This is a genomic window from Xanthomonas euroxanthea, from assembly GCF_903989455.1.
Classification (GTDB): domain Bacteria; phylum Pseudomonadota; class Gammaproteobacteria; order Xanthomonadales; family Xanthomonadaceae; genus Xanthomonas; species Xanthomonas euroxanthea.
Genome location: NZ_LR861803.1, coordinates 343,702 through 457,106 on the forward strand (window position 1 = coordinate 343,702; position 113,405 = coordinate 457,106).

Consider the following 113,405-nt stretch of genomic DNA (forward strand, 5'->3'; position numbering starts at 1 on the left):
GGCGATCTCTGTATCGAGATTGACGGTGCGGCGGGTCAAGACAGATGCGCTATGCATGGGTAGGACTCCGTTGCCGAGGCTACCCCCCTGTGCCTGGCACCGTAGCAGCGCCTGCCGTGTGCAACCAGCACGCGACGACGAGCGGTCGCCGCGGTGGCGGGGCCACGGACCGGACAGCGCCGATCCGTGGCGACACCGGGACCTCAATCCCAGTCGGGTGCGATCGCCTTCGGATTGGCCAGGCGCTGGGCGCGGTCCAGGGCGGCGATCTCGGTCATGTCCTGCTCGCTCAACCGCAGCGTTTGCGCCTTGAGATTGCTTTCGAGATTGTCGCGCTTGGTCGAGGACGGAATCACCGAATACCCCTGCTGCAAGGCCCAGGCCAGCGTGACCTGCGCCGCAGTAGCGTCGTGGCGCGCAGCGATTGCCTGGATCACCGGATCCTTCAGTACCTCGCCCACGGCCAGTGTCATGTACGAGGTGACATGGATACCCTGCTCGCGCAAGAACGCGATCAGGGTGCGGTTCTGCAGGTAGGGATGCACTTCGATCTGATTGGTGGCGATGGCATCGGCGCCCAGGATCTCGATGGCCTGCCTGATCAGCGCGATGGTGAAGTTGGACACACCGATCGCACGGGTCAGGCCCTGCTGCCGAGCCTCGTTCAAGGCTTCCAGATACTCGCGCATCGGCACCTGATCCTTCGGCGAAGGCCAGTGGATCAGGGTCAGATCGACATGGTCGGTGCCCAGTTTGCGCAGGCTGTCCTGCAGGCTGGGCAGCAAGGCGCTGCGTTCGAACTTGTCGACCCAGATCTTGGTGGTCAGGTACAGCTGGTCGCGCGGCAGCCCGGAGGCGGCGATGGCCTGGCCAACCTGCTCTTCGTTGTCGTAGATCTGCGCGGTATCGATGGCGCGGTAGCCCAACTCCAGTGCGTTGCGCACCGAGTCGATGACGACCTGGTCCTTGAGGCGAAAGGTACCGAGGCCGAATGCGGGGACTGTCATTGTGTTCCTTTGGTAATCGGGAATGGGGAATCGTAAAAGCGGGGAACGTATCCGGCGCTGCGAGTCGAGCTAGTCGAGGGCAACGACGGCCTTGCCGAAGTTCTCGCCGCGCAGCAGGCTGATCAGGCCCTGCGGGGCGCTGTCCAGGCCGTGCAGGACGTGTTCGCGGTACTGGATCTGGCCCTCGCCCAGCCACTGGCCCATCTCGCGCAGGAAGGCGGGCATCAGGCGGATGAAATCGTGCTGGATGAAGCCGCGCACGGTCAGCCGCTTGCGCAGCACCTGGCCCATGAACTCCGGCAGGCGATCCGGCCCCGGCGAGGCCTGGCCGCGGCTGTTGTAGGTGGCGATCACGCCGCAGACCGGGATGCGCGCGAAGTCGTTCAATTGCGGCAGTACCGCATCGAAGACCTTGCCGCCGACATTCTCGAAGTAGACGTCGATCCCGTCCGGGGTGGCCGCGCGCAGCTGCTCGGCGAAGTCGTCGGCGCGGTGGTCCAGTGCCACGTCCACGCGCAGCACCTCGCGCAGGTACCGCACCTTTTCCTCGCCACCGGCAATGGCCACCACGCGCAGGCCCTGCAGGCGCGCCAGCTGGGCCACGGTAGCGCCGACCGGCCCGCTGGCCGCCGCCACCACCAGGGTTTCGCCGGCCTGCGGCTTGCCGATTTCGTGCAGGCCGGCGTAGGCGGTGAAGCCGGGCATGCCGTACACGCCCAGCGCCGTGCTGGGCGGCAGGGCATCGTCCTTGGGTAGCTTGCGCAGTGGTGTGGTGGGCGTGAGCAGGCTATGGCTCTGCCAACCGCCGGGCAGCACCAGCAGGTCGCCGGGCTGATAGCCGGCATGGTGCGATTCGAGCACCTCGCCGACGGTGCCGCCTTCCATCACCGCGTCGATCTCCACCGGTGCGGCGTAGGACGGGCCGTCGTCCATGCGTCCGCGCATGTACGGGTCCAGCGACAGGAAGCGATTGCGCACCAGGATCTGTTCGTGCCCGGTGGGCGGCAGGGCAACCTCTTCAATGCGGAAATTGTCGGCGCTCGGCTCGCCGTGCGGGCGTGAGGCCAGCACGATGCGGCGGTTGGTGATCGATGTCATGGGGATTCCTTGCGGAAAGGGCCGCGCGTACGCGGCCGGAAGGCACAGCCGCGCTGGCGGCTGCACGCGGGAAGACGTGTGTCCGTCGCTGCGATGCGCGCGTGCTGCAAACCGATGCGTCAGGCCGCGTCGGCCGGCTCGGGGGCGCTTGCGGCATCGAGCTGTGCAATCTGATCGGCGCTCAGCGACAGCTGTGCAGCGGCCAGCACATCGTGCAACTGGGTCACGCTGGTGGCACTGACGATCGGTGCGGTCAGGCCCGGACGCGCGATCAGCCAGGCCAGTGCGATCTGGGCCGGCGTCGCAGTGTGGGTGGCCGCCAGATCGTCCAGCGCCTGCAGGATGCGCAGGCCGCGCGGATTGACGTATTGCTTGACCACCGAGGCGCCACGCGCGCTGCTCTTGCCGGCGTCGTCGGCGCTGCGGTACTTGCCGGTCAGAAAGCCGCTGGCCAGCGAGTAGTAGCTGATCACGCCGAGCTCGCGCTCGCGCACCAGCGGCTCCAGCTCGGCTTCATAGCCGGCGCGATCGTAGAGGTTGTATTCCGGTTGCAGGCTTTCGTAACGCGGCAGCTTGTACTGCTCGGAAACATCCAGTGCGTCGCGCAGGCGGGCGGCGCTGTAGTTGGACGCACCGATCGCGCGCACCTTGCCCTGTTCGATCAAGCGGCCGAACGCGGCCAGCGTGGCTTCCAGCGGAATCGATGCGTCGTCTTCGTGCGCCTGGTACAGATCGATCACATCGGTCTGTAGACGGCGCAGCGAATCGTCCACGGCAGCGGCGATATTCTCCGGCGACAGGCCCGGATGCTCGCTCCACTTGGCCACCTTGGTGGCGATCAACACCTTGTCGCGTTTGCCGCTGCGTGCGAGCCAGCGCCCGATGATGGTTTCCGACTCGCCACCGCGGTTGCCCGGCACCCAGCCGGAGTACGCATCGGCGGTGTCGACCAGATTGAAACCGGCATCGACGAAGGCATCGAGCAACGCAAACGAGGTCGCCTCGTCGGCGCTCCAGCCAAACACATTGCCACCGAACACGATCGGTTGAACCTGCAGGCCGGAGCGGCCTAACGCGCGGGAATGGGTCATCACGGATGCTCCTGATTCGAACTGCCGACAGCATAGTCATGCGTGTCGATGTTGCGTGTGACACCTGCGTGGATTCTGCGTTCCGCCGATCGCCCTCATCGACTCACATCATTTGAACATGTCGCTTCCCGCCTGGTGCGGCGCGTCATGCGGCGCTTGGATCCATGCACATGGCAGGCTTCCGGCCGCATGCTAGGCTCGCGCTACTTTTTCCCGCAAAGGGCGCTGCGATGATCCGCAACAAGCTGGTGTGTGCATGTGTGGTGGGGATGGCAGTGGCGATGAGCGCGCCACTGGCAATGGCAATGAAACCGGCCGATAGCGCCAGCCTGCCGGCGCCCGACGCGGCGCTGCAGAAAGCCATCGACGGCAACTGGCGCGATCGTGTCTACGTACAGCGCGATGTCTATCGTCATCCGGGCCAGACGCTGGCGTTCTTCGGCATCAAGCCGACCCAGACCGTCATCGAAATCACGCCGGGCGGCGGTTGGTACTCGGAGATCCTGGCGCCGTACCTGCGCGACAAGGGCAAGTACGTGGCGGCAGTGGTCGACCCGGCCGCGGTGCCGGAAGGCCGTGGCCGCGATTCGGCACAGCGCGGGCGCGACGAGCTGGAGAAGAAGTTTGCCGCCAAGCCGCAGGTGTACGGCAAGCCGTCGTTCGTCTCCTATGTGCCCAAGACGCCCTCGTTCGGCGTGGACAATTCGGCCGACCTGGTGCTGACCTTCCGCAACGTGCACAACTGGCGCATGGCCGGCAATGCCGAGGCGATGTTTGCCGGCTTCTACAAGGTGCTCAAGCCCGGCGGTGTACTCGGCGTGGTCGAGCACCGTGCCAAGGCCGACGTGCCGGCCGACGACAAGAGCGGCTATGTCGGCCAGGCGCAGTTGATTGCCATGGCCGAAGCGGCCGGGTTCAAGCTGGCCGGCAAGAGCGAGGTCAACGCCAATCCGCGCGACACCAAGGACTATCCCGGTGGCGTGTGGACGTTGCCGCCGAGCAACAGCCACGACAAGGCCGACGATGCCAAGTACAAGGCGATCGGCGAGAGCGACCGCATGACCCTGAAGTTCGTCAAGCAGTGAGGCTTTGCCTGCATGCCGACGCATCGCGCGTCGGCGTGCAGGTCTTTGGCGGTGCGTCGCTGCTGGAATGACGTGCGCCATGCGATGACGGCGCTACCAGGCGCACAGCCGTACAGATAGCGCGGCCAGCGCAGTGACGGCCAGCCAGGCCGACGCTGCGGTGGTCGCCCGCAGCAGGCCAATGCTGCAGCAGCGCCCGCGTCGCGATGCTCGCTGCATCAGCGTTCACCGCCGTTGCGGGCAGGTGCAGCGCCTCGGCGTCGCGCGCGGCGCGATTTCTTCAACCCGGTGCACGACCCACGCGCCACGCGCGTGGCATGCAACGCTCTTGCGCAACAGGACTGGCATGTTGGTGTTGTTGAACAAACCCTATGGCGTGCTGTCGCAATTCAGCGACCGCTCGCAGCCGCCCAAACGCACGCTGGCCGAATTCGGCCTGCCGGCCGATGTGTACGCGGCGGGCCGTCTGGATCACGACAGCGAAGGCTTGTTGTTGCTGACCGACGATGGCGCATTGGCGCATCGCCTGACCGACCCGCGCCACAAGCAACCCAAGACCTATTGGGTGCAGGTGGAAGGCGACCCGGCGCCTGCGCACCTGCAGGCCTTGCGCGATGGCGTGCTGCTCAACGACGGCCCGACCCGTCCGGCCAAGGTGCGCAGGCTCGACCCGGCACCGGACCTGTGGCCCCGCGATCCGCCGGTGCGGGCCCGCAAGACCGTGCCCGATGCCTGGCTGGAACTGCAGATCACCGAAGGCCGCAATCGCCAGGTGCGGCGCATGACCGCCTCGGTCGGCCTTCCGACCCTGCGTCTGATCCGCGTGGCGATCGGCGACTGGAGACTGGATGCGCTTGCGCCCGGCCAATGGCGCGTCGAACAGCCGCATGCGGCGCGGCCGGGCAGGACGCGACGCTGAGCCTGGTGCGTCCGGTCCAGCGACCGTCATGCCGCAGGGCGCGTGCAACATCCTCGGCAGGAGCGATCACGCACAGGCAGGCAACGGTTGCCTGCCTGGATGGCGAACCCACGCAGCATTGCCTCGACCCGCCATGCGTCAGGACCTGCATGACGACCGCAGCGGCATGAGCGTGGGCAGGCAAGGCGATCACATGTGATCGGTGATGGCCGCTCATGCGTACAGGCAATGCCGCGCCACTCGACCACATACGTACTGCGTGCCGGTGGCACGTTCGTCGCGTGGTGGTGCCGATGTCATCCACAAACAACAACGCCACGGCACAGGGCCGTGGCGTTGTCGCTTCGCTTGGCAGTACGGCTTATTCGATGCCGTCGCTCGGCGTCACTGCGCCGCGGCGCTGGTAGGCCGCACGACGTGCGCTGGCATTGCTGGCGTTTTCGCGATCCAGGCGGTGCACGTTGCCGCCGGGGAGCTGCTGGTCACGCTGGCGCTTGCGATACACGGCATAACCGATCAGGCCCATGCCGGCGACGGCAGCGGCCACGGTGACGGCCGGGTTGCGCTTGACCACTTTGCCAACGACCTTGCCGCCGGTCCGCACGGCACCCAGTGCTGCGCCGGTCTTCAACCATTCGCTGGCGCCCGGGCCGAAATGACGCAGGCTGCTGCCTGCATGACGGGCCTGATCACCAGCATTGGATGCGGCGTGACGCAGGTGGTCGCCAGCATTGCCAGCCAGTTCCAGGGCACGCTCCAGGGCGCGTTCGGTGATCACAGTCAGCTTGCTCATTGGAGGCGTTTCCTTTCTGAGTACGTGGGCCGCAGTGTGTGGGCTGATGCGTATAGACCGTGTTAGCGGTGGTGGAGCTTGTTTGGCTTGCGGTTAAGTAATGCGGTGGGGCGCATTGGGCGCGGGCGTCTGAGTAGCGGTAAATAACAGAGCGATGCGCATCGCGCGTCGCTTCCCTTCTCCCACCGGGAGAAGGTGCCCGAAGGGCGGATGCGGGTACGGGCGATGCCCGCGCGTTGTTCAACCACACGTGGCTTCGCTCGTACCCTCACCCCAGTCCCTCTTCCGCAGGGAGAGGGGCCTCAAGTGCCACGTGGTTTTGCTCTATGGGTTGCAGTCGCAGTCCAAGGATCGTCGGGCCACGGATGTCTGGGATACCGCCCCTTCATCTCCTTCCTGACATCCGGATAGGTCGTGACCCAGAAGCTCTTCAGATCCTGGGTGACCTGCAACGGGCGCCCGCCGGGCGAGAGCAGATGCAGGGTCAGCGGGATGCGGCCGTCGGCAATGCGCGGGGTTTCGGCAAGGCCGAACAGTTCCTGCAACTTGACCGCCAGCACCGGCGGCAACGGCTGCCCGGCGTGGTCGAGGGCGTAGACGATCTGCCGCTCCATGCCCGAGGGCACGCTGATGCGGTTGGGCGCGTGGCGGTCGATCAACTGGCGGCGGTCCCACGGCAGGGCGGCCTTGAGCGCTTCGCCCAGCGTGGCGTCGTCCAGCGCATCCAGGCGGGTCTTGCCGGCGAAGGCCGGGCGCAGCCAGGTGTCCAGGTTGTCCAGCAGCGCCGTATCGGACAGATCGGGCAGCGCCAGCTCGGGCATCCAGGCGCGCAACGATTGCAGGCGTGCACGCCATTGGCGCAGGCCGTCGGTCCAGGGCAAGGCATCCAGGCCCAGCTGACGCACAGCTTCGGTCAGGGCGCCGGCGGCTTGCGCCGGATCGACGCGGCCGGCCGGGCGGCTGTCGAGCACGATGCGGTCGAAGCTGGATTGCCGGCGCGCGACCAGGGCGCGCTTGTCTGCATCCCATTGCACCAGGTCCTGCTGCACGAAGCGCGCTGGCACGCTGCGGCGCAGGTAGCCTTCGTCCACCGGCGCGGCGCGCAGCAGCAGCGCGTCCTTGGCTTCGTAACGCAGTTCGCTGGCGACCAGCCACGGCTCGCCGCGCAGGTCGCTGTGGTCGAACAGGCGCGCGCTGCGGCCGTTGGCGAGCAGGTAGCGCAGCGGGTCGTTGGGGTGGCGCGCGGCAATGCGGTCGGGGAAGGCGTGCGAGAGCAGGTCGCCCAGTGCATGCGCTTCCACGCTGGCAGGCGGGGCGCTGTCGCAGCGCAGCCGGCGTCGCCATTGCTTGGCGGCGCTGTCGATCGCGGCCAGGCCGCCGCGGTTGGCATCGTGCGCGCTGCGGCCTTGCCGGAAGGCAGCCAGTGCGCGCCAGCGCGCGGCCAGCCCATCGCCGCCCTGACGCAGCGGGTCGCGTGCTTCCAGCAAGGCGGCCAGGTCGCAGGCCAGCGCCACGCGGGTCGCGTCGCCGGCCTGCACCAGCATCGCGGCCAGGCGCGGATGGGTGCCCAGCGCGAGCATGCGCCGGCCCAGCGCGGTGATGCCGCCGCTGCCGGTGAGTGCGCCCAGCCGCTGCAGCAACTCGTGCGCGGCAGCCAGCGCGCCGGCCGGCGGTGCATCGACGAAACGCAGCGCGGCGCTGCCCCAGGCGGCCAGTTCCAGCGCCAGGCCGGCCAGTTCCACCTGGGTGATCTCCGCGCGCCGCTGCGGTTCCAGCCGTTGCGACTGCGGCCACAGCCGGTACGCCCAGCCGCTGGCCACGCGCCCCGCGCGGCCGGCGCGCTGGTCGGCCGAGGCCTGCGCAATGGTGGTGATGTCCAGCCGCGAGAAACCGCTGTTGGGGTCGTAGTGCGGCTCGCGCGCCAGCCCGCTGTCGATGACCACGCGCACGCCGGGCAGGGTCACCGAGGACTCGGCCACATTGGTCGCCAGCACCACGCGGCGGCGCCCCGACGGGTCCGGCTGCAGCACCTGGCTTTGCGCTTCCACCGACAGCTCGCCATGCAGCGGCAGCACCTGCACCGCCGGGTCCAGCATGTCCTGCAGGGCGCCGTGCACGCGTGCGATCTCGCGTTGGCCGGGCAGGAACACCAGCACATCGCCCGGATGGGCGGCCAAGGCGTGTTCCACCGCGCGTCGGGCCTGCGGCTCCAGCGCTTCATCGCGGCGCGCGGGGAAGTGCGCGACCTCCACCGGGAAGCTGCGCCCGGCGCTGCTCAGGCGCGGCGCGTCGAGAAAGCCGGCCAGGCGCTCGCCATCGAGCGTGGCCGACATCGCCACGATGCGCAGGTCTTCGCGCACCTGCGCCTGCACGTCCAGCGCCAGCGCCAGGCCGAGGTCGCCGGCCAGATGGCGTTCGTGGAATTCGTCGAACAGCAGCGCGCCGACGTGCTCCAGCGTCGGGTCGTCCTGGATCATGCGAGTCAGGATGCCCTCGGTGACGACCTCGATGCGGGTGCGCGCGGAGGTCTTGTTCTCGAAGCGGATGCGGTAGCCCACGCTCTCGCCGACCGGCTCGCCCAGCTGGCGCGCCATGAACACCGCGGCGCTGCGGGCGGCCACGCGGCGCGGTTCGAGCATCACGATCTTGCGACCGGCCAGCCACGGCGCGTCCAGCAAGGCCAGCGGCACCTGGGTGGTCTTGCCGGCGCCGGGCGGGGCTTCCAGCACCAGCCGCGGATGGGTGGCCAGGCTGTCGCACAGCTGCGGTAGCAGGGGGGAGATCGGAAAAGCAGGCTCGGTCATGCGCGGGAAGGATACGGGGCCGCCACAGATGGCGCGATGGTCGGGCGGACGGGTGAAGCCTGTCGGGGAATCCGGAAGTGCTCACCTCTTTGGGCATTCAAGGCAGATTCTGGCGCCGGGCACTGCTTCAGATCGGTAATACACCTGTCGATAACCGGTGCAATTCCCACTCTGGATGCCCCATGTCTGTTGCCACACCGAAATTCGTCAGCCTGCAAAGCAAGCTGCTCGGCGCGCTCGCGCTGGGTCTGTCGGTCATCCTGCTGTGTGCCCTCGGTGGTTTGGGCACGGCGTGGCTGAGCCTGTCGGGCAAGGTACCGCCGGAGGTGGCGCAGGCCTCCAGCAGCGAGGAGATCACCCGCGACTTCCGCCTGCAGGTGCAGGAGTGGAAGAATGTCCTGATCCGCGGACGCGACCCGGCGCAGCTGGACAAGCACCTGGGCGCCTTCCGCGAGCAGGGCAGGAAGGTGCAGGCAGGCACCGAGGCGCTGGCCAAGGCCACCCGGGATCCGCAGGTGCGAACGCTGGCGCAGGACTTTGCCAAGGCGCATCTGGGCCTGCAGCGCCACTACGAAGCAGCGCTGGGCAAGTTTGCCGAAGCCGGTTACGACACCCAGGTCGGCGACCAGCTGGTCAAGGGCCAGGACCGCGCGCCCAGCCAGACGCTGGAAGCGCTGGTGACGCGCAGCAAGACCCTGGCCGATGCCGCGGTGCTGGCCGGTTCGCAATCGGCGCAGCACAAGCTGGTGCTGTCGGCGGTGGCCACCATCGTGGCGGCGTTGTGCCTGGTGGCGGTGCTGGGCTGGTGGATCCGTCGCTCGATCGTGCGCCCGATCGAACACGTCGCACGCGCGGCGCGCCAGGTGGCAGCCGGCGATCTGTCGGCGCATGCAGCGGTCAGCAATCGCGATGAAATCGGTCTGCTCGGCCAGGCCATGGGCCAGGTGGTCAACACGCTCAGCGATGTCTCCACCGCGCAGGCCGACATGGCGCAGCGCCACGAAGCCGGGCAGATGAGTTACCGCATGGACGCGCAGGCCTTCCCGGGTGCGTACGGCCGCATGGTCGACGACACCAATGGCCTGATCGGCGCACAGGTCGGTCTGATCGGCAACATGCTGCAGGTGATGCAGCATTACGCCGTGGGCGACATGTCGGTGGACATGCCGCGCCTGCCGGGCGAGAAGGCGCAGATCACCGAGGCGATGGACACCACCAAGCGCAACCTGGCGGCGATCAACGGCGAAATCCGTGGCTTGGTCGACGCGGCTGCGGCCGGCGACTTCGCCACGCGCGGAAATGCAGAGGCCTACCAGTTCGAATTCCGCGCCATGGTCAGCGGCGTCAACGGCCTGATGCAGAACGTGGACCAGAACCTGGCCGAGCTGTCGCAACTGCTCAAGGCGATTGCCGATGGCGACCTGACCGCGCGCATGCACGGCAACCAGCAAGGCGTGTTCGCGCGCATGCGCGACGATGCCAACGCCACCGTGCAGCGCCTGACCGATATCGTCGGCGACATCACCCTGGCCGCGCAGACCATCCGCACCGCCTCGGCGGAGATTGCTGCCGGCAACAACGACCTGGCGCAGCGCACCGAACAGCAGGCCGCCAACCTGGAAGAAACCGCCGCCTCGATGGAAGAACTCACCTCCACCGTGCGCCAGAACGCCGACACCGCGCAGCAGGCCAGCCGCGGCGCGCAGGCGGCCGCGGAGATCGCCGGCCGCGGCGGCGAGATGGTGGCCAGCGTGGTCGACACCATGGGCGAGATCGAGGTCTCGTCGAAGAAGATCGCCGAGATCATCAGCGTCATCGACGGCATCGCGTTCCAGACCAACATCCTGGCCTTGAACGCGGCGGTGGAAGCCGCACGGGCGGGCGAACAGGGCCGTGGTTTCGCCGTGGTCGCCTCGGAAGTGCGCGCGCTGGCGCAGCGTTCGGCCGGCGCGGCCAAGGAGATCAAGCACCTGATCGATGCCTCGGTGGACAGCGTGGAGCGTGGCAGCGCGCGCGTGGATCAGGCCGGGCAGACGATGCAGCAGATCGTGCAGTCGGTGCAGCAGGTCACCACCTTGATCGCGGAAATTTCCGCGGCATCGCGCGAGCAGTCGTCCGGCATCGAGCAGGTCGCCCGCACGGTCAACGACATGGACGAAACCACCCAGCGCAATGCCGCACTGGTGGAAGAGGCCTCCGCCGCGGCACGTGCAATGCAAGAGCAGGCGGTGGAACTGAGCGAAGCGGTAGCGGTGTTCCGTCTGGATGCACGCCGGCCGCGCCTGGCGGCTGCGGCGTGACCGACGAATGTCGTGGTTGCCGTCGGTGCGAGGGAGCTCCTGATCGGGCCCCTTCGCGCCGAAGTGCGTAGAGCAGCAGTCGTCAGTGCGTAGGCTTGTACGGAATGATAAAAAAAGCGCGTATCTGTTTTTGATGAGGGCTTGTTGAGGTGCGACATAATCATGCCTGGACCTTGCCAGTCAGCGGTCTCGCCTAATCCAACAAGGTCCACGTGGCCTTTTAGTGGCCCGGAGACGGTAGTGATGCCGTTTCCGGTCTCACTGATCAAAGGCGTGGAAGGACCTGGGTTAGGGAAGACTCTGCAGTCCTGTCACTTCGCTCGCGTGATTGGCGGATCCATATCGCCCTGGTACTGCTTTCCGAAGCATCTGCGCAAACGCTGATCGCGCTCGCGTTGGTTGCAGGGTCGTTCCAGCGCGCCGGTCAGCGATAGCGCGGCACCGGCAAGCTTGGAACGAAAGGCCCAGGTCTGCTGAATCTCGCCACCATCCGGCGTCCAGTCACCAGCAAAGCGGGTGGCCTGATAGTCCACCGGCGCGGTGCGTTGCATGAAATTGCGTGTGGGCGTTGCCGTATCGACGACGGTGGCCGGTAGTGAAAGATTCAACGACTGCGAAGTATTACCAGATGTAGCGACGGGGCTGTCTGATGAGCGTGCTGATCGCCGCATGTCCACCTGTGCCAGTGTTTGCGTGCTGCGAGGCATCGCCGCGCTCGCTGTATTTACCACGCGTTGCGACGATGGCGACCGAGTGATCATGCCGGGCGGTGATGCCTGTGGACCGGCTGCTTGCAGCGGGCGCGGTAAAAACACCAGCGTCATGCGCGGCGAGCTGCTGCGCTGGCGATCGGTTACAGCGACCGGCGGTATGCGGCTTAGCCAAAGCGCGAATACACCATGCAGTGCGAGCACCAACAAAATAGCAAGGGCGGGTTCGCCTTGCCGATCGCGTGGACGGTGCTGTGTTGCAGGTTCCATCCGATCACGTCCGTGTGCGCTGAACGCGAGCGTATCGACAGCGCCATTGGATTTGCGTTACGCGCCGCGGCGAGCAGGCGCACTTTGCCTGCAATCTCGCTTGGTCCTTGCCTGCCCACCGTCGCGGGACCTTGAGCGGCATGGATGCCGCGCCAGAGCCTACACGGACGTACTTGCGGCGTGTCCCGCGATGGTGGGCAGGCAAGGGCCCTGCAGCCAAGCCGCAGATCAGCCGCTTTGCAACGGATCTATCCGCGCTGTCCAAGCACGTGCGATGACAGCGGGGGTAACAGACGGGAGCAGGGCCGGCTGTTGCGCACTCGACGGTTGTTGAAGGACGTCAAGTTTTGCTTGCCACGCGTTGCTGGGGACACACACGGCAAAAGGCCAGGCAAATCTCACCACCCAGACATCAACCCGCTTCGCGCATCCGGGCGGTCAGGCCCTTGAGGAAAGCGCGCAGCAGCTGGTCGCCGCAGGGGCGGAAATTCTTGTGGCCGGGCTGGCGGAACAGCGCAGACAGTTCCGGCTTGGACAGCGGGAAGCCGGCGCTGGCGAAGATGGCGTGCATGTCCACGTCTTTCAGCTCGAAGGCCACGCGCAGCTTCTTCAGCACCAGGTTGTTGCCGACACGGGTTTCCAGCGGACGTACCGGCTGGCTTTCGTCGCGGCCGCGGAAACGCAGCACCAGGCCGTCGAGGAAGCGCGCCAGCATCGCGTCGGTGCAGGGCTCGAAGCCGGGCTCGTCCTCCTTCTTCAGCCAGGCCTGTACCTGCGGCTTGTCGAGCGCGAACTCCGGGTCGGCCAGGTGGGTGATCTCCACTACCTTGTCGTCGCTGAGGTCGAGCATGTAGCGGATGCTGCGCAGTACATCGTTGTGGATCATGACAATTCCGGGGCCCCGGCCTGTCGCCGGAAAGGCGCCATTCTACGGGGCCGATGCGCAACGCGGCGTATGCTCCGCCGGTCGGTTGCCGAAGCGGCTGCCGCTCAGCTGCCGCGGTAGGTGGAATACCCGTACGGCGAAAGCAGCAGCGGCACGTGGTAATGGCCGTCGTTGGCGATGCCGAACGCGATCGGGATCTGCTCCAGGAATGGCGGGTCCGGCAGTGCGGTGCCGGTGGCACGCCAATAGCCGGCCACCTCGAACTCCAGCCGATAGCGGCCGGGTTGCAGCGTGAGCGCGGCCAGTTCGGGGCAACGCCCGTCCTGGTTGGTGACCCCGGCAAAGTGCAGGCCGGCATCGGCGAACAGGCGCAATGCGATGCCGGCGGCGGGGCGGCCGGTGGCGGTATCCAGCACATGGGTGGACAGCGTGCTCATGCCACCGCCTGGGTCGGTTGCGGCCATTGGCCGACGAATTCGGGCTGGTCGTAGGCCAGGTAGCTGTCGACGATGGCCTGGCGGTCGTCCAGGAACAGCTGATCGGCCACCGCGCGGGCCAGCCGTGGCAATGCGACCTTGAGCCCGGACAGCGCTGCCGCCGACGGGCCGTGGTTGATCAGCGCCGAATAGTTGAAGGCGAACACCCCATGCAGCAGCGCGGCATCCTCGGGCGTGCGCGGCAGCAGTTCGAAGCCCGGCCCCAGGTAGGGATGTGCATCCAATACCGGATTGGCCTGGCCCGGCGGCGGCTGGTAGCGGTCGGCCCAGCAGGCGATGCGCCCGGACAGCGCGGCCAGTTCCGGGCGCAGCTGCGGATCGGTGACCAGGCCGGTGGCAACGGCGAGGAAATCGAAGCGATGCTCGCCCTGCGGTGTGCGGACCACCACTTCGCCATCGCGCTCGGCCACCTCCAGCCACGGCGCGCCCAGGTGCAGCGCAAAGCCGGCATGCGCGCAGGCGCGTTGGAAGGTGTCGTTGGTCGGCGGCTGGTTGTGTGCGAAGAAGCTGGCCATCATCCGGTACTTGTCCGCATCCGGCAGCGTGAGAAAGCGCGGAATGATGCCGGCCTGTTCCATGTGGCGGAACGGATTGATGCGCGGCAATGCGCTGCGGCGCACGAAGACTTCGGCACTGGCGACGCCTTGCTCCAGCGCGAAACAGGCATTGTCGAATGCCGAGGCGCCGCCGCCCAAGATGCCCACGCGCTTGCCGGCCAGCGCGGCGAAGTCGATGTGGCCGGAGGTGTGCGCGTAGCGCTGCGCGGGCAGGGCGCGGCTGATCCAGTCCGGCACCATCCATTGGCCGCCGCCCTGGATGCCGGTGGCCAGGATCAGCTTGCGCGTGAGCAGCGGCGCGCCCATGGCCAGATGCAGGCGGTGGATGCCCGGCGCCACGTCCGGCTCCACGCGCGCCAGCTGGGTGGCATTGCGCACCGGCAAGCGCAGCACCGCGCGGTACCAGCGCAGATAGTCCATCCAGCTGCCGCGCGGAATCTTGTCCAGCGCGTCCCAGCCGGCGCTGCCGTGCTGGGCTTCCCACCAGGCGCGGAAGGTCAGCGAGGGCACGCCCAGGTCGATCGAGGTGATCTGCTTGGGCGTGCGCAGGGTCTGCATGCGCGCATAGGTCACCCACGGACCTTCCTGTCCCGCGGCGTTTTCATCGATGACCAGCACGTTGTGCACGCGCTCGCGTTGCAGTGCGAACGCCGCGCCCAGGCCGCTCTGGCCGGCGCCGACGATGACCACGTCATACACGTGCCCGGCCGGATGCACGCGCGGCTGCGTCCATGCATCGCCGCCGTGGGCCAGGCGTTGCAGATCGTGGTGGAGCTCGCGTTCGAGTTGGGCCAGGCTCATGGCAGTGCCTCCAGGCGCAGGTGAACGATCTTGCCGATCTCGGCGAGGGCGGTGGACAGTTCTTCGCTGCGCGATGCATCCAGCCGGCGTTCCAGTGCGGCCAGGATGCCGGCCTTGTCGTGCAGCCGCACGCAGATCACGAACGGAAATCCGAACCGGTGGCGATAGGCCTGATTGAGCGCGTGGAAGCGCTTGAACTCGGCGTCGCTGAGCCTGTCCAATCCGGCCGCGGCCTGCTCGGCCGCCGATGCGGCGGTGAGCGTGCGGTCGATCGCCGCCTTGCCGGCCAGCTCCGGATGGGCGCGGATCAACGCAACCTGGTCCTCCTGCGACGCGTCGAACACCACCTGCATCAGCCCGCGGTACACATCGGCGAACGGGCGCCGCCGTGCGGCGCGTTCGACCACCCACGGCGAATGCTCGAACAGCTCGCGGTAGCGCGCCACGAAGGCGGCATCGTCCAGCATGTTGTCGTCGAGCGCGCTCATGCATGCGTCCCCTGCAGCGAGACATGCGCGGCCACCACTTTCCAGCCGTCGGAAAAACGCACCCAGCTCTGGCTCTGGCGGCCGCGCGCGCTGCTGCCGGCACGAACGAATTCCGCATGTGTGGTGGCGAAGTCGCGACCGAAGCCATGCACTTCCACGTGCACGAGCTGTCGTTGCGGCGAGCCGCCGCGGCCGATGCGGAAGGCACGGATCGCCTCGATGCCGTACAGCACCTCGCCCACGCCGTAGCGCACCGTGCTGGGTGCGGGGTGGAACAGCGCGTCCATCGCGGCGATGTCGTCGCCCATCAGGGCCTGTTCGTAGGCGTGGAAGGCCGCGGTCACTTGCGCGATCACCTCGGGCAGGTCGATGTCGGTGGTGTCGATGCTCATGCCGGATGGACCTGCAGCCAATGCCGCGCGATATCGATGCGGCGCGCAATCCAGGCATCGCCGCTGGCCAGCACGTGATCGACAAACCGTGCCAGGGCCGCGGCACGCGCCGGCTTGCCGACGATGCGCCCGTGCAGGCCGACCGACAGCATGCGGCCGCCCTCGCTGCGCAGTTGCTCGAAGCCATCGCGCAGGTAGCGGAAGAACGGCTCGCCATCGGCAAAGCCGTTGTAGGCGACGAACTTCATGTCGTTGGCGTCCAGTGTGTACGGCACGATCAACTGCGCGCGGCCGTGGCGCGTGTCGTAATACGGCACATCGTCGGCATAGCTGTCGGCGTCGTAGACAAAGCCGCCTTCCTCGGCGACCAGGCGCGCGGTGTTGGGGCTGGTGCGGCCCTGGTACCAGCCCAGTGGGCGGCTGCCGGTGGCGCGGGTGTGCACGGCGATGGCCTGCGCGATATGCGCGCGCTCGGTGGCCTCGTCCACCCGCTGGTAGTCGATCCAGCGCAGGCCGTGGCTGGCGATTTCCCAGTCGGCCGCCTGCATCGCGGCCACCGCCTCGGGGTTGGAGGCCAGTGCCTGCGCCACGCCGAACACGGTGACCGGCACATTGCGCGTGGTGAACAGCCGATGCAGCCGCCAGAAGCCGGCACGGCTGCCGTATTCGTACAGGCTCTCCATCGCCATGGCGCGCGCGCCGGGCTGCGCTTGCGTGCCGACCATCTCCGACAAAAAGGCTTCCGAGCCGGCATCACCGTTGAGCACGCAGCTTTCCGCGCCCTCTTCGTAGTTGATGACGAACTGCACCGCGATGCGTGCGCCCCCGGGCCACTGCACCGCAGGTGGGGTGGCGCCATAGCCGACCAGGTCGCGCGCCGTGTTCATGCATGCGGCTCCGCGTGCCAGGCCGCCAGGGCGGCGTCCACCGCCAGCCCCGGTGTGCAGGCGTAGCCTTCGGCGCGCAGCACTGCTTCCAGCGCGGCCAGGGTGATCAGCACCTTGTGCTTCATCGCGTTGTAGCCCATTGCGCCGATGCGCCAGATCCTGCCCTGCAGCGGACCGAACGCGGTGCCGATCTCGATCTCGAAATCCTCGCGCATGCGTCGGCGTACCGCATCGCTGTCGATGCCGGGTGGAATCACCACGCCAGTGACATTGCTCATGCGATGCGCATCGTCGCCGAACACCTCCAGCCCCAACGCGCGGATGCCCGCGCTCACCGCACGCCCGGCGGCGGCGTGGCGGGCGAAGCGGGCATCCAGGCCTTCCTGCAGCGCCACGCGCGCGCATTCGCGGGCGCCGTACAACATGGTGGTGGCTTCGGTATGGTGATTGAGGCGCTTGTCGGACCAGTAATCCATGATCATCGCCAGATCGAAATAATTGGAGGCGATGCGCGGCCCGCTGCCGTCGACGATGTCGGCGCGCACGATGCCGCGTTCGACATGGCGGCGCGCGAAGATCGCCTCGGCCGCCGCGTTGGAGACGGTGATCGGTGCCGAGCCGGACGGCCCGCCCAGGCATTTCTGCAGGCCGCCGGTGACCACGTCCACGTCCCAGCGATCGCTAGCGATCTCCATGCCGCCGATGGTGGCAGTGGCATCCACGTAACTCAGCGCGCCGGCCGCGCGGCACAGCGCGCCCACGCCATCCAGCGGCTGGGCCATGGTGGTGGAGGTGTCGCCGTGCACGGTGGCGACCAGCTTGGGTGCCACGCGCTCGATCGCCTCGGCGATTGCAGCAAGCGTCACCACTTCGCCCCAGGGCGCATCCACGGTGTGCACGTCGGCACCGAGCCGGCCGAGGATTTCGGTGAGCAGCAGGCCGAAGCGGCCGAAGTTGATCACCAGCACGCGGTCGCCCGGGCTGACCAGCGACACCAGCGCCGCTTCGATACCGGCGCGCGCGGTGCCATCGACCAGAAACGTCCAGCGATTTTCGGTGCCGAACAGCGGCCGGTACAGCGCCATCACCTCGTTCATGTAGGTGGTCATTTCCGGGTCGAACTGGCCGAGCAGGTCGGCCGCCATCGCGCGCAGCACACGCGGATGCGCATTGACCGGGCCCGGGCCCATCAACAGCCGTTGCGGGGGATCGAGCTCGCCGAAGGTAGGCAGGTGACGCAGATCAGGTGACAAGGGGATCTCCCAGGTGTTCGATGAAGTGGCGCATGACCGCCAGTGCGAGCTCGGCATCGGCCGGGGCCACGTGTTCGTCCGGATGATGGCTGATGCCGCCGGCGCAGCGCACGAACAGCATCGCGGTGGGGCAGAGCGCGGCCATCACCATCGCATCGTGGCCGGCGCCGGACACCAGCTGGCGTGGCGCGATGCCTTGTGCGGCGACTGCGTGTTGCAGACGGGTCATCAGCGCCGGTGCGCAGGGGCTGGCGGCCAAGGTCTGCAACGGGTCGATGGCGATGGCGATGCCGCGGCTGGCGCTGATCCGCGCGAGCGCCTGTTCGATCTCCAGCACTGCTGCATCGCGCGTTGCGTCGTCGCCGGCGCGCACGTCCAGCGTGCAGTCCACCCGGCCCGGTACCACATTGGTGGCGCCGGGTGCGACGTTGAGCTTGCCGACCGTGGCGACCAGATCGTCGCTGCCGGCGCGTGCAATCCCTTCGATCGCCAGCAGGGCCTCGGCAGCGGCGCTCAATGCATCGCGACGCAGGGCCATGGTGGTGGTGCCGGCGTGGCCGGCGCGGCCGTCGAAGCGCAGCGCAAAGCGCCGCTGCGCCGCGATCGCGGTGACGATGCCGACGGGCAGGCCTGCCGCTTCCAGCACCGGGCCTTGTTCGATATGGGTTTCCAGATAGGCCAGCACGCTGCCGGGCGCGCGTGCGGCCTGCTGGATCTGGGCGATATCCAGGTCCCACTCCGCCAGCGCTTTGGCCACGTCGATGCCGGCCGCATCGGTGACCGCCAGCGTGGCGGGGTCGAGCGTGCCGGCGACTGCACGGCTGCAGAACATCGAGGCAGGAAAGCGCGACCCTTCTTCGTCGCCGAAGGCGATCACCTCGATCGCGAACGGCAGACGCCGCCCCTGCGCATGCAGCGCGGCGACGCATTCGATGCCGAGCAGGATGCCGAGCGGGCCGTCGTAACGCCCGGCATCGCGCACGCTGTCCAGATGGCTGCCGATCAGCAGCGCCGGTGCGTCGGCGCGTGCGCCTTCGTAGCGCCCGACCAGATTGGCCGCTGCATCCAGCCGCACCTGCATGCCGGCCTGGTGCATCCACTCGCCCACCTGTGCAACGGCGGCGCGATGCGCCGGGCTGAGCCAGGCGCGGAACAGCCCGCCGGGTGTGTCGCTGTAGGGCGCAAGTCCCAGGGCATCGCAGCGGTCGACCGCGCGTGCGCCCGAGCAGGGGGCGGATGAGGTGCGTTGCGCGCTCAGCATGGGGTGCCGTGCGAATGTGGTGTTCTGCCGGCGCTGCCAGGACCGCGATGCGACACGAACTGGTGCATGAGGCCTCCGCAGGCGGCGTGGAAAGGGGGGAGCACGCTGGGCGGTCCATTGCCCGGCGATTGCCCGGTGACATCGTGGCGACAGGCGCGCGCGGCAGGCGGCGCCTGTCGATTCGACTATACGAACCGGCCCTGTCACCCCAAAGCGGTTTTTTTAGGGGTGCGCGTTGCAAAAAATGCGACAGGCAGCTTGCACAGCGTTGTGCACCTTCTCCCGCCGGGAGAAGGTGCCCGCAGGGCGGATGAGGGGGCGCCGCACAGGGCTCTCAGCCCTTGCAATGACAAACGCGCCGCCACGCGGCATCAGAAGTGACACATCGCCTGCTTGGCCACTTGCCCCTCACCCGAACCTTTGCGCAGCGCCCCGGTCCGCGCTGGGCAGCCGACCGCATCGGGCTGGAGTTCCTGACCGGCTACCTGGTCGAGAAATCGCTGGCGCGGTCGCACCACTGCAAGCACGCTCGTCGCGTGCAGGCGCTGCATCAGCGTCCCCAGCGGGAGAAGCGCAGTCCACGCGGTCCCCATGGCACCAACTGCTACAGTTTCCCGTATTCCATGAAAGAGATTCACCAATGGCGCGCGACAACTTCAAGGACCTGTTGGCGCTGATCGCCATCGTTCGCGAGGGCAGCTTCACCCGTGCTGCCGCCAAGCTGGGGGTTTCGCAGTCGGCGCTGAGTCACACCATCCGCGGGCTGGAAGCGACGCTGGGTGTGCGCCTGCTGACCCGCACCACCCGCAGCGTGGCGCCGACCGAAGCCGGCGAGCGGCTGATCCAGACGGTGGCGCCGCGCTTTGCGGAAATCGAGGAGGCGCTGGCTGCGCTCGGCGACATGCGTGACACCCCCGCAGGCACCGTGCGCATCACCGCCACCGACTACGCCGCGCGCGCGATCCTGTGGCCCAAGCTGTCCGGGCTGCTGCGCGACTACCCCGAAATCAAGGTCGAAATCGTGGTCGACAACGGCTTGACCGACATCGTCGCCGACCGTTACGACCTGGGTGTGCGGCTGGGCGATCAGGTCGAGAAGGACATGATCGCCGCGCGCATCGCGCCGGACATGCGCATGGCCATCGTCGCCGCGCCGTCCTATCTTGCGCGCCGCCCCGTTCCCAGGACGCCGCAGGACCTCACCGCACACAGCTGCATCAACCTGCGCATGAAAACCGCCGGCGGCATCTATGCCTGGGAGCTGGAAAAGGACGGCCGCGAAGTCATCGTGCGCGTGGACGGCCAGCTGACCTTCAATGGCACTTACGAAGCACTGGACGCGGCGGTGGACGGCTTCGGTATCGCGTTCGTGCAGGAGGATCTGGCACGCCCGCACATCAAGGCCGGGCGGCTGCGCTGGGTGATGAAGGACTGGTCGCCGACCTGGCCGGGCTTGCACGCGTTCTACCCCAGCCGCCGACATTCCTCCTCCGCCTTCAACCTGGTAGTCGACGCCTTGCGCTACAAAGGCTGATGGATCTGCCGCGTTGCCGGCAGCACCGATGCGCGCAGCCGGCACAGCTGGCACCGACCGATCGTTCCGGTGCGATCGCAGCATGGGCGCACGCCTGGGCTGCACTCGCGCAAACCGAAGTCGGTGTCGAACGATGGTGGCGCATCACGCTGCACGATCACCTACGGATGCGCGGTTGATGAGCCGGCTTCATAGGCCTGTGCCAATCCACCAGCTTTATCGCCGCCCGCTGCCTGCGTAAGCTGCGGCACCTCCAGACACATGCACGCACTAGCCGCAGCATCCGTTGCTGCATTGCGCCCGTCGTGCGTCGCTGCGGTGGCAGGTCGATGCAGTGCATCGCTGCCTGCAGCGCATTCCTTCCGGACACCACGTTCGCCATCGAGCGCCGCGTCAGCGCGCTTGCGGCGTGGCGTTCATCTCGCATCCCACTTCGCACAAAGGCCAAATATGCAAGCCAGTTCGCTCGCTACCGATCCATCTTCGCGCGCTGCACCTGTCGCAACACGCCAGACCTGGAGCGCGGTCGGCTCGATGTCGCTCTGCGTTGCGCTGCTGATCGCCTCCGAGTTCATGCCGGTCAGCCTGCTCACGCCAATTGCTGCCGATCTGCATGCCAGCGCCGGCATGGCCGGCCAGGCGATTTCGATCTCCGGCCTGTTCGCGGTGGCCGCCAGCCTGCTGGTCGCACCGTTGTCGTCGCGCTTCAACCGGCGCCATGTGTTGCTCGCCCTGACCGGGGTGATGTTGGTGTCGCTGCTGTTGATCGCCAACGCGCACAGCTTTGGCATGTTGATGGTGGCGCGTGCGCTGCTCGGCATCACCATCGGCGGGTTCTGGGCGTTGTCCACTGCCACGGTGATGCGCATCATGCCCGAGCATGCGGTGCCCAAGGCCTTGGGCATCACATTTATCGGTAACGCGGTCGCTGGTGCATTCGCCGCGCCCCTGGGCAGCTACCTGGGCGCCACCATCGGCTGGCGCGGGGTGTTCTGGGGCATGTTGCCACTGGTGGCGCTGACCATTCTCTGGCAATGGCGCAGCCTGCCGTCGATGCCCGCGCGAGGCGCCACCTCGCTGGGTGGCATCGTCACCTTGTTGAAGCGTGGGTATGTGGCGCGCGCCATGCTGGCGATAATGCTCGGGTTTGCCGGCGCGTTTTCTGCGTTCACCTACTTCCGCCCGTTTCTGGAAACCGTCGCGCAGGTCGATGTGTCGCAGCTGTCGTTGCTGCTGCTCGGCCTGGGTCTGGCCGGATTCGTCGGGACCTATGCCGCCACCGCGCTGGTGCCCAAGCGCTTGTTCACCCTGCTCAGCGTGCTGCCGGTTGCGTTGGGTGTGGCGACCATCAGCATGCTGCTGGCCGGCCATCTGGTGTGGGCCGTGGCCGTGGCGATGATTGCCTGGGGCATGTTCAATTCGGCGATGCCGGTGGCCTGGTCCACCTGGCTGAGCCGCTGCGTCAAGGACGCACCGGAAAGCGGTGGCGGCCTGATGGTGGCCGCAATCCAGCTCTCGATCCTGCTGGGTGGTGCCGCAGGCGGCGTGCTGCTGGATCATGTGTCGATCGGCGCCACCTTCGTCGGTGCCAGCGTGTTGCTGCTGGCAGCGTCACTGGTTGCAGGGCGGGGCGATCGTTTGCAGCCGTGAGTGCCGGCGATTGCGCGATGCTGCGCGCAGTGCGTGGAGGCCAGTTCGTGCCACGCTACGACGAGAGGGCGGCAGCGGATTTTCTGAAGCGCATCACGAAGCCCACGAGCGCGCGTGCCTTGCGCGGCAGTGACGTTTGCCATCGGCCACAGCCCGCGGCCCACGCTCAAGCTGTCTGCGTCGGCATTCCCGCGCGGCGCTGCTGCCATTCGAACAGCGCCGGTCTGATGCCGAGAGCCAACGGAAGGCGTTGGCGAGCGCACCGTTGTCAGCAAGCGCAAGCACGCTTGGCTGCTGTGCAGCCGTGAGCGTGCTCCTGGCGTTATTTCCAACAGCCCACTGTGAGGTGACAGGCACCTCACACCAACGTGGAGCTTGCCAGGCTCAATCCGCCGACAGCGATCCCAGCGTGAAGCCGGACACGGCATTGAGCTTGCCGCGCCAGAGCACGCCACGGTTGCTGGGCAGGGGCTGGCCGCCGGGCGAGAAGCAACGCGAGTCGATCAGGTGGAGGAACTGCGGCGGCGTGCTGCTCTGCTCGGCATCTTCTTCGGTGTCGTAGATGCTGGCGTGGCTGGCAAACGCACGGCGGATATCCTCTTTTTCCTCGGCATCGCCGGGATAGGCGGCAGAGAATTCCTGCGCAAATGCCTCGAAGTACTGCTTCCCGCTGACCAGCTGGCCCGACACGATGATGCCTTCGACAAACAGCGTGATGCCGAACTGCACGTTCGAGGTGTTGACGGTGGCGACCAACTTCTGCAGATACCAATCCACGCTCTGGCCGTCGAACGCCAGCTTGACGTCCTCCAGGTTCGGTTGATTGTCGTCTTGCTCTGTCATGTGGCTCTCCTTAGTGGAAGGGTTGATGCGTGTCGAATAAGCGCGGCGACATCCCTCTTCATCGCCCCGCATGCCCAAAAAAGCAAGCGCGTCCTGTGCAGCGATCGGCGCGGCTGGGTCCGCCATCATCGCCTTGGAGAGCATGCCCGGAGTCTATGCCATGTTCCGCCCTGGCTGGAGTCCTGATCGCTAGCGCTCGCCTCTGCCAGCGTGCAAGCCGCCGCTCCGGCGCGATGGCGCAGCTGGCTACCGGCAACGTCCACCCCTCACCGAGGCAGATGCAGGAAGCGCCGACAAGCCCCGACCATCACCACCCGGCCGCCGCACCATCGGAGCGCGGATCGCTTGCCCCGCTGAGCACGCCGTTCACTTCGCGCACCAGCGCGCCTGCGTGTCCCATCACCGAGGTGTAGGCGGGCAATAGCTCCACTGCATGCCCGGCATCGCGCAATGCCTGCACCAGTGCCGGATCAAAGCGGTCTTCCAGCTTCAGTGACGTGCTGTCTTCGCCCCAGGTGCGGCCGAGCAGCCAGCGTGGTGCGGTGATGGCCTGTTGCAGCGGCATGCCGAAGCGCGCGTAGCGGGAGAAGATCGCGGCCTGGGTTTGTGGCTGGCCTTCGCCGCCCATGGTGCCGTAGGCCATGACGCGGCCGTCGTCGAAGGTGGCCAGGGCGGGGTTGAGGGTGTGGAAGGGTTTGCGGCCCGGGGCGAGCGCGTTCCAGCCGTCGGCGGCGAGGCGGAAGCTGCAGCCACGGTTCTGCCAAGTGATGCCGGTGCGCGGCAGCACCAGGCCGGAGCCGAATTCGAAATAGGTGGACTGGATGCAGCTGACCGCGCGGCCGTGCGCGTCGATGGCGCCGAACCAGACGGTGTCGCCGGCCTGCGAGGGCTGCGGCCAGGGCAGTGCGCTGCGCATGTCGATGCGGGCGGCGAGCGCGTTGAGTGCGGCGCTGTCGTCGAGTAGCGCCTGTGCGTCCAGCGTCATCCAGGCGGGGTCGCCGAGGTGCGCGTCGCGAATCAGGAAGGCCTGTTTGGTGGCTTCGATCAGGCCGTGCAGGTGCGCATAGCTGTCGGCGTGTTCGGCCTGCAGGCGATCGAACAAGGCAAGGATCAGCAGCGAAGCGAGGCCTTGCGTGGGCGGCGCGTGGTTGTAGAGGCGTGCGCCGTGGATGGCGACCGAGAGCGGTACGCTGGGCTCGGCGCGATGACTTGCGAAATCGTGCGCGCGCAGCGGGCTGCCGAGCGCCTGCAGGTCGGCGGCGATGTCCTCGGCCAATGCGCCGCGATAGAAACTGTCCAGGCCCTGGTCGGCCAGCCGCTGCAGGGTGTGTGCGAGTTGCGGTTGTTGCAGCATTGCGCCTTCGTGCAGCGGCGCGCCGTGCGGTTCGAAGATGCTGGCGTAGGCACCGGGTTGCACGCGCAGTTCGGCACTCTTGCTGGCGGCGATGTGCGCGCCGCCCAGCGTGACCGGCACGCCGGCACTGGCGTGGTGGATGGCGTCCTGCAACAGGCGCTGCAGCGACAGGCCGCCGCCCGCCTGCTGCAGGGCGAGCGCCCAGCCGGCGACGGTGCCGGCGACGGTATTGGCCGCGCCCGGGCCGCGCCACGGAATGCTGGCGTGGCCGCGATAGAAGTCCAGGGTCGCAGCCTGTGCAGCACGGCCGCAGGCGTCGATGGCGTGCACGCGGCCGTCGGGGTCGTGGATCAGCCAGAAGCCGTCGCCACCGATGCCGGTCATGTGCGGGTAGACCACGGCCAGGCAGGCGGCGGTGGCGACGGCCGCTTCGATGGCGTTGCCGCCGTCGCGCAGCACATCGCGCCCGGCCTGCGCGGCAAGGTGATGCGGGGCCACGACCATGCCGCGGCGTGCGCGCAAGGTATGCAGCATCAGCGTGTCTCCGCTGGCGGGCTGAAGGCGAGCAGGCCGTCGCGTTCGAGGTGCGCGGCGAGCGCGAACAGGCGGTCTTCGCGGCCGGGTGCGGCAATCAGCTGCACGCCCAGCGGCAGGCGACCGGGGCGCGGCAACGGCGCGGCCAGCACCGGGCACGCGGCCAGGCCGAGCGGCTGGGTGAAGATGCCCAGGTTGGCGCGTGCGGACACCGGCAGGCCGTCGATCTGGATGTTGTCCTGGTCGATGCGCGGTGCCACGCAGGGTGTGGCCGGCGCGATCAATACATCCACCGTGTCCCAGAGGCGCTGCATGGCCGCGCCAAACCACTGCGCGAAGCGGTGTGCATCGGCCACCGCGCTGGCGGGCAGTTGCAGGCCGGCGAGCAGGCGGTCGCGGGTGGCCGGGTCGAATTGCTCGGCGTGCGTGCCCAGGCCGGCGCGATGGCGGTGGCCGCCCTCGGCGGCGGTGAGCACGAAGGCGGCGGCGCGGGCGCGCTCTGCGTCGGGGAGTTCGATCAGGGCGGTGCTATTGCAGGCGGCGAGCAGTGCGCCCAGGCCGGCGTCCAGCGCGGGATCCAGGTTGCGCTGGAACCAGCCGGCCAGGCGGGCGATGCGCAAGTTGCCGGCAGTGCAGTGGGCCAGTGGCTGCCCCAGCATCACTTCGTAGACGCGGCGCAGGTCGGCGATGGAGGTGGCGAACGGGCCCACCACATCCAGCGCATCGACGAAGCCGAACACGCCCTCCAGCGGCAGCGTGCCGTGCGTGGGGCGCAGGCCGTACACGCCGCACAGCGCGGCCGGCACGCGGATGGAGCCATTGGTGTCCGAGCCCAGCGCGAACGGCACCAGCCCGGCGGCGACCGCGGCGGCCGAGCCGCCCGACGAGCCACCGGCCAGATGGCGATGATCGTGCGGGTTGGCGGTGGTGCCGTAGTGCGCGTTGACGGTGGCAAAGCCGTAGGCGAACTCGTCCATGTTGGCGGTGCCGACCAGTAACGCGCCGGCATCGCTCAGCCGTTGCACCACGGCCGCATCGCGGCTGGCGGGCGCGCACTGCGCGCGCATGACGGCGCCAGCGGTGGTGACCTGGCCGGCGACGTCGAACAGATCCTTGACCACGAACGGCACGCCGGCCAGCGCACCGCCGTCGCTGCCGCCGGCCAGCGCGGCCTGCACGCGCGCGGCATCGGCGGCGGCGCGTGCGGGCAGCAGGCGGGTGATCGCGCGCAGGCTGTCGTTGGCCTGGTTGATGCGCGCCAGCGTCTGGGTGGCAAGGCGTGCAGCCAGGGTGGGCTGGCTGCGGGTGGTGCTGACGATGGAGCCGATCAGCCCGCGCGGCGTGGTGGTGTCCGGCGCTGCGGGGCGAGGCGCGTTGAAGCTGGCGAGCAGCTGCGCGTGGCCACGCAGCACCTCGGTATTGCGATCGATGCCGGCCTGCCACTGCGCTGGAAGTTGCATGGGGTCACCTGGTCGAGGGCTGGGAGTCGGGATTTGGGAGTCGGGAGTCGATGTCGCGGCCTGCAGGTGGTGCGAATGCGCCGCTGCTGAACCGGCTGGTGGGCTGCGGCGGATGGTGCAGGATGCACAGATGCGTCAAGTGAGCTGCGGTTGCTGCCACGACCAAGGTGGATGACAGGCGCGGCGTTTCAGCATTGCCAGTCAATCGCCACGGCTCGGGGGCGCAGCTTCATCCGTCCCTGGGGCTTTTTCTCCCGGTGAGAGAAGGGGTAGCGGCAAGCCGACTGCCGGTGGTTGCGGCGCAGTGAGGCGCTCTACCAGGAGTTGTTCGAACGCCTGGACATCCACCGCGTGCACCACCGTCTGCGCCTGCTCGCCCAGCCCCGGTTGATACCCAGGTGCCCACGACAGGATGTCGCCGTAGCCCGCATCGAAGGCGGTGTTGGTATCGACATAGAGCGTTTCGGTTCGTGTCGCCAGCTCCGGGCGCAGCCATACCGCGGTGGCCAGCTCGTCCCACATCGGAAAGCCCGGTTCGCGGCGCCGCAATGCGTGGCCGATGCTGGTCTCGGCAGCGCTCATGCGCGCAAGCAGGTCGGGGGTGAGTTCGGTCGCGGTCGATGGGTCCACCGGCACCATGGTGATCCTGCGCCAGGGCGCGCGCATGACGATGCTGGCCGCCTCCGGATCCCAGCGGATATTGAATTCGCGGCGTGGCGAGTTGACGAACTCGCGTGCGAACTGCTGCGCGCTGATGCTGTTGCGTTGCTGCCGCGGGTTGAGGCTGCCGCCCATGTAGACCAGTTCGCGCGCCAGCGTGGCGAAGGCCGGATCCAGCGATTGCGCGAGTGCCAGGTTGGTCAACGGGCCTGTGGCAATGATGCTCACCTCGCCCGGATACTGGCGCACCATGCGCAGCATGAACAACGCGGCTGGCTCCTCACGCGCGCGCACCACGCTGGGATTGCCCAGTGCGAGCTCGGGCACCACGTCGTGGGCGTGATAGCGCGGCGCGCTCTGCACGGTGTCGCCGTCCACCCAGTGCCTGGTCCATGCCCCTTTCCAGACCAGCTTGCCGTAGAGCGCTTCCCAGCGCTCGGTGGCCAGTTCGCTGTTGAGCAGCGGATGCACCGGGCCGGGCAGCACGGGGATGTCTGGATGGCCAGCCAGTTCCAGCAGGCGGCAGGTATGCGCCAGCACCTCGTCGCGCCAGATGTTGCCGCTGACCGCGCTGATGCCCAGCACCTCGACCTCGGGCGACTGCAACAGCAACAGCTGCGCAGGCGTGAAGCCATCGATGTCGTCTTCGAGAATGACGCGGCGTTTGGAGGAGGGGGTGTGCGGGTGAGTCATTGCGTTTTTGTCGTGGAAGGTGGGATGCATTGCAGCGGCGATGGATCGGAAGGCGCGTTGGCAGGAGCGTGCCTGCGCGCGACGCGGCGTTACTGGGAAAGCCCGTTCGCGCTCGGGCGCGCTCCTACATGCAACAGCGTGCGCTCGTACTGGGCCAGGTCGGTTTCCAGCTGCCATTGCAGCCGTGCCTTCTCGCTGCCCTGGCGGAATGCTCGACAGGCAGCATCATCGGTGTCGCGCTGCAACGCGGTGGCGCAGGCCTGCGCAGCGTTACCGTCGGCATCCCACAGGCTGGCGCCCGGCAGGAAGCTGTAGGTCAGGCCGTTGCGGGCCAGCTGCTTGAGCGTGGGGTAATCGATGCCTTGTTCCTGCATCGCACGTTGATATTCATGGGTCATGTCCGCGCGGGAGACGCCGGCATCATCGGTGGACAGCACCACCGGCACACCGGCGCGCAGATACATCGCCAGCGGATGCGCGGCGCCTTTGACGCCAAGGATCACATCGTTGCTGGTGAGGTTGATCTCTACCGCAACCTGTTGGTCGCGCATGCGCTGCAGCAGTCCATCGACGTCGTCTTCGTAGGGCAGGTCCACGCCGTGCCCGATGCGGCGTGCACCGACATCCACCGCCTGGCGGATGTGCGAGCGCAGTTGCGCCGGCGGCACCAGGCCCAGTGCCAGCTCGCCGGCATGCAGGGACAGCGGCACGTCGGGATAGCGCGTGGCGAAGAAGCGGAACATCGCCATGTGGCGGGTGTAATCGGCCAGCGCCACCGGGTTGTCTTCGGGCGCGACGATGTTCAACGCCACCGCGCGGCTGCCACCGGCGGCGATCAGCGCGTGCGCCAGCGCCATCTGTCCGAACACCATCGGCTGCGGCAACACGCGCAGCACATAAGGCACGTAGCGGTACGTCACCTGGCAGCCGGGACGCGCAGTGGGCTGGTCGCAGTGCAGCACACGGCGCACCTGCGCGTCGGTGTCGGCAAGCGCGCCTTGTGCGGCCTGCACCAGCGGCGGCAAGGCATCCTGCAGGGCGCGCAGGTTGGCCGCGTCGTCGTCGCCCTTCCATGGCAACGCCTGCATCCGTTTTGCCGCCTGGTCCATCTGTGGCGGGTTGGCGATGATTTCCACATACGGCACGCGGTCGCGCGCGGCCTGTTCCAGCACCGCGGCCACGGTGTCGGCAACGCGCATGCGCACCACCGCGTCGAACTTGCCGAAGGTGCTGAAGAACTGGTCGTGTCCGGTGGGCTGCGACGGGCTGGGCAGGAACTTGCGCATCGACAGGGCATCCACCAGCTGGCCATACAGCGCGGCATTGCGCGTGGCCAGGTCGCGTGCGGGCTCCTGACCCTTGGCGCACGGCGGCGCACGCAGGCTCAGCTCGTCCAGTTGCACGCAGGCGCCATCGTCGCTGGCCCACTGCAGGTAGTCCTCGGCATACACCGAGCCGGACAGATGATTGTGCAGGTCGCCGCCCTTGGGCATCGCCTGCAGCCAGGCACGCAGTTGTGCAGGGTGATCGGCGGCGGTGCGCAACAGCTGCGCCACCTGCTGCTCGCGTTGCTGTGCAGGCGAGGCTTGGTTGCGTGCCTGCGCGGCGGTGGGCAACAGGACGCATAACGCCAAAAGCAGGCTGCGATGAACGATGGACATGCGTTGGAGAACTCGGAAAGAAAAAACAATGGCGCAATCACGCCGCCGGTAGACGCAAAGCATGCCTTGCAGCGCGGTGGACGGCCAGCGGTTGAGGTGGTTTAGGTCGGCACGGGAGATCACGCCGGCCGCACGTTGCACGGGTGAGGCTGCAAGACACCTCCGCGTTGCATGACGTAACGCGTGAGCAGCTGCGCATGTCGCCCGCCAGATGCGGAGCCTGGCTTCCAGCGCTGCGGCTTGCGGACGCACTGCATTGCATGCTGCGCGTCCGCACAGTTGGCGTGACACGCACAGGGGCATTGCAAACAATCGCGTTGCGTGGATGGAGCGCTCTCCGACGTCGGGCACACGATACGCGCGGGAGCCTGCGCGGTGCGCACTGCATCGCTGTCCCGGACGGACACAGTGCCCTTGCGATGCTGGGCAGCGTGTCGGGCCCATCGGCATCGCGGGTTGTCATGCGCCGTGGTCGCCGGCTGCATCGGTCAGTGCAGTCGTCACGCGTGCACAGCCGTGGTGGCAATGTCACTGCTTAGGCAGTCACGACAGACAGGCACCTTCAAAGATCCAGCACCAGCCGCGGCGAGCGGCTACGCGAACAGCACAGCGTGATCTGCCGGTTCTGTGCGTGCTCGCTGTCGCTGAGCACACTGTCGCGGTGATCGGGCGTTCCGGCAATCACGCCGGTCAGGCAGGCGCCACACATGCCTTGCTCGCAGGACAGCGGTACCTCGATGCCGGCATCCAGCAGGGCGCTGGCGATGCTGCAGTCGGCCGGCACCTGCACCACGCGGCCGCTGGCGGCCAGTTCCACTTCGAAGGCGCTGTCGGCATCGTGGGCCAGGCCGGGTGCGGCGGCGAAGTGTTCGCGGTGCAGTTGCTCGGACGTCCAGCCGTGTGCCTTGGCGAGCGCCGTGAAATGGTCCATGAAGGCGGCCGGCCCGCACAGGTACAGCTGGTCGCGCGCACGTGCCTGTGCCAGTTCGTCGGGCACATGCACGCGCGGGCTTTCGCCGCCGTCGCTCAGATGCACCTGCACCTGGCCATGCGTGAAGCCCTGCTGCAGCCGCTGCCCGAACGCCACATTGGCGTGCCGGCGCGCGTAGTAATGCAGCACGAAGGGCTCGCCACGCGCTTCCAGCGCTTCGGCCATCGACAGCAGCGGGGTGATGCCGATGCCGGCGGCCAGCAGGACGTGGCGCTCTCCCGGATGCAGGGGAAACAGGTTGCGCGGTGTGGAGATGCGCAGACGATCGCCGGTGCTCAGCTGCTCGCACAGATGCCGCGAGCCACCGCGCGAAGCGTCGGCCAGCTTCACGCACAGCACATAGTGGTCGCGCACATGCGGCGCGCTGGCGATCGAATACTGGCGGATCATGCCATCGGGCAGATGCAGGTCCACATGCGCGCCGGCCTCGAAGGCCGGCAATTGCGCGCCGACCGGCTCCAGCCGGATCGCGCGTTGGCGATGGCCCTGGTCGACGACCTCGGCAACGCGCACCTCGTGCAACTGCATGGCGTGCTCCTCGGCTTTCAGCGCAGGAAAAAGTCGCTATAGCCCTGGCTGCGCAGGCCACGGCGATAGGCGATGGAACTGCGGTCGGCCGGGATATGCACTTCCAGCAGCGGGTCCAGCGGCAGGTATTCGGGGCGCTGCGCCTCGACCATGGCGCGGTCTTCCTCGAACACGCGCAGGTTGAAGGCGTGCACGTCCTCCACCGGCAGATGGGTGTCGAAGTTGCGCGCAATCGGCACCAGCAGGCGCGTCTTGTGCTTGGACACCGGGCTGGCCGCGTTCATGATCACCAGCCGCTTGCCCGGCACCGGGAAGTGGATGGTGAGGGTGGCGGTGAACGGCAGGTGCACCTCGAAATGGCGTAGCCACTGGAAGTCGGGGTCCACGTCCGGCAGCGGCATGTCCACCGAATAATTGGCCACCGAGCTCAGATAGTCGGCATTGAAGCCGGTCGGCGTTTCGGTGGTGGTGTAGGCCGGCACCTCGCGCTTGTCCGGCTGGGCAAAGGTGGCGGTGTGCACGAAGGCGAAATGCGCCACGTCGATGAAGCCTTCCAGCTGGCGCGCGGCACTGCCGCCGATATCGAACGCCGGGCAGACGATCTGCTGGAAACCCTCCTCGTCCCAGCCCGGCATCGGCGGGATCTGCACCTCGGCCTCGCTGACGCCGGCCGGCTTGGCCAGGCAGACCCAGATCAGGCCATAGCGCTCGGCCACCGCATAGGTGTGCAGGCGCATCTTGGCCGGGATGTTCTGATTGGGACTGGCCGGGATGTGGTTGCAGCGCCCGCCCGCGCCGAAGCGCAGCCCGTGATAGGCGCAGACCACGCCGCCGCCATCGGCGGTGCCCATGCTCAGCGGCACGCCGCGGTGCGGGCAGACATCGCGCGCGGCCACCAGCTCCTGGCCCAGCCGGTACAGCACCAGCGGCTCGTCCAGCAGGGTGGCCTTGAATGGCGCCTCGCCCACCTCGCTGCTCAGCGCCACCGCGTGCCAGTGCTGGGCCAGGCGTTGCCAATCGGCGGCGGCGAAGGTGCAGTGCAGCGGCAGGGCGGGGACGGCGACATCCATGGGTCCAGTCTCTGGCGGAGGGCGGGAGCGGTGCCGGATTGACTCTAGGAAGCCGGGGGTGTGTTATCAAACATCGATTTTCAGCCAAGCCATTGCAAAAAATGCAACACCAACCGGGCCCCGCCGCATGCTGACCTTTTCCCGCTTCACCCGTTACTTCATCGAGGTGGCCCGCTGCGGCAGCATCCGCAAGGCCTCGGAGGTGCTGCACGTGTCGGCCTCGGCGATCGACCGGCAGATCCTCAAGGCCGAGGAAGAGCTGGGCGCGCAGCTGTTCGAGCGCCTGCCCGGGCGGCTGCGCCTGACCGCCGCCGGCGAGCTGCTGCTGGTGGACGTGCGCGGCTGGGAGAAGGCCTACGCCCGCACCCTGGAGCGCTTCGACGAGCTCAAGGGGCTGCGCCGCGGGCATGTGGAGATCGCCATGATCGACGCGCTCAGCGAGGGCGTGGTGCCAGCGGCGGTGGCGGCGCTGGTGCAGGAATATCCCGGCATCACCTTCAACCTGTCCACCGCGCGCAACCAGCGGGTGATGGAAATGGTGACCTCGGCCGATGTGGACATCGGCCTGCTGCTGGACCCGGTGAGCAGTGTGGACCTGGAAGTGCGCGCCTTTGCCGACATCCCGCTGGGCATCGCGATGCCGGTCGGCCACCCGCTCAGCACCCGCACCGAGCTGCAACTGAGCGAAACGCTGGAGCATCGCCTGCTGCTGCCGGCCGCGCCGTTGATCGTCGGCGAGCATGCCAAGGTGCTGTACCAGCGCCAGCACATCGACGTGAAGCGGCTGACCCACTGCAACGACGTGCGCACCTTGCGCGGGCTGGTGCGCGCCGGTGCCGGCGTGGGCCTGATGTCGTGGCTGGATGCCGCACCGGATGTGGCCGACGGCCGGCTGGCGTTCGTGCCGTTCCGCCGCCACCTGACCAAGCCGATGACACTGGCGCTGTGCGTGGCCCCGCAGCGGCAACTCTCGCGCTCGGCGCAACTGGCGATCCAGGCGCTGGCGGCGAAGATCGATGCGATGGTGGTGCCGGTGGTGGGGTGAGTGTGCTGCGCAAGCGGCCCTCACCCCTGCCCCTCTCCCGCAGGCGGGAGAGGGGAAAGGCCGTGCGTTCATGCAGGCCGATGGCATGCCGGTACTGCCACTCGCATGCAGGCACCGCCGATAACACGCAGCTGACGCCGTGTGTCTCCCTTCTCCCGCCCGCGGGAGAAGGTGCCCGCAGGGCGGATGAGGGCATACCGGTACTGCCACTCGCATGCAGGCACCGCCGATACACGCAGCTGACGCCGTGTGTCTCCCTTCTCCCGCCTGCGGGAGAAGGTGCCCGCAGGGCGGATGAGGGCATACAGGTACGGCCATTCGCATGCAGGCACCGCCGATAACACGCAGCTGACGCCGTGTGTCTCCCTTCTCCCGCCCGCGGGAGAAGGTGCCCGCAGGGCGGATGAGGGCATACAGGTACGGCCATTCGCATGCAGGTACGCCGATAACACGCAGCTGACGCCGTGTGTCTCCCTTCTCCCGCCTGCGGGGAAGGTGCCCGCAGGGCGGATGAGGGCAACGTCCACCCAGTACAATCACATCTGCTCTTTCAGGCGACACCGCAGCATGCAGTTGATCGATATCGGCGCCAACCTCACCCACGACTCCTTCGACCGCGACCGCGACGCAGTGCTGCAACGCGCACGCGAGGCAGGCGTTGCGCAACTGGTGATCACTGGCGCCAGCCGGGAACATTCGCCGCTGGCCTTGCAGCTGGCCCAGCAGCACCCCGGATTCCTCTATGCCACCGCCGGTGTGCACCCGCACCACGCAGTGGAATTCACCGCCGAATGCGAGGCCGAAATGCGCACGCTGCAGGCGCATCCGCAGGTGGTGGCGGTGGGCGAATGCGGGCTGGATTATTTTCGCGATTTCGCCCCGCGCCCGGCGCAGCACAAGGCCTTCGAGCGCCAGCTGCAATTGGCCGCCGACAACGGCAAGCCGCTGTTCCTGCACCAGCGCGAGGCGCACGACGATTTCCTGTCGATCATGCGCAGCTTCGATGGCCGCTTGGGCCCGGCCGTGGTGCATTGCTTCACCGGCACCCGCGAAGAACTGTTCGACTACCTGGACCGCGATTACTACATCGGCATCACCGGCTGGCTGTGCGACGAGCGGCGCGGTGCGCATCTGCGCGAGCTGGTGCGCAATATCCCGGCCAACCGGTTGATGATCGAAACCGATGCGCCCTACCTGCTGCCGCGCACGCTCAAGCCGATGCCCAAGGACCGCCGCAACGAGCCAAGGTTCCTGTCGCATATCGTCGAAGAACTCGCGCGCGATCGTGGCGAGGACGTGGCGCTGACCGCGGCCAACAGCACGGCGGCCGCGCGGGCATTTTTCCGTCTGCCTGCGCCTGCAGCCGCGGCATGAGGTGCGCGGCGTGGGCAATCACGCCGCCAGCAACTCCCAGCCCTGCGCATCGCGCAGGCGCAGCCCCGGTTGCGGTGCATCCACGCTGACCCGCACACCGCTGGCCCATGGCAGCTGCCGCTGCTGTGGAAACCAGCGGCGTGCCTGATCGACGACGATCAACAAGCCATCATCGTCGCCCAGCGCGGCAAAACCCTCGACCGCCGGCGCAAATGGCCGCACGCCGAAGTGATGGGCGACGCTGCTGGTCACCACCGCGACATCGTTGCTGGGCAGCCCGATCTCGCTCAGGCACAGCAGTTCTTCGCCGTGGAACGCGCCGTCGCCGGTGACCACGTCCTGCACGGCCTGGCGCGCGATCAACTCCAGCACCGCGCCATCGGGGCCGGCGAAATACACCGAGTGCGATTGCCATACGCCATCCAGTCGAAACTCCCGGCGGCCGTGCGGATCGGCAAGCAGGTTGCTACGCGCGCCGATCCACTGCGCAGCGGCGTCGAAGCGCGAGGGCGCCACGTTGAACGCCAGATGCACACTGCCCACCGGCTGCTGCGCCTGCACACATTCCAGCGTGCTCCAGCCGATGCGAACGCTGTTGCCGTGTTGCGGCAGCTGCAGCACGTCGCGATAGAAGCGCAGGCTGAGGTCGGGGTCGAGGCAGGGCAGCAACAGGTGACGAAGATGCATGGCAGGCGCAGGTGGTGGAAGAAGCGGGCATTGAACGACCTCAATCGCGGTTGAGGTCAAGCCATGTGTTCGAATTCTGTAGAGCATCTGCCAGCGATAGCGAGGCGCGTGATGTCTGTGGCAGAGGCTTCAGTCGCGATGATGTCTGCAGGCCAGCCGCATCGTGCGCATGCGCACTTCTACAAGATCAGCGGTCGCTTGTGTGGCTGACAGGGTGTGTTAGTCAGATGTCGGCTCAAAAAAGCCAGCGCTAGAGCCGGTGGTGAGGAACGCGACCCAGCAACCTAAGCCTGCCTGCGGGTAGGAGCGCACTCGTGCGCGAGGGCGTTACCGGGACAGCCACATCGCGCCCAGGTGCGCTCCTACAGCAGCCGCGGTGCGTTCGCTGTTATTGGCGCAACGCAACCTCGCTTAAAGCACTTCCGCCAGTGCCCACAGATGCCGCACCAGCGGCGCGGTGTCCAGGGCGCCCGGCGAGACCGCCAGCGCGAGCCGCGCCAGCGGCATCTGGCCTTCGATCTCCAGATAGCGCACGCCGGGCAGCTGCAGCTGCGCGGTGGAGGCGGGCACCACCGACACGCCCAGTTCGGCGGCGACCAGATTGACGATGGACGACATCTGCGGCGCTTCCTGGGTGATGCGCAGGGTCACGCCGGATTGCCGGCAGGCGGCGAGGATCTCGTCGTACAGGCTGGAACCGAAGCTGCGCGGGAACAGGATGAACGGCTCGCCCGCCAGCGCCGCCAACGGCGCGCTGTTGCGGGCGGCCAGGCGATGCGCGGTGGGCACGGCGATCTTCATCGGCTCGTCGGCAAAGCGCAGCAGTTGCAGGTCGGGCGGCGTGCTCAGGCCGTAGCGCACGAAGGCCGCGTCCAGGCGGCCTTCGGCCAGGGCCACCAGCAGTCCGGCGGTATTGGTTTCTTCCAGCAACAGCTCCACCCGCGGCCATTGCCGGCGAAAGTCGCGGATCAAATGCGGCACCACCGGATTGAAGGCGGCCGAGGCGGTGAAGCCCAGGCGCAGCCGGCCGGATTCGCCACGCGCCACCCGCCGCGCGGTTTCTGCGGCGCGCTCCACGTCGGCGAGCACGCGGCGCACCTCGACCAGGAAGGCCTCGCCGGCCGGAGTCAGCTCGGCGCCGCTGTGGGTGCGCCGGAACAGCGGCGTGCCCAGATCGCGCTCCAGCGCCTGGATCTGCTGGCTCAACGGCGGCTGGCCGATCCCCACCCGCGTTGCGGCCCGGGTGAAGTTGCCCTCTTCGGCGACGGCCAGGAAATAGCGCAAGTGGCGAAGTTCCATGCTATCTGTCCTGCATATGGCAACTGCCAGCATCATATATTGGACAGGGGGTCGTAGCGGGCGAATACTCGCCGTCCCTGTCTCGATGCTGCGCCCGTGTCCTCTCCTGATCGCCACGCCGGCAGCTCGCCGGGCACGCACGTCGGCCTTGCCGACGCGCCCGCCAGCGGCCGCATCCGGCTGGCCTTGTTCCTGGCCGGCTTTGCCACCTTCTCGCTGCTGTACAGCGTGCAGCCGGTGCTGCCCGAGTTTGCGCGCGCCTTCGGCGTGGACGCGGCCACCGCCTCGCTGCCGCTGTCGCTGGCCACCGGCGCGCTGGCCCTGGCGATCTTCTGCGCCGGCGCGGTGTCAGAGAACCTGGGCCGGCGCGGGCTGATGTTCGTGTCGATCGCGCTGGCCGCACTGCTCAACCTGCTCGCCGCGTTCCTGCCGCACTGGGGCACGTTGGTGCTGGTGCGTACCTTGTCCGGTATCGCGCTGGGCGGGGTGCCGGCGGTGGCGATGGTGTATCTGGGCGAAGAGCTGCCGGCCAACAAGATGGGCGCCGCCACCGGCCTGTATGTGGCCGGCAATGCCTTTGGCGGCATGAGCGGACGCATCGTGATGAGCGTGCTGACCGATCACTACGACTGGCGCACTGCACTGGCGATGTTGAGCGTGTTCGACCTGCTGTGCGCGCTGGCATTCTTTTGGTTGCTGCCGCCGTCGCGCAACTTCGTGCGCCGGCACGGCATCAATCTGCGCTTCCATCTGCGCGCCTGGGCCGGGCATCTGCGCGACCGCAACCTGCCGTTCCTGTTCGCGCTGCCGTTCCTGCTGATGGGCGTGTTCGTGTGCCTCTACAACTACGCCGGCTTCCGGCTGGGCGGGCCGGAATTCGGCCTGAGCCAGAGCCAGATCGGCATGATCTTCAGCGCCTATGTGTTCGGCATCGTCAGTTCGTCGGTGGCCGGCGCGGCGTCGGATCGTTTCGGGCGCGGCCCGGTGGTCAGCACCGGTATCGTGCTGTGCGTGCTCGGCGTGGCACTGACCCTGGCGCATGTGCTGGCGCTGGTGGTGGCCGGCATCGTGCTGCTGACGATCGGCTTCTTCATTGCGCATTCGGCCGCCAGCGCGTGGGTGAGCCGGCTCGGCGGTGCGCACCGCAGCCATGCCGCATCGCTGTATCTGCTGGCGTACTACGCCGGCTCCAGCGTGATCGGCGCGCTCGGCGGCTGGTTCTGGCAGCACGGTGGCTGGGGCGCCCTGGTCGGCATGTGCCTGACCTTGCTGGCGCTCGCCTTCGCGGCGGCCTACGTGCTGCGCCAGCGCGCCGACGACGCGCGGCCGTACGGGCGCTTTGCGCCGCATCCCGCACGCGGCGAGTGATGCGGAGCGACCGGCACGTGCATCCGGAAGTGACCGTGGCCGATCTGGACGCCAGCTGCGCGTTGCATGGGCGTGCCCGGCATGCGGGTGGTTGGCCTGGCGGAATCGGGAATCGGGAATCGGGAATCGTAAAAGCTGGCGCGCGCGGTTGCCGGTGGCAGCGCTTGTCAATCGGGATCTGCTGCGCTTTGTCCAACAGCTCAACAAGGTCCATTGACGCCGCGTGACGGCAGGACCGAGCCGCAGGGCCCGCTGCGCCGTCCTGCCGACAGGCGCGCAACGAGCGGTGCCGGCGCGCAGGTCGGCACGCCGTTGGCGGCAGCCGATGTCGCCAACGGCGGTCATGCGGTGGGCGATCTACCGGCAGGTGCAGATCCGGTGGCCGGGTCGTACTGCGGATGGCTGGGATCCATGCTGCGCGGCCGCGTGGATGTTTCTGGTTGCAGCGCGCTTTCGCGCCAGGCGCGCACCAGCAGGTCGCGCAGCATCGCCGCGCCATCGCCGGCAGTGCGATAGACCATCGCGCGGCCGTCGCTGCTGGAGGCATCGTCGAACGCGCCGGCCTTTTCCAGGCGATAGACCTGCTCGACACGGCCGGTGCCCACGTCGAGAAAGTCCAGGATCTGCTCGAACACATCGCCCTGCTGATGCGCCAGGGCCGGCATGCGGCTCAACAGGTCCTGCGGGGTCAGCGCAATCTTGTCCACGTAATCGCTCTCGAACTTGCCGTGCACCTTCGGGTCGGTGCTGTAGCCGTTCGGGTTCGGCCCCTGCCAGCCGTCGTGGTGGATGCTGTCGTGCTGCGGCTGTGCGCCATCGCCGATGTAGTGCGCGAACCAGCTGACATAGAACGCGCAGGTGCGTTCGAGCTCGCGGGTGTCCTGGCCCTTGGCACGCAGCGTGCGCAGTTGCCGCATGGTTGCCACGATGCGTTGGTAGCCTTCGGTGGCCGCGTACGGCAAGGTGCCGGCCCAGCGTACGTTCATGCGCTGCGCCCGTTGCGGGTCGCTGCTGGCGATGCGCCGCTGTTCGTCATACAGCGCCAGCACGAAGGCATAACGCGAGCGCGGCGGGTGTTGCATGAAGGCGAACTGCTCGCGGAACCAGCCGTGGTTGGGGTCTTCTTCGATCTTGAGGAATGGCTCGCTCTCGCTGCGCCAGCCATCCGGAAGCGTGGCGCCGTCGGCAATCACCTGCGCGTATTGTTTGAGGAAGACCGGGCCGTCGTCGGGCAGTGCCTGCACGGCGGCGCTGTCGATGGCCGCGTGCGCACGGTGGCCCCAGGCGGCGGCATTACCGGAACAGGTCGCTGCCGCAAACAGCAGCGCACAGGCAAGAGGGGAAGGTGTCATGGCAGTCCTTGTGGCCTGCAGCGCGTACGCCACGCTGCAGGCGATGGATCGGGAAGTGGAGCGCTGGTAGCGAGGCTGCGACACCCCGGACGTCGGTGCACTCAGAAGTGGTAAGTCACCACCAGCCGCGAGTTGTGCTCGTAGATCGGCCGGCCGTAGATCGGTTCGCGCGTGCCCTGGCCGGAGATGGTGTCGGTGCGCGGGTTGCCTTCGGTCAGCGCAAAGGTGTTGGTCAGGTTGTCGACCGACAGCTGCACATCCCACGGCCCGTTGCGCACCAGGATGTTGGCCGCCAGGGTGTCGTAGGCGGCCAGCTCGGTGGTGTTTTCCAGGTCGGCGTAGCGCTTGCCGACGTAGGCGTAGCGCAACGAGGTTTCCCAGTCGAACGCACCGGTGGTGAAGTACAGCGTCGGGCCCGCATTGCCGTACAGCTTTGGCTGGCGGTTGGGCATGTTGCCGTCCACATCGACCACCGCCACCGCGCCATTGGCCACCACCTCGGTGAGGTCGGAGACCTTGGTGTCGTTGTAGGTCAGGTTGGCATCCAAACGCAGCCACTGCGCCGGCGTCCACACCGCTGCCAGTTCGATGCCGGGGTTGGTGACGCTGCCGCGGTAGTCCTTGGATTCGGCCGCGCCGGTCTGCGGGTTCACCGCGCTGGTGCCGATGTTGTATGGGTCGTACTTGGTGTAGAAGGCGGTGGCGAACACGTCCAGGGTGTCGAAGTTGAGCTTGGTGCCGAGCTCGAACTGGTCGGCGGTGGGGATGTTGACGTTGCCTTCGTTGGCGCCCTCGCTGGGCGCGCGGTGCGCACGCGAGGCGCGGCCATAGATGCCGACCGTCGGGTTGATGTCGTAGTTGAAACCCGCGGTCCAGTTGGTCACGCCCACGTCCAGCGCGGTGTGCGCGCGGGCCCCGGTGAACAGGCGCGCGGCATCGTCGGCCAGGGTGTCGGCCATGCCCAGGTTGCCGGTGCTGCGCAGCATGCTCCAGGCGCGGTAGCGGTAGCGCTCGTGACGCACGCCGCCTTCCAGGCGCAGCTTGTCGGTCACCTGCCAGGTGTCGGCGATGTAGGGCGCCAGCATGCTGGTGTAGGCCTTGCCCTGGGTGCGGTCGGCGCCATAGATCACCACGCCGTCCTTGGTCACGCCGCCGACCACGTTGCCGGCCGCGTCGTAGCCGAGCAGGTCGATCGTGCGCGGGTTCTGCCGCATCTCCAACAGATAGCTCTGGTAACGCGAATTGTAGGAGCGCGCGTAGTAGGCGCCGTACACGCCCAACGTGATGTCGTGGGTGTCACCGCCCCAGTCGAAGCGGCGATGCAGGCGCAGGTCGTCGGCAAACGAATCGGCACGCACGTTCATGGCGCGGTACTGGCCCTGGATCACCAGGCCGTCGGTGCTGGCCGGATCGAAGCGGCTGCCATCGTCGGTGTAGACGTAGCCCAGCGATCTCAGGCCGGGAAACGCGGCGCTGGCGGCAGCGCGGCGGCTGTTGGCATACACGCTGGCGTCCTGCGGCGCATTGCTGGAATACAGCGCGTCGAAGGTCATGTCCAGGCGATTGACGATGGCCTTGTTGGACAGGCTCCAGCCATTGTCGAAGGCCAGGTCCAGGTTCGCGCCCAGATGGTTGAATTTCATGTGGCGGCCATCGGACAGGTCGCGCAATTCGCGCTGCGGCGCGCCGTTGGCATCGCTGGACACGATGCTGGCGCGCTTCAGTTGCGCGGTGCTCAAGGTGCCGGTGAAGCGGTCGATCAACGGGGCCAGCGAGCGCGAGGTGTCGCGCGGGTCGTACAGCGGGATCGGCATGTAGAACGCATTCTTGTCGTCCAGATGCTTGGCAGTGAAGGTGATCTTGCCGTGGTCCAGCGTGTGCGTGAGGTTCATGCGGAACTGCCCGCCCTCGTCGGCCGGAAAGTCCACGTCGCGGTAGCCGTCGTTGCGCCGCACGAAGCCGCCGGCAGCCAGGTACCAGCCGTCGGCAAGCTTGCCCGACCAGTAGCCATCGAGCCGATACAGCCCGGTGTCGCCGACGGTGGTGCGCACTGCGCCTTCGGGGGTGTCGCCGCCCTGGCGGGTGACGAAGTTGACGATGGCCGCGGCATTGGAGGCGAAGATCGGCGAGGGCCCGCCGCGCACGGTCTCCACCGATTCGACCATCAGGTCCGGGCGCACCAGGCCTTCGGTCTTGTAGAAGTAGCCGTTGTTGTCCGGGTAGGGGCTGATGCCGTCTTCCTGGATCACCGCAAACGAGCCCTCGTCGGGAATGCCGCGGATGCGGTAGACGTTCTGCACTTCGCCGCCGGTGGATTCGGCATAGATGCCCGGCATCGAGCCGATCAGGCTGGCGAGGTTGAGCGGGGCCAGCTTGTCGATCTGCTCGGCGGTCAGCGCGGTGATCGCATACGAGGCGTCGAACTGGTTCTGGGCCTGGCCGGCGCCGGTGACGATCATCCGGTCCAGCGAGAAGATGCCGTCCTCGCCCTTGCGGGTGGCAGGCGTGGCGGGCGCGGCTTCCTGCGCGAGCGCGGGGGTGGCCAGGGTCAGTGCCAGCGCGACGACGAGCGGACGACGCGACACGGCACGACGCACTCCGGAGCGCGTCCGGGTGTGGGTGTAGGGCATGGCAGGGATGGGGGGTAGCGGGGGAGCTGCCCACTGTCGCTGTGCCATGTTTCCGCAGCGTTGCGTGTGCACCGGATCACGCTAACTGCGTGATCCGGCACCACGATTTGTGACGTGGCGCCTGTTTTCAAGCGGTTTCAACCGTACGTGGCAGACGGTGACGGCATCGAGCGCGGCCGGCATCGGCGATCAGCGCCCACCGGGGCGGAGCTGGACGAGGCGCTTCCTTGGAATCAGGCAGAAGGCCCCCAGACTATGTGCCATCCATCCGTGTGGACATTCGCATTCGTGAGCACCTCCCTGCCCCTGCCCGCACCGCGTAAAGCCCCGCAGCAAGCGCGCTCGCGCGCCACCGTGGAGGTCATTCGCCAGGCCAGCATCCAGGTGTTGGTGGCCGACGGCCTGCAGGGCTGCACCACCACGCGGGTGGCCGAGCGCGCCGGCGTGTCGGTCGGCAGCGTGTACCAGTACTACCCCAATCGTCAGGCGATGTTGATCGCGCTGCTGCAGTGGCATCTGCAGACGGTGATCGATGCGGTGGAGCTGGCCTGCGCGCAACAGCACGGGCGCACGCTTGCGCAGCAGTGCCAGGCGCTGGTGCGCGCCTTCGTGCAGGCCAAGCTGCAGCATGTGGAGGTGTCGCGCGCGCTGTACGCCATTGCCGAGCTGCATGGTGGCGCCATCCTGGGCGCGCAGGCGCGCCGGCGCTCGCAGCAGGCGTTCGCCGCCGCGCTCGCCACCGCCTCGGATGTGCGCTTCGACGATTGCCAGGCGGTGGCCGAGATCGGCATGGCGGCCATCACCGGGCCGTTGAAGAGCCTGCTCGAGGATGGCGCGCCGGCTGCGCGGATTGCGCCGCTTCAGGCGCAACTGGTGGTGCTGCTGCACAGTTACCTCATGGCCACCGGAGTTGCACGATGACGGCGTCACCGGTGCAAGACGGCAACGCGCTGCAGGACTTCATCGAGCGCCATCGGCGCCTGTTCGTGCTCACCGGCGCCGGTTGCAGCACCGATTCGGGCATTCCCGATTACCGCGATCTGCAAGGCGGCTGGAAGCGTCCGCAACCGGTGACGTTCCAGGCCTTCATGGGCGAGCTGTCCACGCGGCAGCGCTATTGGGCACGCAGTCTGGTCGGCTGGCCGCGCTTCGGGCTGGCGCAACCCAATGCCACCCATCACGCACTGGCCGCACTGGAAGCGCGCGGCCAGCTGGAACTGCTGCTGACGCAAAACGTGGATCGTTTGCATCAGGCCGCCGGCAGTCAGGCGGTGATCGATCTGCATGGCCGGCTCGATGTGGTGCGCTGCATGGGCTGCGAGCGGCGCATGCCCCGTACCGAATTCCAGCTGCTGCTCGAGCACGCTAATCCCGGCTGGGCCGACCTGGACGCGGCGCAGGCACCCGATGGCGATGCGGACCTGGACGATGTGGCCTTCGACAGTTTTGTGGTGCCGCCGTGCCCGGTGTGTGGCGGCGTGCTGAAGCCGGATGTGGTGTTCTTTGGCGAGAACGTGCCGCGCGAGCGTGTGGAGCGTGCGTTTGCGCATCTGCAGGCGGCCGATGCGGTGCTGGTGGTGGGCTCGTCGCTGATGGTGTATTCGGGCTTTCGTTTCGTGCAGACCGCTGCACGCAACGGCCTGCCGATCGCCGCGCTCAACTTCGGGCGCACCCGCGCGGACGAGCTGCTCAGCCTGAAGGTCGAACAGTCGTGCGCGCAGGCGCTGGCGTTCCTGCACACCCCGTTCGATCCGCTGCGTGCACGCAGCGTCAACGACGCCAGTGCGCGCTCGGCATGACGCAGTGATCCATCGCAGCGGTTGTGCCCACGCGCGTGGCGCAGTGCAATGGGCACCCCCGTGTCATCTGTGGATGTCCTCTTGAGCCAGTTGTTCTCTCCCATCCGCTTCGGTCCGCTTGCGCTCGCCAACCGGATCGTCATCGCCCCGATGTGCCAGTACTCCGCGCAGGACGGCCGCGCCAGCGACTGGCACCGCATCCATCTGGGCACCTTGTCGCAATCCGGTGCCGGCCTGCTGATCCTGGAAGCGGCCGCGGTGCAGCCGCAGGGGCGCATCTCCTATGCGGACCTTGGCCTGTACGACGATGCCACCGAGCAGGCGCTGGATGAGGTACTGCAATCGGTGCGGCGCTGGTCGCCGATGCCGATCGGCATCCAACTGGCACACGCCGGACGCAAGGCCTCCACCGATCTGCCGTGGAACGGCGGCGCGGCGATCGCGCCGGATCACGCGCATGGCTGGCAGACCGTGTCCGCATCGGCGCTGGCGTTCGGTGACGGCCAGCCGTTGCCGCAGGCATTGGACGATGCGGGCATCGATGCGGTGGTGCAGGCATTCGTCGATGCGGCGCAGCGCGCCGAACGCCTGGGTCTCGAGTTGATCGAGCTGCATGCCGCGCACGGGTATCTGATGCATCAGTTCCTGTCGCCGCTGAGCAACCAGCGCAGCGATGCCTATGGCGGTTCGCTGGAAAACCGCATGCGGCTGACGCTGCGCATCTTCGACGCGGTGCGCGCGGCGGTGTCGGACAAGATCGCCATCGGCGTGCGCATCTCGGCCACCGACTGGGTGGAGGGCGGCTGGGATGTCGAGCAGAGCATCGCCTTGTCCAAGGCGCTGGATGCGCGCGGTGCGCACTACATCCATGTCTCCAGCGGCGGACTGGATCCACGCCAGCAGATTCCGGTGCAGGCGGGCTACCAGATTCCGTTTGCGCAGCAGATCAAGGCGCAGGTCAAAACGCCGGTGATCGGTGTGGGCCTGATCACCGAGCCGGCGCAGGCCGAGGCGATCCTGCAGGACGGCCAGGCCGATGCGATCGCGCTGGCGCGCGGCATCCTGTACGACCCGCGCTGGCCGTGGCATGCGGCCGCTGCACTTGGTGCGTCGGTCACACCCGCGCCGCAATACCTGCGCTGCGAGCCGCGTGAGGCGCGTGGCGTGTTCGCCAGCTGATTAACGCGGGGAGTGGTAAAGAAGCAGAGCGGGCGGTGTCTGGATTGCCGCTCTTGACGCAAGATCGAATAAGGAAAACAGATGCCGATAGGATTTCTGGGCTTGGGCACGATGGGCCTGCCGATGGCGCACAACCTGCTGCGCGGAGGGTTCGAACTGAGTGTGTGGAACCGTTCGCCCGGGCGCGCGCAATCGCTGCGCGAAGCCGGCGCCACGGTGGTGGATGCACCGCGCGACGCCGCGCATGGCCCGCTGCTGTTTTCGATGCTGGCCGACGACAACGCGGTGCGCGCGACCCTGCTGGAGCATGGTGTGCTGGACGCGCTGCCGGCGGGCAGTGTGCACGTCAACATGGCCACCATCTCGGTGGCATTGGCGCACGAGTTGACCGCCCTGCATGCCGAGCGCGGCGTGGCCTACGTGGCCGCACCGGTGCTTGGCCGCGTCGATGTGGCCGAAGCCGGCAAGCTCAACATCCTGGCCGCCGGCGACGAGGCAGCGTTGGCGCGCGTGCAGCCGATGTTCGACGTGCTTGGTCAACGCACCTGGGAGATCGGCCGCACCCCCGAGCAGGCCAATGCGGTCAAGCTGGCGGCCAACTTCTGCCTTGCCAGCGCGATCGGCGCCATGGCCGAAGCCAGCGCGCTGGCACGCGGCCACGGCGTGGACGCCACCCAGTTCCTGGGCATGCTCACCAGCACCCTGTTCGCCGCACCCGCGTACCAGGGCTATGGCCGCCTGATCATGCAACGCGCCTATCTGCCGGCCGGCTTCACCGCCACCCTGGGGCGCAAGGACGTGGACCTGGCGATCCAGGCCGGCGCCGACAAGCAGGTGCCGATGCCGCTGGGCGAGTTGCTGCGCGCCGGCCTGGACGAGGCGATCGCCCATGGCGACGGCAACGCCGACTGGGCCGTGCTGGCAGAGGTATCGGCGCGGCGGGCAGGGCAGGCCTGATCGCCGCATCCGCAAGGCGGAGCTAGCCACGCTCTCGGCGAGGCGAGAAGGCACCGCTTGCGCGTCACTGGCGTGCGTGCCTTGAAGCGCCCGCGCTCCGGCACGGGCAGGGGGCGCGGAGCGGGGGTCAAGGTGAGGATACGAGGCCAACCCCATGTGCAGCAGATTTCGCCTACCGTCAGCGACATCTGCCGCCCACGCTCAGGCCGCGTCGCTTCGAAGCAGCACAGCCCATCTCTCACTCACCTAAACATGCAGCAGACCTTCTAAAATGCCGGCTCGTGACAGCCGCCGCTCCAGGGAGGATGCGATGCGACACCTGCATATCACGCTCGGTTCGACCGGGCGCACACCGCGCGCACTGCGCTGCGCCGGTGGTAGACGATGACCGCCGCACCGGTCGTCGACCAGGGCCCGGTGGGCCCGGACCATCCCGAGCATCCAGACCACTATCTGTTTGCGCAGATCCGCGAAGCGGTGGCCGTGCTCGATGCCGAGTTGGACAAACCCACCGACGAGGCCAGTGTGCGCATGGCCGCGCGCCTGCTGCCGCTGGCCAAGCAGCATGGCTTCGACCAGGTGGATTACGTGGTGCTCAGCCGACACGTCGGCGAGGTGGGCGAGAACGTGTTCCTGGTGCGTGGCGAACTGGCCGACCCTGCGCATCTGCGTGCGCACATCACCACTCAGGAAGCGATGGAGACCTCGGTGGAGGCATCGATGGCGCAACTGGACGACATCAACCGGCGACTGATGCTGCGCCTGCCGCCGCGCTGAGCCGCACGGGAAAGTTACGGGCGCAAGCACTGCGCCCGCAGCCGGGTGCATTGGCTATCATTGCGCCGATGCGCTCCGACTACATCCTTACCCTGTCCTGCCCCGACCGCACCGGCATCGTCTATCGCGTGACCGGGCTGCTGTTCGACCTGGCCTGCAACATCCTCGACGCACAGCAGTTCGGCGACGACGAGAGTGGCCGCTTCTTCCTGCGCGTGCACTTCGACAAACCGCCGGGCACCGAGATTGCCGGGCTGGAACGCCGCTTTGCGCAGCTTGCCGAGGAATTCCAGATGGACTGGCAGCTGCACGATGCGCGCCGTCGCGCGCGGCTGCTGGTGCTGGTGAGCAAGCAGGGGCATTGCCTCAACGATCTGCTGTTCCGCATGCACAGCCGGCAATTGCCGGTGGATATCGCAGCCGTGGTGTCCAACCACGCCGACTTCGCGCCGCTGGCCGCCTCCTACGGCATCGCCTTCCACCATCTGCCGGTGAGCGCCGACACGCGCGCTGCGCAGGAAGCGCAGCTGCTTGCCCTCATCGAAGCGCTGCAGATCGATCTGGTGGTGCTGGCGCGCTACATGCAGATCCTGTCGCCGGCGTTGTGCCGCGCATTGGCGGGGCGCGCGATCAATATCCATCACAGCTTCCTGCCCAGCTTCAAGGGCGCGCAGCCGTATCACCAGGCGCACGCACGCGGGGTCAAGATCATCGGTGCCACCGCGCACTACGTCAGCGAAGACCTGGACGAAGGCCCGATCATCGAACAGGACGTGGCGCGTGTGGATCACGCGATGACGCCGCGCGACCTGGTGCGGCTGGGGAGCGACACCGAATCGCTGGTGCTCGCGCGTGCGGTGCGTCGCCATGTCGAACACCGCATCGTGCTCAATGGCCATCGCACGGTGGTGTTTCGCTAGCACCCTCGCATATCCCCACGGACGGTTGCAGCACGCGCAGTGGAGCAGTGCGCAGGCCACACCCGGCCCGCGAACGCGCCGGCCTGGCGCCACCGTCGCATTCCGTCCGCCACTCCCTCCTGGAATTGCCTGCATGTCGCTTGTCCCCGGCTCCAGCGCTCGCGTGCAACAGCACGCCACCCGCGCGGCGTTCTTCATTCCCGGCTTTGCTGCCGCGGTCTGGGCGGTGCTGGTGCCATTCGCCAAGGCCAGGACCGGCGTGGACGATGGCGCGCTTGGCCTGATCCTGCTGTGCCTGGGAGCAGGCTCGTTTCTGGCGATGCCGCTGGCCGGTGCCGTCTCGGCGCGCTTCGGTTTCCGTGCGGTCATGGCGGTGACGTCGGCGCTGATCTGCCTCAGTCTGCCGTTGCTGGCGGTTGTCGCCGATCCATGGTTGCTGGGTGCGGTGCTGTTCGCGTTCGGCGCCGGCGTGGGCGCGATGGATTGCGCGATGAACATGCAGGCGGTGGTGGTCGAGCGCGATGCCGGGCGCGCGATGATGTCGGGATTCCATGCGTTTTTCAGCATCGGCGGGTTTGTCGGTGCCGGCGCGATGACATTGCTGCTGTCGGCGCAGCTCTCCCCGCCGAGCGCGGCGGTTGCCGGAGTGATCGCCATGCTGCTTGTCGCCGCGCTGGCGGTGCGCCACTGGCGGACCGAGCGCGTGGCGCAACAGGGGCCGTTGCTGGCGCTGCCCAGGGGCATCGTGTTGTTCATCGGCATCCTGGCGTTTGTGGTGTTCCTGGCCGAAGGCACCATTCTGGACTGGAGCTCGGTGTTCCTGGCCGATGTGCACCAGGTTGCCCCGAGCACCGCCGGCGTGGGCTATGTGGCGTTTGCATTGACCATGACGGTGGCGCGCCTGCTCGGCGATGCGGTGGTGGAGCGCCTGGGGCGCATCCGCTCGATCGTGGTGGGCGCGCTGCTGGCCAGCGCCGGCTTCCTGGTGCTCACGCTGGTGAGCCCGTGGCAGGCCTCGCTGGCCGGTTACGTGCTGGTCGGCCTGGGCTGCGCCAATATCGTGCCGGCCCTGTTCTCGCTGGCCGGCAACCAGACGCGCATGCCGGAGAGCATCGCCATCACCGCGGTCACCACCCTGGGCTACGCCGGCATCCTGGCCGGGCCGGCGCTGATCGGTTTTGCCGCGCATGGCATCGGCCTGGTCGGCGCCCTGCTCGGTGTCGCGGTGTTGATGGTGGGCGTGGCGGTGTCGACGCGTTGGTTGAGGGTGTGAGTGTGCTGGGTCACCGACCTGCAGTCGGTGACTCTCTGGCAATGTGCGTCGCGCGCAGGCACGCTCCTACGAAGGGTGGGGTGCAGGCTCGTCAATGTCGTCGTCGGGACCGTGCAGCCCGTGCAGGCGGTGGATGGCGGGCAGCGCGGTGTGCGCTGCCCGCATCAAGCGGACCTCGTCGCAGCAGGGGCTTGTCCGCCCACCTTCGCGGGAGCCGAGGCGGCAGGCCACATCGGACCCACCACGCATCTACGGCGTGCGTGGTGGGCGGCCACGGACCCTGCAGCGGATGCCGCATCACTTCGCGGCGTTGGCGTTCATCACTGCATTGCGGCTTGCGTCCAGATACTGCGCCGGGTCGCGCATGCCGGTGGTGTGGCATTGCCCGGTGGTGTGGCCACGGTTCACGCCGCCCGGCAGCTGCGCGTTGACCTGCTCCACGGTGCCGTCTTCCGGGTCGTTCAACACCAGGTCCGAGGCGGCGTTGCAGTAGTCGTTGGTGTACCAGTTGGTCTTGGCGAACGAGGTGGTGTAGTAGTTCACCTTGGCGCGCGCATCGGCCGGAATGCCGGCCAGCCAGGCCTTGGCGCCGTCGTAGGTCAGGTCGGTATTGGTGCCGCAGCCCACCCCGAACCACGAGCCCACGGCCGCCAGGATGCCGGACAGATTGGTGCCCTGGTACGGCGTGCCGACCGACTGCATCACCCGCCCACCGGTGGCGTTATCCAGCCCGCTCCAGTAGTAGGTGTACAGATGCAGCGCGGCCATGCCGCCCTGGCTGTGCGCCACCGTCGCGAACGAGGACCACTGACTGGCGAACTGCGCCAGCCGCTGTGCGAACTGGTCGTTGCTGCGGTTCTGTTTGGCATCGATGAACGAGGACGCGTTGGTGAACTGCGCCTGCGGCCACACGCCGTTGGAGCAATAGCCATGCACCAGCACCAGTTGCGACCCCGCGGCCTGCGGCTCCGCCATGGCACTGGCACTGGCCAGCGTTGCCGGGCGCGGCCCCATGCGCATGCTCTCGTCGATGGCACCGGCAGACCGCGCGATGCTGGCACGGCGCAACGCGGGCAGCTGCAAGGGCAGCGTGTCAGCCTGCACCAGCGGGATGTAATGGTCCGGATCTTCGATACGCAGCCCGCGCAGCGTGAACGGCGCACGCGCACCGGCACGCGCGACCCAGCGTTCGTCCAGGCTCAGCGGCAGCTGGCCTTGCTGCGGCGTCAGCATGCCGCCGATCCACGCCACCGGCACCTGCCTGCCCTTGGCATCGGTGCCCCAGACCTGGCCGAACACGCGGTAATGCGACGGGGCCTTGCCGCGTGCGGCGATGGGCAAGGCAATGCTGAGCCGTGTGCCGTCGGCCGCACGTGCGCTCAGGGCATTGCCGAGCAGGCGCAGCGAGGTGTCCAGCACCGGCAACACATGCTCGCTGGTGCGCACGAACGGCTGCCCGGCCTGGTCGCGACCGCGCACGATCACCTGTGCGATCCAGGTGCCTTCGGCTGTCGGTTGGAACGTGCCGCCATACACGCCGTCGCCGGCAGCACCATCGTCGTGTTGCCCGTCGTCTGCCATCGGCATCGTGCGGATGCCCCCTTGCGGATCGATCACGCGCAGGCTCGCTGTGTCGATCTGCCCGGCCTGTGCGGCAAGCAGGGTCGCACCGGCTGCATCGTTGCCGCTGAGCAGTGCGTTGAGCGTCAGCGTCTGGCCGACCTGCTGCCGGCGATGGCGCGGGTACGAGGCCAGCTGTGTGCGCGCATCGCCTTCCATCAGCACATAGCCGCGTTGCGCCACCGGCGTTGCCGATTGCAGGGTCAGCGACCACGCTCCGTTCTGCGCCGATTCCACCGCATAGCGCATGCCGCTGGTGCCGCTTTCTGCTGTGCCCAGCAGCGTGCGCTGCGCCTGCAGTTGCGGAGCAACGGCGGCCGCGCGCGCGCCGGCAATGCGTGGTGCAGTCACCGCCGTCTCCCACGGCTGGTCACCGGCCAGCACCATGAAACGCAGATGGCCGTTTTCCACCGGCAGCGTGCCTTGCCAGCGTGCGGAGTTGCCGGCTGGCGTCAATTCCACCGGCAGCAAGGCGCTCTTGGACAGAATCGCCGACTCGGCCGGGTCGGGTGCGCGCATCTGCGCGAACTCCTCCGGCGGGCCAGCCAGTTGTTTGGGCTGCAGCTCGGCCGCGGCAAGCGGCAGGGAAACCAGCGACAGGGTGCACAGCAAGGACAACAGCGACGGCTTCGGCATGGCGACATCTCTCCTTGAACGTTGCAGAAGCGATGCCGTCGCGCAGTGCAACGACACCGGATGCAGCGCCCCCTCGCCGCGATTCGCCGATGGTTATACCGCGCCCGTGTGACAGGTCCGCTGTGCGCTGCAGCACCCGGCGCGCCGCAAGCACAGCCACAGAAATGAAGCAGTCCAGACTGTGATCCAGGTCGTGGACAGCTCGCCACCCGCACGTTCGTGCTCGCCCATTCGAGGTCTGCGGCCGATGACGTGCGGCGTGCCCGGCAGGTCTCAGTCGGCGCGGTGCGGCGCGGTGCGGGCGCGGTACTGCTCCACCCACGCGACCGTCTGCGCGATGCCGCCGAACGGGAAGAAGTGCAGGCTGACCTCTCCATGCGCTCCAGTGAGGCCGGTGGCGAGGCGATCGACAAACCGATCCGGCCCGGCGGTGCCCAACAGCTTGCCCAGCGAGATGCCGTACTTGGACAGCATCGCGGTGCAGGCGCCGACACCGCAGCGTGCGGCATAGCGTGCGAGCACCGCCACGCCGGCGGGACCAGGCACGCCCACCCGCACGGGGTGTGCGATGCCACGCGCGCGCAGCGCGTGCAACCACGTCAGCACGAGGTCGGCATCGAAGGCGAACTGGGTGACGATCAGCGGTGCCATGCCGCGCTCGGCGATGCTGCGACACTTGCGTTTCAGCACATCCCAGCGCTCGCTTGCAGGCATGCCCGGATGTCCTTCCGGATGCCCTGCCACGGCGATGGTCCGGATGCCGCAGCGCTCGAAGACCCCGGTGTCGATCAGCGACACGCTGTCCGGAAACGGCCCGATCGGCGACGGTGGATCGCCCGCGATCACCAGGCAACGCTCGACGCCAGCCTCATCGACGGCGCGCCTGACGAAGGCGTGCAGTGCGTCGAGCGAGCCGATCCGGCGCGCGGACAGGTGCGGCATGGGCGCAAAGCCGAGCTTGCGCACCATGCATGCGGCGGCCAGCCGCGCGGCGTCGTCCTGGTTGGGCAGGTAGGGGATGGCAATGGTCGCGCCACGCATGATCGCGGGCGCCGCTGCGCTCAGCCCGGCAATGGCGGTTGCGCTGACCTCCAGGGAATAGGCATCGGTGATGGTGCTGGCCAGGCGTGGCGTGTGCGGATGAGTCAAACGATCTTGCCGTGCGTTGGTGGTCATTGGGTGGCGCCGCTACGTGGGCCCTGGGCGAGCGGGAAGGGCGCCATGACACAGACTGAAATCCCGGCCAGCGTCGCTGCCCTGGCGAGGCGCTTAGTCTTGCTGTTCCCCATCGCCATAGAATTTCACGCCCAGTTGTATGCGATTGCGCCCGCTTTCGGCGCGGTGCCGGTTGGTGTCGCGCAGCGAGTAGACGCAGCCGCAGTATTCCTGCTGGTAGAAGTTCTCGCGCTTGCTGATCTCGACCATGCGCGAGGAACCGCCGCCCTTGCGCCAGTTGTACTCCCAGTACATCAGGCCGGGATACCTGGCCGCAGCGCGAACGCCGCAGTCGTTGATCTGCTGCATGTTCTTCCAGCGCGAGATGCCCAGGGAGCTGGTGATCACCGGAAAGCCGTGTTCGTGCGCATACAGCGCGGTGCGTTCGAACCGCATGTCGAAGCACATCGTGCACCGGATGCCGCGTTCGGGTTCGTTCTCCATCCCGCGGGCCCGCTCGAACCAGTTGTCCCGATCGTAGTCGGCATCGACGAAGGGCACGCCGCACTGCTGCGCAAAGCGGATGTTCTCGTCCTTGCGCAGCTCGTATTCCTTGCGCGGATGAATGTTGGGGTTGTAGAAGAAGATGGTGTAGTCGACGCCGGACGCCAGCATGGCCTCCATCACCTCACCCGAGCATGGCGCGCAGCAGGAATGCAGCAAGACCTTGTCGTGGCCGGCAGGCAGTGGAAGTGGCGTGCGCGTGGCGATGCTGTCCATCAGTGGGCTCCCGGCGGAGTGGTCGTTGTGTCGGCGGTGGTGTTGGCGGTGCCATTGGCGGGCTGGCGCGCCAGTTCAATGAAGGCACGCAGGTAGTCGACGGCAATATCCGCCTCGCGTGCGCCCAGGAAGATCTGCTTGGGGATGCCGCGCGCGCCCAGCCGCACCGGCACCACGTCCATCCTGGACGCATATTCCTCCACCAGCCAGCGTGGCATCGCGGCCACGCCGCGGCCACTGGCGACCATCTGCATCATGATGTCGGTGGTCTCGATGGCCTTGTGGCGCCGGGGCGTGACCCCGGCCGGCAACAGGAACTGGCTGTAGATGTCCAGGCGCTCCAGGTCCACCGGATAGCTGATCAGCACCTCCCGGGTCAGCTGCTGGGGCTTGACGTAGGCCGCCGACGCCAGCGCATGGCCCTTGGCCACGACCAGCACCTGCTCGTAGTCGAACACCGGCTCGAACCGCAGCCCGGGCTTGTACAGCGGGTCGGGCGTGACCAGCAGATCGATTTCGTAGCCGAACAGCGCGCCGATGCCGCCGAACTGGAACTTCTGCTTCACGTCCACATCCACGTCCGGCCAGGTGGCCAGGTAGGGCGCCACCAGCTTGAGCAGCCACTGGTAGCAGGGATGGCACTCCATGCCGATGCGCAGCGCGCCGCGTTCGCCCTGCGCGAACTGCCCCAGGCGCTCTTCGGCCAGGTCCAGTTGCGGCAGCACCCGGTTGGCCACCGCCAGCAGGTACTGGCCCGCCTGCGTCAGGCGCAGGTTGCGGCCTTCGCGCAGCCACACGTCGGTGCCCAGCTGCTGCTCCAGCTTCTTCATGCTGTGGCTCAGCGCCGACTGGGTCAGGTTCAGCACACCTGCGGCGGCGGTCAGCGAGCCTTGCTGCTCGACCTGCTGGACGATGGTGAGATGGATGCGCTCAAGCATTCAGATGATCCGAATTCATGGATTGTTGAAATAACACCATTTTACTTCATTGAATGCGAGCCCTAGCATCGGGGTTCGTCGTTTCAGGTCAACCCCGCATGACTGTCAACGTGCCACATCCCCTCCGCGTCGTCGCCGTCTCCGGCGGGCTGCAGCGCCCCTCCAAGGCCGTCGCCCTGGCCGAGCACCTGCTGGGCCTGATCGCCGAGGCCGTGCCGTGCGAGCAACAGCTGGTCGAACTCGGGGCGTTGGCACCGCAGTTTGCCGGTGCGGTGTGGCGCTCGCAGCTGCCGGCAACGGTGGAGCAGGCACTGTCGGCCGTGGAGCAGGCCGACGTCGTGGTGGTGACCACGCCGGTCTATCGCGGCTCCTTCACCGGGTTGTTCAAGCACTTCTTCGACTTCATCCACCAGGATGCCTTGATCGACACGCCGGTGCTGCTGGCAGCAACCGGTGGCAGCGAGCGCCATGCATTGGTGATCGACCACCAGTTGCGGCCGCTTTTCAGCTTCTTCCAGGCACGCACTTTGCCACTGGGCGTCTATGCCACCGACCGCGACTTCCTGGACTACCGCGTGCACAACGAGGCCCTGGCCGAGCGGGCCAGGCTGGCGGTGCAGCGGGCATTGCCGCTGATCGCATTGACGCGGCAGGCACGTGCCATCGCTGCAGAAGACGTGGCTGCGGCCTGAGGCCATCCAGCCCACGGCTGCTCGGCGGGCCGCCATACCCGTGCCGGCCACAGGATCGGTGGGTGATTGCCCGCCGGTCCGGAGTGGCGGCATCCACCCGGCGGGTATCCATACCTGCGCCGAGACCTGCGCTCGTATTCAACTCGGAAACAAGGCGTCAGCTTGCAATGACTCAAGAATTCACCTTCAGCATCAACAGCGTCCGGTTTGACGAGGACTACCGTCCCGCGGCCAATACGCGCAACACGACCAACTTTGCCAACCTGGCCAGAGGGCAGCGTCGGCAGGAAAACCTGCGCAACACGCTTGCGATGATCGACAACCGCTGCAACGACCTGGCGCATTGGGATAACCCCGGGCGCGACCGCTACGCTGTCGAGCTGGACATCATCTCGGTCCAGATGCACATCGATGCGCGCGAACACAGCGATGCCTTTCCGCTGATCGAGATCCTGAAGCCCAGCATCCTCGACAAGACCACCGGCGCGCGCATCGAGGGCATTGCAGGGAACAATTTTTCCTCCTACGTGCGCGACTACGATTTCAGCGTGCTGCTGCCAGCGCACAATCAGGATGCGTCCGGCTTCAGCATCCCGGACGATTTCGGCAGCCTGCACGGAACGCTGTTCAAGCACTTCGTGGACTCGGACGCCTACACGGCGCGCTTCACCAAACCGCCGGTCATCTGCATCAGCGTCTCCACCAGCAGGGTCTACCATCGAACCGGAAACCGGCACCCCATCCTGGGCATCGAATACCGGCAGGACGACTTCTCCTTGACCGATCGGTATTTCGCCAAGATGGGCCTGCAGGTGCGCTATTTCATGCCGCCGAACAGCGTTGCCCCGCTGGCTTTTTACTTTATCGGCGACCTGCTCAACGACTACACCAATCTGGAGCTGATCGGCACCATCAGCACCATGGAGACGTTCCAGAAGATCTACCGCCCGGAGATCTACAACGCCAATTCCGCGGCAGGGGCCATCTACCAGCCGAGCCTGAAGCACCAGGATTATTCCGCTACCCAGATCGTCTACGACCGCGAAGAGCGCAGCCAGCTCGCGGTGACGCAGGGGAAATTCACCGAGGAGCACTTCATCAGGCCCTACGGGACGATGCTCGCGCAGTGGGCCTCCAGCCACGCTGTCTAATCAACAGGAACGCAAGACACCACTCATCATGACAAAGCTGCTCCCCACGTCTACCGCCGGTAGCCTGCCCAAGCCTTCCTGGCTCGCGCAGCCGGAAAAACTCTGGTCTCCCTGGAAGCTGCAGGACGAGGCACTGATCGAAGGCAAGCAGGACGCATTGCGCCTGTCGCTGCAGGAACAGCAGCATGCCGGCATCGATATCGTCAGTGATGGCGAGCAGACCCGCCAGCATTTCGTCACCACCTTCATCGAACACCTCAGCGGCGTCGATTTCGAAAAGCGCGAAACCGTCAGGATTCGCGATCGCTACGACGCCAGCGTGCCGACCGTGGTTGGCGCGGTCAGCCGCCCCAAGCCCGTCTTCGCGGACGATGCCAGGTTCCTGCGCCAGCAGACCCGGCAGCCGATCAAATGGGCGCTGCCCGGTCCAATGACGATGATCGACACCCTGTTTGATGCGCACTACAAAAGCCGCGAAAAGCTGGCATGGGAATTTGCCAAGATCCTCAATGAGGAAGCCAGGGAGCTCGAAGCGGCCGGCGTGGATATCATCCAGTTCGATGAGCCGGCCTTCAATGTCTTCTTCGACGAGGTCAACGACTGGGGGGTGGCCACCCTCGAACGCGCGGTCGAAGGGCTCAAGTGCGAGACCGCCGTCCATATCTGCTATGGCTACGGCATCAAGGCCAATACCGACTGGAAACAGACCCTGGGCTCGGAGTGGCGTCAGTACGAAGAGTCGTTTCCCAAGCTGCAGACATCGTCGATCGACATCATCTCGCTGGAGTGCCACAACTCGCACGTGCCGATCGATCTGATCGAACTGGTGCGCGGCAAGAAGGTGATGGTCGGGGCCATCGACGTGGCGAGCAATACCGTCGAAACACCGCAGGAGGTGGCCGAGACGCTGCGCAAGGCGCTTCGCTTTGTCGATGCCGACAAGCTCTACCCGTCCACCAACTGCGGGATGGCGCCGCTTGCCCGGGACGTCGCAAGGGGCAAGCTCAAGGCGCTCAGTGCAGGCGCAGAGATCATTCGTGGAGAGCTGGCAGCCCGCTAGCACGCCGGTGCCGGCACTGGATCGGCGATCAAGGCACCAGGGTCGATGCGAGTACCATCCTGCCAGCGTAACGGCCAGCCACGACCGGTGAAGCAACAACGAACAAGCCCCCGCATGCGGGGGCTTGTTCGTTTTCCATCGGCGGGCAGGGGTCAGTAATTGACCTGCAGCTGCAGCCGCAGCAGGTCGCCTTCCACCACCGGGTACGGCGCGGTGGTGACGTCGGTGCGCTTCATCTTCGAATAGGCGAACACCAGTTCCAGCGCATCCATCGGCTGCCACTCGACACCGGCTTCCACTTCGTCCAGGCGCATGCGCGGCGCATTGGTATCGAACTTGGAGCCGCCGCGGTAGGTCTGCCACTTCAGGTACGGCAGCAAGGTGCCGTAGCTGCCATCGTGCTTGTACATCGCCTGCACGTAACCGCCGCTCAGCGAACGGGTGCGGATGCGCCGCTGTTCCACATCCAGCTCCGGGCCGCGGCCCACCGTCCACTCGGCCTGCAGGCCGAACGGTTGCGGGTAGTAGATGATGTGCGCGGCCACGCGCTGGTCGGTGTAGCCGTTCGGGTCGGTGATGGCCGGGGTGAAACTGCGGCCACCGATGTTGACTGCTGCCGCGGTTGGCACGAAGCGGCCGCTGTAGGCGTCGGCACCCACTTCCAGATACTGGCCATTGGCGAACTTGAACGGGTAGGTGGCGTGCACCACTGCATGCATGCTGTCGTTGCGCTCGGCGCGGTTGGCGCCCTGGCCGTTGTACACGCCGGCACCGATCACGCCGTAGTCGCCCGAGCCCTTCAAGCCTGACTTGACCAGGTCCTGGAAGCGGCCCTTGGCCACGGTGGGGCTGTAATAGAACACCGCACCGATATCGCGTTCGTCGCGCAGGCCGGAGTTGAGCGCGTCGGCGCGGTCCAGCGTGAGACGGTTCTGGCTGGACTGCAGGTTCTCCCAGCCATACGGCATCTTCGACTGGCCCACACGCACGCGGTACTCGCGCTTCTTGTCGAAGTAGATGTCGGCATACGCATCGCGCAGCTGCGCGAAGTTGGAGGTGGTCGACCCGGTCGGCGTGCTCGCAAAGTCCGGCTGGAAGTACAGCGACACGTGCTCGTTGAGATCGCCGCTGAGCACCAGGCGCGCGCGGCGGATGCCCAGGCTCTGGTCGTTGCCAAGAAAGCGGTCACCGGGTGCGCGCAGATCCTGCGCGTCGCCGCCAATGCCCTGGTTGTAGCGGATCTGCGTGTAGCCGCGCAGGCTCAGCTTGTCGTACCACTTCTTGCCGGCTTCGCTGGCCTTGGCCGGCGCTGGTGCGGGCACGGGCGCAGGTGCGGCCTGGGCGATGGCGGTATCGGCTGGCACCGGTGCTGCGGGGGCGGCCGGCATCGCCGACGCCGGCAGCTTGCCATTCTCGTCCACCTGCACGAACTTACCCAGCTTGTCGCGGCCCGGGGCCGGCTCGGCGAAGATCTGCTTGGTCTTGCGGTCCACGTACAGCTCCAGCTCGGCAGCCAGCGTGCTGCCACTGGCGGTTGCGCTGAGGGCGCACAGGACGGTGGCGAGATTGCGTTTTTTCATGGGTCCGGCTCGTGCAAGGGAAACGGGTCGGCGACAGCATCAGGCCGGCGCTGCCCGGCGGGGCGGCGAACACGGCACCGGCACGCCACCAGGGCGACCGGTCGTCCTGACGGTGCGGCAATGCGTGCAGTTATATTTAGATTTGATGTCAGTTTGGTGACATCGGCAGCCTGCACGGCGCAAGGCTGTGTCAGCTGCGTGTCCGGCGCGTGTCAGTTGTGCGACGCACGGAAGGCGGGCCCATCGGCGCGCAGGTCGGGCGCCGGGGGCCTGTGGTGCCATGCTGGCACCAGGCCACGCAGGGCCACGCGGAGACGGTGAAGCAGGATGCGGGTGCCCGTGCAAGGCCGTAGCCGCACGCCGTACAGGACCGCGGCGCGGCGGTTGCCTTCTCTCGCGAGCGGGCGAGGGGGCGGTGAATCAGAGCGGGGCGAAGGCGGGTCGTCGCCCGCCTTCGCCGGATCACTCAATGCCTGGCAGGTTGCCGGGCTGGTGCTGCTGCAGGGTGTCGAGCAGCGCGATGCCAGGGCTCGCCTCAGCCGGCCGGCGCCGCCTGCAGTGCCGCCGCCACCGCATCGGGCAGCGACGTGGTCGGGCGGCCGATCAGCTGGCTCAGCGTGTGGCTGTCGTCGAACAGGCTGCCGCCACGCGAGGACGCCGAGCACTGCGCCAGCACCTGTGCGAAGGCGGCCGGCAGGCCGATCTGCGCCAACGCCGCCGCGTAGTCGGCTTCGGGCAGGTCGTGGTAGGCCACCGGCTTGCCGGACTGCCGCGCCACCTCGGCGGCGTACTCGGCCATCGTGAAGGCGGTATCGCCGGCCAGCTCGTAGACCTTGCCGGCCTGCGGCGTGTCGGCGGCCAGCACCGCTGCGGCGGCCTCGGCATAGTCGGCGCGCGTGGCCGCGCTGATCCGGCCCTCGCCGGCGCTGCCGATCACCGCGCCATGCGCCACTTCGGCCGCGATCGAACCGGTGTAGTTCTCGGTGTACCAGCCATTGCGCAGCAGCACATGCGGCACGCCGCTGTCGCGCAGCAGCGCTTCGGTGGTGACATGCTCGGGTGCCAGCGACAGCGTGCTGGTATCGGCGTGCAGCACGCTGGTGTAGGCCAGCAGGTCCACGCCGGCGCGCTTGGCCGCCTCGATCACGTTGCGGTGCTGCGGCACGCGCTCGCCCACCGCGTTGGACGACACCAATAGCACTCGGCCCACGCCCGCGAAGGCCTGGTTCAGGCTCTGCGGGTCCGCATAGTCGGCGCGACGCACGTTGATGTCGCGTTTTGCGAACTGCGCGAGTGACGCTGTATCGCGGGCCGTTGCTACGATCCGATCGGCCGGGACACGCGCCAGCAGTGCTTCGACCACCAATGCGCCCAGCTGCCCGCTGGCGCCGGTGACGAGGATCAGGGGGGAGGTGTGTGCCATGGTGAGCTCCAGTAGGTATTGATAAGAGGTGTGGTCTACTATCTAGACTCTTGGTCCGCGCACCTATTGTCAGTGCCGTTCAAACCTCCGCAAGGAGGCAGTTTTCCACCCCCTGGTTACCGTGAGATATCCCAGTGAACGCGATTGCTCTGTTTCCACCGCCGCCGTCCCTGCAAGGCATGCCGTTCGACGCCACCAAGTGCCCGGTGCGCGACGTGCTCGATCAGATCGGCGACAAATGGACCATGTTGATCCTGCTGACGCTGATCCCCGGTCCCTCCCGCTTCAGCGCCATCCAGCGCGCCGTGCCGGACATCTCCAAGCGGATGCTGACCCAGACCCTGCGCAACCTCGAGCGCAACGGCATGATCACCCGCAAGGTCTACGCAACCAAGCCGCCCAGCGTGGAATATGCCTTGTCCAAGCTCGGCGTGGCGCTGCTCGACCCGATCTCGCAGCTGCTCAACTGGGCAGGCGAAAACCATGCCGCCATCCGCTCCGCACGCGAACGCTTCGATCGTGCCCAGCAGGCTGCGGTTGCGCTGGATGCCGACGAAGCGATGGCATAGGCATCCGCCTGCCGTAATGAAGAGAAAGCTGGTGGCGCTGACTGCCAGGTGGGCCAGTCGGCGCGCTGGTTGATCGTCGGTGTGCGGGACAGGGATGCAGCAGTGGGCCGATGCCACGTTTGCCAAGGGCTGCCGTGCATTGGTGGCGCATCGGTCTCCCGTCCCCTCAAGCGCGGGTCAGCCCCGGCGAGGGCGTGTCGTGCGCCGCTGCTGTCGACAGGCGCAGTCCGGCGCGTGATCCACACCACGGGTGAGGGCATCACGGTCGCCTTACGCCAACAGCGAGCTGCCGCGTTGGCCGCTGCACACGTCGCCGCCGCCGTCTCTGCGGCACCGCCGGCACGCCGGTGCACCAATGGCAACTGTGAAATGGTGCTCACAAAATCCCGCGCCGGATAAACGCCCGATGGCGCCACCATCAGGGCCGCAGCCCGCAAACCCTTGCGGCATCAAGGGCCGGCCGCGCGCTATCAGCGCCATCGCTAATTTCAATCGCACGCCTGCTCAAGCGCATGCACCGGTATCCGATAAGGGCTCACCTGATCTCGTGAATCCGCCGCGCCATGCCTGTCTTCGGCACCTTGTCCGCCTCAACGCGACGCACCCTGGGCGCTGCCCTGCTCGCGCTATGGTGCGGCTGGATCGCCGTGGCCTGGACCACGCCACCTGCGCACGCCAACGACGTGGCAAGTGCGTGGACGCAGGTCCAGGCCAGCCTGCCGGCCGCGCAGCAGACGCCGATGCTGATCGGCGTCGCAGGCGCCTGTGCGTGTAGCGATCTGGCCGCTGATCGCGCCTGGGCCGTGCTCAGCAGCGCGGTGCGCGCGCGTGGCGGGCAGGTGCGCATGCTCGACACCCCTGCGTTGCGTGGCAGCGGCTATGCCGTGTGGCTGCTCGGCGCCGACGGCCAACCGCGCTATGCCGGCCCTGCAGATGGTGGCGCCGTGTGCGGCACGGCCGGCGCGGCGGAGTGGTCGCGCTGGTTACCCGATGTCCTGGCGCGCACCCCCGGTGCCGCGCTGGTGTCCCCTTGTCCTTGTGCCGTGGAGTCGCTGTCATGATGGAACTGTCCGCATCGGCACCGCCGACCTCCACCTACGCCACCCGCCTGGCGATCAAGGCCGACCGCTTGTTTCTGTGGCTGGCCGTGCTGCAGGGCATCGGCTCGCTGGGCCTGGCCTGGTACCAGGGCCAATGGACCACGTTTGTCGCCGTCACGCTGCCCAGCCTGTTGCTGATGGCCTGGCAAGTGCAGGCCAACCCCGGTACGCGCCTGACCCGCATCACCAATGCGCTGGTGCTGATGGCCCTGGTCGCGGCCACCATCCAGCAGGCGCATGGCCTGGTGGAAATGCACTTCGGTGTATTCGTGATCCTGGCGCTGCTGCTGTACTACCGCGACTGGCTGCCGGTGGTGGTCGCCGCAGGCGCCATCGCCGTGCATCACCTGGCGTTCTACTGGCTGCAGTCGCGTGGCATGCCGGTGCAGGCGTTCACTGTCGGCAGCGGCTTCGGCATCGTGGTGCTGCACGCCGGCTATGTGATCGTCGAAACCGCCTTCGTCTGCGTGATGGCGATTCAACTGCGCCGCCAGGTCGATGCCCTCGACCACGAGGCCGAGGCACTGGTCGAACTGGCCGACACCCTGGCCACCGGTGCGACCTTGCCGCCGGCCATCCTGCAGCAGCCCTTCCGCAGCGGCTCGCTGGCGCAGGCGCTGGTGCGCATGAGCGTGCAGGTGGAAGAGCGCATCGCCCAACAGCAGCAGCTGCTGCTGGAAAATCGCCGTATCCGCCTGGCGCTGGATGCATCGGCAATGGCCGTGGCCATCGTCGACGGGCAGGGCGCTGCCATCTATCGCAACCAGTCGTTCCAGCAACTGAGCACGCAGGTCGACACGCAGGTGCTGCACAGCGCACTGGCCGATGCGGTGCAGGCCGGGCATGACGCCGGCACCAGCAGGACGCGCGCGCTGGCGGCGCTGCAGCTGCAGGAAAACATCACCCCCGTCCGCGATCACGACGGCGCCTCGCTGGGCGTGGTGGTGGAGTGGCAGGACCGCACGCAGGACCTGGCATTGGAAGAACAGCTGGCCACCGTCATTGCACAGGCGACGCGTGGCGAGCTCGGCGCCCGTCTGCAGGGGCACGCCAGCGGCGGCACGCTCGGGCAGCTGGCCGAGGGCGTCAACCAGTTCCTCGCCATCACCGACGACAGCCTGCGGGACATGCGCCGCATGCTGGCGGCGATGTCGCGTGGTGATTTGTCGCAGCGCATCGATCGTCACTGCGAAGGCGTGTTCGAGCAGATGAAGCGCGACGCCAATGCCACCGCCGACGAGCTGGCGCGCATCATTGCGCAGATCCGCAGCTCCAGTACAGCCATCACTGACGCTGCCGGCCAGATCCTCACCCGCAACGATGCGCTGGAGCAGCAGGTGCAGCGGCAGTCAGCCACCCTGGGCCGTACCGCCACCCAGATGCAGGCCGTGCTCGGCACCATGCAGCAGCACACCGCGCAGGCGGCCGACGCCGACAAGCTCACCGCCGCCGCCTCCGAGGCCGCACGCAGTGGCGGCGACACCATGCACCAGGCGATGGGCACCATGCAGCAGATGGAACAGGCCTCGCGGCGCATCCAGGACATCGTCTCGGTCATCGACGGCATCGCCTTCCAGACCAATATCCTCGCCCTCAATGCCGCGGTCGAAGCCGCACGCGCCGGCGAAGAAGGCCGCGGCTTTGCCGTGGTCGCCGGCGAGGTGCGCGCGCTGGCCTTGCGCTCGTCCACCGCCGCCAGCCAGATCAAGACCCTGATCGGCGAATCGGCCACGCATATGCAGGCCGGCGTGCAGCAGGTGCGCCACGCAGGCGAGGGCATGCAGCACATCGTCGCCACCATCGGCCAGGTCAGCAGCACGCTCAGCAGGATCGCCACCGCCTCACAACAAGAGGCGGGCAGCATCGCGCAGGTGCATCACACCCTCGCCGGTGTGGATACGGACATGCGCGACGGCGTCACCCGCATGCAGGACGCCAGCGCCGCCGCACGCGCCATGGGCGACCATGCCGCGCAGCTGCAGGATGCAGTGAGTGCGTTTGTGGCCGACGAGCGCGATGGCAGCGCTGGTGCAGTGCAGCGGCTGCGCGTTGCCTGATCTACATCAGCGTATCTTCGGCGCGCGATAGCACCACGCGTCATCTTGCCTGATCGCTTGAGCTGACGCCGGGTTTTTCCAAGGCCGATGTTGCAACCATCGCCTTCGGCCTGCCGGTCCACAGAAACTGTCCAGCGGCGTTGCCAGCGCCTACAACAGGCGGCGCTGCAAGGCAGATGCCGCAGCGCAGGGCCTGATGCTGACGCCTGCCGACTACTTGCGTAGCTCGCGCAGCTTGCCGGTGAACCAGGATTGGCTCGCTACCGGCGCAGCATTGCCGCAACGCACCTGATACGGCTTGCCCGACACGCTGCTCTTGGTGGCGGCAAGTTCGATAAAGGACTCGGTGGACGTCACCAGTCCTTTTTTCTGCAGATACTCGTACTTGCGCTGCAGATGTTCGCTGGCTTTCGGCGCCGCGTACCACGACCCATTGCGCGAGAATTCGCAGTTGGATTGTTCAAGGACCCTGAAAAGCTGACCGACCTCGCGCGTGGTGGCGGGCGAAATCCCTTGGGCTGAAACCGATGCACAGACACCGAGCAGGAACACTGCAAGACACGATCTAATATTCATCGGCGAATGGTAGCGCATGAAGGTGCCTTGCCGACCGGCATCGAGGGGCGGTACCGAAACAGCTGCGGATCCGCTGCCAAGGCCGCATTTCACAGCGGTTAGCAGACGGTATCAACCTCGGCCCCAGCGGCACAGCGCAGTCGGCCTAGCGACATGCGCCTATCACCTGATGCCGGCGTCAGATGGCACCACGCCGACGCGCCAAGGCAATGCCGAAAACGGAGCCAAGCGAGAGACCCAGGCCGATGCCTTGAGCTAGGTTGCCCATTGCTCCCCCGAGGGCCGCCCCAAGGCCTGCGCCGATGGCAATGCTGGCGCCGACCAATTTGGAATAGAGCTTAGTATCTGCTGGTTTCAACATGAGCATTCCTTCGTTGATGGTTGAACCGATCCGCCTGGCGATGGCCCTGCACTGCGCAGGCGGTCACTGACACACACCACGGCCTTGATTTTAATGCCTTGGACTCGCATTGCAACACAGGAGCCTGCGCGCTGGGTCAGCGGCAGCGTGACGTCACGACATCCAAAAGGCCGATGTTTTACAGCAAGCGACGCGTCATTAGACGCCCGCTCAAGCGGGTGCAGAACCGTTAGGGAAGCGTTATCTAGCGAGCAAGGCCAGACCAGCGGCAACGCAACAATGGAGTTATCAGGAAGGATGCTAGACATCCGCCGGCGCGTATCGCAACAGCGTCGAACCCTCGAAGTAATTCCCGTAATACTCGCCCGCCCGCAAACCCGGGTTCGCCTCAAAATCGATGTAAGGCTCGGAGCAATGCGGGCAGCGGAAGGGATTGAGGTAGGCATAGCGCGACCCATCCGGCGCCGACGGCAGTGCATCTTCCAGCGCAGCAAGCGCTTCGGCATCCGGGTCGGACAGCGCTGCAGGGCTGCCAGGCAGATGGCTATCGACCGTGATGGTGTAGTTGCCAGACTCCGAGTAGAAGTATCCCGCGTTGCTAAAGCCGGCGTGGTAGGAGCGGATCAGGAAAGAACGCTTGCAATGGTCGCATTCGCAGGAAAGCACCACGTTGCTATTTGTGACCAAGCCGTTGAAGTGCAGCCCCCTGGCAAACAGTCCCTTGCCTGCAAGGGCGGAACTGTTGACGCTGGCACCCGGCAGGAAGAACGGCTGAAACCTGATCCCGGATGCCTTGCCGGTCGCAAATGCGTCCGGATCGAGCTGCTCGGTCTGCGAAATGACGCAGTCCGCCTGGCACCCGAGGTTGGGATGTACGCGAACCGAGAAGTGGAACCACCCGGTCGCAGCACCAAGTTCATGCCGGTGCACCTCTCCCGCCGAGTCGGCAAACTCCAGGATGCTATCGGCCTTCAACCACGCAGAAGGCTTGATCTCGCACGGAACATCGTTCTGGTCAACGCGACACAACTCCTGTCCATTGGCTCGAACGATCAGTAATGGAGCAGCTTTCTTCTTGAAGATGGAGAACATGCTTTCCTTGGCGGTAAGGCGTGACTAGGAGGTTGGATCGCTGGGCGACTGGACAGATTTTAAGGCTTTAGCTTCGCCTGCGGCGAGTCAAGGACCATGCCCATGAGAAGAGCAAGCAGACGCCGAAGAGCGTAAGCAGAAAAGCGGCAAGCCCCGCCCAGGACATGCCGAACAGCCAAAGGCCAGAATGACACGCGACCGGGTCTCTTGCGGTGGACGCAAAAGTGGCGCAGGGCGAAGGAGTTTTGGTGTGATGCCACCAGGTGAGCGTAACGGAAGCACCGAAGACCACCAGTAGCGCAGCCAATAGCCGAAGCGCCGATATCCAACCGGCGTCTTTGTTGATTTCGGATGTGTGCACATGTGCAGAGCGGCCTAACGCCTAAATGAGGTGTTGGGCCCTACCACCCCTGAGCCTGCGCAAATGATTCAAGTTGTTGCTGAATCTTGGCAGCTAGCTCCGGTGAGGTGTAGAACGCAAGGTCAGGGGCGTCCACATCATCCTTGAACGCAACCACCACCAAGCGCTCGCGTTTACCATTTAAGGTGGCCGAGAACTCCCAATTGCCCATTGTCTCAACCGGCAACGCATCGATTGATTCTTTGAGTGCGTCGGCGTCTAGATTGGTGCTGACAGAGCCAGACAACTCATGTAGGAATGGTCCAACCCCATCCTGATCGAAGCTCATGGAAGCTTCGGAGAGACCAGAGACGTCAATTTTTGGAGCGGATGCCGAGCAGGCTACGCCTGATGCGAAGAGGAGAAAAGCAAGGGCTGCAATGATCTTTCTCATAGGGCCTAATCGCTAGGTCAAGCCGACCCGCGACGTGGTTCCGGCCTGAGTGAATTGTCAGGCCGCATGCCGATACGTCACGGCTGCAAACCAAATGATTGCTGCAAGCGCAAGCATGACGACCCATCCTGATCTTTGATGGAACGGCACTGGGTTGCACCCGATCTGCGCTTCTGCCGCCGAAGCGTTAACAACCCAGCCGTGGGAGCAAACAGGACAACTGAGCTGGTACTGCTTGGAGATGACCCACCCGAAGAGATGGTAGAAGTGTCCGTACTTGTACTTGAGACGCAGTGTGAAGTCCTGCTTCTGCTCGCACCTCTGGCAGTACTCATGTTCTGCCAGGTCGAAGGTCAGCACCCGCTCGCCCCATCCCCAAAGAATCATCTGTCTCTCTCGAAATATGTCTAGCGGTCTAACAACTGGATTAAGCCAGCCCGCGAGGTGGATCCGGCTTGAATGAATTGCCAGGCGTCGCCACTAGTCACTGCTCCCGGCACAGCCAGAGTCCCCCGCATCGCAACCGGAAAAACCAATGTCCTGACCACCCGATGCGCCACCATCGGATGACAGATAGAGCGGGTCACTTGTACTGGACGATGTGGAGCCAGGTGCCTGAGAAGAAGCAAATGCCGCACAAACGACCGCGCCAATGACTGGAACAAGCCAGACGACAGCAACTTGCAATGCGCGTTGTGATGGCGACAGCGTCGAAACGCGAAGCACTGCAACCGATGCGACGATATTGCCAAGCGCAAGTACCGCACCCACTAGAAGCATCAACTCCATCCAAACCTCCAAGTCCCCTGACTATTACTGGGGCTGCCCGTGTGGCGTATAAACGATCCTCGCCGAGTCGTCCATGGCCGTCAATTGCTGCAAGCGTTTGCGGCAAACGTTCGTTATGCCAGTGCGGCTTGCCGTGACCGTGTGCTATGCCTTAGTCGAGTTGTTCCAACGTGAGATGCAGGACGACGGTTTGGTGCTCCATCTTTGTCCTGCACGAGGAGCGGCGAGCACGCCGGGCGTGATAATAAAATGCATTGCGCTCGATGCGGGCTTGGGCATGTGTGCTGCATGGCTCACCCGCCTAGTCCTTGGGCGCCACAGTCACGACCAGCTCACCGTTGCGCATGCGGATGTCGAGCTTGCTGCCGATGGTGAAGCCCAGTTGTTCCAACCAGCGGCCGCGTAGGCGCAGCGTGGGGATGCGCTGGTGGCTGTCGGGGTAGTAGCCGTAGCCGACGGTGCAGCGTTGCGGGGCACGCGGGTGGCCCGGGCGGCGCGGCTTGGTGGGATCGGGGCGGGGCTCGGGGATGTAGGGGCGGTCGAGGTAGGGCCGCGGCGTGATCGTTGGGTCGAGCGAGCGCCAGACGACCTCGGTGGGTGGTGTCACCGTGGCGCGCTTGCGCGCTGGCTTGGGACGGGACGTGGATCGACGCATGGCAAAGCCCTCCTTGACGAGCAGGCCCCGTCGCCGGGTGGCGACGGGATGTCGGGAGGTTAGAAACCGCGAACAGTCGGCGGGCGTATTTCCCCAAGGGGTGTTGTATTAGCCGCCCTCCCGACGCAGGCATCGCGTCGGTTGCGCCCGCAAGAAGCTGCAGGCACAAAAAACCCACCGGTTTGACGGAGGTGGGTACCGCTGTTCGAGGAGTTTCTACGCTCCTTGTGGTAGAGATTGCTGCTGGTTCGTTGGGATGTCAACTGCTTCGACAAGCAGGGAGCCGATCAGCGTCCAACGAAGCCGTTGCCCATACCGATGAGGCATCTGGAAAATAAGCCTGACCCCTTATTCTCAATTTTTAGCGGGCTGATGCACCTCAGACTCCAGGCGAAGAACGCGGTATCCGAGAAAGGCGCACAAGACAGCCATAACGCTGAGCAAGCCTTTGAACACCATAAAATCTTCAGCTAGGTCTAACGCCTGAGTTAAGCCGACTCACGTAGCGGTTTCGGCTTGGGTGAGTTGCTGTGGCTCAGCGTTGCTAGAACGTAGCCTGCTAGTGCGTACAACATAGAACGCAAGATACCCCACGGCTCGAGTATCTCACCGACATGCGCACCCAGTGCCAAAGATAGAGCCATGTCAGTCAGCTGTACTAGCAAGAATGCAGAAACTACATGCCACGCCCTACGAGTCGGGGCACCAGTGGCAAGGCGCCAGTAGCAGACGACTGCAATAAGCCCAGTTGCAACACGCCTGAAAAGGCGGGCTCTCTCTACTAGTTGGTCAATCGTCGCCGGCTCGATCTGCGAATGAGCCACCCAGACTCCGCTAAGAACACCGACGCCATTGGTCAAAATCATGAGTAGAGCAGACCAGCCAACGATGCGCTTCCAGTTCACAGCACTCTCCTCCTGAGTTCCAACACCGGAATCAAGCCGACTCGCGAAGCGGGTTCGGCTTGAATGAAGTGCTAGGCGTCAGCTTACCGCCCATCGGCACGACTAGCCTCCCGAAAAAGCGCGGCCAAGCCCGAGCTGGACATCTTGCTGAGCCTGTCATACGCGGGTTTGGTGGCGGACTCGGTCCCATTACCTTCGCCGCGCAACTCAATGCCACCGTCACCGTCCGGCGTGAGGATAAAGACAAACGGAGCAGCGGGATTGGGCGCGCGGGCAGCGACCACTACGGAATGCCCGTTAGCCCAGCCATATATCAGCCACTCATTGCCTCCGAACTGCTTTAAGGCCGGTCCAATGTTGCATTGAAGCGCGGGTTGCTCAGTGACAGGCACAGTCGACGAGCTAGCAGCGAGAAGTGCTATGAATAGAGTTGCGATCATGTCTGCTCTGCTACCTAACACCTGAGTTAAGCCGACCCGCGAAGCGGGTACGGCTTGAATGACTTGTTAGGCCGCGGACCTGCGCGTAACCAGCCAACCAACTACGGAACTCGCAAGCCCGCCCCAAACCACTCCGATTGGAAACTGCACGCCGATGAGGTATGCAGCGCCAGCACCGATGCCCGAGCCCACTAGAGCAAACCATGCTACTTTGCGCTTGCGCGCGAGATAAGCGGTCTCCGCTATACGCTTTTGGCGAATCTGCTCCTGAATACGTAGATCCGGCCCCAAAATAGCCTTCGCGATTGCATCGGCTTGTGTCCTTTCCATCTTGCGATGACTCCTGATAGCGGCGAACGCCTGAGTTAAGCAGCGCCGCGAAGCGGCGACGGCTTGAATGGATTATTAGGCTTGCGCCCGTGCACCTTTGGCCTGCACGAACCGACCGATCATATAGACGATAGCGCCGCAAATCAGCACCACGCCGCCGATGTTGCGGACAATAGATTGGAGATCTCTATCCGGAAGAAAGAACGAGGTAAAAGCTATCACTCCTAGGGCGAACAAGACCAGCGATCTGCCGATCTTTAAGTAGGAGTTGGAAAGGCCAAATCGGGAGTCGCTCATGATCTTTGCCTCAAATGTCAGTTGCGAAAAAGCAGACCTAACGCCTGAGTTAAGCCGAACCGTATAGCGGTTTCGGCTTGAATGGATGGTCAGGCCTCAAGCCGGCGCAGCCTGCCCCACGACTGGCGAAGCCCCGCGAGGTGCACCAGGCCGATGGCGAGACAGGTCGCCGAGCTCACGACCCAGAACGTGAGGCTGTTGCCAGGGAAGTAGGCCATGATCGGGACGAACGCCACACCGCGAACGATGTAAATACCGGTGATCGCCGTAAGGACTGTTCGACGTAGCGGAAACGGCCGGAATACGCCCGCGGCCGAGAGCGCGTACGCTCCCCAAGTGGCCAAGACGGCGGCGATTGCGAGCGTGACCACTGTGGGATACCAGCTGCCTTCAGCGTGAAGTTGCGCCATCTGCTCTCCGGCGCCCAAGAGGCGGAACAGTGGTGCGCCCACTACTAAGCACGCAAGATGTGCCAGTGCTGCAACGCCACTCAGTGCGCCGCCGACGATGAGGAGCTTGTTGGTTTGGCCTTCCACGCGGTCTCCCTTGCGACCTAACGCCTGAATTAAGCCGCGTCGCTGAGCTGATTCGGCTTGAATGAATTATTAGGGCCCATCCGTGATGCTCCCGACGGGGCGACGGCGAACCCACCATACGACAGCAAAGAATAACGCGGAGGCCAAGAATGCAAGAGCGGGAACTATAAGCAGGCCGCTCTGCTCGTGATAGACAACTAAATTACGCCCGTCGAAATAGCGCCCCTCCTCGTTGAAAAGGCAGCGATATGGCCAATAGAACGAAAAGTAGAAGAAGCCAAAGAGGGTCGCCAAAGTACCCGAGAACAGGGCTACCGCCAACAGTAAAGCTTGTGGGATGCGGCGATGGCGTTGCTTGGGGCTCAAGAATCCCTCCTGCGGGGTCTAGCGTTGGAATTAAGCCGACCCGCGAAGCGGGTCCGGCTTGAATGAAGTGTTAGGTGCCGGGTGGCGTTGCTTTGCTACCCGGTGCTAGTGCGGCGCTGCCAATGTGCATGTTGCTTGCTACATCAGCCTCAGAGACGTAGACCTCGATGTCGCCGAGTCCTCCCGCGTCCGAATAGTTGCTTGAGATATGAAAATGCTGCTCAGGGTCATCGCGGAGCCTTGTGAGAAGCCCAATCATGCAATCAATTTCTGCGGGTGACAGTGCAAGAGTGATTCCGTACCAACCGTTGTTCCAGTCATCTATCTCGCCACGCATCGATACTATTCCGGTGCCTAACTACTATTGGACCGCCTAGAAGCGGTGTTGCGCCAAGTATCGAGTATGGCCTGAGGGCTGGGAAGGGGAATTCCTATTTCGTAACAATGACTTGCCAGATGGCAACCGGCAGTCTTGGCGTTGCTGCTGGTTGCGTTATCCGATGCTTGAGCAGGCGTATGAGTCACACTCATGACGACGCAGGCGTAATGACGCCTCCGACCCTCAGCTGTTGAATCAGCTCCGTGGTCGGCTGCGACCTTGCCATGACAGCCTGCGTACCGAGCAGGCATATGTGGGCTGGATCCGACGCTTCATTCTGGCCAACGGCAAACGGCACCCAGTACAGATGGGGCAGGTGGAGGTCGAGGCGTTTCTCACCGAACTGGTGACGCAGGGCAGGTGTCGGCCGGCACGCTGAATCAGGCGCTGGCGGCACTGCTGTTCCTGTATCGCGAGGTTCTGGGCATGGAGTTGCCCTGGATGGAGAATCTAGTGCGCGCCAAGCGGTGGCGGCCCATTCCAGTGGTGCTCTCGGCCGAGTAGCTTGCGCGCGCACAGTGCAGGAGCTGTTGGGCCACCAGGATGTGGCAACCACGTAGATCTACATGCATTTGCTGGGGCGCGCGGCGTCGGCGGTGTGCAGCCCGCTGGATGGGCTGGGCATCGGCGGTGGATGATGTTGCCGCCAAAAAAGTCAATCTGTTGTGGCGGTTACGGTCAGGCGTCAAGACTGAAGTCCCTGCCACAGTCCGATGCCGGGCTACGATGAAAACCGCTAAGAATCCGCAGTCTTCATGGCAATGCCTCAGCCGTCCAACAGCGCCTTGTCCCGCACCGCACCCTTGTCTGCGCTGGTCGCCAGCAACGCGTACGCCTTCAACGCTGTAGTGACCTTGCGCGGACGCACCTCCACCGGCTTCCAGCCTTTTGCATCCTGCTCTGCGCGACGACTAGCAAGCTCTTCGTCGGACACCAGCAAATTGATCGAACGATTAGGAATGTCGATCAGGATCTTGTCGCCGTCGCGCACCAGGCCGATCGCGCCGCCTGCGGCGGCTTCCGGCGAGGCGTGGCCGATCGACAGGCCCGAGGTGCCGCCGGAGAAGCGGCCGTCAGTGAGCAGGGCGCATTGCTTGCCCAGGCCCTTGGATTTGAGATAGCTGGTGGGGTAGAGCATTTCCTGCATGCCGGGGCCGCCCTTGGGGCCTTCGTAGCGGATCACCACGATATCGCCGGCCTTCACTTCGTCGGCAAGGATGCCCTTGACCGCCGAATCCTGGCTCTCAAAGACACGCACATTGCCTTCGAACACGTGGATGGATTCGTCCACGCCTGCGGTCTTCACCACGCAGCCGTCGCGGGCGATATTGCCGTACAGCACGGCCAGACCGCCTTCCTGCGAGAAGGCGTGAGCGACATCGCGGATGCAGCCTTCGCTGCGGTCTGTGTCCAGGCTGTCCCAGCGCGTGGCCTGGCTGAAGGCGATCTGCGTGGGGATGCCGGCCGGGCCGGCCTTGTAGAACGTGTGCACCGTTTCCGCGTCGGTCTGGGTGACATCCCATTGCGCGATGGCGTCGGCCAGCGTGCGTGCGTGCACCGTTGCCGCGTTGGTGTGCAGCAAACCGCCGCGTGCCAGCTCGCCGAGGATGGCCATGATGCCGCCGGCGCGGTGCACGTCTTCGATGTGGTACTTGGGCGTATTCGGCGCCACCTTGCACAGCTGCGGCACGCGCTTGGACAGGCGGTCGATATCGCGCATGCCGAACGGCACGTCGCCTTCCTGCGCGGCGGCGAGCAGATGCAGGATGGTGTTGGTCGAGCCGCCCATGGCGATATCCAGGGTCATCGCGTTTTCGAAGGCTTCGAAGGTGGCGATGCCGCGTGGCAGGGCGGTGGGGTCTTCGCCGCCGTACCAGCGATGGCACAGCTCCACCGCCACGCGCCCGGCGCGCAGGAACAGCTGCTCGCGGTCGGCGTGCGTGGCCACCACGGTGCCGTTGCCCGGCAGCGACAGGCCCAGCGCTTCGGTCAGGCAGTTCATCGAGTTGGCGGTGAACATGCCCGAGCACGAGCCGCAGGTGGGGCAGGCGCTGCGCTCGAACTCGGCCACCTTTTCGTCGGAGGCGCTGTCGTCGGCGGCGATCACCATCGCGTCGATCAGGTCGAGCTTGTGCTCGGCCAGCTTGGTCTTGCCGGCTTCCATCGGGCCGCCGGAGACGAACACGGTGGGGATGTTGAGCCGCAGCGCGGCCATCAACATGCCGGGGGTGATCTTGTCGCAGTTGGAAATGCACACCAGCGCGTCGGCGCAGTGCGCGTTGACCATGTACTCGACCGAGTCGGCGATGATCTCGCGGCTGGGCAGCGAATACAGCATGCCGTCGTGGCCCATGGCGATGCCGTCGTCCACGGCGATGGTGTCGAACTCCTTGGCCACGCCGCCGACGCGTTCGATCTCGCGCGCGACAAGCTGGCCGAGATCCTTCAGGTGCACGTGCCCGGGCACGAACTGGGTGAACGAGTTGGCGATGGCGATAATGGGCTTGTGGAAGTCGCCATCGCGCATGCCGGTGGCGCGCCACAGTGCGCGGGCGCCGGCCATGTTGCGGCCGTGGGTGGAGGTCTTGGAGCGGTACTCGGGCATGGCGAAGTCGACGGCTGATTGGCGAGCGGTGGCTGGCAATTAGACCGCGTCGCAACTGTTGCTGCTGCAACGGTCGCGGCGCGTTCCGGTGATCTGGCACGGTAGCACGCGGGCGCATGCACGCCGTGCTGGCGGGCGGGCGAGGGCATCGTGCGCAGCGCACGCGGAATGCAGCAGCGCCGGCCGGCACTGCACGTGAACGCGCGCCTTTGGTCCCGCTGCATCACGTCGTCGGCCGGCATGTAATGCGATGTAAACGTATGCGGGCGCGCATGCAGTGCCCGGAGTGCGAACCGGAGCGCAGATCGCGCCGCCGGGACATCGGCAGGATTGTCCCTAGACCGGTGCGGCCAATGGGGGAGCAGCACCGCCAAGGATCTCCACCAACGGCACCGCAGGAGGCGCCCATGTCCGACCATCCTCATTCACGCCGCACGGCGGCAACGTCGCATCCCATCGACCAGACGCCGGCGGCAACGGCCGGCATCACCCGCCGTCGCGTGCTGCAGGGCGCAGCCGGCGCGGCGGCGCTGGCCGGCCTCGGGTGGGGCGGCCGCGCGGCCGCGCAGAGCGCCACCCTGCCGTTCGCGGGCCTGAACCTGTCGGGCCTGGCCTCCAACAGCTATGTGGAGAATGCCGAGATCGGCACGCATTACCGCGCCATCACCGCGCAGCACGTGGCTGCCGCCGGGGCCTGCCCGCTGTTCCGGCTGCCGACCACCGCCGCGCGCTTCACGCGTGGGCAGGGCGTGGCCTTGAACGAGACCTACTGCCGTCAGGTCCAGGACGCACTGGACCACATCGCCGCACGCGGCAAGCGCGCCATCGTGGAGCTGCACGACTACATGCGCCTGCCGCAGCGGGTGGCCGTCAAGTCCGGCTACCGGCGCGACGCCAGCGGCACGCTTGTCGATGCACGCGGCAACCGCGTCGACAACCCGGCCGCAACCGAGGTCTGGGCCGACACCTATCCGCTGCGCAGCTTCGGCTACCAGGGCTATTTCGATCGCCGCGACCAGTTGCTCAAGCTCTACGAATACCGCGTGATCGGCACGCCGGGGTGCACGCTCTACAACGAGGCCGGCCTGCCCGACCTGTGGGCACGCATCGTCAACCGCTTCAGGCAACACCCGGCGGTGTTCGGCTGGGGCGTGATGAACGAGCCATACCAGGGAAAGGAGCGCAACGCCGATGGCAGCGTGTTGTCGATGTCGGCGCACTGGCAGAACACCGCCACCGCGTGCTGCAAGACCATCATCGATCGCGACCGCGACCACTTCGTGTTCGTGTGCGGCAACGGCTATGCCAGTGCCCGGCTCTGGCAGCAGGACTCGATGGGCCTGTTCGACATCCCCGATCCCTACAACCGCATCGTCTACGAAGCGCACAACTACCTGGATAGCGACGGAGCTGGCGGCGGCAACTGGGTCGGGCCCGGCGGGCGCAACGAGGTGGTCAAGCCGGACACCGGCATCGAGATGGTGGCGCCCTTCATCGAAGCCCTGCAGCATGCCGGCAAACGCGGCTATCTGGGTGAGCATGGCTATCCGGCCGACAACCACAGCGCGGAGGTCGCCACCACGCGCATGCTGGCCCATCTGCAGGCCAACAATATCCCCAGCACGCAGTGGTGCTTCGGCCCCGGCTGGCCGGATGACGATGTGCTGGGCATGAGCTACGACGTGGGCGCGGACATCCAGGCCAAGAGCAATCTCGCTGCGGTGCAGGCCTTCTTCGACGTGCGCCTGTCCGGCTACGTGCCGCCACCTCTCTAACCCCGGCGCCGCCGCTGCCCGGAGGACGCGGCGGTTTACACTGATGGCATGCGCATGGACTTCCCGTGCCGCGCCGGCTGCGCGGCCTGTTGTATTGCCCCGTCGATCAGTTCGGCGATCCCCGGCATGCCGCAGGGCAAGCCGGCAGGCGTGCCCTGCGTGCAGCTCGATGGCCGGGGCCGGTGTCGCCTGTTCGGCTTGCCGACGCGGCCGGCGGTGTGCGCCAGCCTGCGCCCGTCCGAGGACATGTGCGGCGCTTCGCGCGCCCAGGCGCTGGCCACGTTGACGGCACTGGAGCAGGCCACGCGGCCGTAAGCGGCGCCAGGTCACCGGCGTCCTTGCTGCCATGCATCCCCGACGCCATGCAACCCGCGGCTGGCTGCGGCTGCGCTGCATCCCGGGCGGCCAGGGATGCGCGGCGTGCGGCGCGCTGCTGCCGTCATCTCTCTGCGCGTCGGCCTGCCAGCATCAGGCCACCGGCGTCTGCGGCAGGTGCACCCAGCTCGAAGGCGGTGTACCCGTGTCGCAGAGGGTCGATGCTGGCCTGCAGCCGCAGGGCGGGGACCCGGATTCAGCCGGCGCTGGCGCCGCCCAGATACTGATCCTTGAGCCGCACGTAATGCTGCGCGGAGTAATGCAGGCTTTCGATTTCCTTGTCGCTGAGGGTGCGGGCCAGGCGCGCGGGATTGCCCAGCCACAATTCGCCTTCGCCGACGATCTTGCCCGGGCCGACCACCGCGCCGGCACCGACAAAGCCGTAGCGCTTGACGGTGGCGCCGTCCAGCACGCAGGCGCCCATGCCGATCAGGCACAGGTCTTCGATGGTGCAGGCATGCAGGATGGTGCCGTGGCCAACCGTGACGTCGGCGCCGATCAGCGTCGGGTAGCCGGCCTTGTTGAACGGGCTATGGTGACTGACGTGGATGATGGTGCCGTCCTGCACGTTGGTACGTGCGCCGATCTGCACATGATTGACGTCGCCGCGAATCACCGTGCCCGGCCACACCGATACATCATCGCCCAGGCTCACCTTGCCGATGATGGTGCAGGCAGGGTCGACATAGACGCGTGCGCCCAGTTGCGGGGTGTGGTCCAGGAACGAGCGAATCGGGGTCACGATGATCTCCAGCATGTCGGCGTGCCGCCCGGTGCGGGCACTGCCGGCATGATAGCGGGGCGACTGTCGCATGCGGCAAGCGCTGGCGTGGCAAATGACCTGTCTGGCTGTGGCCGTGGATGACGCAGCGGCGCGGCGTGTTGAAACGACCGACGCCAGAACCGGTGGGGCTACGCCTGAATGTTTGCTGCAGCTTCGAAGGGATCGAGTTGCACTGCGTGTGGAGGTTTGCAGTCATGCGCATCTAGCGTCGTTCAAGTTCGCTACCGCGAAATCTCGTATGCCATGCCTGCGCGAGGAGTGCAGCAAGGAGCTTCGCACTCCGGACCAGACGAACGTGGCGGTTACCCGGTCCGATCGCACGCCAGGTCACGCGCTGCAGCGGTAGGCGCGAGGTCGATCGTGTCCGTGCAAGCAATCCGCATACCCCGGGTGCCGCCATGCAGACACCTCAACGAATGCATGGCGAGCCAGGCGAAGCGCTCTGCCAGCCTGTTCGATAAGCGCACACCAGTGCGTGCGGGTGTATTGAACGTCCCCTGCGATCGGCCTAGCGTGCCGATGGCGTTTTGCAACGCGGCGCTCGTGCTGCGTTGCAGTGCCGATGCATTGTCGAGTGCCGCTGCTGCTTCGAGGCTTGCTCGCGTCTTCGTCGTGCTGCCGCTGCACGCTCGCATGGCCACGCATGCAGCTGCCAACGCACCTGCCATTCCTACACCAGGATCACCCGATGACCCCGAGCGCCGTGACACCTGCACCCTTCGTACTGGAACGCATGACGCCGTTCCAGTGGAGGGCGGTGGCGGTGTGCGTGTTGCTGACCATGCTCGATGGTTTCGATGTGATGGCGATGGCCTTCACCGCCCCACATGTGTCGGCGCAATGGCAGTTGTCGGGCAAGCTGCTCGGGGCCTTGTTCAGTGCCGGATTGGTTGGCATGGCGGCGGGTTCGTTGCTGCTGGCGCCGCTGGCCGATCGCATCGGGCGGCGCGCGACGATCCTGGCCTGCCTGGCGATACTGACCGTGGGCATGGGCGCCTCGGCGCTGGCCACCGGCGTGTGGCAACTCGGCGCGTTGCGTGCGTTCACCGGCATCGGCATCGGCGGCATGCTGGCCTGCGTTGCGGTCATCGCTGCCGAGTATTCCACCGCCCGGTGGCGCAGCACGGCATTGGCGCTGCAGGCCACCGGTTACCCGATCGGCGCGACGCTGGGCGGCGCAATCGCGGCGTTGCTGTTGCAGCAATGGTCCTGGCACGCGGTGTTTGTGCTCGGTGCGCTCGGGTCGCTGCTGTGCGTGCCCTTGGTGCTGGCGTTTTTGCCCGAGTCGCTGGATTTTTTGATCGCGCGGCGCCCGCCCGGTGCAGCCGCACGCTTCAATGCGGTGCTCGCACGCATGGGCATGCCGCCGCATGCGGTACTGCCGTCACCGCCGCAGATTCCCAATCGGGCGCAGGGCTATGCGGCCCTGTTCGTACCGGCATTGCGGCGGCAGTCGCTGTTGATCGCGCTGGCGTTCTTTCTGCTGATGTTCGCGTTCTATTTCGTACTCAGCTGGACCCCGAAGCTGCTGGTCGTGGCCGGCTTGTCGGCGGCGCAGGGTGTAACCGGTGGTGTCTTGTTGAATCTGGGCGGCATTGCCGGCGGGGCGGTCTTCAGCGCATTGGCCGCACGTGCGCGCCTGTCGCGGCTGACCGCCGGCGCGCTGGGGATCTCGGCGCTGGCGCTGCTGGCCTTTGGCCTCTACAACACCGTGCTGAGCTGGGCGTTTGCCACGGCGGTGCTGAGCGGCGCGGCGCTGTTTGCCGCCATCGCCGGGCTGTATGCGGTGGCGCCGGTGGTCTTCACGGCGGCGGTGCGTTCCACCGGCATGGGCTGGGCGATCGGGGTGGGCCGCTTCGGCGCGATCGCCTCGCCGCTGTGCGTGGGCCTGCTGGTGGACGCGGGCTGGTCGCCGGCGGCCCTGTACCTGGCCTGCAGCGTGCCGTTGCTGCTTGCGGCCATCGCCGTGCTGGGCATGCGCCTGCCGGCGCGCTGAACTGCCCGGCTGGCGGTTGTCACGCAGCCGAGCGAGGTCGACCGGGCCAAAGAAATGCTGCGCACTGCCGATACCCCGACAGACCCTCCATCGTTGTGGCGGGCTCTTCCGCGGACCATTTGCAGATCAGCGCCGGCATGCTCAGAACCATCGACTCCGATCAACTCCGCCCCGGCATGTATGTCTACAAGCTGCTGGGCGCGTGGGTGCACCATCCGTTCTGGAAGACCTCGTTCCTGGTCGATTCGGATGACGTGGAGAAGATCCATGGCAGCCGGATCGAGCAACTGGTAATCGATACCGCGCGTGGCCTGGATCTGGAAACGGCGGCGCCGGACGCAACCAGTCCGGAGCCCGAGCCGGCGGCACCATCACCATCACCATCACCGACGCCCGAACCGCCCACCGCCACGCGCACCGCGCGCACCAACAGCGTCACCGCGCAGGTCGGCATCGAGTCCGAAGTGGTGCGCGCACGCAAGATCTTCGAAGACGGGCGCGACACGGTCGAGGCGATGTTCCGCGATGTGCGGCTTGGACGTACCGTCGACACCGAGGCGGCGATGCCGCTGGTGGAAGCCATCAACGAGTCGGTCCTGCGGCATCCGCAGGCCCTGATCAGCGTAGCGAGGCTCAAGACCGCCGACGACTACACCTATCTGCATTCGATGGCGGTGGCCGGCCTGATGAGCGGGCTGGCGCGCCAGCTCGGCTTGCCCGAAGGGCAGGTCGTCGAGGCGGCCATGGGCGGCCTGCTGCACGACATGGGCAAGGCGGTGACGCCGCTGGACATCCTCAACAAGCCGGGCAAGCTCACCGACGACGAAATGGAGGTCATGCGCCAGCATCCGCTGGATGGCCATCGCCTGCTGGTGGCCGGCGGCGTGCAGAACGCGGTGGTGCTGGAGATCGCGCTGCACCATCACGAGAAAATGGACGGCAGCGGCTACCCGAATCGGCTGGTGGGCGAGAACATCGCGCTGATGTCGCGGATGGGTGCGGTGTGCGATGTGTACGACGCCATCAGCTCCGACCGCCCCTACAAGCGCGGCTGGGATCCGGCCGAATCGCTCAAGCGCATGGCGTCGTGGCAGGGGCATTTCGACCCGGTGGTGTTCCAGGCCTTCGTGCGCCGGCTGGGGATTTATCCGGTCGGCTCGCTGGTGCGGCTGGAGTCGCAGAAACTGGCGGTGGTGATCGAGCAGACCGCCGATGCGCTGCTCAAGCCCAAGGTCCGCGTGTTCTATTCGGCCAAGTTGCGCAGCCATGTGCTGGTGCAGGACATCGATCTGTCGCGGCCGGATTGCCAGGACCGCATCGCACAGATGGAAAGCCCCACCGACTGGGGCTTCCGCGACCTCGAGAAGCTATGGTTGCCGTAATCGGTAATTCGTAACCCGTAGGCCACCAGTTAGCAGTTGGCCTAGCTGGCACGCAGATGCATCGAGCGAGCGCCACGCCAGTTGAGGAATCCCGCTGGGTGATTGGGCTGGATGCGCAAGCGTCGCGTGGTGACAACCGCTGCGTTGTCCTCGTGCTTGCCGCCACCGCTGCCAGGCCCGGTGGACCGCACGCACCCGTGCCCGGCGCGCCGGCCGCAAGCCGGTTGCCGCACCACCACCAGGCGCATTGGTCAGCCTGGCGAGCGCGACCATGCTGCGCTGCAGCTTGGCAATGTAGTTATGATCCATAACTATTACGGAACGCAATCACTTGCCGACCTGGAACCCATGTCTCAGCCGTGCCTGGATGACCGTCGCTTCCCACACCTGCCTGCCGCCGCAGACGGCCGCCCTGTGCTGGCGCTGGACTGGCACCTGCATGCTGTGGCTCGCCTGCACGACGTGGCCAAGCCCCCCTCGGCATGCCTGAGCGCGTCTACAATGCAGCTCACGCCGCGGACCGGCGTTGCGGGCGGTGTGCGTTGCGCGCACCGGTCCGCCCGTCGTCTTCGCTGCGAGAACCGTCATGTCCGTCACTGCCAATGCCGCCCTGCCGCCGGATGCCGTCACCACGGTGGATCAGGCGCGCCTGCTGCGGCTGCTGGGCTACCGCATCACCCGCACCGAGTTGCTGGTGCGGCGGATGTTTCAGGACTGCGTGGCAGCGTTCGATCTCAAGCCGGTGGACTTCTCGCTGCTGATGCTGGTGGATGGCAACCCGGGCATCAACCAACGCCAGATCGGCGATGTGCTGCACGTGTCGGCGCCCAACCTGGCGATCGTGGTGGCACGCCTGGTCAAGCGCCGCCTGCTGCGGCAGGTGCGGGGACGCCAGGACCGACGCATGCAGCACCTGTCGCTGACCACCGCCGGTGTGACCCTGCTGAGCGCCGCCGAGGCCGAAGTGCTGCGGATGGAACAGCAACTCAGCGTGGTGCTTGGCAGCAGCGAGGCGCCGTTGCTGCGCGCGCTCGACCGGCTGGACCGTCTGGACACCGCCTGATCCGCAGCTGCCGTGCAGGCGCACGGCCCGCTTTCCACCTGGCCTTTGCACGCGCCGTCGCCGGCGTGTCGATCGCGCCTGCCTGACCGTTGTTCCGCCGCAGTGTCCGCTGTCCCTCCCCGTGCTGGAGATGTTTGCAGTGAACTATCGATCGGTCCTGTCTGGGTTGTCTTCCCGCGCGTCGGGGCTGCGCCGCGCAGCGCTTGCCATGGTGGCGCTGCTTGCTGCCGGCACCGCCGGGGCGCAGAACCTGCCGCAGAGTACGACGCTGACCAACGGCATCAATACCGGCGGTACCAGCTACCTGGACGGCTTCACCCGCACCACGCCCGGCTGGGCGGTGATCACCTATCTGCGTCAGAGCTCACTGGATGCGATCAAGGATTCCCGCGGCAACGACGTGCCGGTGTTCGATCGCCCGCGCATCGATTCGACCCTGCTGCTGACCCAGGTCGCCTATGTCACGCCGTACAAGCTCTTTGGCGGCGCGGTTGGCATCAACACGCTGCTTCCGCTGATCAACCTGGATGCCTCGTTCGGGCGCAACAGCATTGCCAGCTTGCGCGACAACGGCGCCGGTGTGGGTGACCTGACCTTTGGCCCCTATCTGCAGATGCTGCCGGTGATCCGCAATGGCAGGCCGGTGTTTTCGCAGCGTTTCGAAATCAATGCGATCGCGCCGACCGGCAAGTTCGACCGCGACCGCGACCTCAATCAGGGTGCCGGCTACTGGTCGCTGGTGCCGCAATACGCGTTCACCGTGTTCCCGACGCCCAACTGGGAAGTCAGCGCACGCATCAACTACATCTACAACTTCCGCAGCGAGCGGCGTCCGAACCTGCCGCCGGGTTTTGCGTTCCGCAACGGCCAGGCCGGCGATGCGGGCTGGATCAACTTCGCCACGTCCTGGGAAGTGGTGCCCGACCTCCGCCTTGGCGTGAATGCCTATTACCTCACCCAGTTCCGCGACAACCGCACCAACGGGCAGCGCGTGGCCGACACCCGCCAACGCGTGTTCTATGCCGGCCCCGGCGGTGTATGGCGGATGGATGCCAACAACATGCTGTTTGCCAATGTGTATCTGCCGGTGGAGGTCAAGAACGCTGCCTCCGGCAACAACGTCAACCTGCAGTACGTCCATGTGTTCTAGCGCCGGTACGGCCGGCCTCTTCGGAGAGTGGCAATGAATTTGCAGAACAAGACGATCGTGGTCACCGGCGTGGCATCGGGCATTGGTGCCGAAGTGGCACGCCTGGCCCGTTTCCATGGTGCCAGGGTGATCGGCGTCGATCGCACGCCGGTGCAGATGTCGCTGCACGGGTTCCACCAGGCCGATCTTGGCGATCCGGCGTCCATCGATGCGCTGGTGCAGGCCTTGCCGGAGCGCATCGACGCGCTGGCCAACGTGGCCGGCGTGCCTGGCACCGCACCGCTGGAGGTCGTGGCGCGGGTCAATTACCTGGGTCTGCGCCATTTGAGCCAGGCGCTGCTGCCGCGCATGACGGCTGGCGGTTCCATCATCAACGTGGCTTCCATCCTGGGCGCCGAATGGCCGCAACGCCTGGAACTGCACAAGCAACTGGCCGCCACCGACAGCTTTACGTCCGGCACTGCGTGGTTGCAGGCGCATCCGGTGAGCCACGACACCTGCTACCAGTACTTCAAGGAAGCGCTGATCGTATGGACCCTGCTGCAGTCGCGGCCCTGGTTCGCCGAGCATGGCGTGCGCGTCAACAACGTCGCGCCCGGACCGGTGTTTACCCCGATTCTCGGCGATTTCGTCACCATGCTCGGCGAGGAGCGCGTCAAGGAAGACGCCAAGCGCATGACGCGTCCGGCGTACGCCGACGAGGTGGCCGAGGCCATCGTGTTTCTCGCCTCCGATGCTGCGCGCTGGATCAACGGCATCACCTTGCCGGTCGATGGCGGGCTGGCGTCCACCACCCTGTAACACCACCCCCTCAGCAGGAGGCTAGACCATGAACGCTCTCCCCAACACCGCGATTGCCGCGTCGTCCGTCCCGGCGTGGCATGGCTGTATCTTCAATGGCGACTGGGTGCCCGGCAACGGCGGCACCGCGCAGATCATCGAACCGGCCACCGGCAAGCTGCTGCACGAAGTCGGCAAGGCCGATCTGGCCGATGTCGCCGCTGCCGTGGCGCTGGCGAAAAAAGCGCAACGTGCCTGGGCAGCCACGACGCCGCGTGAGCGCGCTGCCGTGTTTCACCGTGCCGCGCAGCTGATGGAAGCGCGCAGTGCGGAAGCGGCGCTGCTGATCGCGCGCGAAACCGGCGGCATCCTGCCCAAGGCCCAGCGCGAAGTGAACGAGTCGGTGGTGTTCTATCAGCAGGCGGCGGCGCTGCCGCTGCAGGCCGTCGGCCAGGTGCTGCCCACCGGCGCCGGCCAGCTCAGCCTGGCCCGGCATCTGCCGCTGGGCGTGATCGCGGTGATTTCCCCGTTCAATTTCCCGTTGATCCTGTCGCTGCGGTCGGTGGCTCCGGCGCTGGCGATGGGCAATGCGGTGGTGCTCAAGCCTGACCCGCGCACACCGTACACCGGTGGCGTGGTCATCGCGCAGGTGTTGGAGGAAGCGGGCCTGCCGAAGGGCTTGTTGCACGTGCTGCACGGCGATGCCGCCATCGGCCAGGCGCTGGTCGAATCGCCGGATGTCCCGATGATTGCCTTTACCGGCTCCACCGCTGCCGGGCGACGCATCGGCGAGATCGCGGGCCGGCACCTGAAGAAGGTGTCGCTGGAGCTGGGCGGCAACAACGCGGTGATCGTGCTCGACGACGCCGATCTGGACAGGGCGGCCTCTGCCGTGGCGTTCGGCGCCTACATGCATCAAGGGCAGATCTGCATGGCCACCGGCCGCGTGCTGGTCCAGCGTGGCATTGCCGATGCGTTGACCCAGCGGCTGGCTGAAAAGGCCAGGCATCTGCCGGTTGGCGATCCGGTCAGTGGCACCGTGGCACTGGGCCCGATCATCGACCAGCGCCAGCTGCAGCGTGTGATCGATATCGTGGACGACAGCGTCGCCGCCGGCGCGGTGGTGGAAGCCGGTGCCAGCAACGAAGGCCTGTTCTATGCGCCGACGGTGCTGTCCAACGTGCGCCCGGGCATGCGTGCATTCGACGAGGAAGTCTTCGGGCCGGTGATCAACATCACCGTGTTCGACACCGACGAAGAAGCCGCGGAACTGGCCAACCATGGCGAGTACGGCCTGGCCGCCGGCATCCTGTCGGCATCGGTGTCGCGCGCGATGAACCTGGGCGACAAGCTCCATACCGGCCTGTTGCACATCAACGATCAGACCGTGTCCGACGAAGTCATCAACCCCTTCGGCGGTACCGGTGCCTCGGGCAACGGCACCAGTGTCGGCGGGCCGGCCGACTGGGAGCAGTACACCCACTGGCAGTGGCTGACGATCAAGAACGAAGTGCCGCAATACCCGTTCTGACCGGCGCGGGCGACCGACTGCGCCAAGGGCCAAGCAGCACACTCGCGGCGTCGAGGGCGCGGTGCCCTCACCGCTTGCGGGACACGCCGTGAACCCGTCCTTGGGGGCTCGGTGGCGGCATCCATGCCGCCACACGGTCCCGCAACCGGCGAGGACACCGCCCCAGACAGTTGGCCGGCACTCATCTGAAAAGCTGTCTCTCGTGCGGTGTGCACCAGACATGGAGCCGATGCTCCATGGTCGAACAAGGCGCATCCAGCACGGCTCTTAGCCTTGCACACCGACCATCTCGCCTGGGTCCTTGCCCGCTCACCGTCGCGGGACCCTGAGCGGCATGGATGCCGCGCCGGAGCCTACAAGGACGTACTTGCGGCGTGTCCCGCGATGGCGGGCGGGCAAGGGCCCTGCAGCAAACTGACAGCATCGAGTGCGCGCTGCCCTCACCGCTTGCGGGACACGCCGTGAATCCTTCCCTGGAGGCTCGGTGGCGGCATCCATGCCGCCACACGGTCCGGCAATCAGCGAGGACACCGCACCGGACAGTCCGCTGGTTACTTTGTTGAAAACCCTGCAACCAGCCCACGGATCGGTCGCTCTTAATCGCCAGCGCGAAAGCGCGTCGGCGAACAGCCGGCGTGACGTACGAAATAGCGGCTGAAGTACGCAGCGTCGAAAAATCCAAGGTCCGCGGCGATCTGCTGCACGCTCAGGCTGGTGTAGCGCAGGCTGCGGCGGGCTTCGAGCATGATGCGGCGCTGCAGTAATTGCAGTGCCGAGGCGCCGGCCAGTCGCTGGCACAACGCATTGAGATGGCCCGGCGTCAGGCCCAATTGCTCGGCATAGCGGGAGATCGGCCAATGCGCACGGTAGTGCTGGTCGATCAAGGCCTGATAGCCGCGGAGATGGCGTAGTGCCGGGTCGGCATAAGGACTCACCGCAGCGGCATCCTGCGCGTGTTCCAGCGCCGTGCGGGCGGTCCAGATCAACAACTGCGCTGCGGCGGCGTGCAATGCGGCCTCATGGCCGACGCGTCGGCAGGCATGGTCGTCGGCAATGCTGGCGAACAGCACGTCGAGCAGCCCGCGTGCGCGCTGTGCGTGCAGGACCTGCGGGATGGTCAGGGCAGCCTGCAACAGCGGTGCAGCACTCAAGGCGCCGCGCACCAGCGGCATGCACAAGGTGATGATGTGGCCGCGCACCCGCGGATCGAACCCGAAGCCATGCACGCACAGTGGCGGCAGCCAGATCACGCGCGCACCACGCACGTGCTGGCTGCGGCCATCCAGCTGCAGCGTTGCCGGCCCGCGTTGCACGTACAGCAACTGTGCCAGGTCCTCGTGCCGGTGCGGAGCGATGTGCCAGTTATGTAGCCGGCTGCGTGCGGCAATCGACTCCCAATGCAACAACTCGGGTGTGTCGGCGTGCTGCTCGCCGTACAGGCCGAAGGCGGGCACCGCGGTGGCTGCAGCAATGGCGTGCGCGCGTCTGGGCATCGTCGAAAAGTCCAAGCACTGCGCGCAATCATCCCTTCACTGCACGCGCTTGGCTACCCACACTGGCCTGCATCCGTCAGCTGGGGCAGGAGCATTGCATGCGCACCCAAATCGCGATCATCGGCGCCGGCCCGTCCGGCCTGTTGCTGGGCGAGCTGTTGCTGCGGGCCGGCATCGACACCGTGGTGATCGAGCGGCAGACGCCGGACCACGTGCTGGGGCGGATTCGTGCCGGCGTGCTGGAACAGGGCAGTGTGGCGCTGTTGCAGCGGGCAGGGGTTGGCGAACGCGTGCAGCGCGAGGGCCTGCCGCATCACGGCTTCGAACTGTCGCTGGATGGCCGCCGGGAGCGCATCGACCTGCTGCGCGGTTGCGGACGTAGCGTCACCGTCTACGGCCAGACCGAGGTCACTGCCGATCTGATGCAGGCACGTGCACGCAGCGCTGCGCCGACGTACTACAGCGCGCAGGACGTGACGCTGTGCGGGGTGGAAAGCGACGCACCCGCGGTGGAGTTCACCCATGAGGGCCGGCGCCAGCGCGTCGACTGCGACTACATCGTCGGCTGCGACGGCTTCCATGGCATCAGCCGCGCCAGCATTCCGCCCGAGCGACTGCGCCTGTTCGAGCGGGTGTATCCGTTCGGGTGGCTTGGCGTGCTTGCCGACACCCCGCCGGTCCACGACGAGTTGATCTACGCGCAGCACCCGCGCGGCTTCGCGTTGTGTTCGATGCGCTCGCCGACGCGTTCGCGCTACTACGTACAGGTACCGGCCGATGCGCGGGTAGAGGCATGGAGCGACCAGGCGTTTTGGGATGCATTGCGTGCGCGGTTGCCCGAGACGCTGGCTGCGCAATTGATCACCGGGCCATCGATCGAAAAGAGCATTGCGCCGTTGCGTAGCTTCGTCGCCGAGCCGATGCAGTACGGGCGCCTGTTCCTGGCCGGCGATGCGGCACATATCGTGCCGCCCACCGGTGCCAAGGGCTTGAATCTGGCGCTGGCCGATGTCGGCCTGCTTGCGCAATTGTTCGAGCGCTGGAACGCGCGTGGCGACGCCGAGGTGCTGCAACGGTACTCGGCGCTGGCGCTGCAACGCGTCTGGAAGGCCGAACGGTTTTCATGGTGGATGACCACCTTGCTGCATACCTTCGCCGACCAGGACGCGTTCACCGCACGCATTCATGCCGCGGAACTGGAGTATCTGCTGGGCAGCGAGGCAGGGCGCGCGACGGTGGCTGAAAACTATGCCGGCCTGCCACTGGTGGAACTGCCGGAGTAAGTGTGGCCATGACCGATGCCGGAGATCCCTCGTGTGCGCCTGAGAATTCGGCTGCAGTGGTTACCTATGGATTACCACCAATGCCGGAAGTGCCCTGGTGCACTCCAGGGCGGCTAGCGGGCGAGCAGACGCGGCCGTTAGGCTGGTGGCGACGCGTAGAAACCCTGTCTGCCAAGGCGCGTCATTCCCCCAATCAGCGGCGCACCGTGCTGGCGTTCCAGCCAGCGTAGCGCCCGTCTCCACATAAGGAGTCTTCCATGAATAAGCTGTTCTCCCGCGCCTTGCTACTGGTCATGCTGGTAGCGCCGGTGGCTGCGTTCGCGCAGACCGCGGTGACCGAAAATCCCAACCACCAGAAGATGCTGCTCGGCTCCACCTGGCCGGAGACTGTCAACAAGCGGCTGGTTTACGACTTCTGGCGCATCGTGTTCGAGGCCGGGCAGGTGCAGGAAGCGCCGAAATACATGGACAAGAACTACATCCAGCACAACCCGAACGTGGCGAACGGCCGCGATGCCTTCATCGCGTTCCTGACCGCGTTCGTGCCGCCGACACCGGTGCAGGAACGCGTGCAGCTGCCGCTGGTAGCCATCACCGCCGACCGTGACCTGGTCACGCTGGTGTCGGTGCGCACGCTGCCGGATCCGCGCGATCCGAGCAAGACCTACACCACCACCTGGTTCGACATGTTCCGCATCGAAAAGGGCCTGATCAAGGAGCACTGGGATCCGGACACCATTGCCGGCCGCGCCAATACCGGCGGGCAGTAATCGCTGCTGCGTTGCAGGGCTGCAGCGTGCAGCTCTGCAACGCGTGATCCGTGCAGGGAGTAACAACCATGCACGTGGTTCACGAAAACGACAACGCCCGCCTGATGGCGGGCGTCGTCGTCTTGATGACAGCGGTCAGCTGATACGGAAGCCCATCGTCGCTTCCACCGCCTGCTGCCAGCCGGCATACAGTTGTTCGCGCTTGTCCTCGGCCATGGTCGGCTCGAAGCGGCGATCCACCGCCCACTGCTTGGCGATCTCTTCGCGGCTGCTCCAGAACCCGGTTGCCAAGCCGGCCAGATAGGCCGCGCCGAGCGCAGTGGTTTCGGCCACTTCCGGGCGCAGCACCGGCACGTTGAGCATGTCGCTCTGGAACTGCGCCATGAAATCGTTGGCGATTGCGCCGCCGTCGGCGCGCAGTTCCTTCAGTTCGATGCCCGAATCGGCCTGCATCGCGGTCAACACGTCGCGGGTCTGGTACGCCATCGATTCCACCGCCGCGCGCACGAAATGTTCCTTGGTGGTGCCGCGGGTCAGCCCGAACACCGCGCCGCGGATATCACTGCGCCAGTACGGCGCGCCCAGGCCGACGAAGGCCGGCACCAGATAGACCCCGTCGTTGTCGCCGGCGCGTTCGGCATAGGCCTGCGAGTCGCTGGCCTTGCCGAGCATGCGCAGGCCGTCGCGCAGCCATTGCACCACCGATCCTGCGACGAAGATCGAGCCTTCCAGCGCATATTCGACCTTGCCGTCGATGCCCCAGGCAATCGTGGTCAACAGACCGGCCTTGGACGCGACCGCCTTGTCGCCGGTATTCATCAGCGCAAAGCAACCGGTGCCGTAGGTGTTCTTGGCCATGCCCGGTTCGAAGCAGGCCTGGCCGAACAACGCCGCCTGCTGGTCGCCGGCGATGCCCGCGATCGGCACCTGCTCGCCATAGAAATACTGGGTCTGGGTCATGCCGTAGATTTCGCTGGACGAGCGCACCTCCGGCAGCATCTCCTTCGGCACGTCGAGCATGGCCAGCAGCTCGGCATCCCATTCCAGCGTGTGGATGTTGTACATCAAGGTGCGCGAGGCATTGGTGTAGTCGGTGACGTGCACCTTGCCGCCGGTGAGATTCCAGATCAGCCAGCTGTCGATGGTGCCGAAGGCCAGTTCGCCGTTGCGCGCGCGTTCGCGGGCGCCGTCGACGTGATCCAGGATCCATTTGACCTTGGTGCCGGAAAAATACGCATCGATCAGCAGGCCGGTCTTGTCGCGCACCATCTGCTCGTGCCCGGCCTCCTTGAGTTGCGTACAGATGTCCTTGGTCTGCCGCGATTGCCAGACGATGGCGTTGTAGATCGGCTGGCCGGTGGCCTTGTCCCACACCACCGCGGTCTCGCGCTGGTTGGTGATGCCGATGCCGGCGATCGAGCGCGCATCGATCTGCGCATTGTTGAGCAGCTCGGTGATCGTGGTGTAGACGCTGGTCATGATCTCGCGCGGGTTGTGTTCCACCCAGCCCGGCTGCGGAAAGATCTGGCCGAACTCGCGCTGCGCCACGCCGGCCACCTTGCCGTTGCGATCGAACAGCATCGCGCGCGAGCTGGTGGTGCCTTGATCGATCGCAAGGACGTATTGCTTTTCCATCGGAGATTCCTCGAACAATGCCGGCGTTGGCGCACGGCGAGAAAGTGGGCAATGCACGCCGCTGTTCGAGAGGCCAAGGAAACCGGGGCCTGCTCCACAGCGGCGCGGTGCTGTCAGTCGTGCAGCAACGCGGTCAGCGCGGATCGAGCGGCGCTTTGCCGCCTTGCAGGTGGCGCACGCGTGCCGGCAGGAACGGCAGGATCAGCCACTGGTAGGCAAGCGCGCCAATCGGGCCGCCGATCAACGGGCCGACGATGGGGATCCACCAGTAGTTGTCCTTGGCCGGCAAGGCGGCTTCGCCCCAACCGGCAAGATAGGCGAACAGGCGCGGGCCGAAGTCGCGCGCCGGATTCATCGCCCAGGCTTCCAGATAGCCCATCGATGCGCCCAGCGTGGCCACCAGCAGGCCGATCATCAGCGCGCCGGAATTGGCGGTCGGCGCAGCTTCGTTGAACTGCTCGGTGATGGCGAAGATGCCGAAGATCAGGAACGCGGTGATGATGATCTGGTCGACCAGCGCATGCATCGGCGTGACCGCAAGGCCGGGGGCGGTGAAGAACACCCCGGCGGCGCCACCGGCTTCGCGGGTGAGCTGCTGCACCTGGTTGTAGTGGTCGATCACCGGGCCATACAACTGGTAGACGATGGCTGCGCCCAGGAACGCACCGATCACCTGCGCGCCCCAGTACGGAAGCACCTTCTTCCAGGAGAAACCTCGGAACAGTGCCAGCGCCAGCGTCACTGCCGGATTGGCATGCGTGCCGGACACCGAGCCGGTGACATAGATCGCCAGCGTCACCGCCAGGCCCCAGGCGATGCAGACGCCCCAATAGGCGTTCTGGTACGGGCTGGGGTCGTAGAGGACGTACATGGCCGCGACCGAATCGCCGAGCGCGATGATGATGAACATCGCCACCGCTTCGGAAATCAACTCACCCACCAGTTGGCGGCTCATGCGCGCGACCCCGTGCCGATGGCGATGACGCAGGCAGGGTGGTGCGATGCGCGCATCGGCGCGCAGGGGTGCTGGGTAATGCTCATCTGGGGGTGCCCTCCACGTGACTCAGGATGATGCCGGCGAATGCGCCAGGATACGTTGCCGAACGACCCGTCCTCGCCGGCAACGCAGTTCGATCAGGCCGGCACGACGTCGGCTTGCCGGACCGATTGCGTCTGCAGGTACGCTTCCAGGCGCGCGCGCCCGGCCGCGTCGATGCGCAGACCGAGTTTGCTGCGGCGCCACAGGATGTCGTCGGCGGTCACGGCCCACTCGTGGGCGCACAGGTAGTCCACCTCGGCCTGGTACAAATCGGCACCGAAGTGCGTGCCCAATGCCGCGATATCCTGCGCATCGCCCAGCAGTTGCTCCGCGCAGGTGCCGTAGTTGCGCACCAGCCGCTGCGCGGTGGGTGCCGGCAGCCACGGGCGTGCCGTGCGCACGCGTTCGAGCAGGCTGGCGATATCGCGCTGTTCGCCGCCGGGCAATGCATCGCCGCGCGCGGTCCACGCCGGCTTGCGTGCACCCAGCGCCTGGGTCAGGCGGTCGACCGCTTCTTCGGCCAGCTTGCGATAGGTGGTCAGCTTGCCGCCAAAGACGTTGAGCAATGGTGCGCCGTCGGTGAGCACTTCCAGCTGGTAATCGCGGGTGACTTCGGCGGCGTTGTCTTCGGCATCGTCGAGCAGCGGGCGCACGCCGCTATAGCTCCACACCACATCGGCAGGGCTGATCTGCTGCTGGAAATACAGGTTCACCGCCTCGCACAGGTACTGCACCTCGGCCGCATCGATGCTGGGTGCGGCGGGGTCGGCCTGATAATCCACATCGGTGGTGCCGATCAGGGTGAAGTCGTGCTCGTACGGAATGGCGAACACGATGCGCCGATCCGGTTGCTGGAAGATGTACGCATGGTCGTGGTCGAACAATTTTGGCACCACGATATGGCTGCCCTTGACCAGGCGCAGTGCGTGCTTGTGCGGCACTGCGGCGACCTTGTCCAGGAACGACACCGCCCACGGCCCGGCCGCATTGGCGAGCGCGCGCGCCTGCACGGTGCGGCGGCGGCCGTCGCGGTCTTCCAGTTCGGCGTACCAGAAGCCCGCATCGCGCCAGGCACCCACACAGCGCGTGCGCGTGCGGATCTGGGCACCGCGCTTGGCGGCGTCCATCGCATTGAGCACCACCAGCCGCGCGTCCTGCACCCAGGCATCGGAATAGACAAAGCCGGTGCGCAGCGATTCCTGCAGCGGCTGGCCGACCGGGTGCGTGCGCAGCGACAGCCGGCGCGAGCGCGGCAGGCTGCGCTTGCTGCCGCCGAGATGGTCGTACAGGAACAGGCCGGCGCGAATCATCCAGGCCGGGCGCAGATGCGGTTGATGCGGCAGCAGGAAGCGCAGCGGCCAGATGATGTGCGGGGCCAGCCGCAGCAGCACTTCGCGCTCGGCCAGCGCCTTGCCGACCAGCGCGAACTCGTACTGCTCCAGGTAACGCAGGCCGCCGTGAATGAGCTTGGTGCTGGCGCTGCTGGTATGCGCGGCCAGGTCGTCCTGCTCGCACAGGCACACCGACAGGCCACGCCCGGCCGCATCGCGGGCGATGCCGACCCCGTTGATGCCGCCGCCTATCACCAGAAGATCGTATGTCTCGCCCATTGGTGTCTCCGTCCGGGCGCGCAGGAGCGAACCCAAGTTGTCATGTTCGAACATATTCGAACATCAAACCTTTTTGGAACGTGAAGAGCTGCGACGCCCGGGCTGCGGGCGACGTTCTAATGTTTGAGCCTATCGGGAACTCAAATTCGATCGCCAGGGTGGATCGATCGGGCGATTCAATCGGGGTGTGCATTGCGCAAACGCACACAAACGAACAAACGGCTCAGCCGGCGTTGCCGGGTGCGGCCAGATGCACGCGGGTGCCGGCCTCGGCCAGCACGGCGGCCAGCTCCTGCGGCGGCGGCCGGTCGGTGAACCAGTCGTGCACCTGGGCGATTGCGCCCAGTCGCACCATGGCGTTGCGGCCGAACTTGCTGTGGTCGGCGGCCAGCAACACCTGCCGCGAGTGTTCGATGATGGCCTGGGCCACGCGTACTTCCTGGTAGTCGAAGTCCAGCAAGGTGCCATCCAGGTCGATGCCGGAAATGCCGATCACCCCGAAGTCCACCTTGAATTGCCGGATCAGCTCCACCGTCGCCTCGCCGGTCACGCCCTGGTCGCGCCCGCGCACCACGCCGCCGGCCACGATCACCTCGAAGCTGGGATTGGCGCTGAGCATCACCGCCACGTTGAGGTTGTTGGTGATCACGCGCAGGCCGCGGTGCTGCAGCAAGGCGCGCGCGACCTCTTCGTTGGTGGTGCCCAGGTTGATGAACAGCGAGGCATCGTCGGGGATGAAGCGGGCGACCTGTGCGGCGATGTGCTGCTTCTCGCGCGCCTGCAGCGCCTTGCGCGCGGTGTAGGCCAGGTTTTCCACGCTCGAGGGCATGCTGACGCCACCGTGGTAGCGGCGCAGCACGCCGGCATCGCACAGCAGGGTCAGGTCGCGCCGGATGGTCTGCGGCGTCACCTCAAAGCGCGTCGCCAGCCCTTCCACCTCGGCAAAGCCCTGCTGCCGCACCAATGCCACCAATTGTTCCTGGCGCGGGTTGAGTGCCGGCGCCGGGACCGTCCTGTAGTGAGTCGACTCCATGCGCAGATGATCGCGCATGCGCGTGAGGATGCAAACACGCGCCGCGTGAGCGCCGGCGTGTCGATGGCCGCGCTCAGCCCAGCTCGCCCCGGTAGCCGGTATCGATGGTGATGCTGCCGCCCACCGCGCGCGAGACGCAGGCGCACAGCTTGCGGTTCTCGCGGCGCTGTTCGTCGCTGAAGAACACGTCGCGGTGATCGATATCGGCCGCGCTGTCCAGCACCTCGACCGCGCACAGCCCGCATTCGCCACGCCGGCATTCGGCGATCAGCTCCACCCCGGCGTCGGCCAGCGCATCCAGCATCGATTCGTTCTCGGCCACCGGCACTTCCAGCCCGAGCCCGGGCAGCTTGACCACGAAAGCCTGCGCCGGCACCCGCCCGCTGTTGCCGAAGGTTTCGAAATGCAGCCGCGCGCGCGAACGCCCGGCCGCGTGCCAGTGCTGGCGCACCGCTTCGAGCATGCCGAGCGGGCCGCACACGTACACCTCGGCAGTGGGCGACAGCCGCGCCAGCTCGGCAGCAAGCTCCGGCCGGCCGGCATCGTCGTCGCAGTGCAGTTGCAGGCGCTCGCCGAGCAGCGCTTCCAGTTCGTCGACATAGGCCATTGCACGGCGCGTACGTCCGACATAGAGCAGGCGGAACGCGCGGTGGCGGCGCGCCAGCCGCTGCGCCATGCCGATGATCGGGGTGATGCCGATCCCGCCGGCGATCAGCAGGATCTCCTCGCCGCCTTCATCCAGCGCGAAGTTGTTGCTGGGCGGGGAGATCTCCACCACATCGCCGGGCTGCAGCGTCCACATGTGCCGCGAGCCGCCACGGCTGTCGGGCATCTGCCGTACCGCGATCTGGTAGTAGCCGTCGGCACGCGGCTCGCCCACCAGCGAGTACGAGCGCACGTCGGCGCGGCCATGCAGCTGCAGGCGAAAATCCAGATGGCTGCCGACCTCGAAGCCGCGTGCCGCGGTGCCCGGGTCGAGCACGATCTCGCGCACGCCCTCGCAGGCATCGGCGATGCTGACGACATGGGCGCGGTGCCACTGGGTGTCTTTACGCATGGGGAACTCCAGGCAGAAGGGCGGGCTGGCTGCTGCCAGCGGTGGCGGGATGGGCGCGGCCGATCAATGCACCACCGCGCACCCGGGTGATCGCCGCCGGGGTCTGCAGCACGTGACGCAGATTGCGATGGGCCAGCCGTGCGTGTTCGCGCATCAGCGCTTCCGCACGCGCGCCCTGGCGGTCCTCGATGGCGGCGATGATTTCGCGGTGCTGGTCCTGCGCCAGGGTCAGGATCAGCCGCGCCTCGGTGCTGGTTGTCTGCGCCATGACCAGGCTGTTGGGCGAGGCGAACGGCAGCTGCAGCACGCGGGTGAGTTCGCGGCCCAGCACATCGCTGCCGGCCATGGCCACCAGCAGCGCGTGGAACTGCGCATTGGCCTGCACGTACGCGCTGAAGTCGATGGCCTGCAGCGGCGGGCCGACGATGCCGTCGAGCGTGTCCAGCAACTGGCGTGCCTGGGCCAGTGCCGCGGCCGATGCACCGCGTTCGGCCGCGATGCGCGCGGCCAGGCCTTCGAGCGTGCCGCGCAGCTCGATTGCATCGTGCACGTCGCGTTCGCTGAAGGCCTGCACCGCATAGCCGCCGCCCGGCAGTGCGCTGGCCAGGCCTTCCTCGCACAGCCGCTGCAATGCCGCGCGTACCGGGGTGCGCGACATGCCCAGCCGCTGCACCACCGCCAGCTCGGACAGGCGCGTTCCGGCGGGCAGGGTGCCGTCGAGGATCAGTTCGCGTAGCGACAGCAGCGCACGCGTGGTCTGCGCGGCACTGCTGCGAAACGGCGTGGTGGGCGACATACGGAGCTCCCGGCGCGCTGCCTCAGCCCACCATGCGCAGCGACAGTTCCTGCGCGCGCTGTTCCTGGGCGATCAGCCGGTCGATCACGCGGCGTGCCCACATCCCGCCGGCATCGACGTTGAGGTTGTAGAAGGTGTGATCCGGATGCGCGTCGATGGCGCGTTGCTGCGCCTCCAGCACCGCCTCGTCCTCGCCGAACACGCCGGTGACGCCTGCACGGGTGAGCGTGGTCAGGGATTGATCGTGCAGCGCGTAGTTGCGCATGAACGCCCAGAAGTAGTGGCAGGTGGTGTCGGTTTCGGGCGTGATGGTATTGAGCACGTAGCCGTTGACGCCCTGGCTGCGGTCGCCCTCCGGCGCGCCGGTGCCGGCGATGGCCACGCCGACATCGATGGCGATGGTGCCGGGCGCTTCGAAGCGGATGATCTGCCAGCGGTCGACCTTGCCGCGGTAATCCAGATGGCGCGCGATCTGGCTGGCCCAGAACGGTGGCGCGTCGATATTGCGCATCCAGCGCGACACCACCACCGAGCGGTCGCCATGCATCACCTCGAACGGCGCTTCGGCGATCTCGTCCTGGCCGATGCTGGAGCCATGCACGAAGGTCTCGTGGGTCAGGTCCATCAGGTTGTCCAGCACCAGCCGGTAGTCGCACTTGGCGTAGATGGTGCGGCCATCGCCGGCCCAGGCGGGGTCGTGCGCCCAGTGCAGGTCGGGAATCAGGCGGGTGTCGGCCTGCGCCGGGTCGCCCGGCCAGATCCACACATAGCGATGCTTCTCGGCCACCGGAAAACTGCGCACGCATGCGGAGGGATTGATGGTCTCCTGCGAGGGCATGTGCACGCAGCGGCCCTGGCTGTTGTAGACCAGCCCGTGATACCCGCACACCACATCGTCGCCGCGCAGCTTGCCCATCGACAGCGGCACCAGGCGATGCCAGCACGCATCTTCGAGCGCGATCACCGCCCCGGCGGTGCTGCGGTAGACCACCACATCCAGGTTGCAGACCTTGCGCGGGGTCAGCGCGTGCTTGATCTCGTGGTCCCAGGCGACGGCGTACCACGCGTTGAGGGGAAACAGCTGCTTGGACTGGGACATGACCGTGACTCCTGGGGTTTGTATACAACCTGGGGTGCGGATCGGCAGTGGTGCGCCGGCTGGCAACCAGTTGACGCCCATGCCAGCGCCGGCGTCTGCTTGCAAGCGAAGTTATGTATACACCGGAGACAATGTTGGAGTGTCAGTCGCCCAACGAAATTGTGCGATTATCGAATTGATGCACCGATAATCGCATTGACCGGGCCGTGCAGCTGCGCCTAACGTGACCACACGCTCGCTGCGCAGGACCCAGGCAATGGCCCAGATCGTCCCCCTTTCAGAAGCAGTGTCCCAGCTGATCGCCGATGGCGACTGCGTGGCGATGGAAGGCTTCACCCACCTGATCCCGCATGCGGCCGGCCACGAGGTGATCCGCCAGCGCAAGCGCGACCTGCACCTGGTGCGCATGACCCCGGACCTGATCTACGACCAGTTGATCGGCGCCGGCTGCGCATCGGCATTGCGGTTTTCCTGGGGCGGCAATCCCGGCGTCGGCTCGCTGCACCGGTTGCGCGATGCAGTTGAACACGGCTGGCCGCAGCCGCTGCAGATCCGCGAACACAGCCATGCCGACATGGCCAATGCCTACGTGGCCGGTGCCTCGGGCTTGCCGTTCGCGGTGCTGCGCGGGTACGTCGGCTCGGACCTGCCGCGCGTCAACGACAGCATCCGCTTCCTGCAATGCCCCTACACCGGCGAGACGCTAGCCACCACGCCGGCGGTCAAGCCCGATGTCACCGTGATCCATGCGCAGCAGGCCGACCGCCGCGGCAATGTGCTGCTGTGGGGCATCCTGGGCGTGCAGAAAGAGGCCGCGCTGGCCGCGCGCAAGGTGATCGTCACGGTGGAGGAGATCGTCGACACGCTGGAGGCGCCGCCCAACGCCTGCATCCTGCCGCGCTGGGTGGTCGATGCGGTCTGCCACGTGCCCGGGGGCGCCGCGCCCTCGTACGCGCATGGCTATTACGCCCGCGACAACCGCTTCTATCTGGCCTGGGATGCCATCGCGCGCGACCGCGCACGCTTCCAGGCCTGGATCCAGACGCACATTCTCGACACCGACGATTTCGCAGCGTTCCAGCGCGTGTACGCGCAATCGCTGCTGCAGGTGGCCGCATGAGCGACTACAGCACCAACGAGATGATGACCGTGGCGGCGGCGCGGCGCCTGCCCGATGGCGCGGTGTGCTTCGTCGGCATCGGCCTGCCATCCACGGCCGCCAACCTGGCGCGGCTGACGCATGCGCCGGATGTCACCCTGATCTACGAATCCGGCCCGATCGGCACGCGCCCGGACGTGCTGCCGTTGTCGATCGGCGACGGCGAGCTGGCCGACACCGCCGACACCGTGGTCTCCACGCCGGAGATCTTCCGTTACTGGCTGCAGGGCGGTCGGGTGGATGTCGGCTTCCTGGGGGCGGCGCAGATCGATCGCCACGCCAACCTCAATACCACCGTGATCGGCGACTACGCAGCGCCGAAGACGCGCTTGCCCGGTGCCGGTGGCGCACCGGAGATCGCGGCCAGCGCCAAGCAGGTGTTCATCATCATGCGCCAATCCACACGCAGCTTCGTGCCCGCGCTGGACTTCGTCACCACGGTCGGGCATCTGGACGGTGGCGATGCGCGGCAGCGTGCCGGCCTGCCCGGCGCCGGCCCCAGCGTGGTCGTCACCGACCTGTGCGTGATGGAGCCCGATCCTGTGACCCGCGAACTCACCGTCACCGCGCTGCATCCCGGCAGCACCCGCGAGCAGGTGCGCGCGGCCACCGGCTGGCCGATCCGCTTTGCCGACGCTCTGGCGCAGACCACGCCGCCCAGTGCCGCAGAATTGCAGGCACTGCGCGCGCTGCAGGCACGCACCGACGCGGCGCACGGCAAGCAGGCAGCCGGAGCCGAGGCATGAGCGCGGTCTATCTGATCGATGGCATCCGCACGCCGATCGGCCGCTACGGCGGCGCACTGGCCGGGGTGCGCGCCGACGACCTGGGCGCGGTCCCGATCGCCGCGTTGATGGCACGCAATCCGCAACTGGAGCCGGCGCTGATCGACGACGTGTATCTGGGCTGCGCCAACCAGGCGGGCGAAGACAATCGCAATGTCGCGCGTATGAGCCTGCTGCTGGCGGGCTTGCCCAGTTCGGTGCCGGGCAGCACGCTCAACCGCCTGTGCGGTTCCGGGCTGGACGCGGTCGGCACGGTGGCGCGCGGCATCCGTGCCGGCGAACTGGGGCTGGCGATCGCCGGCGGGGTCGAGTCGATGACCCGCGCGCCCTGGGTCATGGGCAAGGCCGAGAGCGCGTTCGCCCGCACCCAACAGCTGGAAGACACCACGATGGGCTGGCGGTTCGTCAATCCGCGTCTGCAGGGCGCCTATGGCGTGGAGCTGATGGGCGAAACCGCCGAAAACGTCGCCCAGCGCCACGCCATCGCGCGCGAAGACCAGGACGCGTTCGCGCTGCGTAGCCAGCAACGCGCCGCCGCCGCACAGGCAGCGGGATTTTTCGAGGGGGAGATCACCCCGGTGCCCGTGACCGCACGCAAAGGGGGCGAGGCGACCGCTGTCGATCGCGACGAGCATCCACGCCCGAACACCACCGCCGAGATGCTGGCCAAGCTCAAGCCGGTGTTCCGCCAGCCCGGCACGGTGACGGCCGGCAATGCGTCCGGTCTCAACGATGGCGCTGCCGCCATGTTGCTGGCATCCGAGCAGGCCGTGCGCGCGCATGGGCTGACCCCGCGCGCACGCGTGCTCGGCTTCGCCTCGGCGGGTGTGGAGCCGGCCTACATGGGGATCGGCCCGGTGCCGGCCACGCAGCGCCTGCTAGCACGCCTGGGCCTGGGCATTGCGCAGTTCGATGCGATCGAACTCAACGAAGCCTTCGCCGCGCAGGTGCTGGCCTGCACGCGCGCGTTCGGCCTGGCCGACGATGCCGCGCACGTCAACGCCAATGGCGGCGCCATCGCGCTGGGCCATCCCCTGGGCATGAGCGGCGCGCGGCTGGCACTGACCTTGTTGCGGCAACTGGAAGCGGTCGACGGGCGGCTCGGGCTGGCCAGCATGTGCATCGGGGTGGGGCAGGGCGTGGCGCTGGCAATCGAGCGCGTGTAGTGCGCCGATTGCAACCGCCGCTGCCGTGACCGCACACCCACGTCTTGATCCTGCCGCAGCGCCACCGATGGAGATCCCGCATGCGCGACCCCAGCTCTGACACACCGATCGATCCGCTGCTCGGCTATCGCCGGCCGCGGATCGGCACGCAGCCGGCCTACCTGCATCCGCCCTACGCATCCACCGCATTGCGCGGGCCCACGCGCGCGCCAATCGAGATCCCGGCCACGCTGTCGGAAGTCACCGGCCCGCCGTTGAATCGGCTCACCCTGGGCGCGCATGCGGCCGACCTCACTGCCGGCTTTGCGGGCGAGCCGCTGGGCGAGCGCATCATCGTGTCCGGCCGCGTGCTCGACGAAAACGGCAAGCCGGTGCGCAACAGCGTGGTCGAGGTGTGGCAATGCAATGCCGCTGGCCGCTATCAACATGCCGGCGATCGGCACGACGCACCGCTGGACCCCAACTTCCGCGGCACCGGCCAGGTGCTCACCGACGACCACGGCCATTACGCGTTCAAAACCATCAAGCCGGGCGCGTATCCGTGGCGCAATCACTACAACGCCTGGCGGCCGGCGCATATCCATTTTTCGCTGCATGGCGATGGCATCGGGCAGCGGCTGATCACCCAGATGTATTTCCCGGGCGACCCGCTGCTGGCGCACGACCCGATCTACAACTGCGTGGACGATGCGCTGGCGCGCGAACGCATGGTGTCCCGCTTCGACTGGGAAAACGCGGTGAGCGAATACGCGCTGGCCTACCGCTTCGACATCGTGTTGCGCGGTCGCAAGCAAACGGTCTGGGAGTGAATCGATGAGCCTGCACACCACCCCGTCGCAAACCGTCGGCCCGTATTACCGGCTCGGGCTGGAGCCGCTGTATCGCCAGCAGCTCGCGCCTGCGCAGGCCGCAGGCACGCACGTGCGGGTCAGCGGTTGCGTGTTCGATGGCGCCGGCAGCCCGGTGGCCGATGCGGTGCTGGAACTGTGGCAAGCCGATGCGGCCGGCATCTATGCGCATGCCGCCGACGCACGCTGCGAGGCGCACGATGCCGGCTTCGATGGCTGGGGCCGCGTGCCGACCGATGCGCAGGGGCGTTTTTCCTTCAGCACCATCAAGCCGGGCCGGGTCGCCGGCCCCGGCGGCGTGCCGCAGGCCGCGCATCTGACCGTGCTGGTGTTCATGCGCGGCCTGTTGCGTGGGGTGTCGACGCGGCTGTACTTCGCCGACGACCCGCAGCTGGGCAGCGATCCCATCCTGGCCCTGGTGCCGGCAGAACGTCGCGGTACGCTGCTGGCCCAGTCGCGTGGCGGCAGCGACTACGTGTGGGACATTCATATGCAGGGCGATGCGGAAACCGTGTTCTTCCACTATTGATCGCATCGTCGGCGCGCTGTTGGCTGCAGCGGTGTGTCCGCATGAGCACGACGCCTGCATCCGCGTGCAGACGCTGCGCGGTGATGCAGCGCGGCAAGCAACCACGTGGCAACGCGCGATGCCGTCGATGACCCGTCGCGATCGGCACGTGACCGGCGCGCGGCGCCGTGATCCGCAGGGTCAGTTGCATTGGCGAAACACGCAGGCCGCGCGCATGACCACGCCAGACGAACGCGTGTGCACGCCACGCACACCTGCGTTTGCACCACGCCCCACCGCGCACGCCAGTTGGCACTCCCGCGCATCGGTGCCATGCTGCCGGCACGCCACCAGAGGCCATGCATGACTGCGACGTCTTCCCTGCTGGGATCCCTGTTTGGCGAGCCTGCCTGCGACGCGTTGTTCGACGATGCGGCGCGCGTGCAGGCGATGCTGCATTTCGAATCCGCGCTCGCCCGCGCGCAGGCGCAATGCGACGTGATTCCCGCCGAGGCCGCGCAGGCGATTGCGGCCGCCTGCGACGTGCAGCATTACGATCTGGCCGCGCTGGCCCAGGCCACCGCACTTGCCGGCAACCCCGCCATTCCGCTGGTCAAGGCGCTGACCGCACGCGTGGCCGCCCACGATGCGCAGGCCGCGCGCTGGGTGCACTGGGGCGCCACCAGCCAGGACGTCATCGACACCGGCACCGTGCTGCAGCTGCGTGCCGCGCTCGGCCTGCTGCTGCCGCGCCTGCAAGGCCTGTGCGCCGAGCTGGCTGCGCTGGCCGAACGCGAACGCAACACCGGCCTGCCTGGTCGTACCTTATTGCAGCAGGCGGTGCCGGTCACCCTCGGGCTCAAGGTCGCCGGCTGGCTGGATGCGCTGCAGCGCGCGCACCACCGCCTGCAGGCCCTGCAGCACGATGGCCTGGTGCTGCAGTTCGGGGGCGCGGCCGGCACGCTGGCGTCGTTGCAGGAGCACGGTCTGGATGTCGCCCAGGCGCTGGCAACCACGCTGGCGCTGCCGTTGCCCGCGATGCCGTGGCATACCGCCCGCGATCGCCTGGTCGAGGTTGGCTGTGCGTTCGGCCTGCTGGCCGGCACCCTGGGCAAGATCGGTGGCGACGTGGTGCTGCTGATGCAGTCGGAAGTCGGCGAAGTGTTCGAGCCGGCCGCGGCCGGCAAGGGCGGCTCCTCGGCGATGCCGCACAAGCGCAACCCGGTCTCCAGCGTCGCCGCGGTTGCCGCCGCCACGCGCGTGCCCGGCCTGGTCGCGACCCTGTTCAGCGCGATGGCGCAGCCGCACGAACGCGCCGCCGGGCAATGGCATGCCGAATGGGAGACCTTGCCGCAGATCGTGTGCCTGACCGCCGGCAGCCTGGCGCAGATGCAGGCCTGCCTGGCCGACCTGCAACTGGATCGCGCCGCCATGCGCGCGCACCTGCACAGCCATGGCGGCGCGCTGTATGCCGAGGCGGCGGTGTTCGCGCTGGCACCAAGGCTCGGCAAGGCGAAGGCGCATGCGCTGGTCGAGCGCGCGGTGGCGCGTGCACAGGCGCAGCAGCGCCATCTGCGCGAGGTGCTCGGTGACGACGCGCAGGTGGGCGCGGTGCTCACGCAGGCGCAACTGCAGGCGGTGTTCGATGTGGACAGCTGGCGCGGCATGTCCTCGGTCTGGATCGATCGCGTGCTGGCCGGTTCCTCATCCCGCTGACGGTGCTCCGATGGCTTATCTCCAGTTGCCCACGCATCGCCTGCATTACCGTCTCGACGGCACCGAAGGCCGCCCCTGGCTGACCTTCTGCAATTCGCTGGGGACCGACCTGCACATGTGGGACGCGCAGATCGCCGCGTTTGCGCCGCATTACCGCATCCTGCGCTACGACCGCCGCGGCCATGGCGATTCGGACACGCCGCCCGGCCCGTATCGCGTTGCCGACCTGGGCCAGGACGTGCTGGCGCTATGGGATGCGTTGCAGATCGCGCAGAGCGACTTCTGCGGCCTGTCGATCGGCGGACTCACCGGCCAATGGCTGGGCCTGCATGCGCCGCAGCGCCTGCGCCGGCTGGTGGTGTGCGCCACCGCGCAGAAGATCGGCAGCAGCCAGAGCTGGAACGCGCGGATCGAACAGGTGCGCAGCGAAGGCCTGCCGGGGCTGGTCGATGCGACCTTGCAGCGCTGGTTCACGCCGCCATTTGCCACCCGCCATGCGCAGCGCCTGGACATGATCGTGGCCGCCTTCGTCTCGACCTCGCCGCAGGGCTATATCGCCTGCTGCCAGGCGGTGGCCGACGCCGACTTCCGCGGCGCGCTCGACACCCTGGAACTGCCACTGCTCGCACTGGCCGGCGACGACGACCCGGTCTGTCCGCCGGCCGATCTGCGCGAGATCGCCTATGCCGCCCCACGCGGCCACTACGCGCAGGTGCCCGGCCGGCATATCTGCAACCTGGAATCGCCGGCCGCCTTCAACGACAGCGTGCTGGGCTTTCTGCAGGCCGAGCTTGCATCTGTGCCCAGCTGACCCATGGCAACCGCACCGGGTCGGCAACGTCGACGGCCACCACTGACACGTCAGCATCTACCTGCAGCCGCTGCGGATCTGCAGCGACCATTCCCGAATCCCGAATCCCGAATCCCGAATCCCCATTCCCCATTCCCCATTCCCACGCAGGAGAACTCCGATGCACGAAGACGAGCGTTACCAGGCAGGTCTGCGCGAGCGCCGACGCGTCCTGGGCGATGCGCATGTCGAGCGCTCGCTGGCCGCACGCACCGCGTTCACCGACGAGTTCCAGGCGCTGATCACCCGCTATGCCTGGGGCACCATCTGGACCCGCGATGGCCTGCCCGCACACACCCGTTCGCTGCTGACCCTGGCGATGATGGTCGCGCTGGGCCACGACGAGGAATTCAAGCTGCACGTGCGCGCCGCGCGCAACAACGGCGTCACCCCCGAGCAGATCAAGGAAGTGTTGCTGCAGGCCGCGGTCTATTGCGGCGTGCCGGCCGCCAACCATGCCTTTGCGCTGGCCAAGCCCATCCTCGAGGAGCAGGCGGGCGACGCAGGGCCGGCAAGCGAAGGCTGACAACCACGGCGACGCGCGAGTGCAGTAGGCACGCGTCGCTGACACGCCAGGCGGCGATGCACCGCGATCGGTTCGGATGGCGTGCCGCTGCTAGGCCAGCAGCGCAGGTGCGGCAAGAATGCAGACGCAATGCATCTGGTTGCGTGCTGGCGGCGCCGTGAGCACACCGGCCGGTGATGACATCGCCCATCGACGACGGGATGATGGACATGCGGCGACGGACAACCGCTTCCGGTCGCACAGGACATTCCCCACGAGGTTGCCGATGCTGCTGCGTACCGTTTGCCTGCTCTTGCTGCTGCTCGCCGCCTCCGGGCTGCAGGCACAACCGCATCCCGGGCCCGGGACCCGCCTGGCGCAGGTGCGACCGACGATGGCCAGACGCTGGCGGTGTGGTCGCGCGTGCCGGCGCAGCCGCGCAGCACGATCCTGCTGGTGCATGGGCGCACCTGGAGTGCGTTGCCCAATTTCGACCTGCAGGTTCCAGACGAACCGCGCGATGCGCGCTCGGTGCTGGCGGCATTGGCGCAGGCCGGCTATGCCGCCTACGCGGTGGACCTGCGCGGTTATGGCGGCAGTGCGCGCGATCCCAGCGGCTGGAACACGCCCGCGCGCGCAGTGGCCGATGTCAGTGCGGTGCTGGCCTGGGTGGCCCGTCAGCACCCGCAGCTGCCGGCGCCGGCGTTGCTCGGTTATTCCAATGGCGCGCGGGTGGCGCTGCTGATCGGCCAGCAACACCCGCAGGCAGTGTCAGTGCTGGTGCTGTACGGCTTCCCGGACGATGTCGACGCAGCCCCCGACGCCACCCCGGCGCCTGCGCAGCCAGTGCGTGCGCGCACCACGGCCGCGGCGGCCGGCGAGGATTTCATCACCGCCAACGCCGCCCCGCCCGGCGTGCGTGCGGCCTATGTGGCGCAGGCGGTGTCGGCCGACCCGGTGCGCACCGACTGGCGCGCCATGGAGCAGTTCGCCTTCCAGCCGGAGCAGGTGACCACGCTGCCGGTCTTGCTGCTGCGCGGCGTCGACGATCCCATCGCGACCCAGTCCGACAACGCGCACCTGTACGCACGTCTGCGCAGCCAAGACCGCAGCTGGGTCACGCTGCCGCACGCCGATCACGTGGCACATGTCGAGGACACCCACGCCGCCTGGGTGGATGCGGTGGTGAGTTTCCTGCGGCGGCCACGCTGAGCGCGGCGGCAGCCCGCTAGCTCAACAACGCGCCCAGCCGCTGCGCCGCCTGCTTCAACGGCTCCAGCAGCGTCTGCATCGTCTGCAGGCTCACGCGCCCGGCCTGGGCGCCGATATTGAGCGCGGCGATCACCTCGCCGCGCAGGTTGCGCACCGGTACCGCGATCGAGCGCAGGCCGATTTCCAGTTCCTGGTCGGTCAGGCACATGCCTTCGCGGCGCGTACGTGCCAGCACCTCCAGCAATGCCGATGCCTGGGTCACGGTGCGGTCGGTGCGCGGGCGCAGCGTGGTGCGCTCCAGGTACGCCTGCAAGGTGTCGCCGGGCAGGGCCGCCAACAGGACGCGGCCCATCGAGGTGCAATAGGCCGGCAGGCGTGTGCCCGGGCGCAGCCCGATCGACATGATGCGCACCGTTTCTGCGCGCGCCACGTACAGCAGGTCGTCGCCGTCCAGCACGCCCAGCGAGCAGGATTCGTGCAACTGGTCGCGCAGCCCGTCCAGCACCGGCTGCGCCGCCGCCGTCATCGACGACGACGCCGCATAGGCGCCGCCGATCCCCAGCACACGCGGCAGCAGCACGTAGCCGCGGCCCTGCTCGCCGACATAGCCCAGCCTGGCCAGGGTATGCAGCACCCGCCGCACCGCCGCACGCGAGATGCCGGTCTCCAGGCTGATCTGCGACATCGTCACCTCGCGCGCGTGCTGGGCGAACACGCTCAGCACCACCAGCCCGCGGCCCAGCGAGGTCATGAAGTCCGGGTCGCCCTGGGCCGCGGCGATCTGCTGCATCAACTCATGCGGCAGGCCGCGTTCGCTACCGCCGGTGGCCACGGCGGTGGGGCGTTTGCGTCGGCTGGAGGCGGGCTCGGGCATCGGATCGCGGGCTGGAAGGGTCCATGCATGGTAAGCGCTCACGCCGATGCATGCGCCCGGTCGCAGCTTGTGCCCGGACATGTAAGCGCTTCACCCTGGTTGCCGCATAATCGTTGCTGGTTTGTTTCGGATCGGTCCCCTTAGTCCATGAAAACCCCCAAGGGCCTGCAACCGCTGATCGACGACGGCATCATCGACGAAGTGTTGCGACCACTGAAGAGCGGCAAGGAAGCATCCGTCTACGTGGTCAGCACAGGCGCCGACATCCTGTGCGCCAAGGTCTACAAGGACATGGCGCAACGCAGCTTCCAGGCGCGCGTGCAGTACCAGGAAGGCCGCAAGGTGCGTGGCAGCCGCCAGGCGCGCGCGATGGGCAAGGCCACCAAGTTCGGCCGGCGCGAAGCCGAGACCGCGTGGAAGAACACCGAAGCCGAGGTGCTCTATCAGCTGATGGATGCCAGCGTGCACGTGCCCAGGCCGCGCGGCTATTTCCATGGCGTGCTGCTGATGGACCTGGTCACCGACGAGGCCGGCCACAGCGCACCGCGGCTGGGCGAGGTGGACCTGGAACCGGAACAGGCGCGCAGCTTCCATGCCAGCCTGATCGGCGACGTGGTCAAGATGCTGTCGCTGGGCCTGGTGCACGGCGATCTGTCCGAATACAACGTGCTGGTCTCGCCCGATGGCCCGGTGTTGATCGACTTCCCGCAGGTGGTCAGCGCTGCCGGCAACAACGCCGCCCGCGACATGCTGCTGCGCGATGTGCACAACCTGCGCGACTGCCTCGGACGGTTTGCACCGGAACTGCTGGAAACCCATTACGGCGAAGAGATGTGGGCGCTGTTCGAAAAGGGTGAGTTGCGCCCGGACAGTGTGCTGACCGGACGCTTCAAGTTCGACACCCGCCGGGCCGACGTGCGTGCCATCCGCGCCTCGATCGAAGACGCGCGCCAGGAGAACCTCATCCGTCAGCAGGGCCGCGAGGCCGCTGCCGAGGACGACGACTAGACTGCCGCTGCCCTGGCGCGCGCGTCGGCGCGACAGCGGCGGCACAGCGACAGCGCTGCCGGCATGCAGCGCGCAGGGAGATCGAACAGGTGCGCGCCGGGCAGGCGCGTAGGTGCGTTGCAGCGCAGCAAAAAACCGGCGATGCCCGATCGCGTCGACCATTTGCTGGACACCGCCACTGCGGCTGCATGCGTCGGCAGCACCGGATTTTGCGGCGCTGCGGCGCACAGTCGGCAACGCCATTGAAATGATTGATGACGGTCGATGGTGATTGATCATAAGTATCTGGCAGGCTCAGCCATCGTCTCCTGGAGAGTCCGTCATGTCGTTTGATCCCGATGTCGCGCGCCTGTTTGCCCAGCTTCAACACGCCGCTCAACCACCGATGGAAACCCTGCCGCTCGAGGGTGCCCGCGCAATGATGCGTGCACTCGGCGCGCAGATGGGTTTTCCACGCGTGGAGATGGCCGAGGTGCGCGATCTGCAGGCCGATACCGCAGCCGGCCCGGTGCGCCTGCGCCTGTATCGCCCGCCAGGGCTAGCCGCCGGCCCCGCACCGACCTGCCTGTTCGTGCACGGCGGCGGCGGTGTGGTGGGCGACCTGGACTCCCATGACGATGTCTGCCGGCAACTGGCGGCGCGTGCCGGCTGCCAGCTGCTGGCGGTCGACTATCGCCTGGCGCCGGAACATCCCGCGCCGGCGGGCGTGGAGGACGTGCTGGCGACCCTGCACTGGCTGGTTGCCCAACCCGATGCGGTCGGTGCCGATGCACGGCGCCTGGCAGTGGCTGGCGACAGTATCGGCGGGGCCATGGCCGCGGTCGCGGCGCTGGCCGCGCGCGACGCCGGGATCGCGTTGCGCTGCCAGGTGCTGGTATATCCGCTGACCGATGCGCGCGAGGACAACGGGCAGTATCCGTCGCGATCGCACAATGCCGGCCTGCCGCCACTGACCACCGAGGCGGTGCGCTTCTTCAACCGGCATCTGTTGCCCGATCCCGCCATTGCACAGGACTGGCGTGTCTCGCCGATGCTGGTGCCGGAGGTGGCCGGCGTTGCGCCCGCACTGGTCATCGTGGGCGACCGCGACATGCTCTACGACGAAGGACGCGGCTATGCCGAACGCCTGCGCGCAGCCGGCGTGGAAGTCACCCTGCACAGCTTTCCCGGCATGATCCACGGCTTCATCAACATGGGCGGGGTCCTGCGCGCCGCCGACGAAACGCTGGAGATGGCGGCGCTGCTACTGCGCCAGCGCTTGCTGCCTGCCGTCGAGCGCAGGGCGGCGTAAGGCATGCGTGCGGCAGGCGTGCATGCGCGCGCTGCCGCGGCACTGCAGCCACTCGCGCATGCAGGTCACCGGCGTCGGGAAGCCCCGGCCGAGCCGGTGGCCGCGCAAGCCTTGCGGCCGCCCATCACGCTTCAGAAATTGAAGCGGAAAGTGGTCATCAGCACATGGTTTTCGCGGTCCACCGTGCTGGTATTGACGAACTGGTTCAGATAGCCGACATCGACATTGGCAACATCGTTGAACTTCCAGTTGATGCCGACGAAGACGCGGTTCTGGTCCAGGCCGCGTCGCGCACCCCAATCGGTTTGGTCGAGATTGACGAACAGTTCGTTGAACGCCACCCACGACAGTTGCGCAGACAACGCACTGGGCCGGACCGCTCTGATCATCTGGCGCACCCGATACCCTTCGTCGCTGAATCCTTCGCGGTGACGCTGCTCCAGGCGGGTGCGGCTGGTGATGGTGATGTTGGCAATCGGATCGAACTGATATTGAAACTGGCCCCACCAGCGGTTTTCGCGGTTGGAGGATTGCCCGGCCGGGTGGCTGATGATGGTGTCGTAACCCATCCAGACACTGGCCTTGGGAGTGAACCGGTAAAACACCGCGGGGCGCAGGATCAATTGATCGAACTGCTCGCCTTCTTCGCGCCAGCGTGGATGCACATCCATGCTCCAGTACAGGTTCTCGACCGGCAGCTTGCCCTGGGCATACACGCTCAGCCAGTAACGCCCGTCTTCCTCGGTCTGCGCGGCCGCTTGCGAGGTGCCGCCCAGCATCAGCAGCAGGGCGGGGCAGGCGATTCGGTAGGTTGCCGACAGCAGCGCGCGCAGTGGGTTCATGGTCAGGACGTCGTCAGTGGTGCCGGAGCATACCAACTCGGTCGCGACCTCCATCAAGCTTCCCGGCATCGCCCGTGCGATACCGGAGCATTGCTTCGCGTGCGGCGACATGGAGTCGCGCCATGACATCGGTTGACAAGCATCCACGCATTTTCGGCGTGTAAAGCGATGGGGCGATCAGGCCGCCGACATCAACGTGTCAGCGCATCGGCGGGCGCTCACGCCACCTGGCTGCGGCGCGCCCGTTCCAGATGCACCAGCAGCAGCGAGATGGCCGCCGGCGTCATGCCGGGAATGCGTTGCGCCTGGCCGATGTTCTGCGGGCGCACGCGTTCGAGTTTCTGCTGCACTTCGATCGACAACCCACGCACGCCGGCGTAATCGAATCCTTCCGGAATCGGCGTGGTTTCGTGGCGCTGCTGGCGCGCGATGTCGTCGCGTTGGCGATCCAGGTAGCCGGCGTACTTGACGCTGATCTCCACCTGCTCGGCCACCTGCGCATCATCCACGCCCGGCCCCAGGGTTGGCACGCGCATCAGCGTGGCGTAGTTGAGTTCGGGGCGCTTGATCAGGTCCAGCACGTTGGTTTCGCGGCTTACCGCCACGCCCAGGGTCTGGGCCACTTCGCGGCCCAGCGCATTGCCCGGGGTCGCCCACAGCAGCGACAGGCGCGCGCTTTCGCGCTGCACCGCCTCCTGCTTGGCCGCAAACCGCGCCCAGCGCGCATCGTCGACCAGGCCCATGGCACGGCCGACGCCGGTCAGGCGCGCATCGGCATTGTCCTCGCGCAGCTGCAGCCGGTATTCGGCGCGGCTGGTGAACATGCGATACGGCTCGGTGGTGCCGTGGGTGATCAGATCGTCCACCAGTACGCCCAGGTAGGCCTCGTCGCGGCGCGGCGACCACGCCGGTAATCCCTGTACATGGCGCGCGGCATTGAGGCCGGCGAGCAGGCCCTGGGCGGCAGCCTCCTCGTAGCCGGTGGTGCCGTTGATCTGGCCGGCGAAGAACAACCCGCCCACTGCCTTGGTTTCCAGCGAGGCCTTGAGCCCGCGCGGGTCGAAGAAGTCGTATTCGATCGCATAGCCGGGGCGGGTGATGTGCGCCTGCGCAAACCCGTGGATCGAGCGCACCAGCGCCAGCTGCACGTCGAACGGCAGCGAGGTGGAGATGCCGTTGGGATAGATCTCGGCCACGTCCAGGCCTTCGGGCTCGACGAAGATCTGGTGGCTGGTCTTCTCGGCAAAGCGCACCACCTTGTCTTCGATCGACGGGCAGTAACGCGGGCCGATGCCTTCGATCTGCCCCGAATACAGCGGCGAGCGATGCAGCGCGCTGCGGATGATGTCGTGGGTCTGCTCGGTGGTCTGGGTGATCCAGCAGCTGACCTGGCGCGGGTGATCGCCGAGCTGGCCCATGAACGACATCACCGGTAGCGGATCGTCGCCGGGTTGTTCGGCCATCACGCCGTAGTCGAGCGTGCGCCCGTCGATGCGCGGCGGGGTGCCGGTCTTGAGCCGGTCGATCGCAAACGGCCGCTCGCGCAGACGCGCGGCCAGCGTGGTTGCCGGCGGGTCGCCCATGCGCCCGGCCGCGTACTGGGTTTCGCCGACATGGATCTTGCCGGCCAGGAAGGTGCCGGCGGTCAGCACCACCGCCGGCGCTTCGAAACGCAGCCCGGTCTGGGTGACCACGCCGCGCACGCTGTCGGCTTCGGCAGCGCCGTGGTGGATGATCAGATCGTCCACCGCTGCCTGGAACACGGTCAGGTTGGGCTGCGTCTCGACGATGCGGCGGATCGCATTGCGGTAGAGGTTGCGGTCGGCCTGGCAGCGGGTGGCGCGCACCGCCGGCCCCTTGGAGGCATTGAGGGTGCGCCACTGGATGCCGGCCTGATCCGCCGCGCGTGCCATCGCCCCGCCCAGCGCGTCGATCTCCTTGACCAGATGGCCCTTGCCGATCCCGCCGATGGCCGGGTTGCAGCTCATCGCGCCCACCGTCTCGATGTTGTGGGTCAGCAGCAAGGTGCGGGCACCGGCGCGCGCGGACGCCAGCGCCGCCTCGGTGCCGGCATGGCCGCCGCCGATCACGATGACGTCGTAGCGATAGAAGGAGTCGGACATGGGCGTGGACCAGGAGCAGAAGGAGGTTGGCGGCCGCGAAAGTATCGGCTGAAGGGCGGGCGAGGTCACGAAACCAGTAAAAGTGTGACTTACATCACATTATTGAATACTGACCCTCAAGTTGGCATGTTCCGTGCGGATATCCCTACTGCACCCGTCGTGGCATTGCGACATGGGCGCAAGGCTGGAATTGGAACAGGGGCCAGCCACGCGTGCGACGGGGTCGCGTAAGGGTCGGTAGTCGGGGGACTGCCGGCCCTTATTTTTTTTCCGGAATCCATGCCGGCCGCAGGCCCGCCTGCCGGGTTGGGATACCCACAGGTACGGCAGAGCGGACGACAAAAACATAAAGCCCCGGCATGCCGGGGCTTTATGCATTGGAGGCGCCGATATCCGACAGGGCCGGAACAGGGGGGATCCAGATTTCCCTGTCGGACATCGACATAAGTCGGTCAGTGAAGCGAGTCAGGTCAAAAAATGACGTGGCGGGTCACACAGAGCACCTAGCTTGCGACCAAGTGCCGGCTGAACGCAAGCCCCCAACATCATCATTTGTGGGCCACGTCGCAGTCAGCCACTCAGGGAATCTGCTGGCGTGTGTTGCGGGGTGCGGTCTGCCGTTGAATCTCACGGATCACCCGCGGCGGTGCACCGATGCGTGGCGGCGGCCGCGACGGCGGCGCACCGGTCGCCGGGGGGCGATTGGGTTGCTGCGGGCGCGGCCCGTTGGGGCGGGGGCCGTTCGGACGCGGGCCGTAGAACGAGCCATTCGGACGCGGCGGCCGGTACTGCGGGCGTCGATCGTTCTGGCGGTAGTAATAGCCGCCACCGCCGCGGTAGACCGGATACACCGGGTAGTCGTACAGCCCGATCGACCCGGCACCATAGGGGTAGCCGTACGGGCTGCCGTAGGAATACGGTGAGTACCCCGGCGGGTAGCGATACTGCACCGCGGGCGCGCCGCGGTAATAGCCGCCCGACCCGGCGCCGGTGTAGTCGTACGTTGCGCAGCCGCCCAGGGCCAACAGCCCGGCGGCGAAGATCAGACGGAATTTCATCGATGGTGCCCTCCTGCAACCATGGTGTCACTTTCGAGCCGATGCATTGAATCGGTCCTTAACTGTGCCGCAATGTGGCGCTTCTTCATCGATCCAGCATGCGCGGGCAGTGCGCCTGCAGCCGTGAAGGCGGGGACGATACGTTAATCTTGCAGGCATGATCGAGACGGTCCCTCTTGCCCATTCCGACGTCCTGCAAGCCGCTGCGCGCATCGCGCCGCAGTGCGCGCCGACACCGCTGCTGACCGCGCACAGCCTGGACGCCCTCTGCGGCGCGCAGCTGTTCTTCAAGGCCGAACACCTGCAGCGCAGCGGCGCATTCAAGTTCCGTGGTGCCTGCAACGCGGTGTGGTCATTGCCGGCCGGGCTTGCCGCACGCGGTGTGGTCACCCATTCGTCCGGCAATCACGGCGCCGCACTGGCGCTTGCCGCGCGCACGCGCGGGATCGGCTGCCATGTGGTGGTGCCCGAAGGCGCGGTGGCCGCCAAGCTGGCCAATATTTCCCGTCACGGCGCCACGCTGTGGCGTTGCGCGCCCACCATCGCGGCGCGTGAGCAGATGTGTGCCGAGGTGCAGGCCGGCAGCGGCGCGACGCTGGTGCATCCGTATACCGACCCGGCCGTGATCGCCGGGCAGGGCACCGCCGCGCTGGAGCTGCTGCGGCAGAGCGGCGGGCTGGACGTGCTGGTGGCACCGGTCGGAGGGGGCGGGCTGGCGGCAGGTACTGCGCTGGCGCTGCAAGCGGCGCCGGGCTGCAAGCTGGTGCTGGCCGAGCCGAGCGGGGCGGCCGATACCGCGCGCTCGCTGGCGGCTGGCGAGCGCCTGGTCGACTTCGTGCCCGACACGCTCTGCGACGGCCTGCGCGGCACCCTGGGCGCGCCGAATTTCGCGCTGTTGCAGGCCGCCGGCGCACAGGTGATCACCGTGGACGATGCGGCGGTGGTGCAGGCGATGCGGTTGATCTGGCAGGTCCTCAAACAGGTCGTGGAGCCGTCCTCGGCGATTGCGCTGGCGGCGGTGCTGGCCGACCCGGCGCGCTTTGCCGGGCGGCGGGTCGGGCTGATCCTGTCCGGCGGCAATGTCGACCTGGACGCGCTGCCCTGGGCCGCGGCGTGAGCAGGCGCTCGCATGGGATCGGTCTGTGGGGCTGGTGCTGGCGCCTGTGCATGCTGGCGCTGATCTGGC

At 66.9% G+C, this 113,405-nt stretch carries 100 protein-coding genes and 2 pseudogenes (2 of these 102 only partly in view); 45 read left to right on the top strand and 57 right to left on the bottom strand.

All coding sequences use genetic code 11. From position 1 onward, the window contains the following. The 4 genes from H7A86_RS01440 to H7A86_RS01455 all read right to left on the bottom strand — a co-directional run. Positions 1–57: the beginning of a hypothetical protein gene (locus tag H7A86_RS01440; protein ID WP_119130207.1), read on the bottom strand. Its footprint begins 246 nt before the window's first position; 57 of the gene's 303 nt are visible here — the first part of the coding sequence; it begins with the start codon at positions 55–57; its stop codon lies beyond the left edge, outside the window. Positions 58–203: 146 nt separating this feature from the next. Then, positions 204–1,007 (bottom strand): 2,5-didehydrogluconate reductase DkgB, encoded by an 804-nt coding sequence (gene dkgB, locus H7A86_RS01445; protein WP_119130209.1) that lies wholly within the window; start codon positions 1,005–1,007, stop codon positions 204–206. 69 nt (positions 1,008–1,076) lie between these two features. Then, complete coding sequence (locus tag H7A86_RS01450; protein WP_119130211.1) at positions 1,077–2,105, bottom strand: NADP-dependent oxidoreductase; 1,029 nt, start codon at positions 2,103–2,105, stop codon at positions 1,077–1,079. Between the two features lie 119 nt (positions 2,106–2,224). Beyond that, positions 2,225–3,196 (bottom strand): aldo/keto reductase, encoded by a 972-nt coding sequence (locus H7A86_RS01455; protein WP_104583922.1) that lies wholly within the window; start codon positions 3,194–3,196, stop codon positions 2,225–2,227. A gap of 230 nt (positions 3,197–3,426) precedes the next feature. Between H7A86_RS01455 and H7A86_RS01460 the strand changes: the two genes are divergently transcribed. Further along, positions 3,427–4,281, top strand: a complete 855-nt coding sequence (locus H7A86_RS01460; protein WP_053046057.1) for a class I SAM-dependent methyltransferase — start codon at positions 3,427–3,429, stop codon at positions 4,279–4,281. A gap of 346 nt (positions 4,282–4,627) precedes the next feature. Beyond that, positions 4,628–5,200 carry a pseudouridine synthase gene (locus H7A86_RS01465; protein WP_119130213.1) on the top strand — a complete coding sequence of 191 codons (573 nt, stop codon included), beginning with the start codon at positions 4,628–4,630 and terminating at the stop codon, positions 5,198–5,200. 361 nt (positions 5,201–5,561) lie between these two features. Here the strand turns inward: H7A86_RS01465 and H7A86_RS01470 are convergent, their stop codons facing one another. Together H7A86_RS01470 and hrpB are read right to left on the bottom strand one after the other, a co-directional pair. Beyond that, positions 5,562–5,993: a hypothetical protein gene (locus H7A86_RS01470; RefSeq protein WP_119130215.1), complete on the bottom strand. Its 432-nt coding sequence runs from the start codon at positions 5,991–5,993 to the stop codon at positions 5,562–5,564. Positions 5,994–6,295: 302 nt separating this feature from the next. After that, a complete protein-coding gene (gene hrpB, locus H7A86_RS01475) occupies positions 6,296–8,797 on the bottom strand; it encodes an ATP-dependent helicase HrpB (RefSeq protein ID WP_119130217.1) in 2,502 nt (833 codons plus the stop codon). Between the two features lie 182 nt (positions 8,798–8,979). Between hrpB and H7A86_RS01480 the strand changes: the two genes are divergently transcribed. Further along, positions 8,980–11,097, top strand: coding sequence for a methyl-accepting chemotaxis protein (locus H7A86_RS01480; protein WP_180707999.1), 2,118 nt, complete (start codon positions 8,980–8,982; stop codon positions 11,095–11,097). Positions 11,098–11,408: 311 nt separating this feature from the next. On the opposite strand, the gene H7A86_RS01485 is transcribed toward H7A86_RS01480, so the two are convergent. The 10 genes from H7A86_RS01485 to H7A86_RS01530 all read right to left on the bottom strand — a co-directional run bounded on the left by H7A86_RS01485 (position 11,409) and on the right by H7A86_RS01530 (position 19,650). Further along, a complete protein-coding gene (locus tag H7A86_RS01485; protein WP_232099185.1) occupies positions 11,409–12,077 on the bottom strand; it encodes a hypothetical protein in 669 nt (222 codons plus the stop codon). A 412-nt stretch (positions 12,078–12,489) separates the two neighbouring features. Continuing rightward, positions 12,490–12,963 (bottom strand): YehS family protein, encoded by a 474-nt coding sequence (locus tag H7A86_RS01490; protein ID WP_016901421.1) that lies wholly within the window; start codon positions 12,961–12,963, stop codon positions 12,490–12,492. Positions 12,964–13,067: 104 nt separating this feature from the next. Beyond that, on the bottom strand, positions 13,068–13,427 hold the full coding sequence (uraH, locus tag H7A86_RS01495; protein WP_119129323.1) for a hydroxyisourate hydrolase: 360 nt from the start codon (positions 13,425–13,427) through the stop codon (positions 13,068–13,070). Continuing rightward, positions 13,397–14,818: an FAD-dependent urate hydroxylase HpyO gene (gene hpyO / locus H7A86_RS01500; RefSeq protein ID WP_119129324.1), complete on the bottom strand. Its 1,422-nt coding sequence runs from the start codon at positions 14,816–14,818 to the stop codon at positions 13,397–13,399. The genes uraH and hpyO overlap by 31 nt, the downstream gene beginning before the upstream one ends. Next, positions 14,815–15,306, bottom strand: coding sequence for a 2-oxo-4-hydroxy-4-carboxy-5-ureidoimidazoline decarboxylase (gene uraD / locus H7A86_RS01505; RefSeq protein WP_104649573.1), 492 nt, complete (start codon positions 15,304–15,306; stop codon positions 14,815–14,817). The genes hpyO and uraD overlap by 4 nt, the downstream gene beginning before the upstream one ends. Next, positions 15,303–15,698 carry an oxalurate catabolism protein HpxZ gene (gene hpxZ / locus H7A86_RS01510; RefSeq protein WP_119130221.1) on the bottom strand — a complete coding sequence of 132 codons (396 nt, stop codon included), beginning with the start codon at positions 15,696–15,698 and terminating at the stop codon, positions 15,303–15,305. Before hpxZ ends, uraD begins: the two co-directional genes overlap by 4 nt. Beyond that, on the bottom strand, positions 15,695–16,585 hold the full coding sequence (gene puuE, locus H7A86_RS01515) for an allantoinase PuuE (RefSeq protein WP_119130223.1): 891 nt from the start codon (positions 16,583–16,585) through the stop codon (positions 15,695–15,697). The genes hpxZ and puuE overlap by 4 nt, the downstream gene beginning before the upstream one ends. Continuing rightward, positions 16,582–17,838, bottom strand: a complete 1,257-nt coding sequence (locus tag H7A86_RS01520; protein ID WP_119130224.1) for a pyridoxal-phosphate-dependent aminotransferase family protein — start codon at positions 17,836–17,838, stop codon at positions 16,582–16,584. Before H7A86_RS01520 ends, puuE begins: the two co-directional genes overlap by 4 nt. Beyond that, positions 17,828–19,099 carry an allantoate amidohydrolase gene (locus H7A86_RS01525; RefSeq protein ID WP_119130225.1) on the bottom strand — a complete coding sequence of 424 codons (1,272 nt, stop codon included), beginning with the start codon at positions 19,097–19,099 and terminating at the stop codon, positions 17,828–17,830. Before H7A86_RS01525 ends, H7A86_RS01520 begins: the two co-directional genes overlap by 11 nt. Before the next feature lie 371 nt (positions 19,100–19,470). Next, complete coding sequence (locus tag H7A86_RS01530) at positions 19,471–19,650, bottom strand: hypothetical protein (RefSeq protein ID WP_180708000.1); 180 nt, start codon at positions 19,648–19,650, stop codon at positions 19,471–19,473. Between the two features lie 89 nt (positions 19,651–19,739). Here H7A86_RS01530 and H7A86_RS01535 point away from each other — a divergent pair, with 89 nt between their 5' ends. Together H7A86_RS01535 and H7A86_RS01540 are read left to right on the top strand one after the other, a co-directional pair. Beyond that, complete coding sequence (locus H7A86_RS01535) at positions 19,740–20,633, top strand: LysR family transcriptional regulator (protein WP_104583911.1); 894 nt, start codon at positions 19,740–19,742, stop codon at positions 20,631–20,633. Between the two features lie 450 nt (positions 20,634–21,083). Further along, positions 21,084–22,283 carry an MFS transporter gene (locus tag H7A86_RS01540; RefSeq protein ID WP_119130229.1) on the top strand — a complete coding sequence of 400 codons (1,200 nt, stop codon included), beginning with the start codon at positions 21,084–21,086 and terminating at the stop codon, positions 22,281–22,283. 384 nt (positions 22,284–22,667) lie between these two features. Here the strand turns inward: H7A86_RS01540 and gvpU are convergent, their stop codons facing one another. From gvpU to H7A86_RS01575, 7 genes are all read right to left on the bottom strand, one after another. Then, positions 22,668–23,126, bottom strand: a complete 459-nt coding sequence (gvpU, locus tag H7A86_RS01545) for a gas vesicle accessory protein GvpU (RefSeq protein ID WP_104583975.1) — start codon at positions 23,124–23,126, stop codon at positions 22,668–22,670. Between the two features lie 307 nt (positions 23,127–23,433). Then, positions 23,434–25,014 (bottom strand): gamma-glutamyltransferase, encoded by a 1,581-nt coding sequence (ggt, locus tag H7A86_RS01550; RefSeq protein ID WP_119130231.1) that lies wholly within the window; start codon positions 25,012–25,014, stop codon positions 23,434–23,436. Next, on the bottom strand, positions 25,014–26,474 hold the full coding sequence (locus H7A86_RS01555) for an AtzE family amidohydrolase (protein WP_119130233.1): 1,461 nt from the start codon (positions 26,472–26,474) through the stop codon (positions 25,014–25,016). Before H7A86_RS01555 ends, ggt begins: the two co-directional genes overlap by 1 nt. Before the next feature lie 201 nt (positions 26,475–26,675). After that, entirely contained in the window at positions 26,676–27,827 is a 1,152-nt protein-coding gene (locus H7A86_RS01560) for a nucleoside hydrolase (RefSeq protein ID WP_119130628.1), read from the bottom strand. A gap of 89 nt (positions 27,828–27,916) precedes the next feature. After that, on the bottom strand, positions 27,917–29,488 hold the full coding sequence (locus tag H7A86_RS01565; RefSeq protein ID WP_180708001.1) for an adenosine deaminase family protein: 1,572 nt from the start codon (positions 29,486–29,488) through the stop codon (positions 27,917–27,919). Positions 29,489–30,050: 562 nt separating this feature from the next. Next, positions 30,051–31,007 (bottom strand): PDR/VanB family oxidoreductase, encoded by a 957-nt coding sequence (locus tag H7A86_RS01570; protein WP_119130235.1) that lies wholly within the window; start codon positions 31,005–31,007, stop codon positions 30,051–30,053. Between the two features lie 17 nt (positions 31,008–31,024). Next, positions 31,025–32,077, bottom strand: a complete 1,053-nt coding sequence (locus tag H7A86_RS01575; protein WP_119129333.1) for an aromatic ring-hydroxylating oxygenase subunit alpha — start codon at positions 32,075–32,077, stop codon at positions 31,025–31,027. A gap of 127 nt (positions 32,078–32,204) precedes the next feature. Between H7A86_RS01575 and H7A86_RS01580 the strand changes: the two genes are divergently transcribed. Further along, entirely contained in the window at positions 32,205–33,122 is a 918-nt protein-coding gene (locus H7A86_RS01580) for a LysR family transcriptional regulator (protein WP_104583904.1), read from the top strand. Between the two features lie 567 nt (positions 33,123–33,689). Next, positions 33,690–34,496, top strand: a complete 807-nt coding sequence (locus tag H7A86_RS01585; RefSeq protein WP_115675691.1) for a TatD family hydrolase — start codon at positions 33,690–33,692, stop codon at positions 34,494–34,496. Between the two features lie 18 nt (positions 34,497–34,514). On the opposite strand, the gene H7A86_RS01590 is transcribed toward H7A86_RS01585, so the two are convergent. Both H7A86_RS01590 and H7A86_RS01595 read right to left on the bottom strand, forming a co-directional pair. Continuing rightward, positions 34,515–35,183 (bottom strand): VOC family protein, encoded by a 669-nt coding sequence (locus H7A86_RS01590; protein WP_104649560.1) that lies wholly within the window; start codon positions 35,181–35,183, stop codon positions 34,515–34,517. Between the two features lie 411 nt (positions 35,184–35,594). Further along, positions 35,595–36,482: a LysR family transcriptional regulator gene (locus tag H7A86_RS01595; RefSeq protein ID WP_119130237.1), complete on the bottom strand. Its 888-nt coding sequence runs from the start codon at positions 36,480–36,482 to the stop codon at positions 35,595–35,597. A gap of 96 nt (positions 36,483–36,578) precedes the next feature. Here H7A86_RS01595 and H7A86_RS01600 point away from each other — a divergent pair, with 96 nt between their 5' ends. Beyond that, positions 36,579–37,850, top strand: a complete 1,272-nt coding sequence (locus H7A86_RS01600; RefSeq protein ID WP_119130239.1) for an MFS transporter — start codon at positions 36,579–36,581, stop codon at positions 37,848–37,850. Between the two features lie 341 nt (positions 37,851–38,191). Here H7A86_RS01600 and H7A86_RS01605 read toward each other — a convergent pair whose 3' ends face one another. Both H7A86_RS01605 and H7A86_RS01610 read right to left on the bottom strand, forming a co-directional pair. Further along, a complete protein-coding gene (locus tag H7A86_RS01605) occupies positions 38,192–39,202 on the bottom strand; it encodes a phospholipase C/P1 nuclease family protein (RefSeq protein WP_119130630.1) in 1,011 nt (336 codons plus the stop codon). A gap of 101 nt (positions 39,203–39,303) precedes the next feature. Beyond that, on the bottom strand, positions 39,304–41,787 hold the full coding sequence (locus H7A86_RS01610; RefSeq protein WP_232099187.1) for a TonB-dependent receptor: 2,484 nt from the start codon (positions 41,785–41,787) through the stop codon (positions 39,304–39,306). Positions 41,788–42,132: 345 nt separating this feature from the next. On the opposite strand from H7A86_RS01610, the gene H7A86_RS01615 reads away from it, so the two are divergent. The 7 genes from H7A86_RS01615 to H7A86_RS01645 all read left to right on the top strand — a co-directional run bounded on the left by H7A86_RS01615 (position 42,133) and on the right by H7A86_RS01645 (position 48,737). After that, positions 42,133–42,753, top strand: coding sequence for a TetR/AcrR family transcriptional regulator (locus tag H7A86_RS01615; RefSeq protein ID WP_119130632.1), 621 nt, complete (start codon positions 42,133–42,135; stop codon positions 42,751–42,753). Then, positions 42,750–43,631 (top strand): NAD-dependent protein deacetylase, encoded by an 882-nt coding sequence (locus H7A86_RS01620; protein WP_119130241.1) that lies wholly within the window; start codon positions 42,750–42,752, stop codon positions 43,629–43,631. Before H7A86_RS01615 ends, H7A86_RS01620 begins: the two co-directional genes overlap by 4 nt. Before the next feature lie 60 nt (positions 43,632–43,691). After that, a complete protein-coding gene (locus H7A86_RS01625; RefSeq protein ID WP_180708112.1) occupies positions 43,692–44,810 on the top strand; it encodes an NADH:flavin oxidoreductase/NADH oxidase in 1,119 nt (372 codons plus the stop codon). An 81-nt stretch (positions 44,811–44,891) separates the two neighbouring features. Continuing rightward, entirely contained in the window at positions 44,892–45,767 is an 876-nt protein-coding gene (locus tag H7A86_RS01630) for an NAD(P)-dependent oxidoreductase (protein WP_104583896.1), read from the top strand. A 384-nt stretch (positions 45,768–46,151) separates the two neighbouring features. After that, positions 46,152–46,544, top strand: coding sequence for an XVIPCD domain-containing protein (locus tag H7A86_RS01635; RefSeq protein ID WP_104583895.1), 393 nt, complete (start codon positions 46,152–46,154; stop codon positions 46,542–46,544). Between the two features lie 68 nt (positions 46,545–46,612). Then, positions 46,613–47,464 (top strand): formyltetrahydrofolate deformylase, encoded by an 852-nt coding sequence (gene purU / locus H7A86_RS01640; protein WP_180708003.1) that lies wholly within the window; start codon positions 46,613–46,615, stop codon positions 47,462–47,464. 133 nt (positions 47,465–47,597) lie between these two features. Then, positions 47,598–48,737: an MFS transporter gene (locus H7A86_RS01645; RefSeq protein ID WP_119130247.1), complete on the top strand. Its 1,140-nt coding sequence runs from the start codon at positions 47,598–47,600 to the stop codon at positions 48,735–48,737. A gap of 297 nt (positions 48,738–49,034) precedes the next feature. Here the strand turns inward: H7A86_RS01645 and H7A86_RS01650 are convergent, their stop codons facing one another. The 4 genes from H7A86_RS01650 to H7A86_RS01665 form a co-directional block, all read right to left on the bottom strand. After that, the gene (locus H7A86_RS01650) at positions 49,035–50,993 is read right to left on the bottom strand and encodes a choice-of-anchor X domain-containing protein (RefSeq protein ID WP_180708004.1); all 1,959 of its coding nucleotides are present in this window, start codon (positions 50,991–50,993) and stop codon (positions 49,035–49,037) included. Between the two features lie 273 nt (positions 50,994–51,266). Continuing rightward, positions 51,267–52,169 (bottom strand): methylenetetrahydrofolate reductase, encoded by a 903-nt coding sequence (locus tag H7A86_RS01655; RefSeq protein ID WP_119130249.1) that lies wholly within the window; start codon positions 52,167–52,169, stop codon positions 51,267–51,269. A gap of 93 nt (positions 52,170–52,262) precedes the next feature. Further along, on the bottom strand, positions 52,263–52,928 hold the full coding sequence (locus H7A86_RS01660) for an epoxyqueuosine reductase QueH (protein ID WP_104649552.1): 666 nt from the start codon (positions 52,926–52,928) through the stop codon (positions 52,263–52,265). Continuing rightward, on the bottom strand, positions 52,928–53,866 hold the full coding sequence (locus H7A86_RS01665; RefSeq protein WP_104583889.1) for a LysR family transcriptional regulator: 939 nt from the start codon (positions 53,864–53,866) through the stop codon (positions 52,928–52,930). Before H7A86_RS01665 ends, H7A86_RS01660 begins: the two co-directional genes overlap by 1 nt. A gap of 98 nt (positions 53,867–53,964) precedes the next feature. Here H7A86_RS01665 and msuE point away from each other — a divergent pair, with 98 nt between their 5' ends. The 3 genes from msuE (at position 53,965) to H7A86_RS01680 (ending at position 56,769) form a co-directional block, all read left to right on the top strand. Beyond that, complete coding sequence (gene msuE / locus H7A86_RS01670) at positions 53,965–54,558, top strand: FMN reductase (protein ID WP_164739280.1); 594 nt, start codon at positions 53,965–53,967, stop codon at positions 54,556–54,558. A gap of 167 nt (positions 54,559–54,725) precedes the next feature. Continuing rightward, positions 54,726–55,709: a DUF1852 domain-containing protein gene (locus H7A86_RS01675; RefSeq protein ID WP_119130251.1), complete on the top strand. Its 984-nt coding sequence runs from the start codon at positions 54,726–54,728 to the stop codon at positions 55,707–55,709. 28 nt (positions 55,710–55,737) lie between these two features. Further along, on the top strand, positions 55,738–56,769 hold the full coding sequence (locus tag H7A86_RS01680) for a methionine synthase (protein WP_119130253.1): 1,032 nt from the start codon (positions 55,738–55,740) through the stop codon (positions 56,767–56,769). Positions 56,770–56,921: 152 nt separating this feature from the next. On the opposite strand, the gene H7A86_RS01685 is transcribed toward H7A86_RS01680, so the two are convergent. Both H7A86_RS01685 and H7A86_RS01690 read right to left on the bottom strand, forming a co-directional pair. Next, the gene (locus tag H7A86_RS01685; RefSeq protein WP_119130254.1) at positions 56,922–58,349 is read right to left on the bottom strand and encodes an OprO/OprP family phosphate-selective porin; all 1,428 of its coding nucleotides are present in this window, start codon (positions 58,347–58,349) and stop codon (positions 56,922–56,924) included. 535 nt (positions 58,350–58,884) lie between these two features. Further along, entirely contained in the window at positions 58,885–59,772 is an 888-nt protein-coding gene (locus H7A86_RS01690; protein WP_119130256.1) for an SDR family oxidoreductase, read from the bottom strand. Positions 59,773–59,906: 134 nt separating this feature from the next. Here H7A86_RS01690 and H7A86_RS01695 point away from each other — a divergent pair, with 134 nt between their 5' ends. The 3 genes from H7A86_RS01695 (at position 59,907) to H7A86_RS01705 (ending at position 63,498) form a co-directional block, all read left to right on the top strand. Next, a complete protein-coding gene (locus H7A86_RS01695) occupies positions 59,907–60,341 on the top strand; it encodes a winged helix-turn-helix transcriptional regulator (RefSeq protein ID WP_104583885.1) in 435 nt (144 codons plus the stop codon). 563 nt (positions 60,342–60,904) lie between these two features. Further along, positions 60,905–61,402 (top strand): hypothetical protein, encoded by a 498-nt coding sequence (locus H7A86_RS01700; protein ID WP_115675703.1) that lies wholly within the window; start codon positions 60,905–60,907, stop codon positions 61,400–61,402. Next, on the top strand, positions 61,402–63,498 hold the full coding sequence (locus H7A86_RS01705) for a methyl-accepting chemotaxis protein (protein ID WP_180708113.1): 2,097 nt from the start codon (positions 61,402–61,404) through the stop codon (positions 63,496–63,498). The genes H7A86_RS01700 and H7A86_RS01705 overlap by 1 nt, the downstream gene beginning before the upstream one ends. A gap of 213 nt (positions 63,499–63,711) precedes the next feature. Here H7A86_RS01705 and H7A86_RS01710 read toward each other — a convergent pair whose 3' ends face one another. The 10 genes from H7A86_RS01710 to H7A86_RS01755 form a co-directional block, all read right to left on the bottom strand. After that, on the bottom strand, positions 63,712–64,092 hold the full coding sequence (locus H7A86_RS01710) for a YfeK family protein (protein WP_232099191.1): 381 nt from the start codon (positions 64,090–64,092) through the stop codon (positions 63,712–63,714). Between the two features lie 160 nt (positions 64,093–64,252). Further along, positions 64,253–64,435 carry a hypothetical protein gene (locus H7A86_RS01715; protein ID WP_180496860.1) on the bottom strand — a complete coding sequence of 61 codons (183 nt, stop codon included), beginning with the start codon at positions 64,433–64,435 and terminating at the stop codon, positions 64,253–64,255. A 300-nt stretch (positions 64,436–64,735) separates the two neighbouring features. Continuing rightward, a complete protein-coding gene (locus H7A86_RS01720) occupies positions 64,736–65,527 on the bottom strand; it encodes a hypothetical protein (protein ID WP_119130258.1) in 792 nt (263 codons plus the stop codon). Between the two features lie 401 nt (positions 65,528–65,928). Then, the gene (locus tag H7A86_RS01725) at positions 65,929–66,321 is read right to left on the bottom strand and encodes a hypothetical protein (RefSeq protein WP_147421292.1); all 393 of its coding nucleotides are present in this window, start codon (positions 66,319–66,321) and stop codon (positions 65,929–65,931) included. 57 nt (positions 66,322–66,378) lie between these two features. Beyond that, a complete protein-coding gene (locus H7A86_RS01730) occupies positions 66,379–66,708 on the bottom strand; it encodes a hypothetical protein (RefSeq protein ID WP_119130262.1) in 330 nt (109 codons plus the stop codon). A gap of 703 nt (positions 66,709–67,411) precedes the next feature. Next, positions 67,412–67,765, bottom strand: coding sequence for a SymE family type I addiction module toxin (locus H7A86_RS01735; RefSeq protein WP_119130264.1), 354 nt, complete (start codon positions 67,763–67,765; stop codon positions 67,412–67,414). A gap of 1,750 nt (positions 67,766–69,515) precedes the next feature. Further along, positions 69,516–69,737 (bottom strand): hypothetical protein, encoded by a 222-nt coding sequence (locus H7A86_RS01740; protein ID WP_119130268.1) that lies wholly within the window; start codon positions 69,735–69,737, stop codon positions 69,516–69,518. An 89-nt stretch (positions 69,738–69,826) separates the two neighbouring features. Next, entirely contained in the window at positions 69,827–70,273 is a 447-nt protein-coding gene (locus H7A86_RS01745) for a hypothetical protein (protein ID WP_119130270.1), read from the bottom strand. A gap of 69 nt (positions 70,274–70,342) precedes the next feature. Beyond that, the gene (locus tag H7A86_RS01750; RefSeq protein WP_147421293.1) at positions 70,343–70,639 is read right to left on the bottom strand and encodes a hypothetical protein; all 297 of its coding nucleotides are present in this window, start codon (positions 70,637–70,639) and stop codon (positions 70,343–70,345) included. Between the two features lie 70 nt (positions 70,640–70,709). Further along, complete coding sequence (locus H7A86_RS01755; RefSeq protein WP_147421294.1) at positions 70,710–70,976, bottom strand: hypothetical protein; 267 nt, start codon at positions 70,974–70,976, stop codon at positions 70,710–70,712. Between the two features lie 179 nt (positions 70,977–71,155). Here H7A86_RS01755 and H7A86_RS01760 point away from each other — a divergent pair. Further along, positions 71,156–71,519: pseudogene (locus tag H7A86_RS01760) on the top strand (phage integrase N-terminal SAM-like domain-containing protein); the annotation flags it as partial. 265 nt (positions 71,520–71,784) lie between these two features. Here H7A86_RS01760 and ilvD read toward each other — a convergent pair. After that, on the bottom strand, positions 71,785–73,623 hold the full coding sequence (ilvD, locus tag H7A86_RS01765) for a dihydroxy-acid dehydratase (protein ID WP_119130274.1): 1,839 nt from the start codon (positions 73,621–73,623) through the stop codon (positions 71,785–71,787). 407 nt (positions 73,624–74,030) lie between these two features. On the opposite strand from ilvD, the gene H7A86_RS01770 reads away from it, so the two are divergent. After that, on the top strand, positions 74,031–75,398 hold the full coding sequence (locus H7A86_RS01770) for a glycoside hydrolase family 5 protein (RefSeq protein ID WP_119130276.1): 1,368 nt from the start codon (positions 74,031–74,033) through the stop codon (positions 75,396–75,398). A gap of 48 nt (positions 75,399–75,446) precedes the next feature. Next, complete coding sequence (locus H7A86_RS01775) at positions 75,447–75,713, top strand: YkgJ family cysteine cluster protein (RefSeq protein WP_104650573.1); 267 nt, start codon at positions 75,447–75,449, stop codon at positions 75,711–75,713. Positions 75,714–75,969: 256 nt separating this feature from the next. Here the strand turns inward: H7A86_RS01775 and H7A86_RS01780 are convergent, their stop codons facing one another. Further along, a complete protein-coding gene (locus H7A86_RS01780) occupies positions 75,970–76,515 on the bottom strand; it encodes a gamma carbonic anhydrase family protein (RefSeq protein WP_026064577.1) in 546 nt (181 codons plus the stop codon). 730 nt (positions 76,516–77,245) lie between these two features. On the opposite strand from H7A86_RS01780, the gene H7A86_RS01785 reads away from it, so the two are divergent. The 6 genes from H7A86_RS01785 to H7A86_RS01810 all read left to right on the top strand — a co-directional run bounded on the left by H7A86_RS01785 (position 77,246) and on the right by H7A86_RS01810 (position 84,459). Further along, on the top strand, positions 77,246–78,553 hold the full coding sequence (locus tag H7A86_RS01785; protein WP_119130278.1) for an MFS transporter: 1,308 nt from the start codon (positions 77,246–77,248) through the stop codon (positions 78,551–78,553). A 137-nt stretch (positions 78,554–78,690) separates the two neighbouring features. Continuing rightward, positions 78,691–79,935, top strand: coding sequence for an HD-GYP domain-containing protein (locus tag H7A86_RS01790; protein WP_119130636.1), 1,245 nt, complete (start codon positions 78,691–78,693; stop codon positions 79,933–79,935). Between the two features lie 586 nt (positions 79,936–80,521). Further along, complete coding sequence (locus H7A86_RS01795; protein WP_104583863.1) at positions 80,522–80,998, top strand: MarR family winged helix-turn-helix transcriptional regulator; 477 nt, start codon at positions 80,522–80,524, stop codon at positions 80,996–80,998. 121 nt (positions 80,999–81,119) lie between these two features. Further along, positions 81,120–82,148, top strand: coding sequence for a SphA family protein (locus H7A86_RS01800; protein WP_425509734.1), 1,029 nt, complete (start codon positions 81,120–81,122; stop codon positions 82,146–82,148). Between the two features lie 33 nt (positions 82,149–82,181). Next, positions 82,182–82,949: a coniferyl-alcohol dehydrogenase gene (locus H7A86_RS01805; RefSeq protein WP_104650574.1), complete on the top strand. Its 768-nt coding sequence runs from the start codon at positions 82,182–82,184 to the stop codon at positions 82,947–82,949. A gap of 28 nt (positions 82,950–82,977) precedes the next feature. Next, positions 82,978–84,459, top strand: a complete 1,482-nt coding sequence (locus tag H7A86_RS01810) for a benzaldehyde dehydrogenase (RefSeq protein WP_104650575.1) — start codon at positions 82,978–82,980, stop codon at positions 84,457–84,459. Positions 84,460–85,055: 596 nt separating this feature from the next. Here H7A86_RS01810 and H7A86_RS01815 read toward each other — a convergent pair. Next, positions 85,056–85,952: a helix-turn-helix domain-containing protein gene (locus H7A86_RS01815; RefSeq protein WP_119130282.1), complete on the bottom strand. Its 897-nt coding sequence runs from the start codon at positions 85,950–85,952 to the stop codon at positions 85,056–85,058. Between the two features lie 98 nt (positions 85,953–86,050). Here H7A86_RS01815 and pobA point away from each other — a divergent pair, with 98 nt between their 5' ends. Both pobA and H7A86_RS01825 read left to right on the top strand, forming a co-directional pair. Further along, the gene (gene pobA / locus H7A86_RS01820; protein WP_119130284.1) at positions 86,051–87,235 is read left to right on the top strand and encodes a 4-hydroxybenzoate 3-monooxygenase; all 1,185 of its coding nucleotides are present in this window, start codon (positions 86,051–86,053) and stop codon (positions 87,233–87,235) included. A 257-nt stretch (positions 87,236–87,492) separates the two neighbouring features. After that, complete coding sequence (locus tag H7A86_RS01825; RefSeq protein ID WP_104583857.1) at positions 87,493–88,005, top strand: nuclear transport factor 2 family protein; 513 nt, start codon at positions 87,493–87,495, stop codon at positions 88,003–88,005. 135 nt (positions 88,006–88,140) lie between these two features. Here the strand turns inward: H7A86_RS01825 and glpK are convergent, their stop codons facing one another. The 7 genes from glpK to H7A86_RS01860 all read right to left on the bottom strand — a co-directional run bounded on the left by glpK (position 88,141) and on the right by H7A86_RS01860 (position 96,274). Next, a complete protein-coding gene (gene glpK / locus H7A86_RS01830; protein ID WP_104583856.1) occupies positions 88,141–89,640 on the bottom strand; it encodes a glycerol kinase GlpK in 1,500 nt (499 codons plus the stop codon). A 133-nt stretch (positions 89,641–89,773) separates the two neighbouring features. Continuing rightward, positions 89,774–90,595, bottom strand: a complete 822-nt coding sequence (locus tag H7A86_RS01835; RefSeq protein WP_104650579.1) for an MIP/aquaporin family protein — start codon at positions 90,593–90,595, stop codon at positions 89,774–89,776. Between the two features lie 179 nt (positions 90,596–90,774). Further along, positions 90,775–92,289 (bottom strand): glycerol-3-phosphate dehydrogenase, encoded by a 1,515-nt coding sequence (gene glpD / locus H7A86_RS01840; protein WP_119130286.1) that lies wholly within the window; start codon positions 92,287–92,289, stop codon positions 90,775–90,777. 223 nt (positions 92,290–92,512) lie between these two features. Then, complete coding sequence (locus H7A86_RS01845; protein WP_104650580.1) at positions 92,513–93,340, bottom strand: DeoR/GlpR family DNA-binding transcription regulator; 828 nt, start codon at positions 93,338–93,340, stop codon at positions 92,513–92,515. Between the two features lie 55 nt (positions 93,341–93,395). Next, positions 93,396–94,379 carry a PDR/VanB family oxidoreductase gene (locus H7A86_RS01850; protein ID WP_119130288.1) on the bottom strand — a complete coding sequence of 328 codons (984 nt, stop codon included), beginning with the start codon at positions 94,377–94,379 and terminating at the stop codon, positions 93,396–93,398. Beyond that, positions 94,372–95,175 carry a GntR family transcriptional regulator gene (locus H7A86_RS01855; RefSeq protein ID WP_104650581.1) on the bottom strand — a complete coding sequence of 268 codons (804 nt, stop codon included), beginning with the start codon at positions 95,173–95,175 and terminating at the stop codon, positions 94,372–94,374. Before H7A86_RS01855 ends, H7A86_RS01850 begins: the two co-directional genes overlap by 8 nt. Before the next feature lie 22 nt (positions 95,176–95,197). Then, entirely contained in the window at positions 95,198–96,274 is a 1,077-nt protein-coding gene (locus H7A86_RS01860) for an aromatic ring-hydroxylating dioxygenase subunit alpha (RefSeq protein ID WP_104583851.1), read from the bottom strand. A gap of 256 nt (positions 96,275–96,530) precedes the next feature. Between H7A86_RS01860 and H7A86_RS01865 the strand changes: the two genes are divergently transcribed. The 9 genes and pseudogenes from H7A86_RS01865 (at position 96,531) to H7A86_RS01905 (ending at position 105,023) form a co-directional block, all read left to right on the top strand. Continuing rightward, positions 96,531–97,394, top strand: a complete 864-nt coding sequence (locus H7A86_RS01865; RefSeq protein ID WP_119130637.1) for a CoA transferase subunit A — start codon at positions 96,531–96,533, stop codon at positions 97,392–97,394. After that, positions 97,391–98,179 carry a CoA-transferase subunit beta gene (locus tag H7A86_RS01870; RefSeq protein WP_119130290.1) on the top strand — a complete coding sequence of 263 codons (789 nt, stop codon included), beginning with the start codon at positions 97,391–97,393 and terminating at the stop codon, positions 98,177–98,179. The genes H7A86_RS01865 and H7A86_RS01870 overlap by 4 nt, the downstream gene beginning before the upstream one ends. Then, on the top strand, positions 98,176–99,384 hold the full coding sequence (pcaF, locus tag H7A86_RS01875) for a 3-oxoadipyl-CoA thiolase (RefSeq protein ID WP_119130292.1): 1,209 nt from the start codon (positions 98,176–98,178) through the stop codon (positions 99,382–99,384). Before H7A86_RS01870 ends, pcaF begins: the two co-directional genes overlap by 4 nt. A gap of 80 nt (positions 99,385–99,464) precedes the next feature. Next, entirely contained in the window at positions 99,465–100,193 is a 729-nt protein-coding gene (gene pcaH / locus H7A86_RS01880; protein WP_119130294.1) for a protocatechuate 3,4-dioxygenase subunit beta, read from the top strand. Between the two features lie 4 nt (positions 100,194–100,197). Continuing rightward, positions 100,198–100,761, top strand: a complete 564-nt coding sequence (gene pcaG, locus H7A86_RS01885; RefSeq protein WP_119130296.1) for a protocatechuate 3,4-dioxygenase subunit alpha — start codon at positions 100,198–100,200, stop codon at positions 100,759–100,761. A gap of 342 nt (positions 100,762–101,103) precedes the next feature. After that, on the top strand, positions 101,104–102,456 hold the full coding sequence (locus H7A86_RS01890) for a 3-carboxy-cis,cis-muconate cycloisomerase (RefSeq protein ID WP_119130298.1): 1,353 nt from the start codon (positions 101,104–101,106) through the stop codon (positions 102,454–102,456). A 10-nt stretch (positions 102,457–102,466) separates the two neighbouring features. Beyond that, positions 102,467–103,267 carry a 3-oxoadipate enol-lactonase gene (gene pcaD / locus H7A86_RS01895; RefSeq protein WP_119130300.1) on the top strand — a complete coding sequence of 267 codons (801 nt, stop codon included), beginning with the start codon at positions 102,467–102,469 and terminating at the stop codon, positions 103,265–103,267. Between the two features lie 160 nt (positions 103,268–103,427). After that, positions 103,428–103,832, top strand: coding sequence for a 4-carboxymuconolactone decarboxylase (gene pcaC / locus H7A86_RS01900; RefSeq protein WP_104583844.1), 405 nt, complete (start codon positions 103,428–103,430; stop codon positions 103,830–103,832). A 265-nt stretch (positions 103,833–104,097) separates the two neighbouring features. Then, positions 104,098–105,023: pseudogene (locus tag H7A86_RS01905) on the top strand (alpha/beta hydrolase). A 16-nt stretch (positions 105,024–105,039) separates the two neighbouring features. Here the strand turns inward: H7A86_RS01905 and H7A86_RS01910 are convergent. After that, entirely contained in the window at positions 105,040–105,897 is an 858-nt protein-coding gene (locus H7A86_RS01910; RefSeq protein WP_115675729.1) for an IclR family transcriptional regulator domain-containing protein, read from the bottom strand. 147 nt (positions 105,898–106,044) lie between these two features. Between H7A86_RS01910 and H7A86_RS01915 the strand changes: the two genes are divergently transcribed. Together H7A86_RS01915 and H7A86_RS01920 are read left to right on the top strand one after the other, a co-directional pair. Then, positions 106,045–106,905, top strand: a complete 861-nt coding sequence (locus tag H7A86_RS01915) for a PA4780 family RIO1-like protein kinase (protein ID WP_119130302.1) — start codon at positions 106,045–106,047, stop codon at positions 106,903–106,905. Between the two features lie 322 nt (positions 106,906–107,227). Beyond that, a complete protein-coding gene (locus H7A86_RS01920; RefSeq protein ID WP_119130306.1) occupies positions 107,228–108,196 on the top strand; it encodes an alpha/beta hydrolase in 969 nt (322 codons plus the stop codon). Between the two features lie 131 nt (positions 108,197–108,327). Here H7A86_RS01920 and H7A86_RS01925 read toward each other — a convergent pair whose 3' ends face one another. The 3 genes from H7A86_RS01925 to H7A86_RS01935 form a co-directional block, all read right to left on the bottom strand. After that, positions 108,328–109,038: a DUF2490 domain-containing protein gene (locus H7A86_RS01925; protein ID WP_119130639.1), complete on the bottom strand. Its 711-nt coding sequence runs from the start codon at positions 109,036–109,038 to the stop codon at positions 108,328–108,330. A 218-nt stretch (positions 109,039–109,256) separates the two neighbouring features. Beyond that, positions 109,257–111,161 (bottom strand): tRNA uridine-5-carboxymethylaminomethyl(34) synthesis enzyme MnmG, encoded by a 1,905-nt coding sequence (gene mnmG, locus H7A86_RS01930; RefSeq protein ID WP_115675732.1) that lies wholly within the window; start codon positions 111,159–111,161, stop codon positions 109,257–109,259. A gap of 578 nt (positions 111,162–111,739) precedes the next feature. Then, positions 111,740–112,219 (bottom strand): hypothetical protein, encoded by a 480-nt coding sequence (locus H7A86_RS01935; RefSeq protein ID WP_047124571.1) that lies wholly within the window; start codon positions 112,217–112,219, stop codon positions 111,740–111,742. A 157-nt stretch (positions 112,220–112,376) separates the two neighbouring features. Between H7A86_RS01935 and H7A86_RS01940 the strand changes: the two genes are divergently transcribed. Then, positions 112,377–113,336, top strand: coding sequence for a pyridoxal-phosphate dependent enzyme (locus H7A86_RS01940; protein WP_119130308.1), 960 nt, complete (start codon positions 112,377–112,379; stop codon positions 113,334–113,336). After that, a protein-coding gene (locus H7A86_RS01945) for a YdcF family protein (protein WP_119130640.1) crosses the window boundary here: on the top strand, positions 113,321–113,405 show its 5' portion. 533 nt of this gene lie beyond the right edge of the window; only the first 85 of its 618 coding nucleotides appear in the window; its start codon is at positions 113,321–113,323; its stop codon lies beyond the right edge, outside the window. Before H7A86_RS01940 ends, H7A86_RS01945 begins: the two co-directional genes overlap by 16 nt.

What these genes read in the sequence shown, in the direction of transcription:
- msuE (WP_164739280.1), top strand. Translation starts at nt 53,965, where the DNA reads ATGACTGTCAACGTGCCACATCCCCTCCGCGTCGTCGCCGTCTCCGGC.
- H7A86_RS01575 (WP_119129333.1), bottom strand. Translation starts at nt 32,077, where the DNA reads ATGGATGTCGCCGTCCCCGCCCTGCCGCTGCACTGCACCTTCGCCGCC.
- H7A86_RS01825 (WP_104583857.1), top strand. Translation starts at nt 87,493, where the DNA reads ATGAATAAGCTGTTCTCCCGCGCCTTGCTACTGGTCATGCTGGTAGCG.
- H7A86_RS01890 (WP_119130298.1), top strand. Translation starts at nt 101,104, where the DNA reads ATGACTGCGACGTCTTCCCTGCTGGGATCCCTGTTTGGCGAGCCTGCC.
- ilvD (WP_119130274.1), bottom strand. Translation starts at nt 73,623, where the DNA reads ATGCCCGAGTACCGCTCCAAGACCTCCACCCACGGCCGCAACATGGCC.
- H7A86_RS01785 (WP_119130278.1), top strand. Translation starts at nt 77,246, where the DNA reads ATGACCCCGAGCGCCGTGACACCTGCACCCTTCGTACTGGAACGCATG.
- H7A86_RS01635 (WP_104583895.1), top strand. Translation starts at nt 46,152, where the DNA reads ATGACCGCCGCACCGGTCGTCGACCAGGGCCCGGTGGGCCCGGACCAT.
- H7A86_RS01530 (WP_180708000.1), bottom strand. Translation starts at nt 19,650, where the DNA reads ATGCAGCGCCTGCACGCGACGAGCGTGCTTGCAGTGGTGCGACCGCGC.
- H7A86_RS01660 (WP_104649552.1), bottom strand. Translation starts at nt 52,928, where the DNA reads ATGGACAGCATCGCCACGCGCACGCCACTTCCACTGCCTGCCGGCCAC.
- H7A86_RS01690 (WP_119130256.1), bottom strand. Translation starts at nt 59,772, where the DNA reads ATGGCACACACCTCCCCCCTGATCCTCGTCACCGGCGCCAGCGGGCAG.
- H7A86_RS01480 (WP_180707999.1), top strand. Translation starts at nt 8,980, where the DNA reads ATGTCTGTTGCCACACCGAAATTCGTCAGCCTGCAAAGCAAGCTGCTC.
- H7A86_RS01630 (WP_104583896.1), top strand. Translation starts at nt 44,892, where the DNA reads ATGCCGATAGGATTTCTGGGCTTGGGCACGATGGGCCTGCCGATGGCG.
- H7A86_RS01790 (WP_119130636.1), top strand. Translation starts at nt 78,691, where the DNA reads ATGCTCAGAACCATCGACTCCGATCAACTCCGCCCCGGCATGTATGTC.
- H7A86_RS01540 (WP_119130229.1), top strand. Translation starts at nt 21,084, where the DNA reads ATGCAAGCCAGTTCGCTCGCTACCGATCCATCTTCGCGCGCTGCACCT.
- H7A86_RS01700 (WP_115675703.1), top strand. Translation starts at nt 60,905, where the DNA reads ATGCCTGTCTTCGGCACCTTGTCCGCCTCAACGCGACGCACCCTGGGC.
- H7A86_RS01525 (WP_119130225.1), bottom strand. Translation starts at nt 19,099, where the DNA reads ATGCTGAGCGCGCAACGCACCTCATCCGCCCCCTGCTCGGGCGCACGC.
- H7A86_RS01755 (WP_147421294.1), bottom strand. Translation starts at nt 70,976, where the DNA reads ATGCGTGGCGAGATAGATGACTGGAACAACGGTTGGTACGGAATCACT.
- hpxZ (WP_119130221.1), bottom strand. Translation starts at nt 15,698, where the DNA reads ATGAGCATCGACACCACCGACATCGACCTGCCCGAGGTGATCGCGCAA.
- H7A86_RS01620 (WP_119130241.1), top strand. Translation starts at nt 42,750, where the DNA reads ATGACGGCGTCACCGGTGCAAGACGGCAACGCGCTGCAGGACTTCATC.
- H7A86_RS01590 (WP_104649560.1), bottom strand. Translation starts at nt 35,183, where the DNA reads ATGCATCTTCGTCACCTGTTGCTGCCCTGCCTCGACCCCGACCTCAGC.
- uraH (WP_119129323.1), bottom strand. Translation starts at nt 13,427, where the DNA reads ATGGCCGCAACCGACCCAGGCGGTGGCATGAGCACGCTGTCCACCCAT.
- H7A86_RS01605 (WP_119130630.1), bottom strand. Translation starts at nt 39,202, where the DNA reads ATGACACCTTCCCCTCTTGCCTGTGCGCTGCTGTTTGCGGCAGCGACC.
- H7A86_RS01650 (WP_180708004.1), bottom strand. Translation starts at nt 50,993, where the DNA reads ATGCCGAAGCCGTCGCTGTTGTCCTTGCTGTGCACCCTGTCGCTGGTT.
- H7A86_RS01805 (WP_104650574.1), top strand. Translation starts at nt 82,182, where the DNA reads ATGAATTTGCAGAACAAGACGATCGTGGTCACCGGCGTGGCATCGGGC.
- pcaD (WP_119130300.1), top strand. Translation starts at nt 102,467, where the DNA reads ATGGCTTATCTCCAGTTGCCCACGCATCGCCTGCATTACCGTCTCGAC.
- H7A86_RS01810 (WP_104650575.1), top strand. Translation starts at nt 82,978, where the DNA reads ATGAACGCTCTCCCCAACACCGCGATTGCCGCGTCGTCCGTCCCGGCG.
- H7A86_RS01655 (WP_119130249.1), bottom strand. Translation starts at nt 52,169, where the DNA reads ATGACCACCAACGCACGGCAAGATCGTTTGACTCATCCGCACACGCCA.
- H7A86_RS01490 (WP_016901421.1), bottom strand. Translation starts at nt 12,963, where the DNA reads ATGATCCACAACGATGTACTGCGCAGCATCCGCTACATGCTCGACCTC.
- ggt (WP_119130231.1), bottom strand. Translation starts at nt 25,014, where the DNA reads ATGCTGCATACCTTGCGCGCACGCCGCGGCATGGTCGTGGCCCCGCAT.
- glpD (WP_119130286.1), bottom strand. Translation starts at nt 92,289, where the DNA reads ATGGGCGAGACATACGATCTTCTGGTGATAGGCGGCGGCATCAACGGG.
- mnmG (WP_115675732.1), bottom strand. Translation starts at nt 111,161, where the DNA reads ATGTCCGACTCCTTCTATCGCTACGACGTCATCGTGATCGGCGGCGGC.
- H7A86_RS01795 (WP_104583863.1), top strand. Translation starts at nt 80,522, where the DNA reads ATGTCCGTCACTGCCAATGCCGCCCTGCCGCCGGATGCCGTCACCACG.
- pcaF (WP_119130292.1), top strand. Translation starts at nt 98,176, where the DNA reads ATGAGCGCGGTCTATCTGATCGATGGCATCCGCACGCCGATCGGCCGC.
- pcaH (WP_119130294.1), top strand. Translation starts at nt 99,465, where the DNA reads ATGCGCGACCCCAGCTCTGACACACCGATCGATCCGCTGCTCGGCTAT.
- H7A86_RS01775 (WP_104650573.1), top strand. Translation starts at nt 75,447, where the DNA reads ATGCGCATGGACTTCCCGTGCCGCGCCGGCTGCGCGGCCTGTTGTATT.
- H7A86_RS01450 (WP_119130211.1), bottom strand. Translation starts at nt 2,105, where the DNA reads ATGACATCGATCACCAACCGCCGCATCGTGCTGGCCTCACGCCCGCAC.
- H7A86_RS01705 (WP_180708113.1), top strand. Translation starts at nt 61,402, where the DNA reads ATGGAACTGTCCGCATCGGCACCGCCGACCTCCACCTACGCCACCCGC.
- H7A86_RS01940 (WP_119130308.1), top strand. Translation starts at nt 112,377, where the DNA reads ATGATCGAGACGGTCCCTCTTGCCCATTCCGACGTCCTGCAAGCCGCT.
- H7A86_RS01740 (WP_119130268.1), bottom strand. Translation starts at nt 69,737, where the DNA reads ATGAGCGACTCCCGATTTGGCCTTTCCAACTCCTACTTAAAGATCGGC.
- H7A86_RS01570 (WP_119130235.1), bottom strand. Translation starts at nt 31,007, where the DNA reads ATGCAGTTGCACGAGGTGCGCGTTGCCGAGGTCGTCGACCAGGGCCAT.
- H7A86_RS01560 (WP_119130628.1), bottom strand. Translation starts at nt 27,827, where the DNA reads ATGACTCACCCGCACACCCCCTCCTCCAAACGCCGCGTCATTCTCGAA.
- H7A86_RS01770 (WP_119130276.1), top strand. Translation starts at nt 74,031, where the DNA reads ATGTCCGACCATCCTCATTCACGCCGCACGGCGGCAACGTCGCATCCC.
- H7A86_RS01925 (WP_119130639.1), bottom strand. Translation starts at nt 109,038, where the DNA reads ATGAACCCACTGCGCGCGCTGCTGTCGGCAACCTACCGAATCGCCTGC.
- H7A86_RS01465 (WP_119130213.1), top strand. Translation starts at nt 4,628, where the DNA reads ATGTTGGTGTTGTTGAACAAACCCTATGGCGTGCTGTCGCAATTCAGC.
- H7A86_RS01815 (WP_119130282.1), bottom strand. Translation starts at nt 85,952, where the DNA reads ATGCCCAGACGCGCGCACGCCATTGCTGCAGCCACCGCGGTGCCCGCC.
- H7A86_RS01720 (WP_119130258.1), bottom strand. Translation starts at nt 65,527, where the DNA reads ATGTTCTCCATCTTCAAGAAGAAAGCTGCTCCATTACTGATCGTTCGA.
- H7A86_RS01915 (WP_119130302.1), top strand. Translation starts at nt 106,045, where the DNA reads ATGAAAACCCCCAAGGGCCTGCAACCGCTGATCGACGACGGCATCATC.
- puuE (WP_119130223.1), bottom strand. Translation starts at nt 16,585, where the DNA reads ATGAACACGGCGCGCGACCTGGTCGGCTATGGCGCCACCCCACCTGCG.
- H7A86_RS01710 (WP_232099191.1), bottom strand. Translation starts at nt 64,092, where the DNA reads ATGCGCTACCATTCGCCGATGAATATTAGATCGTGTCTTGCAGTGTTC.
- pobA (WP_119130284.1), top strand. Translation starts at nt 86,051, where the DNA reads ATGCGCACCCAAATCGCGATCATCGGCGCCGGCCCGTCCGGCCTGTTG.
- H7A86_RS01485 (WP_232099185.1), bottom strand. Translation starts at nt 12,077, where the DNA reads ATGGAACCTGCAACACAGCACCGTCCACGCGATCGGCAAGGCGAACCC.
- H7A86_RS01565 (WP_180708001.1), bottom strand. Translation starts at nt 29,488, where the DNA reads ATGTCCATCGTTCATCGCAGCCTGCTTTTGGCGTTATGCGTCCTGTTG.
- H7A86_RS01855 (WP_104650581.1), bottom strand. Translation starts at nt 95,175, where the DNA reads ATGTCGCCCACCACGCCGTTTCGCAGCAGTGCCGCGCAGACCACGCGT.
- H7A86_RS01555 (WP_119130233.1), bottom strand. Translation starts at nt 26,474, where the DNA reads ATGCAACTTCCAGCGCAGTGGCAGGCCGGCATCGATCGCAATACCGAG.
- hpyO (WP_119129324.1), bottom strand. Translation starts at nt 14,818, where the DNA reads ATGAGCCTGGCCCAACTCGAACGCGAGCTCCACCACGATCTGCAACGC.
- H7A86_RS01580 (WP_104583904.1), top strand. Translation starts at nt 32,205, where the DNA reads ATGCTGACCTTTTCCCGCTTCACCCGTTACTTCATCGAGGTGGCCCGC.
- glpK (WP_104583856.1), bottom strand. Translation starts at nt 89,640, where the DNA reads ATGGAAAAGCAATACGTCCTTGCGATCGATCAAGGCACCACCAGCTCG.
- H7A86_RS01460 (WP_053046057.1), top strand. Translation starts at nt 3,427, where the DNA reads ATGATCCGCAACAAGCTGGTGTGTGCATGTGTGGTGGGGATGGCAGTG.
- H7A86_RS01665 (WP_104583889.1), bottom strand. Translation starts at nt 53,866, where the DNA reads ATGCTTGAGCGCATCCATCTCACCATCGTCCAGCAGGTCGAGCAGCAA.
- H7A86_RS01535 (WP_104583911.1), top strand. Translation starts at nt 19,740, where the DNA reads ATGGCGCGCGACAACTTCAAGGACCTGTTGGCGCTGATCGCCATCGTT.
- H7A86_RS01585 (WP_115675691.1), top strand. Translation starts at nt 33,690, where the DNA reads ATGCAGTTGATCGATATCGGCGCCAACCTCACCCACGACTCCTTCGAC.
- H7A86_RS01935 (WP_047124571.1), bottom strand. Translation starts at nt 112,219, where the DNA reads ATGAAATTCCGTCTGATCTTCGCCGCCGGGCTGTTGGCCCTGGGCGGC.
- H7A86_RS01725 (WP_147421292.1), bottom strand. Translation starts at nt 66,321, where the DNA reads ATGAGAAAGATCATTGCAGCCCTTGCTTTTCTCCTCTTCGCATCAGGC.
- H7A86_RS01735 (WP_119130264.1), bottom strand. Translation starts at nt 67,765, where the DNA reads ATGCGTCGATCCACGTCCCGTCCCAAGCCAGCGCGCAAGCGCGCCACG.
- H7A86_RS01595 (WP_119130237.1), bottom strand. Translation starts at nt 36,482, where the DNA reads ATGGAACTTCGCCACTTGCGCTATTTCCTGGCCGTCGCCGAAGAGGGC.
- H7A86_RS01645 (WP_119130247.1), top strand. Translation starts at nt 47,598, where the DNA reads ATGTCGCTTGTCCCCGGCTCCAGCGCTCGCGTGCAACAGCACGCCACC.
- H7A86_RS01910 (WP_115675729.1), bottom strand. Translation starts at nt 105,897, where the DNA reads ATGCCCGAGCCCGCCTCCAGCCGACGCAAACGCCCCACCGCCGTGGCC.
- dkgB (WP_119130209.1), bottom strand. Translation starts at nt 1,007, where the DNA reads ATGACAGTCCCCGCATTCGGCCTCGGTACCTTTCGCCTCAAGGACCAG.
- H7A86_RS01870 (WP_119130290.1), top strand. Translation starts at nt 97,391, where the DNA reads ATGAGCGACTACAGCACCAACGAGATGATGACCGTGGCGGCGGCGCGG.
- H7A86_RS01675 (WP_119130251.1), top strand. Translation starts at nt 54,726, where the DNA reads ATGACTCAAGAATTCACCTTCAGCATCAACAGCGTCCGGTTTGACGAG.
- H7A86_RS01455 (WP_104583922.1), bottom strand. Translation starts at nt 3,196, where the DNA reads ATGACCCATTCCCGCGCGTTAGGCCGCTCCGGCCTGCAGGTTCAACCG.
- H7A86_RS01920 (WP_119130306.1), top strand. Translation starts at nt 107,228, where the DNA reads ATGTCGTTTGATCCCGATGTCGCGCGCCTGTTTGCCCAGCTTCAACAC.
- H7A86_RS01845 (WP_104650580.1), bottom strand. Translation starts at nt 93,340, where the DNA reads ATGCGCGATCATCTGCGCATGGAGTCGACTCACTACAGGACGGTCCCG.
- H7A86_RS01685 (WP_119130254.1), bottom strand. Translation starts at nt 58,349, where the DNA reads ATGAAAAAACGCAATCTCGCCACCGTCCTGTGCGCCCTCAGCGCAACC.
- H7A86_RS01850 (WP_119130288.1), bottom strand. Translation starts at nt 94,379, where the DNA reads ATGCGTAAAGACACCCAGTGGCACCGCGCCCATGTCGTCAGCATCGCC.
- H7A86_RS01865 (WP_119130637.1), top strand. Translation starts at nt 96,531, where the DNA reads ATGGCCCAGATCGTCCCCCTTTCAGAAGCAGTGTCCCAGCTGATCGCC.
- pcaG (WP_119130296.1), top strand. Translation starts at nt 100,198, where the DNA reads ATGAGCCTGCACACCACCCCGTCGCAAACCGTCGGCCCGTATTACCGG.
- uraD (WP_104649573.1), bottom strand. Translation starts at nt 15,306, where the DNA reads ATGAGCGCGCTCGACGACAACATGCTGGACGATGCCGCCTTCGTGGCG.
- H7A86_RS01680 (WP_119130253.1), top strand. Translation starts at nt 55,738, where the DNA reads ATGACAAAGCTGCTCCCCACGTCTACCGCCGGTAGCCTGCCCAAGCCT.
- H7A86_RS01730 (WP_119130262.1), bottom strand. Translation starts at nt 66,708, where the DNA reads ATGATTCTTTGGGGATGGGGCGAGCGGGTGCTGACCTTCGACCTGGCA.
- purU (WP_180708003.1), top strand. Translation starts at nt 46,613, where the DNA reads ATGCGCTCCGACTACATCCTTACCCTGTCCTGCCCCGACCGCACCGGC.
- pcaC (WP_104583844.1), top strand. Translation starts at nt 103,428, where the DNA reads ATGCACGAAGACGAGCGTTACCAGGCAGGTCTGCGCGAGCGCCGACGC.
- H7A86_RS01860 (WP_104583851.1), bottom strand. Translation starts at nt 96,274, where the DNA reads ATGTCCCAGTCCAAGCAGCTGTTTCCCCTCAACGCGTGGTACGCCGTC.
- H7A86_RS01715 (WP_180496860.1), bottom strand. Translation starts at nt 64,435, where the DNA reads ATGTTGAAACCAGCAGATACTAAGCTCTATTCCAAATTGGTCGGCGCC.
- H7A86_RS01470 (WP_119130215.1), bottom strand. Translation starts at nt 5,993, where the DNA reads ATGAGCAAGCTGACTGTGATCACCGAACGCGCCCTGGAGCGTGCCCTG.
- gvpU (WP_104583975.1), bottom strand. Translation starts at nt 23,126, where the DNA reads ATGACAGAGCAAGACGACAATCAACCGAACCTGGAGGACGTCAAGCTG.
- H7A86_RS01835 (WP_104650579.1), bottom strand. Translation starts at nt 90,595, where the DNA reads ATGAGCCGCCAACTGGTGGGTGAGTTGATTTCCGAAGCGGTGGCGATG.
- hrpB (WP_119130217.1), bottom strand. Translation starts at nt 8,797, where the DNA reads ATGACCGAGCCTGCTTTTCCGATCTCCCCCCTGCTACCGCAGCTGTGC.